This is a genomic window from Ruegeria sp. HKCCD7251 (genome assembly GCF_013031165.1).
GTDB lineage: Bacteria > Pseudomonadota > Alphaproteobacteria > Rhodobacterales > Rhodobacteraceae > Ruegeria.
In genome coordinates this window covers 1-114,251 of record NZ_WPZC01000005.1, presented here as the reverse complement: position 1 = coordinate 114,251, position 114,251 = coordinate 1, and the positions used below count along the sequence as shown (strand labels likewise).

109 protein-coding genes and 1 tRNA gene (1 of these 110 running past the window's edge) are annotated in these 114,251 nt (G+C 57.4%); 60 read left to right on the top strand and 50 right to left on the bottom strand.

Going from position 1 to position 114,251, the window contains the following annotated elements; genetic code table 11:
- A protein-coding gene (locus GOX75_RS14055; RefSeq protein ID WP_254428807.1) for a hypothetical protein crosses the window boundary here: on the bottom strand, positions 1-373 show its beginning. Its footprint begins 413 nt before the window's first position; only the first 373 of its 786 coding nucleotides appear in the window; the start codon lies at positions 371-373; the stop codon falls past the left edge of the window.
- A 118-nt stretch (positions 374-491) separates the two neighbouring features.
- Between GOX75_RS14055 and GOX75_RS14050 the strand changes: the two genes are divergently transcribed.
- The 4 genes from GOX75_RS14050 (at position 492) to msrA (GOX75_RS14035) (ending at position 3,273) form a co-directional block, all read left to right on the top strand.
- Complete coding sequence (locus GOX75_RS14050) at positions 492-1,718, top strand: argininosuccinate synthase (protein WP_171124111.1); 1,227 nt, start codon at positions 492-494, stop codon at positions 1,716-1,718.
- Positions 1,715-2,155, top strand: a complete 441-nt coding sequence (locus GOX75_RS14045; RefSeq protein WP_171124109.1) for a DUF1810 domain-containing protein — start codon at positions 1,715-1,717, stop codon at positions 2,153-2,155. Before GOX75_RS14050 ends, GOX75_RS14045 begins: the two co-directional genes overlap by 4 nt.
- 76 nt (positions 2,156-2,231) lie before the next feature.
- Positions 2,232-2,513: an SCP2 sterol-binding domain-containing protein gene (locus GOX75_RS14040; protein ID WP_171124107.1), complete on the top strand. Its 282-nt coding sequence runs from the start codon at positions 2,232-2,234 to the stop codon at positions 2,511-2,513.
- Positions 2,514-2,601: 88 nt separating this feature from the next.
- The gene (msrA, locus tag GOX75_RS14035) at positions 2,602-3,273 is read left to right on the top strand and encodes a peptide-methionine (S)-S-oxide reductase MsrA (RefSeq protein WP_171124105.1); all 672 of its coding nucleotides are present in this window, start codon (positions 2,602-2,604) and stop codon (positions 3,271-3,273) included.
- Here msrA (GOX75_RS14035) and GOX75_RS14030 read toward each other — a convergent pair.
- Both GOX75_RS14030 and GOX75_RS14025 read right to left on the bottom strand, forming a co-directional pair.
- Positions 3,270-4,139, bottom strand: coding sequence for a ribokinase (locus GOX75_RS14030; protein ID WP_171124103.1), 870 nt, complete (start codon positions 4,137-4,139; stop codon positions 3,270-3,272). The genes msrA (GOX75_RS14035) and GOX75_RS14030 overlap by 4 nt on opposite strands.
- Before the next feature lie 3 nt (positions 4,140-4,142).
- Positions 4,143-6,398, bottom strand: a complete 2,256-nt coding sequence (locus tag GOX75_RS14025; protein ID WP_171124101.1) for an NADP-dependent malic enzyme — start codon at positions 6,396-6,398, stop codon at positions 4,143-4,145.
- Between the two features lie 161 nt (positions 6,399-6,559).
- Between GOX75_RS14025 and mutS the strand changes: the two genes are divergently transcribed.
- Positions 6,560-9,175, top strand: a complete 2,616-nt coding sequence (gene mutS / locus GOX75_RS14020; RefSeq protein ID WP_171124279.1) for a DNA mismatch repair protein MutS — start codon at positions 6,560-6,562, stop codon at positions 9,173-9,175.
- A gap of 58 nt (positions 9,176-9,233) precedes the next feature.
- Here the strand turns inward: mutS and GOX75_RS14015 are convergent, their stop codons facing one another.
- Both GOX75_RS14015 and hrcA read right to left on the bottom strand, forming a co-directional pair.
- Positions 9,234-9,797: a nucleotide exchange factor GrpE gene (locus tag GOX75_RS14015; RefSeq protein ID WP_171123804.1), complete on the bottom strand. Its 564-nt coding sequence runs from the start codon at positions 9,795-9,797 to the stop codon at positions 9,234-9,236.
- A gap of 10 nt (positions 9,798-9,807) precedes the next feature.
- Positions 9,808-10,872 (bottom strand): heat-inducible transcriptional repressor HrcA, encoded by a 1,065-nt coding sequence (gene hrcA / locus GOX75_RS14010; protein ID WP_171124099.1) that lies wholly within the window; start codon positions 10,870-10,872, stop codon positions 9,808-9,810.
- 112 nt (positions 10,873-10,984) lie between these two features.
- Here hrcA and rph point away from each other — a divergent pair, with 112 nt between their 5' ends.
- Genes rph through GOX75_RS13990 form a run of 4 tightly spaced genes read left to right on the top strand, consistent with a single transcriptional unit; the run spans position 10,985 to position 13,810 of the window.
- Positions 10,985-11,698, top strand: coding sequence for a ribonuclease PH (gene rph, locus GOX75_RS14005; protein ID WP_171124098.1), 714 nt, complete (start codon positions 10,985-10,987; stop codon positions 11,696-11,698).
- Complete coding sequence (gene rdgB / locus GOX75_RS14000) at positions 11,695-12,309, top strand: RdgB/HAM1 family non-canonical purine NTP pyrophosphatase (protein ID WP_171124096.1); 615 nt, start codon at positions 11,695-11,697, stop codon at positions 12,307-12,309. Before rph ends, rdgB begins: the two co-directional genes overlap by 4 nt.
- Positions 12,299-13,453 (top strand): radical SAM family heme chaperone HemW, encoded by a 1,155-nt coding sequence (gene hemW / locus GOX75_RS13995; RefSeq protein WP_171124094.1) that lies wholly within the window; start codon positions 12,299-12,301, stop codon positions 13,451-13,453. The genes rdgB and hemW overlap by 11 nt, the downstream gene beginning before the upstream one ends.
- Before the next feature lie 3 nt (positions 13,454-13,456).
- Positions 13,457-13,810 (top strand): YbaN family protein, encoded by a 354-nt coding sequence (locus GOX75_RS13990; RefSeq protein ID WP_171123795.1) that lies wholly within the window; start codon positions 13,457-13,459, stop codon positions 13,808-13,810.
- On the opposite strand, the gene GOX75_RS13985 is transcribed toward GOX75_RS13990, so the two are convergent.
- The 7 genes from GOX75_RS13985 to GOX75_RS13955 all read right to left on the bottom strand — a co-directional run bounded on the left by GOX75_RS13985 (position 13,800) and on the right by GOX75_RS13955 (position 21,184).
- Positions 13,800-14,693, bottom strand: a complete 894-nt coding sequence (locus GOX75_RS13985) for a ParB/RepB/Spo0J family partition protein (RefSeq protein ID WP_171124092.1) — start codon at positions 14,691-14,693, stop codon at positions 13,800-13,802. The two genes, GOX75_RS13990 and GOX75_RS13985, sit on opposite strands and share 11 nt — an antisense overlap.
- A 19-nt stretch (positions 14,694-14,712) precedes the next feature.
- Complete coding sequence (locus tag GOX75_RS13980) at positions 14,713-15,513, bottom strand: AAA family ATPase (RefSeq protein ID WP_171124090.1); 801 nt, start codon at positions 15,511-15,513, stop codon at positions 14,713-14,715.
- Entirely contained in the window at positions 15,506-16,120 is a 615-nt protein-coding gene (rsmG, locus tag GOX75_RS13975) for a 16S rRNA (guanine(527)-N(7))-methyltransferase RsmG (RefSeq protein WP_171124088.1), read from the bottom strand. The genes GOX75_RS13980 and rsmG overlap by 8 nt, the downstream gene beginning before the upstream one ends.
- Positions 16,117-17,985, bottom strand: a complete 1,869-nt coding sequence (gene mnmG / locus GOX75_RS13970; RefSeq protein WP_171124086.1) for a tRNA uridine-5-carboxymethylaminomethyl(34) synthesis enzyme MnmG — start codon at positions 17,983-17,985, stop codon at positions 16,117-16,119. Before mnmG ends, rsmG begins: the two co-directional genes overlap by 4 nt.
- 12 nt (positions 17,986-17,997) lie before the next feature.
- Entirely contained in the window at positions 17,998-19,284 is a 1,287-nt protein-coding gene (gene mnmE / locus GOX75_RS13965; protein ID WP_171124084.1) for a tRNA uridine-5-carboxymethylaminomethyl(34) synthesis GTPase MnmE, read from the bottom strand.
- A 30-nt stretch (positions 19,285-19,314) separates the two neighbouring features.
- Positions 19,315-20,586, bottom strand: coding sequence for a transcription termination factor Rho (rho, locus tag GOX75_RS13960; RefSeq protein ID WP_171123784.1), 1,272 nt, complete (start codon positions 20,584-20,586; stop codon positions 19,315-19,317).
- Positions 20,587-20,734: 148 nt separating this feature from the next.
- Positions 20,735-21,184, bottom strand: coding sequence for a CopD family protein (locus tag GOX75_RS13955; RefSeq protein ID WP_171124081.1), 450 nt, complete (start codon positions 21,182-21,184; stop codon positions 20,735-20,737).
- Between the two features lie 404 nt (positions 21,185-21,588).
- On the opposite strand from GOX75_RS13955, the gene GOX75_RS13950 reads away from it, so the two are divergent.
- Genes GOX75_RS13950 through dnaQ form a run of 4 tightly spaced genes read left to right on the top strand, consistent with a single transcriptional unit; the run spans position 21,589 to position 24,323 of the window.
- Positions 21,589-22,188 (top strand): nucleoside triphosphate pyrophosphatase, encoded by a 600-nt coding sequence (locus tag GOX75_RS13950; RefSeq protein WP_171124079.1) that lies wholly within the window; start codon positions 21,589-21,591, stop codon positions 22,186-22,188.
- Entirely contained in the window at positions 22,185-23,018 is an 834-nt protein-coding gene (locus tag GOX75_RS13945) for a shikimate dehydrogenase (RefSeq protein ID WP_171124077.1), read from the top strand. The genes GOX75_RS13950 and GOX75_RS13945 overlap by 4 nt, the downstream gene beginning before the upstream one ends.
- On the top strand, positions 23,015-23,608 hold the full coding sequence (coaE, locus tag GOX75_RS13940; RefSeq protein WP_171124075.1) for a dephospho-CoA kinase: 594 nt from the start codon (positions 23,015-23,017) through the stop codon (positions 23,606-23,608). Before GOX75_RS13945 ends, coaE begins: the two co-directional genes overlap by 4 nt.
- Positions 23,601-24,323: a DNA polymerase III subunit epsilon gene (dnaQ, locus tag GOX75_RS13935; RefSeq protein ID WP_171124073.1), complete on the top strand. Its 723-nt coding sequence runs from the start codon at positions 23,601-23,603 to the stop codon at positions 24,321-24,323. Before coaE ends, dnaQ begins: the two co-directional genes overlap by 8 nt.
- A 27-nt stretch (positions 24,324-24,350) precedes the next feature.
- On the opposite strand, the gene secB is transcribed toward dnaQ, so the two are convergent.
- Together secB and GOX75_RS13925 are read right to left on the bottom strand one after the other, a co-directional pair.
- Entirely contained in the window at positions 24,351-24,848 is a 498-nt protein-coding gene (gene secB / locus GOX75_RS13930) for a protein-export chaperone SecB (RefSeq protein ID WP_171123773.1), read from the bottom strand.
- 64 nt (positions 24,849-24,912) lie between these two features.
- Positions 24,913-25,404, bottom strand: coding sequence for an FxsA family protein (locus GOX75_RS13925; protein WP_171124070.1), 492 nt, complete (start codon positions 25,402-25,404; stop codon positions 24,913-24,915).
- A 108-nt stretch (positions 25,405-25,512) separates the two neighbouring features.
- Between GOX75_RS13925 and GOX75_RS13920 the strand changes: the two genes are divergently transcribed.
- From GOX75_RS13920 to GOX75_RS13910, 3 genes are read left to right on the top strand one after another with little or no spacing between them, the layout of a single operon-like run.
- Positions 25,513-26,175 carry a Tim44/TimA family putative adaptor protein gene (locus GOX75_RS13920; protein ID WP_171123768.1) on the top strand — a complete coding sequence of 221 codons (663 nt, stop codon included), beginning with the start codon at positions 25,513-25,515 and terminating at the stop codon, positions 26,173-26,175.
- Entirely contained in the window at positions 26,172-27,206 is a 1,035-nt protein-coding gene (locus tag GOX75_RS13915) for a murein transglycosylase A (RefSeq protein WP_171124055.1), read from the top strand. Before GOX75_RS13920 ends, GOX75_RS13915 begins: the two co-directional genes overlap by 4 nt.
- Positions 27,206-27,793 (top strand): Smr/MutS family protein, encoded by a 588-nt coding sequence (locus GOX75_RS13910; protein ID WP_171124053.1) that lies wholly within the window; start codon positions 27,206-27,208, stop codon positions 27,791-27,793. The genes GOX75_RS13915 and GOX75_RS13910 overlap by 1 nt, the downstream gene beginning before the upstream one ends.
- Here the strand turns inward: GOX75_RS13910 and GOX75_RS13905 are convergent.
- The 3 genes from GOX75_RS13905 to hslU form a co-directional block, all read right to left on the bottom strand.
- Positions 27,790-29,010 carry an MFS transporter gene (locus GOX75_RS13905; RefSeq protein WP_371808179.1) on the bottom strand — a complete coding sequence of 407 codons (1,221 nt, stop codon included), beginning with the start codon at positions 29,008-29,010 and terminating at the stop codon, positions 27,790-27,792. The genes GOX75_RS13910 and GOX75_RS13905 overlap by 4 nt on opposite strands.
- Positions 29,007-30,104, bottom strand: a complete 1,098-nt coding sequence (locus GOX75_RS13900) for an alpha/beta hydrolase (RefSeq protein ID WP_171124051.1) — start codon at positions 30,102-30,104, stop codon at positions 29,007-29,009. Before GOX75_RS13900 ends, GOX75_RS13905 begins: the two co-directional genes overlap by 4 nt.
- Positions 30,105-30,203: 99 nt before the next feature.
- On the bottom strand, positions 30,204-31,511 hold the full coding sequence (hslU, locus tag GOX75_RS13895; protein ID WP_171124049.1) for an ATP-dependent protease ATPase subunit HslU: 1,308 nt from the start codon (positions 31,509-31,511) through the stop codon (positions 30,204-30,206).
- 179 nt (positions 31,512-31,690) lie between these two features.
- Here hslU and GOX75_RS13890 point away from each other — a divergent pair, with 179 nt between their 5' ends.
- Complete coding sequence (locus GOX75_RS13890) at positions 31,691-32,932, top strand: MFS transporter (RefSeq protein WP_171124048.1); 1,242 nt, start codon at positions 31,691-31,693, stop codon at positions 32,930-32,932.
- Here the strand turns inward: GOX75_RS13890 and hslV are convergent.
- A complete protein-coding gene (hslV, locus tag GOX75_RS13885) occupies positions 32,921-33,481 on the bottom strand; it encodes an ATP-dependent protease subunit HslV (RefSeq protein WP_170771306.1) in 561 nt (186 codons plus the stop codon). The two genes, GOX75_RS13890 and hslV, sit on opposite strands and share 12 nt — an antisense overlap.
- Before the next feature lie 197 nt (positions 33,482-33,678).
- Here hslV and GOX75_RS13880 point away from each other — a divergent pair, with 197 nt between their 5' ends.
- A complete protein-coding gene (locus GOX75_RS13880) occupies positions 33,679-33,873 on the top strand; it encodes a DUF1127 domain-containing protein (RefSeq protein WP_171123756.1) in 195 nt (64 codons plus the stop codon).
- A gap of 58 nt (positions 33,874-33,931) precedes the next feature.
- Here GOX75_RS13880 and GOX75_RS13875 read toward each other — a convergent pair whose 3' ends face one another.
- The 10 genes from GOX75_RS13875 to regB form a co-directional block, all read right to left on the bottom strand.
- The gene (locus GOX75_RS13875) at positions 33,932-34,291 is read right to left on the bottom strand and encodes a Lin0512 family protein (RefSeq protein ID WP_171124046.1); all 360 of its coding nucleotides are present in this window, start codon (positions 34,289-34,291) and stop codon (positions 33,932-33,934) included.
- Positions 34,288-34,638 carry a Lin0512 family protein gene (locus GOX75_RS13870; protein ID WP_171124044.1) on the bottom strand — a complete coding sequence of 117 codons (351 nt, stop codon included), beginning with the start codon at positions 34,636-34,638 and terminating at the stop codon, positions 34,288-34,290. The genes GOX75_RS13875 and GOX75_RS13870 overlap by 4 nt, the downstream gene beginning before the upstream one ends.
- Positions 34,639-34,705: 67 nt before the next feature.
- Positions 34,706-35,026: a thioredoxin gene (trxA, locus tag GOX75_RS13865; protein WP_039542610.1), complete on the bottom strand. Its 321-nt coding sequence runs from the start codon at positions 35,024-35,026 to the stop codon at positions 34,706-34,708.
- Between the two features lie 60 nt (positions 35,027-35,086).
- Positions 35,087-38,446 carry a double-strand break repair helicase AddA gene (gene addA, locus GOX75_RS13860; RefSeq protein WP_171124042.1) on the bottom strand — a complete coding sequence of 1,120 codons (3,360 nt, stop codon included), beginning with the start codon at positions 38,444-38,446 and terminating at the stop codon, positions 35,087-35,089.
- Complete coding sequence (gene addB, locus GOX75_RS13855) at positions 38,443-41,370, bottom strand: double-strand break repair protein AddB (RefSeq protein ID WP_171124040.1); 2,928 nt, start codon at positions 41,368-41,370, stop codon at positions 38,443-38,445. The genes addA and addB overlap by 4 nt, the downstream gene beginning before the upstream one ends.
- On the bottom strand, positions 41,363-42,049 hold the full coding sequence (locus tag GOX75_RS13850) for a nucleotidyltransferase family protein (RefSeq protein ID WP_171124038.1): 687 nt from the start codon (positions 42,047-42,049) through the stop codon (positions 41,363-41,365). Before GOX75_RS13850 ends, addB begins: the two co-directional genes overlap by 8 nt.
- Positions 42,046-43,050, bottom strand: a complete 1,005-nt coding sequence (locus GOX75_RS13845; protein WP_171124036.1) for an aminoglycoside phosphotransferase family protein — start codon at positions 43,048-43,050, stop codon at positions 42,046-42,048. The genes GOX75_RS13850 and GOX75_RS13845 overlap by 4 nt, the downstream gene beginning before the upstream one ends.
- On the bottom strand, positions 43,047-43,520 hold the full coding sequence (gene tsaE / locus GOX75_RS13840) for a tRNA (adenosine(37)-N6)-threonylcarbamoyltransferase complex ATPase subunit type 1 TsaE (RefSeq protein WP_171124034.1): 474 nt from the start codon (positions 43,518-43,520) through the stop codon (positions 43,047-43,049). Before tsaE ends, GOX75_RS13845 begins: the two co-directional genes overlap by 4 nt.
- 41 nt (positions 43,521-43,561) lie before the next feature.
- Positions 43,562-45,070, bottom strand: coding sequence for a PAS-domain containing protein (locus GOX75_RS13835; protein WP_171124033.1), 1,509 nt, complete (start codon positions 45,068-45,070; stop codon positions 43,562-43,564).
- A 64-nt stretch (positions 45,071-45,134) separates the two neighbouring features.
- Complete coding sequence (gene regB, locus GOX75_RS13830; RefSeq protein WP_171123740.1) at positions 45,135-46,532, bottom strand: sensor histidine kinase RegB; 1,398 nt, start codon at positions 46,530-46,532, stop codon at positions 45,135-45,137.
- Between the two features lie 93 nt (positions 46,533-46,625).
- Between regB and GOX75_RS13825 the strand changes: the two genes are divergently transcribed.
- The 9 genes from GOX75_RS13825 (at position 46,626) to GOX75_RS13785 (ending at position 54,167) form a co-directional block, all read left to right on the top strand.
- Positions 46,626-47,246: an SCO family protein gene (locus GOX75_RS13825; RefSeq protein ID WP_171124030.1), complete on the top strand. Its 621-nt coding sequence runs from the start codon at positions 46,626-46,628 to the stop codon at positions 47,244-47,246.
- Positions 47,247-47,422: 176 nt separating this feature from the next.
- Complete coding sequence (locus GOX75_RS13820; RefSeq protein ID WP_171124028.1) at positions 47,423-48,391, top strand: Hint domain-containing protein; 969 nt, start codon at positions 47,423-47,425, stop codon at positions 48,389-48,391.
- On the top strand, positions 48,388-48,900 hold the full coding sequence (locus tag GOX75_RS13815) for a toxin-activating lysine-acyltransferase (RefSeq protein WP_171123725.1): 513 nt from the start codon (positions 48,388-48,390) through the stop codon (positions 48,898-48,900). The genes GOX75_RS13820 and GOX75_RS13815 overlap by 4 nt, the downstream gene beginning before the upstream one ends.
- A 95-nt stretch (positions 48,901-48,995) precedes the next feature.
- Positions 48,996-49,367 carry a cupin domain-containing protein gene (locus tag GOX75_RS13810; RefSeq protein WP_171124026.1) on the top strand — a complete coding sequence of 124 codons (372 nt, stop codon included), beginning with the start codon at positions 48,996-48,998 and terminating at the stop codon, positions 49,365-49,367.
- Positions 49,368-49,774: 407 nt separating this feature from the next.
- A complete protein-coding gene (locus GOX75_RS13805) occupies positions 49,775-51,436 on the top strand; it encodes a TadE/TadG family type IV pilus assembly protein (protein ID WP_171124024.1) in 1,662 nt (553 codons plus the stop codon).
- 21 nt (positions 51,437-51,457) lie between these two features.
- Positions 51,458-52,084 carry a TadE/TadG family type IV pilus assembly protein gene (locus GOX75_RS13800; protein WP_171124022.1) on the top strand — a complete coding sequence of 209 codons (627 nt, stop codon included), beginning with the start codon at positions 51,458-51,460 and terminating at the stop codon, positions 52,082-52,084.
- 1 nt (position 52,085) lies between these two features.
- The gene (locus GOX75_RS13795; protein WP_171124020.1) at positions 52,086-52,724 is read left to right on the top strand and encodes a TadE/TadG family type IV pilus assembly protein; all 639 of its coding nucleotides are present in this window, start codon (positions 52,086-52,088) and stop codon (positions 52,722-52,724) included.
- A 429-nt stretch (positions 52,725-53,153) separates the two neighbouring features.
- On the top strand, positions 53,154-53,708 hold the full coding sequence (locus GOX75_RS13790; RefSeq protein ID WP_171123714.1) for an ActR/PrrA/RegA family redox response regulator transcription factor: 555 nt from the start codon (positions 53,154-53,156) through the stop codon (positions 53,706-53,708).
- Between the two features lie 87 nt (positions 53,709-53,795).
- On the top strand, positions 53,796-54,167 hold the full coding sequence (locus GOX75_RS13785) for a VOC family protein (RefSeq protein ID WP_171124018.1): 372 nt from the start codon (positions 53,796-53,798) through the stop codon (positions 54,165-54,167).
- Here GOX75_RS13785 and GOX75_RS13780 read toward each other — a convergent pair.
- Positions 54,164-54,757, bottom strand: a complete 594-nt coding sequence (locus tag GOX75_RS13780; protein ID WP_171124015.1) for an HD domain-containing protein — start codon at positions 54,755-54,757, stop codon at positions 54,164-54,166. The two genes, GOX75_RS13785 and GOX75_RS13780, sit on opposite strands and share 4 nt — an antisense overlap.
- 205 nt (positions 54,758-54,962) lie before the next feature.
- On the opposite strand from GOX75_RS13780, the gene GOX75_RS13775 reads away from it, so the two are divergent.
- Entirely contained in the window at positions 54,963-55,283 is a 321-nt protein-coding gene (locus GOX75_RS13775; RefSeq protein ID WP_171123708.1) for a hypothetical protein, read from the top strand.
- Positions 55,284-55,384: 101 nt separating this feature from the next.
- Positions 55,385-56,773 carry an adenosylhomocysteinase gene (gene ahcY / locus GOX75_RS13770; RefSeq protein WP_171124275.1) on the top strand — a complete coding sequence of 463 codons (1,389 nt, stop codon included), beginning with the start codon at positions 55,385-55,387 and terminating at the stop codon, positions 56,771-56,773.
- A gap of 63 nt (positions 56,774-56,836) precedes the next feature.
- Here the strand turns inward: ahcY and GOX75_RS13765 are convergent, their stop codons facing one another.
- On the bottom strand, positions 56,837-57,484 hold the full coding sequence (locus tag GOX75_RS13765; RefSeq protein ID WP_171124013.1) for a DUF899 family protein: 648 nt from the start codon (positions 57,482-57,484) through the stop codon (positions 56,837-56,839).
- 177 nt (positions 57,485-57,661) lie between these two features.
- On the opposite strand from GOX75_RS13765, the gene GOX75_RS13760 reads away from it, so the two are divergent.
- Positions 57,662-58,003, top strand: a complete 342-nt coding sequence (locus GOX75_RS13760; RefSeq protein ID WP_171123704.1) for a DUF2853 family protein — start codon at positions 57,662-57,664, stop codon at positions 58,001-58,003.
- A gap of 201 nt (positions 58,004-58,204) precedes the next feature.
- Here the strand turns inward: GOX75_RS13760 and GOX75_RS13755 are convergent, their stop codons facing one another.
- The 4 genes from GOX75_RS13755 to tsaD are packed head-to-tail and all read right to left on the bottom strand — an operon-like array spanning position 58,205 to position 60,954.
- Positions 58,205-58,627 carry an EVE domain-containing protein gene (locus GOX75_RS13755; protein ID WP_171123702.1) on the bottom strand — a complete coding sequence of 141 codons (423 nt, stop codon included), beginning with the start codon at positions 58,625-58,627 and terminating at the stop codon, positions 58,205-58,207.
- On the bottom strand, positions 58,627-58,896 hold the full coding sequence (locus tag GOX75_RS13750; RefSeq protein WP_170386865.1) for a YciI family protein: 270 nt from the start codon (positions 58,894-58,896) through the stop codon (positions 58,627-58,629). Before GOX75_RS13750 ends, GOX75_RS13755 begins: the two co-directional genes overlap by 1 nt.
- A gap of 1 nt (position 58,897) precedes the next feature.
- Positions 58,898-59,860 carry an NAD(P)H-dependent glycerol-3-phosphate dehydrogenase gene (locus GOX75_RS13745; RefSeq protein WP_171124011.1) on the bottom strand — a complete coding sequence of 321 codons (963 nt, stop codon included), beginning with the start codon at positions 59,858-59,860 and terminating at the stop codon, positions 58,898-58,900.
- Positions 59,857-60,954, bottom strand: coding sequence for a tRNA (adenosine(37)-N6)-threonylcarbamoyltransferase complex transferase subunit TsaD (tsaD, locus tag GOX75_RS13740; RefSeq protein WP_171124009.1), 1,098 nt, complete (start codon positions 60,952-60,954; stop codon positions 59,857-59,859). Before tsaD ends, GOX75_RS13745 begins: the two co-directional genes overlap by 4 nt.
- 96 nt (positions 60,955-61,050) lie before the next feature.
- Between tsaD and GOX75_RS13735 the strand changes: the two genes are divergently transcribed.
- Genes GOX75_RS13735 through GOX75_RS13725 form a run of 3 tightly spaced genes read left to right on the top strand, consistent with a single transcriptional unit; the run spans position 61,051 to position 64,510 of the window.
- The gene (locus GOX75_RS13735) at positions 61,051-61,764 is read left to right on the top strand and encodes a uroporphyrinogen-III synthase (RefSeq protein WP_171124007.1); all 714 of its coding nucleotides are present in this window, start codon (positions 61,051-61,053) and stop codon (positions 61,762-61,764) included.
- 54 nt (positions 61,765-61,818) lie between these two features.
- Entirely contained in the window at positions 61,819-63,003 is a 1,185-nt protein-coding gene (locus GOX75_RS13730) for a COG4223 family protein (protein ID WP_171123936.1), read from the top strand.
- 10 nt (positions 63,004-63,013) lie between these two features.
- Positions 63,014-64,510, top strand: a complete 1,497-nt coding sequence (locus GOX75_RS13725; RefSeq protein WP_171124005.1) for a heme biosynthesis protein HemY — start codon at positions 63,014-63,016, stop codon at positions 64,508-64,510.
- A gap of 39 nt (positions 64,511-64,549) precedes the next feature.
- On the opposite strand, the gene GOX75_RS13720 is transcribed toward GOX75_RS13725, so the two are convergent.
- From GOX75_RS13720 to GOX75_RS13700, 5 genes are all read right to left on the bottom strand, one after another.
- The gene (locus GOX75_RS13720; protein ID WP_171124004.1) at positions 64,550-65,323 is read right to left on the bottom strand and encodes a citryl-CoA lyase; all 774 of its coding nucleotides are present in this window, start codon (positions 65,321-65,323) and stop codon (positions 64,550-64,552) included.
- A complete protein-coding gene (locus GOX75_RS13715; RefSeq protein ID WP_171124002.1) occupies positions 65,320-66,507 on the bottom strand; it encodes a CaiB/BaiF CoA-transferase family protein in 1,188 nt (395 codons plus the stop codon). Before GOX75_RS13715 ends, GOX75_RS13720 begins: the two co-directional genes overlap by 4 nt.
- Positions 66,497-68,008, bottom strand: coding sequence for a tripartite tricarboxylate transporter permease (locus GOX75_RS13710; RefSeq protein WP_171124000.1), 1,512 nt, complete (start codon positions 68,006-68,008; stop codon positions 66,497-66,499). Before GOX75_RS13710 ends, GOX75_RS13715 begins: the two co-directional genes overlap by 11 nt.
- A gap of 1 nt (position 68,009) precedes the next feature.
- Positions 68,010-68,492 carry a tripartite tricarboxylate transporter TctB family protein gene (locus tag GOX75_RS13705; protein ID WP_171123684.1) on the bottom strand — a complete coding sequence of 161 codons (483 nt, stop codon included), beginning with the start codon at positions 68,490-68,492 and terminating at the stop codon, positions 68,010-68,012.
- A 65-nt stretch (positions 68,493-68,557) separates the two neighbouring features.
- Complete coding sequence (locus tag GOX75_RS13700) at positions 68,558-69,538, bottom strand: tripartite tricarboxylate transporter substrate binding protein (RefSeq protein WP_171123998.1); 981 nt, start codon at positions 69,536-69,538, stop codon at positions 68,558-68,560.
- A 108-nt stretch (positions 69,539-69,646) separates the two neighbouring features.
- Here GOX75_RS13700 and GOX75_RS13695 point away from each other — a divergent pair, with 108 nt between their 5' ends.
- From GOX75_RS13695 to GOX75_RS13640, 12 genes are all read left to right on the top strand, one after another.
- Positions 69,647-70,315, top strand: coding sequence for a response regulator transcription factor (locus GOX75_RS13695; protein ID WP_171123996.1), 669 nt, complete (start codon positions 69,647-69,649; stop codon positions 70,313-70,315).
- On the top strand, positions 70,305-71,666 hold the full coding sequence (locus tag GOX75_RS13690; RefSeq protein WP_171123678.1) for a sensor histidine kinase: 1,362 nt from the start codon (positions 70,305-70,307) through the stop codon (positions 71,664-71,666). The genes GOX75_RS13695 and GOX75_RS13690 overlap by 11 nt, the downstream gene beginning before the upstream one ends.
- A complete protein-coding gene (locus GOX75_RS13685; RefSeq protein ID WP_171123994.1) occupies positions 71,645-72,649 on the top strand; it encodes an ABC transporter substrate-binding protein in 1,005 nt (334 codons plus the stop codon). The genes GOX75_RS13690 and GOX75_RS13685 overlap by 22 nt, the downstream gene beginning before the upstream one ends.
- 120 nt (positions 72,650-72,769) lie before the next feature.
- Positions 72,770-73,861: an MHYT domain-containing protein gene (locus GOX75_RS13680; RefSeq protein WP_171123992.1), complete on the top strand. Its 1,092-nt coding sequence runs from the start codon at positions 72,770-72,772 to the stop codon at positions 73,859-73,861.
- 140 nt (positions 73,862-74,001) lie between these two features.
- Positions 74,002-74,835 carry a xanthine dehydrogenase family protein subunit M gene (locus tag GOX75_RS13675; RefSeq protein ID WP_171123990.1) on the top strand — a complete coding sequence of 278 codons (834 nt, stop codon included), beginning with the start codon at positions 74,002-74,004 and terminating at the stop codon, positions 74,833-74,835.
- A gap of 12 nt (positions 74,836-74,847) precedes the next feature.
- Positions 74,848-75,342 carry a (2Fe-2S)-binding protein gene (locus GOX75_RS13670; RefSeq protein WP_171123988.1) on the top strand — a complete coding sequence of 165 codons (495 nt, stop codon included), beginning with the start codon at positions 74,848-74,850 and terminating at the stop codon, positions 75,340-75,342.
- Positions 75,339-77,756 carry an aerobic carbon-monoxide dehydrogenase large subunit gene (locus tag GOX75_RS13665; protein WP_171123986.1) on the top strand — a complete coding sequence of 806 codons (2,418 nt, stop codon included), beginning with the start codon at positions 75,339-75,341 and terminating at the stop codon, positions 77,754-77,756. Before GOX75_RS13670 ends, GOX75_RS13665 begins: the two co-directional genes overlap by 4 nt.
- Before the next feature lie 170 nt (positions 77,757-77,926).
- On the top strand, positions 77,927-78,727 hold the full coding sequence (locus tag GOX75_RS13660; RefSeq protein ID WP_371808183.1) for an AAA family ATPase: 801 nt from the start codon (positions 77,927-77,929) through the stop codon (positions 78,725-78,727).
- The gene (locus GOX75_RS13655; protein WP_171123983.1) at positions 78,727-79,914 is read left to right on the top strand and encodes a VWA domain-containing protein; all 1,188 of its coding nucleotides are present in this window, start codon (positions 78,727-78,729) and stop codon (positions 79,912-79,914) included. The genes GOX75_RS13660 and GOX75_RS13655 overlap by 1 nt, the downstream gene beginning before the upstream one ends.
- A 10-nt stretch (positions 79,915-79,924) precedes the next feature.
- On the top strand, positions 79,925-80,728 hold the full coding sequence (locus GOX75_RS13650; protein ID WP_171123981.1) for an XdhC family protein: 804 nt from the start codon (positions 79,925-79,927) through the stop codon (positions 80,726-80,728).
- A 106-nt stretch (positions 80,729-80,834) separates the two neighbouring features.
- Positions 80,835-81,287, top strand: coding sequence for a CoxG family protein (locus tag GOX75_RS13645; protein WP_171123979.1), 453 nt, complete (start codon positions 80,835-80,837; stop codon positions 81,285-81,287).
- Between the two features lie 118 nt (positions 81,288-81,405).
- Entirely contained in the window at positions 81,406-82,401 is a 996-nt protein-coding gene (locus GOX75_RS13640) for a hypothetical protein (protein ID WP_171123977.1), read from the top strand.
- Between the two features lie 56 nt (positions 82,402-82,457).
- On the opposite strand, the gene GOX75_RS13635 is transcribed toward GOX75_RS13640, so the two are convergent.
- Positions 82,458-82,544, bottom strand: a tRNA-Leu gene (locus tag GOX75_RS13635).
- A gap of 197 nt (positions 82,545-82,741) precedes the next feature.
- Here GOX75_RS13635 and GOX75_RS13630 point away from each other — a divergent pair.
- Positions 82,742-83,725 carry a complex I NDUFA9 subunit family protein gene (locus tag GOX75_RS13630; RefSeq protein ID WP_171123976.1) on the top strand — a complete coding sequence of 328 codons (984 nt, stop codon included), beginning with the start codon at positions 82,742-82,744 and terminating at the stop codon, positions 83,723-83,725.
- Here GOX75_RS13630 and GOX75_RS13625 read toward each other — a convergent pair whose 3' ends face one another.
- On the bottom strand, positions 83,726-84,529 hold the full coding sequence (locus tag GOX75_RS13625) for an undecaprenyl-diphosphate phosphatase (protein ID WP_171123974.1): 804 nt from the start codon (positions 84,527-84,529) through the stop codon (positions 83,726-83,728). It abuts the gene before it with no gap.
- A 230-nt stretch (positions 84,530-84,759) separates the two neighbouring features.
- Between GOX75_RS13625 and GOX75_RS13620 the strand changes: the two genes are divergently transcribed.
- The 7 genes from GOX75_RS13620 (at position 84,760) to GOX75_RS13590 (ending at position 95,936) form a co-directional block, all read left to right on the top strand.
- Positions 84,760-86,193: an FAD-dependent oxidoreductase gene (locus GOX75_RS13620; RefSeq protein ID WP_171123972.1), complete on the top strand. Its 1,434-nt coding sequence runs from the start codon at positions 84,760-84,762 to the stop codon at positions 86,191-86,193.
- A 23-nt stretch (positions 86,194-86,216) separates the two neighbouring features.
- Positions 86,217-86,651 carry a GFA family protein gene (locus GOX75_RS13615; RefSeq protein ID WP_170786066.1) on the top strand — a complete coding sequence of 145 codons (435 nt, stop codon included), beginning with the start codon at positions 86,217-86,219 and terminating at the stop codon, positions 86,649-86,651.
- A complete protein-coding gene (gene gltB, locus GOX75_RS13610; protein ID WP_171123970.1) occupies positions 86,648-91,180 on the top strand; it encodes a glutamate synthase large subunit in 4,533 nt (1,510 codons plus the stop codon). Before GOX75_RS13615 ends, gltB begins: the two co-directional genes overlap by 4 nt.
- 111 nt (positions 91,181-91,291) lie before the next feature.
- A complete protein-coding gene (mtgA, locus tag GOX75_RS13605) occupies positions 91,292-92,026 on the top strand; it encodes a monofunctional biosynthetic peptidoglycan transglycosylase (protein WP_171123967.1) in 735 nt (244 codons plus the stop codon).
- 58 nt (positions 92,027-92,084) lie between these two features.
- Positions 92,085-92,750, top strand: a complete 666-nt coding sequence (locus GOX75_RS13600; protein ID WP_171124273.1) for a glutathione S-transferase family protein — start codon at positions 92,085-92,087, stop codon at positions 92,748-92,750.
- 72 nt (positions 92,751-92,822) lie between these two features.
- Positions 92,823-93,860: a tRNA epoxyqueuosine(34) reductase QueG gene (queG, locus tag GOX75_RS13595; protein WP_171123965.1), complete on the top strand. Its 1,038-nt coding sequence runs from the start codon at positions 92,823-92,825 to the stop codon at positions 93,858-93,860.
- Positions 93,861-93,932: 72 nt separating this feature from the next.
- Complete coding sequence (locus GOX75_RS13590) at positions 93,933-95,936, top strand: hydantoinase/oxoprolinase family protein (protein ID WP_171123963.1); 2,004 nt, start codon at positions 93,933-93,935, stop codon at positions 95,934-95,936.
- A gap of 21 nt (positions 95,937-95,957) precedes the next feature.
- On the opposite strand, the gene msrA (GOX75_RS13585) is transcribed toward GOX75_RS13590, so the two are convergent.
- From msrA (GOX75_RS13585) to GOX75_RS13555, 7 genes are all read right to left on the bottom strand, one after another.
- The gene (msrA, locus tag GOX75_RS13585) at positions 95,958-96,467 is read right to left on the bottom strand and encodes a peptide-methionine (S)-S-oxide reductase MsrA (RefSeq protein WP_171123961.1); all 510 of its coding nucleotides are present in this window, start codon (positions 96,465-96,467) and stop codon (positions 95,958-95,960) included.
- On the bottom strand, positions 96,464-96,913 hold the full coding sequence (gene msrB / locus GOX75_RS13580; protein WP_171123959.1) for a peptide-methionine (R)-S-oxide reductase MsrB: 450 nt from the start codon (positions 96,911-96,913) through the stop codon (positions 96,464-96,466). The genes msrA (GOX75_RS13585) and msrB overlap by 4 nt, the downstream gene beginning before the upstream one ends.
- Positions 96,914-97,012: 99 nt before the next feature.
- Positions 97,013-97,891: an EamA family transporter gene (locus GOX75_RS13575; RefSeq protein ID WP_171123957.1), complete on the bottom strand. Its 879-nt coding sequence runs from the start codon at positions 97,889-97,891 to the stop codon at positions 97,013-97,015.
- 490 nt (positions 97,892-98,381) lie between these two features.
- Positions 98,382-98,669, bottom strand: a complete 288-nt coding sequence (locus tag GOX75_RS13570; RefSeq protein WP_068341148.1) for an HU family DNA-binding protein — start codon at positions 98,667-98,669, stop codon at positions 98,382-98,384.
- Between the two features lie 130 nt (positions 98,670-98,799).
- Entirely contained in the window at positions 98,800-100,263 is a 1,464-nt protein-coding gene (locus tag GOX75_RS13565) for an AMP nucleosidase (RefSeq protein WP_171123954.1), read from the bottom strand.
- Positions 100,260-102,062, bottom strand: a complete 1,803-nt coding sequence (ade, locus tag GOX75_RS13560; protein ID WP_171123952.1) for an adenine deaminase — start codon at positions 102,060-102,062, stop codon at positions 100,260-100,262. The genes GOX75_RS13565 and ade overlap by 4 nt, the downstream gene beginning before the upstream one ends.
- A 142-nt stretch (positions 102,063-102,204) precedes the next feature.
- The gene (locus GOX75_RS13555; protein WP_171123951.1) at positions 102,205-103,080 is read right to left on the bottom strand and encodes a LysR substrate-binding domain-containing protein; all 876 of its coding nucleotides are present in this window, start codon (positions 103,078-103,080) and stop codon (positions 102,205-102,207) included.
- A 116-nt stretch (positions 103,081-103,196) separates the two neighbouring features.
- Here GOX75_RS13555 and GOX75_RS13550 point away from each other — a divergent pair, with 116 nt between their 5' ends.
- Positions 103,197-103,952, top strand: a complete 756-nt coding sequence (locus tag GOX75_RS13550) for a class II aldolase and adducin N-terminal domain-containing protein (protein WP_171123629.1) — start codon at positions 103,197-103,199, stop codon at positions 103,950-103,952.
- A 13-nt stretch (positions 103,953-103,965) separates the two neighbouring features.
- Entirely contained in the window at positions 103,966-104,955 is a 990-nt protein-coding gene (locus tag GOX75_RS13545; protein WP_171123949.1) for a sterol desaturase family protein, read from the top strand.
- Here the strand turns inward: GOX75_RS13545 and GOX75_RS13540 are convergent.
- Positions 104,952-105,893 (bottom strand): GlxA family transcriptional regulator, encoded by a 942-nt coding sequence (locus GOX75_RS13540; RefSeq protein ID WP_171123947.1) that lies wholly within the window; start codon positions 105,891-105,893, stop codon positions 104,952-104,954. The genes GOX75_RS13545 and GOX75_RS13540 overlap by 4 nt on opposite strands.
- 77 nt (positions 105,894-105,970) lie before the next feature.
- Here GOX75_RS13540 and GOX75_RS13535 point away from each other — a divergent pair, with 77 nt between their 5' ends.
- From GOX75_RS13535 to GOX75_RS13525, 3 genes are read left to right on the top strand one after another with little or no spacing between them, the layout of a single operon-like run.
- Complete coding sequence (locus GOX75_RS13535; RefSeq protein WP_171123623.1) at positions 105,971-107,131, top strand: acyl-CoA dehydrogenase family protein; 1,161 nt, start codon at positions 105,971-105,973, stop codon at positions 107,129-107,131.
- Entirely contained in the window at positions 107,128-109,146 is a 2,019-nt protein-coding gene (locus tag GOX75_RS13530) for an acetate--CoA ligase family protein (RefSeq protein WP_171123944.1), read from the top strand. Before GOX75_RS13535 ends, GOX75_RS13530 begins: the two co-directional genes overlap by 4 nt.
- The gene (locus tag GOX75_RS13525) at positions 109,143-109,922 is read left to right on the top strand and encodes a carnitinyl-CoA dehydratase (RefSeq protein ID WP_171123942.1); all 780 of its coding nucleotides are present in this window, start codon (positions 109,143-109,145) and stop codon (positions 109,920-109,922) included. The genes GOX75_RS13530 and GOX75_RS13525 overlap by 4 nt, the downstream gene beginning before the upstream one ends.
- Here the strand turns inward: GOX75_RS13525 and GOX75_RS13520 are convergent.
- Complete coding sequence (locus GOX75_RS13520) at positions 109,919-110,551, bottom strand: class I SAM-dependent methyltransferase (protein WP_171123617.1); 633 nt, start codon at positions 110,549-110,551, stop codon at positions 109,919-109,921. The two genes, GOX75_RS13525 and GOX75_RS13520, sit on opposite strands and share 4 nt — an antisense overlap.
- Positions 110,552-110,641: 90 nt before the next feature.
- On the opposite strand from GOX75_RS13520, the gene GOX75_RS13515 reads away from it, so the two are divergent.
- Both GOX75_RS13515 and katG read left to right on the top strand, forming a co-directional pair.
- The gene (locus GOX75_RS13515) at positions 110,642-111,487 is read left to right on the top strand and encodes an SDR family oxidoreductase (RefSeq protein WP_171123940.1); all 846 of its coding nucleotides are present in this window, start codon (positions 110,642-110,644) and stop codon (positions 111,485-111,487) included.
- A 232-nt stretch (positions 111,488-111,719) separates the two neighbouring features.
- Positions 111,720-113,921: a catalase/peroxidase HPI gene (katG, locus tag GOX75_RS13510; RefSeq protein WP_171123938.1), complete on the top strand. Its 2,202-nt coding sequence runs from the start codon at positions 111,720-111,722 to the stop codon at positions 113,919-113,921.
- Positions 113,922-114,251: the final 330 nt, after the last annotated feature.

Here is a 114,251-nt window from a genome sequence, read left to right as displayed (position 1 = left end):
CGCGCCCAAAATACGCGAGAATCCTGTCAAACCGGAAAGTCGGGAAAATACCGTGGGGGTATTCTTCCAGCAGGATAAAACGATGCCAGGACACGGCGATCCAGAACATCGTGATTATTCCCACGATGGCCACGCTTGCGACGAAGAACACCAGCGATCCGTATGACGTTCCCGGTGGCAAGGTACCGCTTTCCGGATCAAGCTGATCCCAGGGTATATCCAGAACCATAAACAGCGCGACGATGGCGGCGGTTGCCGCAAGTGCCGGCCCAAAGGTAATTTGCAGAACCTGCTTAATATTTCCAAAAACCATTCGCACGGAATGCACAAAAATCTGCCAGCCCAACATCGTAAAAACTGCCCTTTCAACCAATCCTTGTTCTCTATCCGTCCGTTTCACCTGAAATCGCTGCCTGCGTCAACGCAGATAACTTGCCCCCGCTTTCAAAACCCGTTAGGGGCCAATCGTTCTACGCATAAAGGGAAGTCAGATGTCCGCGCCCAAGAAAGTTGTTCTGGCCTATTCCGGTGGCCTTGATACCTCGATCATTCTGAAATGGTTGCAGACCGAGTATGGCTGCGAGGTCGTCACCTTCACCGCCGATCTGGGTCAGGGTGAGGAACTGGAGCCTGCCCGCCAGAAGGCCGAACTGCTGGGGATCAAGCCCGAGAACATCTATATCGAAGATATCCGCGAGGAATTCGTCCGCGATTTCGTCTTCCCCATGTTCCGCGCCAATGCGCAGTACGAAGGTCTGTACCTGCTGGGTACGTCCATTGCGCGCCCGCTGATCTCGAAACGTCTGGTTGAGATCGCGGCTGAAACCGGTGCCGATGCCGTGGCCCACGGCGCAACCGGCAAGGGCAACGACCAGGTTCGTTTCGAATTGGCAGCCTATGCTCTGAACCCTGACATCAAGGTCATCGCGCCGTGGCGGGAATGGGATTTGACCAGCCGCACCAAGCTGTTGGAATTCGCCGAACAGAACCAGATTCCGATTGCTAAGGACAAGCGCGGTGAGGCTCCGTTCTCGGTCGATGCGAACCTGCTGCATACCTCGTCCGAGGGTAAGGTTCTGGAAGACCCCGCCGATATGGCGCCGGATTACGTCTATCAGCGCACCGTCCACCCCGAAGATGCGCCGAACGAACCCGAATTCATCGAAATCGGCTTTGAAAAAGGCGACGCAGTCAGCATCAATGGCGAAGCGATGAGCCCGGCCACCATCCTGTCCAAACTGAACGAATATGGCGGTAAGCACGGCATTGGCCGTCTGGACCTGGTCGAAGGCCGTTTTGTTGGCATGAAGTCGCGCGGTATCTACGAAACGCCCGGCGGCACCATCCTGCTGGAAGCGCACCGTGGCATTGAATCCATCACCATGGACCGCGGCGCGATGCACCTGAAAGACCAGTTGATGCCGCAATATGCTGAGTTGATCTATAACGGCTTCTGGTACTCGCCCGAACGCGAAATGCTGCAAGCGGCCATCGACAAGAGCCAGGAACACGTAACCGGCGCCGTGCGGGTGAAACTGTACAAAGGTCTGGCCTCGACCGTGGGCCGCTGGTCGGATCACTCGCTCTACTCCGAGGCGCACGTCACCTTCGAGGAAGACGCGGGTGCGTATGACCAGACAGATGCGGCGGGCTTTATCCAGTTGAACGCCCTGCGTCTTAAACTGCTGGCAGCCCGCGACAAGCGTTTGTCCAAGTGACCGAAGACGACGGCATCGGTGATGAGCTTGATCTGTTCATCGAAGCGCAGGACACGGTTTGGTCCGACGTCCTGCGCGAGTTGAAGCAGGGGCAGAAAACCAGCCACTGGATGTGGTTCGTCTTTCCGCAACTGGCCGCGCTTGGCCGGTCCGACATGGCGCAGCTATATGGAATTGAAGATCTGGAAGAGGCGACCGCCTATCTGGATCACCCAGAACTGCGCAAACGCCTGACGGAGACAGCGCAGTTGATGCTGATGCACAAAGGGCGCGACGCCACAGAGATTCTGGGCGGGATAGATGCCAAGAAACTGCGATCGAGCATGACGCTGTTCTCATCCGTACCCGACGCCCCGCCGGAATTTCTGGCTGTTCTGAACGCATTCTATGTCGGTCAGCGGTGCGAACGCACTGTCCAGCTTTTGCAGGAGTCGTAAGCAATGGTTCTCGTGGGGTCATCCTTTCTTGGCTAAGCAGTTTAGCTTACGCACAGGTCAACCGAGGAGAGATACCATGTTGCAATCAATTGCGGACGACATTCAGAAAAACCTGGTTGGCAAAAGCTTCGAAGGCTCGTTGAAGTTCGATTGCGGCGATGACGGTGTGATCGTCCTGTCTGACAATCAGGCCACCACACAGGATCGGGAAACCGACTGCACCATCCGTATTTCGCAAAAGAACCTGACCAAACTGCTGACCGGCAAGCTGAACCCGATGACAGGAGTGGCTTTGGGCAAGCTCAAGATTTCGGGAAATATGGGCGTTGCGATGAAAATAGGGCAGTTGCTCGGATAAACTCCTCTCACCAGCGCGTGACAAACGATGTCAGGTGATTGCGTCGGGCAAAAAGACAAGGCAGCTTAATCTCAGAAGGAGACCTGCCATGACCCGCATCGCTTATCTCGACTACGTCAAACCGACGCTTCTTTTTACTCTGATCGCAATTGCCGCTCTGTTGCGAGCGACCCCGGCACCCGCCGCGGGAACCGAAACCCTGACGGTAGCCGGCGGGTGTTTCTGGTGTGTCGAATCCGACTTTGAATCCGTGAAAGGTGTGACAGGGGCAGTTTCCGGATTTACCGGCGGCAAAACCGCAAGCCCTACGTATGATCAGGTCTCCAAAGGGGGCACCGGTCATTACGAAGCCGTCCAGATCACCTTTGACCCATCGGTCGTTTCCCGTGAAACGCTGTTGAACCTCTTTTTCCGGTCCGTAGACCCTACCGATGCCGGAGGGCAGTTCTGTGATCGGGGGGATAGCTATAGAACCGCCATTTTTGTCTCTAATGCAGGCGAAAAAGCTTCTGCTGAACAGGCCAAGGCAGATGCACAACGCGCGCTGGGGCAGACCGTGGTTACCCCGATCCTGCAGGCTGGCACGTTCTATCCTGCCGACGCATATCATCAGGATTACTACAAAGGGTCCAAGCTGGTTCTCACGCGGTTTGGCCCCAAACGCCAACACAGCGCATACAAGGCTTATCGCAAAGCCTGCGGCCGGGACGCCCGTGTCAAACAACTTTGGGGCGGCGACGCGCCATTTGCCGGATCCTAATCGAGCTTCGCGTCCCGGACCTCTTTCAAATCCGGGATGACATCTGCTGTACCGTGCCGCGTGACCATCAGGGCCGCGGCACGGTTTGCTTGGGAAATCGCCTGCGGGATCGGCATCCCGCGATCCATCCCGGCCAGAACATAGCCGGTAAAGGTATCCCCCGCGCCGGTCGTATCCACAGGCTGCACTTTATAGGCCGGGAAATCCGACGCCGCGGCGCGGTGATGGTACCGCGCGCCTTTTGATCCCAAGGTGACAATTACATGCTCGACCTTCAAATCCGAGACCGATTGACCGGTGGCTTGACGCAGTTGATCGGCCTCAACTTCGTTCAATATCAGGAAATCAAGATAGGGCAGCACGGCCTGCACCGCATCGGCCTGAAACGGGGCTGCGGCATAGCAGACAGTCAAACCCATCTCACGACCCATCTTCGCGGCCTCAACCTGAAGATTGGTTTCGTTCTGCATCACCAGCAAATCACCGCGCGAAGCTGAAGACAGCGCCTGCCCCAACTGATCCTGCGAGATTGCGTGGTTCGCCCCCTGAAACAGGATGATGTTATTCTCACCTTCGGCATCCACGGCAATGATGGCGTGACCTGTCGGCACGTCGACCTGGGCGATATGGCGTGTGTCCACGCCATATTCCGTCAAACGATCCAACGCCCAGCGCCCATCCGACCCCACGGCCCCAACATGCGCCACCTGCGCCCCGGCCCGGGCCGCAGCCACGGACATGTTCGCGCCTTTGCCGCCCAGAAAACGATCCAAACGGTTGGCCGAGAGCGTCTCCCCCGGCCCGGGAAGGTGCGGTACGTCGTAAATCATGTCCGCGTTGATCGAGCCGAGGTTCCAGATCGTCATCGCTTATCCAATGTCACAAGACGCCAGGATAGCCATGTTCAAGATGTCATTCGCCGTCGAAACGGTCGAGCAGATCTGAATCGGCTTGTCGACACCTGACAGGATCGGACCGATGACCGTAGCACCGCCCATTTCCTGCATCAGCTTGGTCGAGATCGACGCCGAATGGCGCGCGGGAACGATCAGGATATTTGCCGGGCCTGTCAGACGCTGGAATGGATAGCTGGCCTGTTGATCCACATTCAGGGCTACGTCGACGGTCATCTCGCCCTCATATTCGAAATCAACGCCACGCTGGTCCAGAACCGCAGGCGCACGGTGCATTTTTTCAGCCCGCTCCGACATCGGATAGCCGAATGTCGAAAAGCTGACGAAGGCCACGCGCGGCTCGAGCCCCATGTGGCGCGCAACGGCGGCCGAGCGCTCAGCGATATTGGCCAGATCATTCTCGTCAGGCCATTCATGAACCAGTGTATCGCCGATCAACACGATCCGCCCCTTGTGCAATAACGCCGTTACACCAGCCGCGCCATGCGCCGCGTCCGCGTCGAACACGTGATTGATCCGGTCCAGAACATGCGCCGATTTGCGCGTGGCCCCGGTCACAAGACCATCGCCATGCCCATGCGCAAGCATCAGCGAGGAAAACACGTGACGGTCCCGCGCGGCAAGGCGGTGAATGTCCTTGCGGTCGAAACCCTTACGCTGAAGCCGATCGTACAGGAAGTTCGAGTAGGTCTCGAGATGCGCGGTATTGGCAGCGTTTACCACCTCAAGCTCACGCACGGCATCGCCCAGACCGGCCTCTTCCAGCTTGGCCTTTACGTCATCGGCGCGCCCCACAACCAGCGCCTTGCCAAAGCCCGAACGCTGATAGGTGACAGCCGCGCGCAGCACGCGGGGATCGTCGCCCTCGGCAAAGATCATCCGGCTTTGCGCCTGACGCGCCCGCGCATTAAGGCCCCGCAGAATGCTGGCGGTCGGGTCCATGCGGGACTTGAGGCTCAGCTCATAGGCATCCATGTCGATGATCGGACGCCGCGCGGCCCCGGTATCCATACCGGCCTTAGCGACGGCAGGTGGAATACGGTGGATCAGGCGCGGGTCAAACGGCGTAGGGATGATATAGTCGCGCCCAAAGGTCAGCGATTTGCCATAGGCCATCGCAACCTCATCCGGCACATCCTCGCGCGCCAGGTTGGCAAGCGCGTGGGCACAGGCGATCTTCATCTCATCATTGATGGCGCGGGCATGGATATCCAGCGCGCCGCGGAACAGATAGGGAAAGCCCAGAACATTGTTCACCTGGTTCGGATAGTCGCTGCGCCCGGTGGCAACAATGGCATCAACACGAACTTCGTGCGCCTCTTCCGGGGTGATCTCGGGGTCGGGGTTGGCCATGGCGAAAATCACCGGGTTATCGGCCATCGACGCAACCATATCCTGCGTCACGGCCCCTTTGACCGACACGCCCAGAAACACATCCGCGCCCTTCATGGCTTCTTCCAGCGTGCGCAGTTCGGTCGTGATCGCATGAGCCGATTTCCACTGGTTCATACCTTCGGTCCGACCCTGATAGATCACGCCCTTGGTGTCACACACGATGCAGTTCTCGTGCCGCGCGCCCATTGACTTAAGCAGTTCGATACAGGCGATCCCCGCCGCACCCGCACCGTTCAGAACAATCTTCACATCTTCGATCTTCTTGCCCGAAATATGCAGCGCATTCAGCAAGCCCGCCGCACAGATCACCGCTGTACCATGCTGATCGTCGTGGAAGACGGGGATATCCATCTCTTCCTTGAGGCGCTGTTCAATGATGAAGCACTCGGGCGCTTTGATGTCTTCAAGGTTGATGCCGCCAAATGTTGGCCCCATCAGGCGGACCGCGCGACAGAACTCATCCGGATCTTCAGTGTCCAGTTCGATGTCGATCGAGTTCACGTCGGCAAAACGCTTAAACAGAACGGCCTTGCCCTCCATCACCGGCTTGCCGCCCAGCGCGCCCAGATTGCCGAGACCCAGCACAGCCGTCCCGTTCGAGATCACGGCGACCAGATTGCCCTTGTTGGTATAGTCATAGGCAGTCTCGGGTGCTTCGGCGATAGCTTCACAGGGAACGGCCACGCCAGGGCTATAGGCCAATGACAGATCGCGCTGCGTGGTCATGGGAACGGTGGCCTGCACCTCCCACTTGCCGGGGGTGGGGTCCAGGTGAAAGGCCAGCGCCTCTTCTTTGGTGATCTTCGCTTTGGGCATCTTATCGGTCGTTTCCATGAATTCGGGGCTGTTGCGTCATAGCGCAGGCGAGGCTGCGCCTCAACGACAATACGTTTTCACCTTTCGTCGCGGTTGGGGGATTTGTAAGGTCGCCACCGGAAGACGCCAAAAGGGGGCCGCTTTTGTCCACAGTCACGCCAATGATGGCGCAATATCTTGAGATCAAAGAGGCCCATTCAGACGCCCTGCTGTTCTACCGCATGGGTGATTTCTACGAGATGTTTTTCCAGGACGCGGTGAATGCCGCCGAGGCGCTGGACATCGCCCTGACCAAACGCGGCAAGCACAATGGCGAGGATATCCCCATGTGCGGCGTTCCCGTTCATGCGGCCGAGGGCTATCTGCTGACGCTGATCCGCAAAGGCTTTCGCGTGGCTGTGTGCGAGCAGATGGAAAGCCCGGCCGAAGCCAAGAAAAGAGGCTCTAAATCAGTGGTTCGGCGGGATGTTGTGCGTCTGGTGACGCCCGGCACACTGACCGAGGACGCCCTGCTAGAGGCCCGTTGCCACAATTTTCTGGCCGCCTACGCCGAGGTTCGTGATGAAGCCGCGCTGGCCTGGGCCGATATTTCGACCGGAGCGTTCCACGTGATGCCTTTGACCTCGGTCAGGCTTAGCCCCGAACTGGCGCGGCTTGCTCCGTCCGAGCTGATCGTGGGCGACGGGATGGAGCAGGCGTTAAATGAAACCGTCCGCGATCTGGGCATTTCGCTGACCCCGATCGGACGCGCCAGTTTCGACAGCACTGCGGCGGAAAAACGCATCTGCGGGTTGTTTCACGTGGGCGCTTTGGATGCGTTCGGGTCATTTGGGCGCGCCGAAGTATCGGCCATGGGCGCGCTGGTCGACTATCTTGAGATCACGCAAAAGGGCAAACTGCCCCTGCTGCAAACGCCGCTCAAGGAATCCGAGGACCGCGTGGTGCAGATCGACGCCGCCACGCGCCGGAATCTGGAGCTGACCCGGTCGCTCTCCGGTGGGCGCGCCGGATCACTGCTGTCAGTGGTTGACCGTACCGTAACCCCGGGTGGTGCCCGGCTGCTGGAACAGCGTCTGTCCAGCCCGTCCCGCAATCTGGACGTGATCCACGCCCGGTTGGACGCGGTAAGTTTTGCCGCCGAAGACAGCCTGACCACCTCGGACTTGCGCGAGATCCTGCGCAAAACCCCTGATTTGGACCGTGCCCTGTCGCGCCTGTCGTTGGAGCGCGGAGGCCCCCGCGATCTGGCTGCCATTCGCAATGGGCTGACACAGGCGTCGGCAATCGCTGATTTGTGCGAAGGTCAGGATCTTCCGGTCCCGCTGGCGACCGCAGTACAAAACCTTGTCGGCTTTGATGATCTACTGAACCTGCTGGACGAGGCGCTTGTTGCTGAACCACCCTTGCTTGCGCGCGATGGTGGCTTCATCGCCCCCGGTTTCGACGCCGAACTGGATGAAGCGCGCACACTGCGCGACGAGGGCCGATCCGTCATCGCGGGTTTTCAGCAGAAATATACGGAACACACCGGAATTACGTCGCTGAAGATCAAGCACAACAACGTGCTGGGCTACTTCATCGAAACCACGGCCACTCATGCCGAAAAAATGCTGAACCTACCGTTCAGTGAAACCTACATCCATCGTCAGACGACTGCGAACCAAGTCCGGTTCACCACGGTAGAACTGTCCGAAATCGAAACCCGCATCCTGAACGCCGGAAATCTGGCTTTGGAAATCGAAAAGCGGCTCTATCAAAGGCTTTCTAGCGAAATTCTGGCCCTCGCGGCCCGCCTCAACCAAGCGGCCCGAGGGTTGGCCGAACTGGATCTGACTACTGCTCTCGCTGATCTGGCGCGCGCAGAAAACTGGTGCCGTCCGCAGGTCGACAATTCGCGTGCATTCGGCATAAAAGGGGGTCGCCACCCGGTTGTAGAACGCGCGCTCCGCCAGCAATCAGGCGATGCCTTCATAGCCAACGACTGCGACCTGAGCGCCGATCAGGGTTCAGCGATCTGGCTGCTGACTGGTCCCAACATGGCCGGTAAATCAACCTTCCTGCGCCAAAATGCCCTGATCGCCCTGCTGGCCCAAATGGGCAGTTACGTTCCCGCCGAACGGGCCCATGTCGGCTTAGTTAGCCAACTTTTCAGCCGAGTAGGAGCGTCAGACGATCTGGCGCGGGGGCGTTCGACTTTCATGGTCGAAATGGTGGAAACCGCCGCAATCCTCAATCAGGCCGACGACCGCGCGCTGGTGATCCTCGACGAAATCGGGCGCGGCACCGCCACCTATGACGGCCTCTCCATCGCTTGGGCCACACTGGAACATCTGCACGCCGCCAACCAATGCCGCGCGCTGTTTGCCACCCACTACCACGAACTCACCGCCTTGGCCGGAAAACTCGAAGGCGTCGACAACGCCACTGTCGCTGTCAAAGAATGGGAAGGCGAAGTCATCTTGCTGCACGAGGTTCACAAAGGCGCCGCCGACCGATCTTATGGCGTGCAGGTCGCGCAATTGGCCGGGCTTCCCGCATCCGTGGTCGACCGCGCCCGCGTCGTGCTGGACCAATTGGAAAAAACTGAACGTGAAGGCGGAAAGCAAAAGGCATTGATCGACGATCTCCCCCTATTCTCAGCCGCATCACCCCCGCCGCCGCCCGCGCCAAAAACCTCACCAGTCACGAATATGCTGGACGACATCCTGCCCGATGAACTGACACCCCGCGAAGCGCTCGACCTGATCTACAAACTGAAAGAGGCGGCCAAATCCTGACCACCCCTTCTTCTGTTCAAAAATACTTCCGCCGGAGGCTTGGCCTCGCAGAGGTCAATCAGCTTGCAGGTGTTGAAGAAACGCCCACCTGCGCCGGACGCAGCAAACGGTCGTGCAGCATGAACCCCTCAGCCGAGACCTGAATGATATCGCCAGCCTTGGTGCCCGGAACAGGGGCCTCGAACATGGCTTCGTGAAGATTGGGATCAAACCGGTCGCCGACTTCGGGTGTGATCACCTCGATCCCGTGTTTCTGGAACACGTTCGTCAGTGCGCGCATGGTCAGCTCGACACCTTCGATCAAACCGGCAGCAACCTCTTTCTGCTCGTCGGTTGCGGCCTCAAGCGCACGTTTCATGTTGTCATATACCGGCAGCATATCGCGCGCCAGCTTGGACCCGCCATACTGCTCTGCATCCCGACGCGCTTTGTCGCCCCGTTTGCGCGCGTTTTCTGCATCAGCCAGTGCGCGCATGAACTTGTCCTTGAAATCATCACGCTCAGCGCGCAGGGCATCAATTTCCAGCGCCTCTTCACTGATTTCAGCAAACTCCTCGGCCAACTCTTCTGCCTCGGCTGTTGCGATATCGTCCAGAAAATCTTCGTTTTTGGGTTCCGCCATCTCTTACCCTCTAGCTCCGGTCGGAAATAAGCTTGCCGACCAGTTGCGCCGTATAATCCACGATCGGCACGATCCGTCCATAGTTGAGTCGTGTGGGTCCAATAACCCCGACCGCACCGATTATCTTTCGATCAGCGTTCATATATGGAGACACCACCAAAGAGGAACCCGAAAGTGAGAAAAGTTTGTTCTCAGAGCCGATAAAAATGCGCACACCCTCGCCTTCCTCGGTCAATTCAAGGAATTCGGCAATATCGCGCTTACGTTCCAGGTCATCAAACAAGGTGCGGATTCGATTCAGCTCTTCCGTTTGACCGGGTTCATTCAGCAGATTCGCGCGTCCACGCACAATCAATCGCGCTGAATCGCCTCCGTCTCCGTCCCAGGCGGCCATGCCGCTCTCGATCATCTCGCGCGCCAGTACGTCGATTTCCTGCTTACGGGCGTCAATCTGCGTCTGCATCTGCCGGCGGACTTCGCTTAGCGTTCGCCCCTCGATCAGCGCGTTCAGAAAATTCGCGGCCTCTCGCATCGAACTGGGTGTCTGTCCCGGCGGAGGAGTAAACAGCCGGTTTTCGACAGTTCCATCAGCAAAGACCAGCACGACAAGGGCGCGGTCATGAGCCAGAGAAACAAACTCGATATGCTTGATCTCGGATTCCTGTTTGGGCGTCAAAACCAATGAGGCACCATGGGTGACATGTGACAAAGCCGATCCCACACGATCCAGCATACCGCCCACATCGCCTTCGTTAGAGCCTAAAGTCTCATCCAATTTCTGCCGATCATCTGCCCCCAGATCGCCGACCTCAAGCAGCCCGTCGACAAACATCCGCAGTCCTTGCTGCGTAGGAATCCGCCCCGCGCTGACATGGGGGCTGTCCAACAGGCCCAGAAATTCCAGATCCTGCATCACATTGCGCACGGTCGCGGCGCTGACTTTTTCCGACAAGGTGCGGGTTAGGGTGCGGCTGCCCACCGGTTCTCCGCTATCCAAATAGCTTTCGACGATCAGCCGGAAAACCTCACGCGACCGGTCGTTCATCTCGTTCAGAATTTTGCTCGCTTCGCTCATCGGCGGTCCCCTGCTGGATCATCATTAAATCGCAGGCAAATGAAAGGTCAATCGGGGTTGCATCGTAACGCCACGGGGCGGTATCCCCAACCCAGCAAACAAAGGATTTTCCATGCGACCCTCAGGACGTAATCTAGACGAAATGCGCGCTGTTTCCATCGAGACAGGTTTCACCAAACATGCCGAAGGTTCCTGCCTGATTAAAATGGGCGATACCCATGTGCTGTGTACCGCCACGATCGAGGACCGCGTGCCGCCCTTCATCAAAGGCTCGGGCCTGGGTTGGGTGACAGCGGAATACGGGATGCTGCCCCGCGCAACCAACACACGGATGCGGCGTGAGGCGGCAAGCGGCAAACAAGGTGGCCGCACCGTGGAAATCCAGCGCCTGATCGGCCGGGCGCTACGCGCTGGTGTCGACCGGGTTGCTTTGGGCGAACGTCAGATCACCGTCGATTGTGACGTGATCCAGGCCGATGGCGGCACGCGCTGCGCTTCGATCACCGGGGGCTGGGTCGCGCTGCGTCTGGCTGTGAACAAGCTGATGAAAGCGGGTGATGTAATTTCTGATCCGCTGGTCGATCCCGTCGCTGCTGTGTCCTGCGGCATCTACGCAGGTCAGCCGGTTCTAGATCTGGACTACCCCGAAGACAGCGAAGCAGGCGTTGATGGCAACTTCATCATGACCGGCTCGGGCAAGCTGATCGAAGTGCAGATGAGCGCTGAAGGTTCCGTCTTTAGCCGCGCGCAGATGGACCAGCTGATGGATCTGGCCGAAAAAGGCGTCGGTGAACTGGCCGCCACGCAAAAGGCCGCCACCGCATGACCCGCAAGTTCGACGGTGGCAGGCTGCTGGTCGCCACGCATAATAAAGGCAAGCTTGAGGAGATGGCGCATCTGCTTGAGCCCTTTGGCGTTACCGTGGTCGGAGCGGCAGAGATGAACCTGCCCGAACCGGACGAGACCGAGGATACATTCGTCGGCAATGCACGCATCAAGGCGCATGCCGCCGCCAAGGCCACCGGCCTGCCTGCCCTGTCGGACGATTCAGGGATTACCATTGATGCGTTGGACGGCGCGCCTGGTGTTTACACCGCCGATTGGGCTGAAACCGGTAATGGCCGCGATTTCCTGATGGCAATGACCCGCGCGCATGATGAGCTGGAAGCAAAAGACGCCCCGCACCCCCGCGCCGCTCAATTCCGATGCACTCTGGTACTGGCCTGGCCCGACGGTCACGACGAAGTGTTCGAGGGTATAGCCCCGGGCCATCTTGTCTGGCCGATCCGGGGTAAAGACGGGTTCGGTTATGACCCGATGTTTGTCCCTGACGGCCACGATATTACGTTTGCCGAAATGGATCGCTGGGAAAAGAACAAGATCAGCCATCGCGGCCGCGCGGTTGAGATGTTCGTGAAGGGCTGTTTTGGCGGATGATTGGCGCAACGGGGGCTTTGGCCTGTATGTGCATTGGCCCTTTTGCGAGGCCAAATGCCCCTATTGCGACTTCAACAGCCATGTTTCCAGAAATATTGATCAAAAACAATGGCTTAATAGTTACTTAAGCGAATTGAGACGCTCCGCCCTGGAAACGCCAGATCGGGTGCTGAATACGATCTTTTTTGGCGGTGGTACGCCGTCCTTAATGCATCCAGACTCCGTAGCCGCCATTATTGATGAGGCCCGCAGCCTGTGGCGACCTGCCAATGACATGGAAATCACGCTTGAGGCCAATCCCGGTTCGGTTGAGGCCGGGCGGTTTGCTGCCTATCGCGACGCTGGGGTCAACCGGATCTCGATGGGTGTACAGGCGCTGAATGACGATGACCTACGCAGATTAGGTCGAATCCACACGGTCGCTGAAGCACAGGCAGCGTTTGATATCGCCAGAACTTGCTTTGACAGAGTCAGCTTTGACTTGATCTACGCCCGCCAGCACCAATCCTTGGCCGCTTGGCGTGCTGAACTGACCCAAGCTTTGTCCATGGCCGTCGACCACCTGTCCTTGTATCAACTGACCATCGAAGACGGCACCGCTTTCGGCAACAGATATGCCGTTGGGAAATTGCGCGGCCTGCCCGAGGATGACAGCGCAGCCGACATGTATCTTGCAACACAAGAAATTTGCGAAGCCCACGGCCTGCCTGCTTATGAGGTTTCTAATCACGCCCGACCGGGGGCAGAAGCCCGGCACAATCTGATTTATTGGCGCTATGGCGATTACGTTGGCATCGGTCCCGGTGCCCATGGCCGAATAACGCTTGGCGATAGAAAACTGGCGACTGAAACCCACCTGATGCCGAACACTTGGCTGGACGCTGTGCATAACGGCAGTGGAGAGCGGGAAAGAACCGAGCTTTCAAATCAGGATCAAGCAGTTGAATACCTTATGATGTGCCTAAGGCTAAAGGAAGGTCTATATATAGATCGTTATGAAACCTTATCTGGTTCTTCATTGCCGCAAGCAAAATTGGACGATCTGAGTGCCATCGGTATGATCGAACAGGTAAACGGACGGGTCATCGCCACCAAAGACGGGCGTGCAGTATTGAACTCCATAATTCGCGAATTGTTGGGATAAGACATGCAATACGTCTGGGCGGCATTGGGATTGTTGAGCGTTGCACTTGCCGTCGTCGGCATCGCCCTTCCATTGCTACCGACCGTTCCGTTCCTGCTGTTGGCCGCTTTTTTCTTTGCACGCTCGTCTTCCCGGCTTCACAACTGGCTGATCACGCACCGGGTCTTTGGCCCGATGATCCTGGATTGGCAGAGTTCCGGTGCCATCCGTCCCGCAGCAAAAAAGGCGGCAACTCTCTCGATTGCCGCCGTTTTTGGAATTTCGATTATTCTCTCAGTCCCGAATTACGTGTTGGCAATTCAGGCGATTGTCTTGGGGGGCGTTCTAACCTTTATCTGGACCCGGCCTAGCGGCTGAGCTTTGCACAAAGATCGTCAAGCTGGTCCAGATTTTCATATGTCAGAACGACCTGCCCGGTTTCTGTCCCAGACTTGTGGTTGATGGCCACTTTCATCGCCAAGATAGCAGAGAGGTCTTTTTCAAGCGCCCGCGTATCGGCGTCTTTACCTGCATCCAGATTTCTGGATTTCTGCGTAGCTTTAACCGGGTCGGCCTGCTCTTTTTTAACAAGCGCTTCGGTCGCACGAACCGACAATCCGTCGCGTACCACGATCTTCGCCAATTCAGAGGGGTTGCTTGACGTAATCAACGCCCTTGCATGCCCTGCAGAAAGCTTACCTTCGACCACCAATTGCTGAACATCCATCGGCAACGACAGCAAACGAAGAAGATTCGCAATGTGACTGCGGCTTTTGCCAAGGGCCTCGGCCAGCTTTTCCTGCGTGTGCCCGAAACGATCCATAAGCTGCTTGTATCCGGCCGCTTCTTCGACAGCATTCAAGTCAGCTCTTTGAATATTCTCAATAATCGCAACTTCCAACACTTCGGTATCGTCGAAATCACGAACAATGACAGGAATATCATGCAGTTGCGCCATTTGCGCAGCACGCCAGCGGCGCTCACCCGCGACGATCTCATAGTCGCCTTCCGCAATCTCGCGGACGATCAGCGGCTGAATAATACCCTTTTCCTTAACCGAAGCAGCAAGTTCATCCAGTTGTTCACGCGAAAAGGTACGGCGCGGCTGATTTGGGTTTGCATGAAGTTTTTCGATCGGAACCTTCATGTCCGCACGCCGCGGTTCAGATGGGCGCAACCCTTCTGTTTCCTGCGTTACGTCGGCCATCAAAGCCGATAGACCGCGGCCCAATCCCCTAGGTTTTGTTTTCTTAGCTGCCACTGGACCCTCCTACTGCCACTTATGCGGCTTTCTTGTTCTTGTGCATGACTTCGCGCGCCAAATGCCGATATGCCATCGCCCCCAGAGATCCGGAATCATATTGAAGTACAGGCAATGCGTAAGACGGCGCCTCACTGACCCGCACATTTCTGGGTATTTTGGTTTTAAATACCATCTCGCCCAGATTGTCACGCGCGTCTTTTTCGACCTGACGGGACAAGTTGTTGCGGTTGTCATACATCGTCAACACAACACCTTCGATCCGCAGGTCCGGATTGGCAGTTTGGCGGACCTCGCGAATGGTCAGCATCAACTGGGACAAACCTTCCAACGCGAAGAACTCACTCTGCAATGGAACAAGCACAGAATGCGCCGCGACCATCGCATTGACGGTCAACAAATTAAGGGACGGTGGACAATCTATCAGGACATAGTCCAACTTGAACTGGTCAACTGACGTTTGCCGCAGCGCGTCGTGCAGCAGATAGCTTCGCTTTTCGTTGGAAATAAGCTCAATATCGGCTGAACTCAGGTCGACTGTGGCAGGAACCACGTATAAGCCGCCAATTTCAGTCTCCTGAATGACGGCTTCCAACGGGGCGTCGTCCAATATCAGGTCGAAGGTTGTCCAATCCCTGTCTTCAACGCCCAGACCTGTTGACGCGTTGCCCTGAGGATCCAAATCAACCACAAGAACGCGGCATCCGGCTTCGGCCAATCCCGCTGCAAGATTTATCGCAGTCGTCGTCTTCCCAACCCCACCCTTCTGATTGGCTACCGCAATAATCCGGGGCCCTGAGGGACGAGACAGATCAACCACGTGATACTCCTTTGATTTTAAGGATAACGGCCTGAGGTTCAGTTAAACTTGTAATCGGCTCGGCTTGGAAATTCCATTCCTTGCGCGCGTCTTCCAGTTCTTTTTTCCACGTTGCGCCTTTCGGCAACAGAGCCGTTCCAGAACTGCCTAAATGCCTGTCACAAAAGGACAATAAGACCGTCAGATCTGCCAAAGCACGGGCAGATAAGACATCCGCATCCAAGGGATTCACGATTTCGATTCGTTTGGAAACAACGGAACACTTTGCACCACATTCCCTTGCCACTGTTCGCAGAAAGGCGGATTTCCTTTGATCGCTTTCTACTAGGGTAAACTGCGCATTCGGATTCTCTTGTATTGCCATAATCGCGCAAACCATTCCGGGGAACCCTCCCCCGCTTCCTAAGTCTGCCCAATTCCGAAAGGATTCAGCGCAACGATACACCTGGACAGAATCCATTATGTGCCGCGTCCAAATTTCGGCCAGACTGTTTCGGGAAACCAGGTTAATTTTCGGATTCCATCGCTTTACCAGCTCGACATATTTGGCCAGACGCTCAAATGTTTCACGTGAAACATCCAAATCGCCAAATTGCACGTCACTCATGCCTTGCGGACCTTTTGTTCACGACGCAGTTTCGCTAGAACAAGCGTCAAAGCGGCCGGAGTAACTCCTTCAACGCGACTAGCTTGCGCTATATTCTCTGGTCGCGCATTCGACAACTTTTGCTTCATCTCTGAAGACAAGCCATCCAGAGCGAAATAGTCGAAATCCCTTGGAATTTCATGAGATTCGTCGCGCTTCATAGCTTCGACGTCCCTTTTCTGGCGCGCAATGTAGTTTGCGTACAGGGCATCCCTTTCAACCTGCTTCTGGATTTCAGGATCTGTATCCCCCAAGCTTGGAACCAGTGGTATAAGATCCCCAAACGAAACATCCGGGAATGCGAGAATAGCCATCCCATTTCGCCTATTTCCGTCCTGATTGACGCTGATACCAACTGATCGCATGTCTTTTGGGGTATAGGTCCTGTCCATCAGAATGGATTTTACCGCCGTCAATTTTTCCATCTTGTCGGAAAAGTGGCGCTCTCTAACGTCCCCTACGCAACCGATTTTCAAGCCAATCGGTGTTAACCTTTGATCTGCATTATCTGCGCGTAACGACAGTCTGAATTCCGCACGGGACGTAAACATGCGGTAAGGTTCTGCTACTCCGCGCGTCGTCAAATCGTCTATCATTACACCGATATAGCTATCTGCACGCGTGAAATGAACCGGATCCCGATCAAATGAAAACAAGGCGGCATTCAAACCGGCGACCAAACCCTGTGCCGCGGCTTCCTCGTATCCAGTGGTACCGTTAATCTGCCCCGCAAGATATAGGCCCGAGATTTCCGGAACGGACAGGGATGAAGTTAAAACGCGCGGATCTACATAATCATATTCAATCGCGTAACCCGGTTGCAGTATTTCTGTATTCTCTAGCCCCTTAATGGACCGGACATATTGAAGTTGAACATCCTGGGGAAGCGATGTCGAAATCCCATTCGGGTAGATCGTATGATCATTAACACCTTCAGGCTCAAGGAATATCTGATGAGAGTCCTTATCGGAAAACCTGACTATTTTATCCTCAATTGAAGGGCAATACCTTGGGCCAACCCCATCAATATGCCCCCCGTACATTGCTGAACGGCTTAGGTTTTTCTCAATAATTTCATGCGTTCGCGCATTTGTATGCGTTATACCGCAAGAAATTTGGGGGGCCACAACAGACTTAGACAGAAATGAAAATAATGTAGGTTCATCATCTCCATCCTGGCGCTCCAGATCGGACCAGTCGATCGTGCGGCTATCAAGTCGGGGCGGAGTACCTGTTTTCAATCTTCCCAACGGAAGCTGAAAACTGTCTAAGCGTTGCGCTAATTTAACTGACGGATTGTCCCCCATTCTTCCGCCAGGGCGGGAAACGTCTCCAATATGTATCACACCCCGAAGGAACGTACCGGAAGTAAGTATGACTGCCTTGGCTCGAATCTCGGAACCATCTGCCAATCTGACTCCGCGCACGCTCTGCCCTTCCATCAGAAAATCGACAACTTCGCCTACCACAATCGAAAGACGTGGCTGGGCGTCGGTCTCTTTCTGCATCGCTGCGCGATACAACGCGCGGTCCGCCTGTGTCCTCGGCCCTTGAACTGCGGGTCCTTTGCGCCGATTCAACAGACGGAATTGAATTCCGGCTTTATCCGCTACACGGCCCATAACTCCGTCCAGGGCATCAATCTCTCTCACTAGGTGACCTTTTCCAAGGCCTCCAATCGCTGGATTGCAAGACATCACCCCGATGTCAGAAGCAGACAAGGTGACAAGCGCCGTTTCCGCCCCCATGCGGGCAGATGCATGTGCAGCCTCGGTTCCGGCATGACCCGCGCCGATAACAACAACATCAAAGTCTGAATGTTTCACGTGAAACACTCCCTATTTTCCCAGACAGAAGCTTGCGAAGATTTCATCCAAAAGATCTTCCACGCCTATTCTACCGACCAATGCCTCTAGCGCACGAATGGCTGTGCGCAATTCTTCGGCAGCGATATCATACAAGTCCGGGCCTGATTCCAGAACAGACATTGCTGCACCCAACGCCTCCTGAGCATTATTGAGCGAAATACGGTGCCTTTCGCGGGTTGCAATACCATAACTTGTGGCACGGCCACCCAATATACGCGATATATCGGAGATCAACTGATCCAAACCCTTACCAGTTTTACCTGATATCCCACCTTCTATATCATCCCTGAGGTCAGCCTTCGGCAAAACCTGAATATCACCGTCGCGCACTGAAACACCCAAAGACATCGGGTCCTCGGTCAGGAATACCCGTAAATCCGCGGCCTCTGCACGTTTAATCGCCAATTCGATTCCAAGGCTTTCAACATGATCTTCGGTTTCGCGAAGCCCGGCTGTGTCCAAAAGCGTGACTGGCAACCCCTCAAGATCCATTCGGACCTCGATCACATCGCGGGTCGTTCCGGCATATTCCGACGTTATCGCCGCATCTCGCCCGGCAAGTGCATTCAGTAAGGTGGACTTCCCTGCATTAGGAAGGCCGACAATTGCGACTTCGAACCCTGAGCGAATACGCTCCGCAATCCGAACTCCGTCGGCTTCGCGTTGCACATCAGCCATGACACCAGTGACCAAAGAACGGACTTCGGGCGTAACATCCGTCGGAACCTCTTCGTCAGCGAAATCAATGACAGCTTCCAAAAGGGATGCGGCGCGGATCAGATCACGACGCCAGCGTTCTGCAAGGGAACCCAGTTCGCCGGCTAATATTGTCTGTGCCTGTTTGCGCTGCGCTTCGGTTTCGGCATCAATCAAGTCGGCCAAGCCTTCGACCTGCGTCAAATCCATCTTGCCGTTTTCAAGCGCGCGACGCGTGAATTCCCCCGGCTCTGCAAGCCGCAAACCTTCAGTATCGCCAAGACAGCGCATCACCGCATTCACAGATGCCATACTTCCGTGAACCTGCAACTCTGCCACATCTTCACCGGTAAAGCTCGCAGGGGCCTGGAATGTTAGTACCAGACCCTCATCCAGAATTGAGCCGTCAGTTGCAAACAAGGCGCGCACACGCATGCCGCGGGCTGGCAGAGTATCCCTGGTTAATGCAGCCGCTGCGGAATGCGCCAAAGGACCAGAGAGGCGGATGACCGCCACCCCGGCTTTGCCCTGCGCGCTGGCCAAGGCGAATATCGTATCCATTCGAAGGCCTCGCGTCAGTTAAGACCTGTGTCAGGTGTTCATTGAATCGAAGAACTCGCCATTCGTCTTCGTCTGCTTCAGCTTGGATAGCAGGAACTCGATCGCGTCGGTCGTACCCATCGGGTTGAGGATACGGCGCAGAACGAAAGTTTTGGCTAAATCGCCCTTGTCGACCAGCAAGTCCTCTTTCCGGGTACCGGATTTAAGAATGTCGATGGCCGGGAACACGCGCTTGTCGGCAATTTTGCGATCCAGCACGATTTCCGAGTTACCGGTGCCTTTGAATTCTTCAAAGATCACCTCATCCATCCGGCTGCCGGTGTCGATCAGCGCGGTGGCGATAATGGTCAGCGAACCGCCCTCTTCGATATTCCGCGCGGCACCAAAGAACCGCTTGGGCCGTTGAAGGGCGTTCGCATCAACACCACCTGTCAGAACCTTGCCCGATGATGGTACCACTGTGTTAAACGCCCTACCAAGTCTTGTGATCGAATCGAGAAGAATAACAACATCTCGTTTGTGCTCGACCAGACGCTTGGCTTTTTCGATCACCATTTCCGACACGGCCACGTGGCGCGTTGCGGGTTCATCAAAGGTCGAGGATACAACCTCACCCTTTACCGAACGCTGCATGTCGGTCACCTCTTCCGGGCGTTCGTCGATCAGCAAGACGATCAGATAACATTCGGGGTGGTTCTGCTCGATCGAGTGCGCGATGTTCTGCAAGATCACTGTCTTACCCGTCCGCGGGGGCGCCACGATCAACGACCGCTGGCCCTTACCAATCGGTGCCACAAGGTCGATGACACGAGCAGATTTATCCTTGATGGTAGGATCCTCGATCTCCATCTTCAGACGCTCTTCTGGATACAAGGGCGTCAGGTTGTCGAACAGGATCTTGTGCTTGGCCTTCTCGGGCTCTTCAAAATTGATCTTAGTAACCTTGATCAGCGCAAAATAGCGTTCGTTGTCATCAGGTGCCTTGATCTCACCTTCAACCGTGTCGCCGGTACGAAGCGAATGCTGGCGGATCATGTCGGGTGAGACATAGATGTCGTCTGGACCCGGCAGATAGTTCGCCTCGGGCGAGCGCAGGAAGCCGAACCCGTCCTGCAAAACTTCCAGAACGCCGTCACCACCGACAGTCCAACCCTCATCCGCGCGTTCGCGCAGAATCTGGAACATCATCTCGCCTTTACGCATGGTCGAGGCGTTCTCGATCTCCAGCTCTTCGGCCATTGCCAGAAGGTCTTTGGGGCTTTTGGCTTTTAGGTCGGCCAGATTCAGAGTTTCATTGGACATGATACAAACCTTCACCGCTGTCAGCGCGGCACGAAGTGGAATTTCAGTACGGAAGAGACGCCGCCCGGACGGGCGTGTTGACCCCTACATAAGCGTGGCTTCAGGTGGAGTCAAACCACCTGTCTGACCCTTATACGCAAAAAAGCCCTCAGAACTTCAGAATGACCGCCAGAACGATGATCACCATCAAAACGGTCGGAACCTCGTTCATCATGCGATACTGCCGCCCAGTGAGCTTATTTTGCCCCTCAAGGAAGTCTTTGCGCCGAGCCATCAGCCAATGATGAAACCAGGTCATACCAATCACGGATAAGCCTTTGACCCAAGGCCATGCAAAATCCCAACCGACGATACCCGGTGTAAACACCATGATCAGGCCACAGACCCAAACCACAATCATTGCGGGACGCATGATCACACGCAGCAGCTTTTCTTCCATTTCAAAGAAGATTGCCTCAGCCCCTTCGACAGTCTGTGCTTTTTCGACGTGATAAACGAATAGTCTGGGCAAATAGAACAGGCCCGCCATCCACGAGATCACTGCCATGATGTGAAGAGACTTCACCCATGGGTAAATCGTGAAAAGAAAATCCGTCATCCTGGCTCCGAAGATTACTCGGAACCCTCCCTAATAAAAAAATAAGAAAAGAAAAAGGAAGATGGTTTTGTAGGGTGAACAAAATCAGTGGATTACTTTTTTACACATCTGTTTTCCCCAGGTGGATAGAATCCGGTTTAGATGCAGTGATTCTGTTGAGGGAATAAATTTCACAACAATTACAGTAGGTTATATATTAACCGAGTATGAATTGCTGGGGATAAGTCTTTGGGTAACCTTGGAAAACCGGGTTATTCCTGTTCTTGGACTTATCCTTGTCCCTGCTGGATACCATTCGGGCGAATCCGGGAAGTTTGGCGTGGAAATCCCGGGCTTGCGTGTCAACTGGAAAACCATACAAACCATCCCGGAACAGTTAACGGTTTACTCAAGGGGTTTTCCACATGTCTGTCCCCATCATTCTGGCCTCTGGGTCGTCGATACGAGCGCAGCTTCTCAGGAACGCGGGCGTGCCTTTCACCGTGCAAACCGCGCGTGTGGATGAAGAGACAGCCAAACGGGCATTGCTGGCCGAGGATGCAAGCCCGCGCGACATTGCGGATATGCTGGCCGAAATGAAAGCACGCAAAGTCAGTGACAAATTTCCGGGTGCAATGGTGCTGGGCTGCGATCAGGTGCTGGATTTCGACGGTCGGTTGCTGTCCAAACCCGAAACGCCAACGGATGCACTGTCGCAACTCAGGGCGATGCGTGGCAAGCGACATATGCTGCTGTCTGCCGCTGTGATTTATCAGGACGGGGAACCCATCTGGCGACATGTGGGTCAGGTTCGATTGCGGATGCGGATGAGCTCGGACGCATATCTGCGAGATTATCTTGATCGCAACTGGGACAGTATCCGGCACGCGGTCGGGGCATATAAATTGGAGGAAGAAGGCGTGCGTCTGTTCGCAACCATTGACGGAGACTATTTTAACGTCTTGGGTATGCCCCTATTAGAGCTGTTGAATTTTCTGGCGGTCAAAGGGGTGATTGATCAATGAGTGAAGGCCGTATTCCTCTGGCAGGTGTGATTGGACACCCGGTTGCGCATTCAAAATCCCCGACCCTTCATGGACATTGGTTAAAATCCTATGGTCTGGCTGGGCACTATATTCCAATGGATGTTGCCCCGGATGATCTTGAAGTTGTCCTGCGCAGCTTACCTAAGGCTGGGTTTGTAGGGGCAAATGTAACGGCACCCCATAAAGAAGCGGCCTTGCGATTGGCGGATAACGTATCGGATCGGGCGCAGAAAATCGGTGCTGCGAACACGCTGGTCTTTCGTGAAGATGGCGCGATCCATGCCGACAATACCGATGGCTACGGATTCATGGAAAACCTGCGCAGCGGGGCACCGGATTGGACGCCGGGCGATGGTCCGGCCGTGGTGTTTGGCGCTGGCGGAGCTGCGCGCGCCGTTTTGCAAGCATTGGTCGAGGCCGGAGTGCCTAAGATCATGCTGACCAACCGAACACGGACCCGGGCGGATAAGCTGAAGGACGAATTCGGCCAAACCATCACCGTTGTCGATTGGGTGCAGGCCGGAAATGTGGTCGAAGATGCCGAGCTGGTGGTCAATACGACGTCACTTGGGATGCAAGGGCAGCTTGAGCTGCGGGTCCCTTTGGATGGGTTGCAGCCGGGTGCTGTTGTCACTGATCTGGTCTATGCGCCGCTGAAAACCCATCTTTTGCAAACGGCCGAAGAAGCCGGATGCACGGTCGTGGATGGGTTGGGTATGCTGCTGCATCAGGCCGTTCCTGGATTTGAAAGCTGGTTCGGGGTGCGGCCCGAGGTGAATCTGGATTTACGCGCGGCTGTTTTGTCATGAGTTTCGCGCTGGGTCTGACCGGCTCGATCGGGATGGGGAAAAGCACGACGGCCCAGATGTTCGTCGATGAAGGCTGTGCGCTATGGGATGCGGATGCCGCGGTACATAGACTCTATTCAAGGGGTGGAGCGGCTGTTGAACCGATGCAGACGGCTTTTCCAGACGCAATTGTTGATGGGGCTGTCAGTCGTGATGCGCTGAAACGGATCATTGCGCGGGACGTATCCGCCTTAAAACAGATCGAGGAGATTGTTCACCCGCTGGTGGCGGCGGATCGGGCTGCGTTTCGGCAAAACGCGACCGCGGATATACTGGTTTTTGACATCCCTTTGTTGTTTGAAACCGGGGGTCATGTAGCGATGGACGCCGTGGCCTGTGTTTCGGTACCTGCCGATGAACAAAAACGCCGGGTGATGGATCGCGGCACGATGTCCGATGCGCAGTTTGAACAAATCCGCGCCAAGCAGATGCCGAACGAAGAAAAATGCGCCCGGTCAGATTTTGTGATCGTGACAGACAGTCTGGACCATGCCCGCGCACAGGTGCAGGATGTGGTCAAACAGATACGAGCGGGGCTGGCAGATGCGTGAGATTGTACTCGACACCGAAACCACGGGGTTCGATCCAGAAAGCGGTGACCGGATCGTGGAAATCGGTGCGGTTGAACTGTGGAACCACGTCGCCACAGGCGAAACCTATCACGTCTATATTAACCCCGAGCGCTCTATGCCTGAAGAAGCCTTTGGTGTGCATGGCATTGGCCCGGATCTGCTAGATAACCCGCGCCCGCCGGAAAAGGGTGAGGTGACGCTGAAGGACAAGCCGGTTTTCGCCAAGGTCGGTCAGGGATTTCGCGATTTCATCAAGGATTCGAAACTGGTCATTCACAACGCCTCGTTCGATATGAAATTCCTGAACGCCGAGCTGAAATGGATGGGTCTGCCCCCGATCCCGATGGATCAGGCGCTGGATACGCTGGCGATTGCGCGCAAACGCTTTCCCGGCTCACCTGCTTCTTTGGATGCGTTGTGCCGCCGGTTCAATATCGACAACTCGAATCGAGCGCTGCACGGGGCGCTGCTCGACTCCGAAATTCTGGCCGAGGTTTATCTGGAACTGATCGGGGGGCGACAGCCGGATTTCGGATTGTCGACTGCGGCATCCTCATCTGTGGGCGGCGGCGATGAATGGCGCCCAACAGCGCGCCCAAATGCGCTGGCGTCCCGTATTACCGAAGACGAACGCGCCGCGCATGATGCTTTCGTGGAAAAACTGGGCGAAAACGCATTGTGGACCCGCGCCTGAGAAACATCCCGGCGCGGGTCCGGAGCTTTAGGCTTCGGTTTTCTGGGCTTCGGCTTGGCGACGCATCAGTTCGTTGCGGTACAGGCTGACAAAGTCGATGTTGTCCAGATTTACCGGCGGGTAACCACCGTCGCGGGTCACATCGCTGACGATACGGCGCAGGAACGGGAACAGCATCCGGGGGCATTCGATCATAAGGAACGGATGCAGCTGATCTTCGGCAACACCTTCCACGTGGAACAGGCCGCAATAGTCCAGCTCACACAGGAACAGGATGTCTTCCAGACCCTTGGCCTTGGACTTGAGGTTCAGCTTGATCGACACTTCGTACTGATGGTCTGCCGGTCGCTTTTTCGCATCCAGATTGACCTGTACGGAAATCTCGGGCTGAACGTCGCCCGATACGCCCTTTTGGGCCATCACGTTTTCAAAAGACAGGTCACGGATGAATTGTCCCAGAACGCGCATCTGGATTTGCGGGGCGGCCTGGGCCGCGGTGTTTTCTTTGGCGTCTTCTTCGGCCATGGATCTACTCCGAAAATAAAATTCGTCACTGCTTAACAAGTTGGGGCAGACACCTCAATGCAGGTCACGGCCCTTCGACCCATTTCGAAGGCTTTGATGGGTCCTGACGCGGGCGAACTTCGGTAAATTCGCCGTCAATCACGTCGTCTTGTTGAAACGGATCAGGCCCGGAGCGAAATTGCGTGCCGGTTCCCATCTGAAACTGCGTGATGGTGGCTTTGGATTTAAGGTACCGGAATACAGCAACCCGGACGCCGGGAATTAGCAAAGCAAAACCAACGGCATCGGTGAAAAACCCCGGCGTCAGTAGCAAAACGCCCGACAGCAGGATCATTGCGCCATGGGCCAGCGGCTCGGTCGGGTCGTCCAGTTCAGCAAAGGAACGTTGCAGGTTTTCCAGCGCCATGCGACCTTGTGTCCGTACCAAAACAGTGCCCAAAACGGCTGTCAGGACTACAATGGCAAGCGTTGGCCACAGGCCGATCAAGCCGCCAACCTGAATGAACAGAGCGATCTCGATGATCGGGACCAATAAAAAAGCCAAGAACAGATACATTTGCGCTATCCTTTACAGCAGGGCGGACTGTGGACTTGCCGCCTTGTGTCACCTACATAGTGGCTTGAGGCCGCGTACACAAAGTCCCGGCACTAAAAAGAGAATGAAATGAGCGACAACCCAATGATCCAGTTGCTGGTCCTGGCCGGAATTGCCGTTTTCCTGATCCTTCGCTTGAAAAGCGTTCTGGGCACGCGTGAGGGGTTTGAAAAACCCCCGGTTCAGCAGCAACCAGAGGCGCACAAGTCGCGCCGCGACTTCGAGGTGATCGAAGGCGGCCCGGATCACGACATCACCGACCACGTCGCCGAAGACAGCGAACAGGCGCAAACCCTGACTGCGATGAAACGGGTCGAGCCTAGCTTTTCTGTCAGTGAGTTCGTTCAGGGTGCGCGTGGCGCTTATGAGATGATCGTCATGGGGTTTGAAAAGGGCAATCTGGATGAAATACAGCCCTTCCTGTCCGAAGAGGTGTTCGACACGTTCGTATCCGTAGTCGCTGCCCGCGAAGATCAAGGTCTTACGATCGAGGCTGAATTTATTGGCGTGCGCGAGACATCCTTGGCAGATGTGAAGTTCGACAAGGATACCAACCAGGCCGAGATCACCATGAAGTTTGTTGGTGAGCTGACCTCGGTCGTGCGTGATCGCGGCGGGGACATCATCGAAGGCAACCCCAACACCGTCAAACGCCAGAAGGACAGCTGGACCTTTGCCCGCGTCATGGGCGCGGACGATCCGAACTGGCTGCTTGTCGCCACGGACGCATGATTGCTGCGCTTCGGTCGTTTTTGCTGGGGGCTGTGATGGCAACCTCTGTCAGCGCCGAAGCGACGCGTTCCATACTGACCTTTGACGATCTTGATGGCTGGGCCGAGGATGACCACGGCGCAGCCCTTTCGGTTTTTCTGAATACATGCGGTGATCTGGACGACCCTGACTGGCGTGCGCTGTGCGCCGTTGCCCGGGCCTATGAATCTGACGCTGCCCGATTGTTCTTTGAGCTGTTTTTCCGTCCTGTTCTGGTCGAAGACGGCAAAGATGCCCTATTTACCGGCTATTTCGAGCCCGAGCTGGATGGATCTCTGACCCGATCCGAACGTTTCAGATATCCGATTTACAAGATGCCACCAGAAGCACGCGCCGAAGGTCCGTGGCTGAGCCGCCGCGAAATTCTGACCGGCGATAGCATGACCGGCCGGGGTCTGGAGATTGCCTGGGTCGATGACCCGGTGGAATTGTTCTTTTTACAGATTCAGGGCTCTGGCCGTATTCGTCTGCCGGATGGGGGCGCGGTGCGCGTCGGGTATGGCGGGGCGAACGGCCACCCCTATCGATCTATCGGGTCGGAACTGATCCGTCGCGGAGCGTTGGGTGCGCATCAGGTCAGCGCGCAGATGATCCGGGCTTGGGTGCGTAAAAACCCCGAAGCGGGTGCCGAACTGCTGTTCCACAATCCGTCATATGTGTTCTTCCGCGAAGTAAACCGCGTCGCGCCAGAATTGGGTCCCTTGGGCGCAATGAATCGGTCTGTCACCACACTGCGCAGCATTGCCGCTGATCCGGCCTATACGCCTTTGGGCGCGCCGGTTTGGGTTGAGAAAAACGGCAAAACACCGCTACGCCGATTGATGATCGCGCAGGACACAGGCGCCGCCATCAAGGGCGCCCAACGTGCAGACATCTTTTTCGGCACCGGGGATGAAGCCGGGGAAGCTGCCGGTCGATTAAAGGATTCGGGTCGAATGGTGCTTTTGCTGCCGATTCAACGCGCTTATACGCTGTTGCCGGATGAGTTCTGATGACACGCCGTAAACTGACCGCGGAAGAAATTGAGCTGTGGCGCAAGGTGACCAATCAGGCCGAACGCCTGCATCCCGAAATGCCTCAAACTGTGCATCCGACGACGTTGCCCAAACCCAAGCCAACCAAAACGCCCAAGGTGCGGATTGAGCGGTTCGAGGTCGGGCAGAACGCCTTGGGAAAACCTGCGCGCAACGCGTTGAAGCCCACGGTGACAGAAAGCCTGCGCGCGACGCCGGTCCAGATGGATACCAAGGCTTTCAGCCGCATGAAACGGGGCAAGCTGAAGCCAGAGGGCAAGCTGGACTTGCATGGAATGCACGTGGATACGGCGCATCCAACATTGATCCGGTTCATTCTGTCAGCGCAGGCATCAGGCAAACGTCTGGTTCTGGTCGTAACCGGAAAGGGCAAGGACCGTGATGAGCCCGGCCCCATTCCCACACCGCGTGGTGTTTTGCGCAATCAAGTGCCGCAATGGTTATCCCTGCCACCCTTGGCGCAGGCTGTTCTGCAAGTGACACCTGCCCATGTCAGCCATGGCGGTGACGGGGCCTTTTACGTGTATTTGCGCCGCGTTCGTTAAAGGGTTTGAACGGCTCTTGCGATGCCAAGGCGCGCAAGGACACTGACCAGTACGAAAAAGCCTCCGATCCACAGAAACTGGATGTCCAGCGGCACACCCAGATCAATCATCACGCCGGTCAACCCCGGCCCGATGGCTGATCCCAGAACCATGACCGCCGTTGCCATCGCCTTGATCGCGCCGATATGCCGGGTGCCATAGAATTCGGCCCAGAACGCGCTGGGCAGGGTGCTGTTGGCACCAACTGTCAGCGCCAGAAACATCAAGGCCAGCGTTGCGCCCCCGATCGACGATGTCATCCCCACGATCCCAAACCCAACGGCCATAGGCAGTTGATAAAACGGCATGATCCTAGCCGTGCCCCATTTATCCAGCGCCCAACCCGCCGCAAAGATCGACAACATGGAAACGCTGGTGAAAATCGGAAACAGGGCAACCAGTTCGATATGCTGCCAGCCCTTCGAGCCCGCCAGATGAACCTGATGAAAGAAAAAGGCGGTGATAAAAGCAGACGGGCCCAGCAAGGCCGGTGCCATGAACCAGAACAGCGGATGAAAGATCGCTTCTTTCCGGGTCCAGTTACGACCTTCCATTCCCGTTGCCGAATATTCGCTGGACAGGCTTTGCGGGGTTCTTTCCTGACGAAGCAGCCGTAGCAGCGCAGGGATCCCCAAAAGGGTGACACACGCGGCAATCACCCAAAGCCACCGCCAGTCCAAGAAGGCCATGGCAGCCACAAAAGTGACCGGCAGCAACGCTTCGCCCACCGAGAAACCCACCGACGCGATCGCCAGCGCCTTGCCCCGTGTGGCGGTGAACCATCTCGCCATGGCCACCAGCGCCAGATGGGTGCTCATCCCCTGCCCAAACAGACGCAACAGAAACACCACAACAGGCAGCAAGGCAAGCCAGGCATTCACCGCCATCGCCAACGCTGCCAGTGCCAGACCTGCCAGAACCGCCGGGCCCAGAACCCTTACTCGAAAGATGTCGGTCAGCCCTCCGGCCCAGATCATCACAACGGCCGATATGGTGGTTCCAAGAGAATACAAACCGCCCCACGCGCCATGACTCAGACCAAAAGCGGCGCGGATTTCCGCAGAAAAGATCGAAATGAAAAAGGTCTGCCCAAAGCTGGACATGAAGGTCAGCAAGACTCCGGCACTTAACCATGTTGCATTGTCCCGAAGATATTGCCCCAAACGGAACCGCGTCACGGAGAGCTGACCCGCGCCTGCCCCGTTTCGCTAAGAACGATTTCAGTTGCCCCCGTCGGGTTGCGAACGCTGTTGGGGGCGATCACATCAAACCCGCGACCGTCCGGGTCGAAGGTTCGGCTCACCCTTCGAGCGGAATTGATGATGGCCAAAAGCGCGGGCGACGTCGCGGCCACGAAATGCGAGGAATCCGCATCCTTGTTGAACGCCGTCGTGTCCAGAATGCTGATCTTGTAATCCGCCAATGCATCAACGGAACTGATATTGCCAAGGCGCTCACCTTGAGTGGTGCCGCGCAGCCGGGCCGAAATGTTCAACAGTTTGTCTTTCCGCGACACCATCACGATGAAAGGGTCCGGTGGCGTTTTGATCGTATCCATTTGCGACCGGAACAGATCGACATCCAGATCGGGGGCAATCAGAACGACACCTTCGATATTCTTGCTGGCCCAACCGGGTTCGCGCAATTCGGCCTGTCGCATCATCTCCATCGTCAGGGCCGTACCCATGGAATGCGCCACAAGAATAACGCGCCTTACACCCATTGCCTTAAGCTGTCGCACAGTCTGCTCCAACCCGTCGCGCGCGAACAGCATACTGTCCAGATCATAGGCATATCCCGCACCTCGGGCCTGACTGGGCCAGGAATACACCATGATCGCGCCCGGAATGTTGATGTCACGGCTTAGCTGGGCCGCGCGGAACGTGGTCTCGAACTGGGTTGTGTTATAGCCATGGATAAAGATGGACACCTCATCCTTGCCCCCCAATCGCGCCTTCATCTCACTTGGACCTTGCAACTCATCCACACCGGCCATGACGAATTGCTTCTCGGGGTTCGGATTGGCATATGAAAAATCAAGGGTCCCGGGTGTGTGATTGGGCGGGATCGAAACCGTCATTTCCAGATATTGCAACGCCTCGCCCCGCTTAAATCCATAAGAACCGTCCGGCTCCCGCGCACGCGTTGTCGTTGCAAAAACGGTTTCAGGGCTTCCGACGGACAGCGCAGTTGGCACCGTCTCGGATATCGTACGGTCGACACAGGCGGTTAGAGGCACCGCCAGCAGGAAAATGAAAAAATAGCGCAGCAAAGGATTGGTCCTCGGGACAATATGCGCCCACGCTATCTGATTTTCGCCTCAGGTCCAGCGGTGCCGTACAGAATGACCGGCGGAAACCGGCTGGACCTATTACAAGACGTAACGGCTAAGGTCTGTGGACTTGGTCAGCTCACCCAGATTGTCATCGACGAATTGCGCGTTCACCGTGATCTTGGCCCCGGCCTGATCTGGGGCGGTGAAGGACAGTTCTTCGAACACACGCTCCATCACCGTGTACAAACGCCGCGCACCGATGTTTTCGACGCTTTGGTTCACGTCCGCCGCGATTTTGGCCAAGGCCGCGATGCCATCGTCGGTGAAGCTGACCGTGACCTCTTCGGTGCCCATCAGGGCGGTGTACTGGCGGGTCAGGGCGTTGTCTGTCTCGGTCAGGATACGCACGAAATCCTCTTCGGTCAGCGCGCGCAGTTCAACCCGGATCGGCAGACGGCCCTGCAATTCCGGCAACAGGTCCGAGGGTTTGGCGATGTGGAACGCGCCCGAAGCGATAAACAGGATATGGTCGGTTTTTACCGCACCGTGCTTGGTGCTAACAGTCGTGCCCTCAATCAGGGGAAGCAGGTCGCGCTGTACCCCTTCCCGGCTGACGTCGCCGCCGCGTGCATCTGATCGCGCGCAGACCTTGTCGATCTCATCCAGAAAAACGATGCCATTCTGTTCGACCGATTCCAAAGCCACGCGGTTGACGGTTTCATCATCCAGCAGCTTGTCGGCCTCTTCCCCGATCAGCGCGTCATAGCTTTCGGCGACAGTCATCTTCTTTTTGACGGTCCGCCCACCGAACGCCTTGCCGAAGATGTCGCCCAGATTCATCATACCCATCTGGCTGCCGGGTTGACCGGGAATGTCGAACATCGGCATCGGGTTCGCGCTGTCGGACAACTCCAACTCGATCACCGTATCATCCAGCTCGCCCGCTTTCAGTTTCTTGCGGAACATCTCGCGCGTGCCTTCACGGGCATCGGTGCCGGCGATGGCTTCGATCACGCGATCTTCGGCGGCCTGATGCGCCTTGGCTTTGACGTCTTCACGCATAAATTCGCGGGTCTGGATAATCGCGGCATCTGCCAGATCACGCACGATCTGTTCCACGTCGCGCCCGACATACCCAACTTCGGTAAACTTGGTGGCTTCGACCTTGATGAATGGCGCGCGGGCGAGTTTCGCCAGTCGGCGGCTGATCTCGGTCTTGCCAACACCGGTGGGGCCGATCATCAGGATGTTTTTCGGATACACTTCATCCCGAATGTCATCGGTCAGTTGCTTGCGCCGCCAGCGGTTGCGCAGCGCGACGGCGACCGCGCGCTTGGCATCCTTCTGCCCGATAATGAAACGGTCCAGTTCCGAGACAATCTCGCGCGGGGTCAGGTCGGTCAAGGCGCAGTCCTTTCGGTCGGCATATGGAAACTTGGGCTTAGGTAATCACCGCTGGATCGAAAACAACAGCGGCAGCGTTGGTTAGCAATGCCCTATCCGGTTTGCAAATGCTTTCCTTAGGTGAAACGCACCCCCTCTGATACAGTAATTTCAAGGTGTTGAGGGTCAGGAGCGCGCGGATGACGAAAATTGCCAAGATCACCCTTCTGTTCGTGGTGTTTGTGGACCTGCTTGGGCAGGGGCTGGTTTTCCCGATCATCAACTCGCTGATCATGGAGACGAAATCCAACTTCCTGCCCGAAAGCACCGCAATGGGTATGCGACATCTGTACTATGGGCTGGTGATCGGTTGTTTCTTTCTGTCCTGGTTTCTGGGTGTTGTGTATGTCTCGAAAGTCTCAGACTCGATCGGGCGCAAGAACGCATTGCTGGTCTGTCTGGGTGGAGCGTTGGCAGGCTATGCGCTGACCATTACGGCACTGTATCTCAACAGTCTGATCCTGTTGATTATCGGCAGGTCGATTACGGGCTTTACGGCTGGGAACCAACCTATCGCACAGGCGGCAATGATTGACGGCAGCACCGACGCCGCCGACCGCGACCGCAATATGGGGTATATCATCACCGGTGTCAGCTTTGGCCTTGTTGGAGGACCGATCATCGGCGCCGTCCTGTCCGATGCCAACCTTCTGGGCAGTTATGCGACGCTGAAAACACCGTTCTACGGGGCCTTCGCTCTGGTACTGATTGCGATTTTCCTTGTGATGTTCTTTTTCAAGGACACCCGCACGGAACGCGCAGCCTTTGTTTTTCGCCCCCGCGATATCACCGACAGCCTGATCGCGGTCCGTACGCATCCGTTGGTTCTGAAAATCTTGCCGGTCTATGCCTTGTTCATGATCGCGAATGTCACCTTCTATGTCTTCGTCGACAATTTCCTGACATCAGCATGGGGCTATGGCGTGATCGGCGGAAGCATGGCGATGGTGGTCATCGGCTTTGCGCTGGCCTTCTCAAGCACTTTCCTTGTGAAACCGGCACAAGAAAAGTTCAGCAAGCATCAGATCATCTACACATCGCTGGTGGTCATGGTGATCTGCGGCTTTGGATTTGCCTTCAGTCCCAGCGGTGTGCTGAGTTACATCCCGGTATTCTTCTTCTATTTCTTCTTTGGCGTGTCCTACCCAACCTTGCTGGGCCTGTTTTCCTCCGCCGTCAGCGAAACCGATCAGGGTTGGGTGATGGGCGTGACCACGGCTGTCTTCTGTCTGGCCGGAGGGATCATGTCCCTGATCGGCGGCGGGTTGATGAGCATCGACATCCGCGTGCCCTACTACATCGTCATCCTCGCCGCGATACTGGGCCTGATCGGGATGCACCTGCGGTGGAAGGGTAAAGAGATCAAGGCGTTACTGGCCTGAGATTTCCTCAACCGTCAGGTTGCCATTGGTATAGACGCAGATATCGGCGGCAATCGCCATTGCCTCACGCGCCACCGTTTCGGCGGGCTTGTCGCTGTCCATCATCGCGCGCGCTGCGGCCAGAGCGAAATTTCCGCCGGATCCGATGGCGGCGACGTTGTGTTCCGGCTCCAGCACGTCTCCTGCCCCTGTGATCACCAGCAGATCCTTGCCATCCGTGACGATCAGCATCGCCTCAAGCTTTTGCAGGTATTTATCCGTCCGCCAGTCTTTCGCCAGTTCGACCGAGGCGCGGGCCAGTTGGCCTGGCGTGGCCTCCAATTTGGCCTCCAGCCGCTCCAGCAAAGTGAAAGCATCGGCTGTTGATCCGGCGAAACCCGCGACAACCTCGAACCCGCCTGGCGACAGGCGGCGCACTTTCCGGGCGGTGCCTTTGATCACGGTTTGACCCAGGCTGACTTGACCGTCCCCGGCAATCACCACTTGGCCGCCTTTCTTGACGCCAATAATTGTCGTGCCGTGCCATCCGGGAAAATCGCTGTCTGCCATGGAAGCCTCCGTTTTGTCTGGTCCCCTATATGGGCCGGGCGCGCGTGCAGCGCAACAGTTCACAAACCGCTTAAAAGATATGCATTAAATGCAATTCGGGGTTACCAGACTAGCAATTGTGAGTCTCAGGCAATGCTCCTACATGAGCCTTACAACCGACACGAGGTCGGCTGTTTCAGTCACAAGGAAATGCGCAAATGGCAACTACTGCAAATATCCATGCGCCGCTCGGAGCAGCTACCATCCTGCATGTAGTGGACGCGATCTACGGAACATTCGAAAAAGCGGCTTTGTGGAATGAATCCCGCAAGACACGCAAGCTTTTGTCGAACCTGAGCGACGCCCAGTTGGAAGATGTCGGTCTGACTCGCGCGGAAATCGAGACGATCTGACCCGCACGATCATTACAAGAATAGTTGAGCCGCTCAGACTTGGGCGGCTTTTTCTTTTTCAGGATAATTTGTATCGGTCGGAAAGATCCGGCAGAAACGCCTCGACCGCAGCGGTGGCCACCACATGCCGCGTCCCGTCTTTGTCGTCGATATCCAGCCCGCCCTTTACGGCACGTACCTTGGCCCGCCCGCGTGGAAGATCTGCAGCGACCTGATCACAATCCACAGCTTCGGGATCTTGAACACCGATTGTCACCTGAACGCGCATCTCGTGGTGATCCACGCCCAGCTTGGAAAACAGCGTGATCGACGAGTGATGCAAGGCGTCTTGCACGGCCCGTCGTGCGGCCTTGGTGTAATCCTGTCCATACAGATCGTTGCCAGTACCCATTTCCAGAATGATACGTTTTTCGCTCATGTCGCAGGCTCCATGTCGAACGAGACTATAATGGCCGCGTTTGCGATGACGGTGCGCCCCTCGGCGTGGGGTTTGTCGATATTCAGTCCGCCTTCAGTGACAGTCACATTCGGCTGACCATAAGGAAATACGGCTTTCAGTGCCTCCTGGTCCACCTGATCGGGCTTCTGCACCCCGATTTCAGCATCAATGATCATTGCCTCTTTCGGGAAATCGAACAGTTCTGCCATGTTGACAGAGTTGTGCCAAAGCGCATCCTTGATCGCACGCAGAGCGGCCTCGGTATAATCCTCGCGGCGCAGCGAGGTTCCCATTCCAAATTCAACAAGAACCCGAGTTTTCGTCATGTGCCCTCCCGGCAGAAAGAAAGGCGCCCCGGTTGGGACGCCTTTGAAAACAGTCTGTCCAATCAGATCAGATGGACTCGTCAATCCAGCTTTGCAGCGCGGCTTTGGGCGCGGCACCTGCGCGGTTCGAAACAACCTGACCGTCTTTGAAGATGAACAGTGCCGGAATACCGCGCACGCCCATGGCGGCGGCTGCGTTCGGGTTGCTGTCCACGTCTACCTTGGCAATCTTGACCTTGCCCCCATACTCAGTGGCCAGCTCTTCCAGAGCGGGGCCGATCTGTTTACAGGGGCCACACCATTCGGCCCAGAAATCGACAACAACGGGGATGTCGGAATTCTTGACTTCGGCGTCAAAGGTATCATCGGTTACGGCTACGGTCGACATATTCTGTCTCCTGAATGGGGAATGCTTGGTCACTGAACCTAGGTGCGGGGTTTTCCAAGGTCAAGGCATCGGCGCACGGGCCAGTGCATCCGTCACAAGATCGTGTGGCAACCACATCAGCCCGGCGGTTCTGGTCCAGAGGATTGCAGTTCGGATATCCCGGTCCGGATAGATCCGCGACAGGGCTTGTGCATAAGCGCCCATCTGACGCAACAGCCCCTCAGGGCAGGCGTTCGCATCCTCGGGGATTGTGGCATTGGATTTGAAATCAATGGCTTGCACAGTATCGGCCGTGACGATCAACCGATCTATGACCCCGTGCATCCGGTGGCCGTTCAGGTCGGCGGTAATCGGAACCTCGGCCAGTGCGTCCGGACCAAATATGTCCTGCAGATGTTCTGCAGTCAGGACTGTATGGGCTTCGTCAAACAGCTCTTTTCGGTCCATTTCCTGCATATCGGGAAGAACGCGGGCGCAGAGCTGCGGCCAGTTGTCCCGTGGCACCGACGGCAAATGCTCAAGCAGCAGGTGCAGGCGCGTGCCGCGAAGTTTGGCTGCGTCTTCGTCCTGACCGCTGTCACCCGGCAACGCCTTAGCGCCACCCAGATCCGATGGGCTGATCGTTTGTTGCGCCGGGGACGGGGTTGCAGCCGCAGTTAGAAACACGGCAGGCAAATCGGCGTCTTCAACAGGTGCCTCTGCATGAGAGACAAGCGGCAAGCTGGTCCAGTCTCCATGTGACAGCCTTAATGTATCAGACCCCGGCTCTTGAGTAGCCCCTGCCCGGCCCATCGCGGCCTCAACCATCTGATACCAAATGGTTCCGTCCTTTCCGACATCCCCAGCGGCCCCAACGATCAGCCATTTCTCTGCCCGTGTCAGCGCAACGTAAAGCAGCCGGAGGCGTTCATTTTCCTCCCGCGTTCGCGCCTCGGTCCGGGCCTGCGCGATCAGGCTGGGGGACGCATCTGAGGGAACCTTCCACAGTGGCGTGTCATCGGCCACCATGATTTCGGCATCGCGCGGGGCTTGCCGCTTGCCGGTATCCGGCAGGATGACAATCGGTGCCTCAAGACCCTTGGACCCATGTACGGTCATCACGCGGATCATGTTGCCCACGCCGCTCATCTGCCGCTTGATTTCCAGATCATCTGTCTGCATCCAGACCAGAAAACCCGTCAGGCTGGGTATATCCGTCCGCTCATAGGCAAGCGCCTGAGAAAGCAAGGCGTTGATGCCATCCTCAGCCTCGGCCCCCAACCGGCCCAGCAGGTTTCGCCGCCCGTGATGGCGGGTCAAGATGCGTTCGATCAAGTCATATGGGCGAAGAAAGTCGATCTGGCTGCGTAGGTCATTCAGCACGGCCAGCGTTTCGGGAAACTCTTCGGCGCGGTTGCGCAGCGCTGCCCACAGGAATTGTTCCTGCCGTCGATGCGCCAGATCGAAAATCTGCTGCTCGGTCCACCCAAATAGAGGAGATTTCAGCACAGTGGCCAGCGACAGGCTGTCTTCGGGCGTGGCCAGAAAACTCAGCAACGCAGCAAGGTCCTTCACGGCCAACTCCGCGCCGACCTTCAACCGGTCGGCCCCAGCGATTGGCAGGCGCAATGCTTTGCAGGCTCGGATGATCTCGGCAAACAGATCCGAGCGGCGCTGCACAAGGATCAGAAAGTCCCCGGGCTGCACCTTGCGGCGAACGAAAGTACCGGGGGTTTCACCGTCCTCGGGGATCGTTTCGCCAGTGTCGATCATCGACTTGATCGAATGGGCTATCTTTTCCGCAAGAATGACAGTGTGATGCCGCGCACCGGGGCGGTCTACCGGATCGGTCCAGTCGGCTTCGTCATCGTCGGTCACCTTTTCGATCGCAGGCCAAAGGTCTACGCGACCCGGCAGGCTGGACTTGAACGCGCGGTGCAGGGCTTTGTCCTGAAACCCCGCCTCGGCGTGGCCTTCAAACAGGATATTCACCAAAGACAAGATCGCACTGGACGAGCGGAAGGAGTATTCCAGCTCTAAACTCTCCAATTTAGAGCCTGAATTGATCAGTCGCCGCCCAAATTCCTGCTGCATCCGGTCAAAGGCTGCGGGATCGGCCCCCTGAAAGGAATAGATCGACTGTTTCTTATCCCCGACCACAAAGATCGTGCGTTCGACCCCGGATCGGGCCCCCTCCCCGCTGGTAAATTCCTGCGCCAGCTTTTCAACCACGTCCCATTGATCTGGGCTGGTATCTTGCGCTTCGTCCACAAGAATATGGTCGATGCCGCCATCCAGCCGATACAGCACCCATTCTGCGACCGCCGGGTCGTTCAGCACCCGCCGTGCGCGCAGGATCAGGTCGTCGAAATCCAGCCACCCACGCAACTGTTTACGACGTTCATATTCGGGCAGGAAAGCGGCGGCAAAGCGATGCAGTACATGGGTCTTACGTGCGGCAACCAAGGCCAAACGCAGCTCACGCGCGGCCTCGATACGTAACATCAGCGCCTCAAGCTGGGGCATTCGATCAGCCAACGCGCCTTCGCGCAGCGCCTTGGTCGAGAAGCTGTTAACCTTGGCCGAGAACGGCTCTTTGGCCCCTTTACCGGTCAGAAAGACGTTTTCCAACATAGGCAGACTGGTCAGCCGGGACTCGGTGAATGCCGCCAGTTTCGCCGCAGTTTTAGCGTTGGTTTTTCCGCCTTCGGAAAGCGCAGGCAGGATTGACTGAATTAATTCAACTTCTCCACCTAAAAATACTCGCTCCAGCAGCGCGTCTTCGTCAAACCCTTCGGGCAGATCAAATCGCCTTTGAATTTCCGCCCAGTCTAGCGCCTGCGCAAACAAGTTGCGTTTTTGGGTGATCGCGGCCGTCAGATTGTCGAACCCGGTATCTGTTACAAACCGGGCCACGTCTTCGATCAAAGCGGCTTGCGGTCCTTCTGCAAAATCTTCAACGATTTCCTCGCGCAACAGGGCGGCGGCACGGTCTTCCATTTCCGCGAATTGCGGGCTGACCCCGGCTTCAAGCGGAAATCGACGCAGCAATGAGGCGCAGAAAGAGTGGATCGTCTGAATCTTCAGCCCGCCCGGTGTTTCAATCGCGCGCGCAAACAATGTTCGCGCCTGCGCCAGGCGACCGGAATTAATTGCGCCGGGCACACCCAGTTCCGTCAATTGCGCGCGCAAGGCGTCATCGCCCAGCATGGCCCATTCACCCAGCCGTTTGAACAGACGGTTCTGCATCTCGCTGGCGGCGGCCTTGGTGTAGGTCAAGCACAGGATATGCTGCGGCTGCACACCATCCAGCAGCAGGCGCGCAACCCGGTCCGTCAACACCCGCGTTTTGCCGGAACCCGCGTTCGCCGCAAGCCAGGTCGATGCATCGGGCCGTGCGGCTTGCACCTGCCGTTCGGTCGCGTCGTTGCGGTGGCTCATGTCAGAACCTCCGGCGCAGAGTCGCTGGTCCGATCCCATTCGCCGAAGCGGGCAAGATGATCATAGTCGCCGACATCCGTATCTTTGTGCAGCATCCTCCGCGCCGTGAAGCCCTGATCAGGCTCTAAATATGCGGAAATCAGTTCTCTTAGCTCTGCAATGACCTTATCTGGCGGTTCTTTTGCCAAGGGCGCAAGGACCTCTTTATACGTTCCGCCCATCCCCACAAACACGGCCTCGGCCACGGGCAGCGGATTCAGCCCCTCGATCCCGCCTTGTTCGGCGATGGCTGCCTCGATCAGCAATTGTTTTTCAAACTTCGCCTGCTGGCTTTCGCTCGGAGGTGCGCCGGTCTTGTAATCTATCAGACGCACCGCACCCCTGCTGTTCAGGTCGACCCGGTCGGCGCGGCCCACGATGGCGAAATCCAAAGGAGCAAGAACAAGGTTCATCTTGGCCTCAAACGAAACCGGCCCCCCATCCCCGTGCCGAGCAGTTTCTGCGCTGAGAAAGTCATCCGCGATCCGGTCTAGCCGCGCTAGCCACAGTTTGCGCGCTGTCGGCCACGCGACGTGTTGCGCAACCAGGTTTTCGGCGCGTTTCAGGAAATTCTCGCGTGTCAGCAGGGCTGTATCCAGAACACTGTCCTTGACGAAATGCTCCAGAATTTCATGAATCACGATCCCCCGTAGCAAGGCATCGGGGGCCTGAACCAACGGATCAAGGGGCCTCAGGCGCAGCACGTGCTTAGCGTAGATTGCGTATGGATCACGGATCAGCCGTTTGATTTCCGTAACGCTCAGGCGGCGCGGTCGCGCAGCGACCGGCGGACGCGGAGAGGGACGCGGCGCGGGTTCAATCCGAGGTGCAGCTTCAAGCTGTTCCGACCAGCGCAGCCATTTCCTGCCGCGGGCGCGCATCTGGGACAGCGCCTCGCGGCCTCCCTGATCCGGTAACCCCTGCAGCAAGTTCGTCAAACGGTTCAACCAGCGGGACGGTACGGTTTCGGCATCATCAGACCGGGTTGCGCGCGTCAGCCACACTTCGGGCGCGCCGATCGCCTGTTGGAAATCATGCGCCGACAGTCCAATCCTACGTTCCGGAAGCAATAGGCCGACCTTGTCGCGCATCTGCCGGTTCAGCCACGGGTCAGGCGCTGCGGCTTCGGGCCAACTGCCTTCATTCAGTCCGCCCAAAATCAGCAGATCGGCCCCCTGTACACGCGCCTCAAGCGTGCCCCAGATCATGATATGCGGATGTGGTGCGTCCCTGTCGCGGACCTCTTCTCCCGCCAGCAAAGCGCCAAGTAGATCCGCAAAATCACGCGCATTCATTGACCCGCCATGATGCGCTTCTGCCTCCAGCGCGCTTAGAACGGACTGTGCCTTTTGCCCGGCGTTCTTGTCCCACAGCGTACCCGCGTCCCCTGCACTTCCAGCGGAAATGCTTTCGGCCAGATCGCGCAGCCGCGCCGCCCAATCTGGCAGTGCAAGCTCCCCACCGATCTGTTGATCGCAGAAATGGCGTACAAGCCACTGCATCCATGCGTTTAGCGCTTCTTTTCGGATAGCAAAATCGGTCAGGCTGCGCCCGTCCGGAAACGGCGGGCCATTGCGACGAAGATCCAGTTCAAGATCCCGCGTATGCAGCAGATGCGCCCCCCGATCGCCACCGTCATGGCACAGGGGGTGTTTCAAAAGGGTTAGCAGAGCTTCGCCGTCCAACCGCCGTGCAAACAGGTTCGCAACGTGCCGCAGGAATCGGCCGGGCGGCGATAACTGCAACGGAAGGCCTGCGCTGTCATCGGGCAGGATGTCCCAGCGGTCCAGCGCTGCGCTGACCTGACGCGTCAACATCCGGTCCGGGGTTATCAGGGCAGCGGTTTGGCCCGATTCCGCAGCCTCGCGCAGGCGCAGGGCAATCGCTAAAGCCTCGGCGCGCGGAGATTGGGCCTCGACCAGAGTCAGGTCTGCAGCCGCGCTGTCCAGATCAGTAAGTTGCGGGCCTTCGGACATCCACGCATCCGTGATCGGCGCAGGACGCAACGCCAATGAAACCAGCCGGTTACGGGCAGGGGAAGGCGGGGTATCCTGTGTCCATGGCCTGATCTGATCGGGTTTTAACCCAAGTTGCGCCATCAGTTTGCGGAACCGGTATTGTGGGTGATCTTCTGATGTCAACGCATCATCCAGATCTGTCCAGACATCGGCGGGCTGATCGAAGTCGAACCCGGGCAGGATCAGCGCGCCCTGCGGCAACCGCGCGACAGCCTCCATCAGCATCAGAGTCGTCCCCCTTGATCCCGTGGACCCGGCAAGAACAACCGGATGTTGCGGCGGTTCCGCCGTCCAGCGGTCGATCAGGTTCAGGACGACGCGCCGTTGTCGGGCCTGCATGTCCAGCGCATCCGCCCCGGTGTCGACGAAACTATCCGCGATCCCGATAAACGCCTGTGCCCGCGCCCAGTGTCCGGACAGATCGCTGATGTCCAGATTCCGGATCGCGTCAGGTGACACACCTTCGCCCTGCATCTCATCAATCAAAGCGGCCAAGCTGTCGGACAGGTCAAACACGGATGACCGCGCCGCCAAGTCCGGCTGCTGGTCCAGCAGCTTGGAAACCAGTTGCGTCAGTTCCAGACGCCGCCGCAGGGGCGGGATTGCGGGCGGAACCTGCGCCAGATCAACACTTTCACCCAGATCGGTGATCAGCGACAGACGTGGCAAAAGGCAGGGTGGGCCTTGATCAAACAACTCTCGTACACGCCGGGCCATCCTTCGTGTGTTGACCACCAGTTGCACGCGGGCGAGGGCCTCGGGCGTGGTACCTTCGTGGCGGGCCTGCAGCCCCCGAACCAGCGCCTTGGGAAAGTCCGTACCGGGTGGAACCGCAAAAACGCGGGGTAGGGCGCTAGGCTCAAACACTTGCCAAAAGCTCCTCGGCGAGGGCGATCCCTTCGGGCCTTCCGACATCGCACCATCGGCCTGGATAAGACAGGGCAAACAGGCGGTTCTGACTGTGCATCTGGTCCCATAACAGGTTTAAAGAAAAAGACTTTTGCTGAAAATTCATCAATCCATCTGTCTTGGTGATTTGGATTCCGCCATAGATCAACCCCGGCCCACGCGTAATCCGGCCTGACGCGTCGGCGGTGAAATCTCCTGTCCCCATATATCCAATGGTCCGAGTGACGGGCACACACATCAACAGGGCGTCCATTCTGTCCGGGTCCCATGCGTCGCGCAGCAGCGCAAGTGGGTTCGGCCCGGCCCAGATCGCATCCGAGTTTGCCGTATATACGGGTTCTGTGCCCAACATCGGCAGGGCCGCGCGCAATCCGCCACCGGTTTCCAGAATCTCGGCGTCTTCGCGGGACAGTAATACACCCTTGGGGGCCAGATGCGCCTCAAGCTGATCGGGCAGGTAATGAAGGTTTGCGACAATCCTTTTGGGGTGAACGTCGTTGATCAGGTCCAGCGCATAATCAATCAAGGGCCGACCCGCGACTTCAATCAGCGGTTTGGGCGTCGTGCTGGTCAACTCGCCCATTCGGGTACCAAACCCGGCTGCGAACAGCATGACGGCTTCGGGAGTTCGGGTCATGCCTGTCTGAGCCTTTCCAAAGCCTCGGGTGTTGGGGCGGGTAGGGAGCGTCGCAGCAGATCGGCGACTGAAACCAGCGCCGGGTGTTCCAGATCGCGCATCAGGTGGGCCCAAGTTGCCGGGATCAGGTCAATATACTGGGGCTTGCCGTATTCTGTTGCCAGCCGTGCAAACACCCCCAGAATTCGCAGGTTTCGCTGGGCGCCCAAAACGGCATAGGCCGTGCGGAAATCGTGGTCGTTGACACCCGTTTCTGTGATGTATCGTGTGATCATCCGCATCTCGGTGCCGGGTGCCACGTCGCGACGAACGTCCTGTAGCAGGGACACCAGATCATACGCCGGATGACCCAGCATAGCTGTTTGAAAGTCCAGAAGGCCGACGCGCTGAACCCCTGTGCGATCCGGCAGCCAGATCAGGTTTTCGGCATGATAATCGCGCTGGATGACTACCTTCTGGCCAGACGTTTCGGTGTGCAGGATATCGGCGAACCGATTCTCAAAACGGGCCCGCATATCTTCGTCATAAGCCCCCTGCACGGCTTGCGCGTATTTTGTGAAGGACAGCGCGGCCAGCTCGGTCATCAGGGATGGGCCGTAAGACTGCAAAGACAAGGTCGGCGCGTCGTGCAATGTGATTAGAACATCCGTGGCGGCCTCGTAGAGTTCACGCTCTTGCTGCGGATGGTGTTCGAGAACGCGCGCAAACAGATCGTCGCCCAGATCCTCCAGCAATAAGAACCCGAACTCTGTGTCTTCTGCATAGATCTTGGGTGCGCTCAAGCCAACTGACCGCAGGTATTCGGCCATGCGCACAAAAGCCTCCACCGGTTCAGCCCGACCTGGGGGGGAATCCATCAAAACAGCCGTATTTCCGGAATCAGGGTCCGTCAGGCGTTCGTACCTGCGGTTTGACGCATCGCCAGCCAAAGGCGCGCGCCGGGCATTTGCCCATGGCGTTTGGGCAATCAGGGCTTCGGCCAGAACCGCCCGGTTCGTCATGAGCAGGACTCCAACTTTTCTGACCATCTCGGGTCTGACCACGTCAGGGTCAGCATTCGTTTTTCCATCATATTAGGGTCTGTTTCGAACGTTAGTGTGAGGGCATTTTCAGGCCGAAGCGGACCCAGCTTGTCGGGCCATTCGATCAGGCAGATCGACGTGTCGAAGGCTTCAGTCAGGCCGAGTTCTTCAACCTCTTCTACCGCGGATAGGCGATAGAGATCGCAGTGCCAGATTTCGGCGGCAGCTGTGTCGTACACCTGTACCAACGTAAATGTTGGTGAGGGCACATCTTCCGGAATTGTCATCAATGACTGGATGAGGCTGCGCGCAAAATGCGTTTTACCGCTGCCAATCTCGCCCTCAAGCAGCACAATGTCACCGGGCAACAGTTTTGAGCCCAATCGAGCAGCAAACCCGGCTGTTTCTTCTGGGGAATTCAGGTCAATCGTCAGCGGCGCAGTCGTCATGGCGCCACAATGACCCTGTGTCCGGTTGGCTGCAACCCGGTTCAGGCGCTGATCTGTTGTATCTCGGCCGGACGGATAACCTGGGCGTCCGTGGAAAAGCGTATGATTGTGGCCCCGTTGTGCAAAGGACTGACAGTGCAGGTCAATGAAGTGCCGTCACGCATCCTCAAATCACCGCTCCATTCGGCGCGGTTGTCGCGCATTTCGACGAAATCGCGAATTTCGCCCAGGATGGGTGTTGCGGCGCATTGTGTCTGCCACCCGCGCGTCACCTCCAACACAGAATCCGAGTCAAACCCGGTATCCGAACTTTCCCCCCAAAGCTTTTGGTAAGCATAGTTTGTAAAGGCCAATGTTCCGTCATCGCCAAACACGGCGATCGCGTCGGCCAGTTTGTCCAGAATGGATTGCATCAGGTCCATTTCCGAACGGAAGCGGCGGGTCAACGTGATCTCGGCCGTGATATCCTCGAACAAAAAGGCCACAGCACCATCCGGGTGCGGGCGTCCGCTGACCGAGTAGACAGAGCCTGACGGCAAAGACCATGTCTCTTGGTAATTTCCGTCTTCGGCTGCCTCAAGAAGATCGTTCATCTGACTGCGCCATGTCCGGTAGTTCTTGGGCTCAGGCATCATGTGCTGGTCGCGCAACCTGTCAAAAAAGCTGGACAGGCTCGGGCGGCAACTCAGGAAATCGGGGGGCAGGGTGGTCAGGTCGATCAGGGCCGGATTGAACAGCGCCAATTGACGATTGCGATCAAATATCGCCAGCCCGATTGAAAGCTGGGCAAATGTTTTGGTCATGGTTTGTACGAATTTGCGTTGGGCTGTCTCAGCATCAACAATTGCGTTGATGTCCACCGCATAGCACAGATGCCCCTCGGGATGGTCTACAAGGGTCAGGTCAAACCACAGCTTGTTTTCACTTTCCTCGGGTGAGATTGAAACCCGTGTCTTCGTGCCTAGACGCGTGTCTTCGTCTGATCCGGGAAACAGCGACGCCGTGAGATCGGTATCAGGGCCGCGCACCTTGCGCACCAATGAGATATAGGCCGCATTGCACCACCGTACATTGTCCTGATGATCCAACAGCCAGACCGGGTAGGGCGCCCGATCCATTGCTTGACGAATGGGATCGCTTGCATCCCGGTGAATGGTTTCCGGGCGTTCGGCGTCGTCGCGCAACTGAACCCTGACGATACCGTCGATCCATTCACACAGAACATCACGATTAACGGTGCAATCAATTGCCGGGACAACCAGATTTCCTTCCTTTTGAATTGGGTCCGGGGTTTCCGGAAAGGTTGGAAAGTCCCGTTTCAAAGGGCGGCGCAGGTCGGGCCAGTGCCGGACCTCTTCAAATCCGTCCAGCGCAATATCGGAATGGCTGATCAGGCGGTCCCCGTCGAACAGAAAGACTGTGTCAAATAAGGAGGATGGTGACGAAAGACCAAAGTTGTCGCCGCTGTGTCTGCGGCGGGGCAACAACCAATGGCCGGCGGCACTGGCAGAAACCAGGCTGATAATGGCCAGAATGATCCAGTCGACCATGGATGCTCCGCAACAGAAATGATCGTTTCAGATTATGGTTACCATTGGTTAACGGGGTCTTAATTCAGATCTGAAAGCGCTGGTTTGCACCGGACGGGACGGGCGTGTCACCGATCTGGGCGTCCACCAGTTTGCGGGGCCATGCGACTTTGACGATCGCGCCCCGGTGTTCGGGATTGTCGGACAGGTTCTGATAGGGATCCGAGCCGTTGGCGAATTCCAGTTCAGCGCCGCTTCGCTCCAGCAGGGTTTTGGCGATGAACAGACCGAGGCCCATGCCTTCGTATTCTGGCCGTGCGCGCTGTTCGGTCTCGGCGCGGCGACGGCGCATGAAAGGGTCCCCGATCCGGCCGATCATGTGTGAAGGATAGCCGCGCCCATCATCCATGATACCGATCGAGATCTGATCGGGTGTCCATTCGGCTTCGACCCAGACATTTGCCCGAGAAAAATCCACGGCATTCTGGATCAGGTTTCTCAGCCCGTGGACGATCTCGGGTTTTCGCAGGATTGATGGCTGCTGCACGTCGCCTTCGCCTGCGGGGCCTTCAGTGAAATGAACGATCTTGCCGCGGTTGATATGGGGTTCGGCCGCTTCGTGAATGACGGTGGACAAAGGTGCCTGCCGAAGATGCAGGTCGTCTTTGCCCGCACGCCCCATGTCCCGCAGGATGTCCCTGCAGCGATTGGCCTGCTCACGGATCAGGGCGGCGTCGTCCTTCAGATCGGGGCGGTCATCCAGTTCCTCGATCAGTTCCGAACTGGTCAGCTTGATCGTGGCCAGAGGTGTACCCAACTCGTGCGCGGCTGCGGCGACAACACCGCCCAGATCGGTCAGCTTCTGTTCTCGTGCCAGTGCCATATGGGTGGCGGCCAGCGCCTCGGACATGGATTGCACCTCTGAACTGACGCGGTGGGAATAGGCACCAATAAAGACAATGGCGATCACAACCGCAGCCCAATTGCCGAATAGCAGCATGTCGGGGATTTCAAGCACCTGCCCAGTTTCGGTGCGCAGCGGCAGGTGGAACTCGACAAGCAGCGAGGTCAGCGTAATGGCCACCGCTCCCACGATCAGGGTCGAGCGGGTGCTCATTACGTTGGCCGAGATCGTCACCGGGCCCAACAGCAGCAATGCGAAGGGGTTGTTCAGGCCGCCGGTCAGATATAGCAGGATCGCCAACTGCATCAGGTCGAACAGCACCATCAGGAAGTTCTCGAACTCGGTCAGACGCTTGTTTTGCGGAAACAGCAGAATCGCAGTCATGTTGCCCAGAACCGACACGCCAATGGCGAGATAGCACAGCGTCAGCTCAAGCTGCAGGTCGAAATACTGCTGCGCCACAGTGATGGCGGTGAACTGGCCGATAATGGCAACCCATCGCAACAGAATAAGGGTACGTAGGCGAATCCAACTGCTTCGTTCCTGACCGCGCCATAATGTGATGTTGGAATTTGCCATTGGTCGATTATGTCCTGTTGCATAGGCTGCTCATCTTGATAGGTGTCCGGGCGGAAACGATCAACAACCCCTTTTTCTTTCAGGAAGCCCGCCATGATCCGTCTGTATGCCATTCTTGCAACCGTGGTTCTGGCCATAGGCGTTGGTACCATGTGGCTGCTGACAAGAGGTGGTGGATCAGATGACAAGTTTGCACAATGCCGCTCCAGCCAAATTGCCGGCGGGTCGGCGGCAATCGGCGGGCCGTTCGAGTTGATCAACGGTGCGGGTGAAACGGTTACCGACGTGGACGTGATCACCGAGCCCACGTTGGTTTATTTCGGCTACACTTTCTGCCCGGATGTCTGTCCTTTTGACATGTCACGCAATGCCGAAGCTGTCGACATTCTGGCCGAACGCGGCCAGTCGGTGACGCCATTGTTCATTTCAATTGACCCGGATCGCGACACGCCCGAAGTGATGAGCGACTATGCGTTCAATCTTGGCGGAAAAACCATCGCCCTGACCGGATCGCCCGAGCAGGTCAAGGCGGCCAGCCAAGCTTACAAGACCTATTACAAGGCGCATGACAAAAGCGATGAGTTCTATTTGGTCGACCACTCGACCTTTACCTATCTGGTGACGCCGGAAGACGGATTTATCGAGTTTTTCAACCGCAACGATACGGCTGACCAAATGGCGGATAAGGTTGGCTGCTTTCTGGACCAGCTATAGCCGACGACTCTGCGCCGCCGGAACTATTTTTCTCTACATGCACATATTCACATAAAAAACACGCATGGTTGCTTGCTTGATTGACAGTCGCCCTACTGTGCGACGAAATAGTATTATGTCTAAGAACGAGTGACTTGCCGAACCGAACGTGACGGCCGATCGGGAAATGTAGTGATATGGGTTTTATATTTTATAATATCAGCGAGGTGACGGGGTTCACCGGTAGCGGCACTGCTAATCTGGATATCTGGACAACCTCAGCGGACTTAAGCGACCCTTCTGTAACAACGGTCACTGGCGACTTTGATCTGGACAACAATTTGGATGGGGTTGGCGGGAGTGAAGCGCAAGACGGTTATGTCTTCAATTTACCTGTAACCCCCTACGGTACATTTGTTACGAATTCCACAACCGGTGAATTCACCTTCATAATCGACCGGGCTGCAGTAATTGCATCCGGGTCTGATCAGGTTGTCAGCTTCACGGTTACAGGCAGTGATGCTTCTGGAGCCAGCGATACAGACACCGTTGTCATCAACCTGCTCATCTGCGTGTCCCGAGGCACGCTGATTGCGACTCCGGCTGGCGAGCGCCCGGTTGAGGATTTGCTGATCGGGGACGACGTTCTGACGGCGGATGGCCGGACGGAACAAGTTCGTTGGATCGGCAGTCGCTGCATTGATGCGGCAGAGTTGGATCGAAACGATAGCCTGTTTCCAGTAAGGATAAGGGGCAACGCCTTTGGCCACGATGCGCCTAATGGCGATCTTTTGGTTTCTCCCCAGCACCGAATTCAGGTTCAGGACCCCTTGGCAGAGATGCTGTTCGGCCATCCGGCAGTTCTGGCCCCCGCTAAAGGCTTGCTGAACGATTCAACGATAACTGTCGATCGTTCGGTTGCTGAGGTCGAATACTTCCATTTGGCGTTCGATCAACACGAAGTCATCGTAACCAACGGGCTTGCAACCGAAAGCTTCCACCCCGGCCCGACCAGCTTGGACGGAATTGATCGGGATGCCGCCAATGAGCTGTACGAGATTTTTCCCGGCCTTAAGTCCAACGCCAATGAATTTGGCCCCTCAGCGTTGCCCGGCCTCAAGCCGTGGGAAGCGGCCTTGCTCAGTAAATCTTCGAAAGTGGCATGAAACAGATCCTCGATGCCTCTGGCAAACCTCTTCCGCGTGAAGAAGCACCCGACCCAAAACTTTTGCGCGCTTATGGCGACGCAATGTTTCTGGCCTTTCGCAGCAGCTATCACAATCGGATGACTGTTGCGAACCTGCGACTGGCGTTTGAACCGCCGCTTGTACTGGGCCAGTACAGGATATTCCGGTTCGATGAGGTTCCCCGCGCGATCTTCACCTGGGCCTTTCTGTCGGAAGACGCGGAAAAGAAACACATTCGGGGCGAACCGCTGATGCCGGAGGATTGGAAAGCCGAAGGCGGGCGGATGTGGGTGATTGATCTGATTGCCCCATATCGCAAACTTATGCCAAGCATATGGAACTGGGCCATGATTCCGGGAAATGTCAGCGATGAAGGGTTTCGTTTCTGTCGACATCAGACCGAAGACAGGAACCGCAAGATTGTGGACATCGACTTTGGCCGTCGGGGTCGCAAGCAGCGTATTCTGACGGAAAAGGACTTCGTCTGACTTTGCGGAATGGGAATGGTTAACAACGCCGAACCTAAACAAATAACGAAGGCCCCTGTCGCCAGGAAAGACACACTCTGAAACCGGAAATCAGTATGATTGAATACAAACCAGATGAAGATGTGGGGTCGCTTGAGCACTGGCCTTTCGACAACCCCGAAAGCGACTATGTCATCAAGTCGGGATCACCCACTGTTTTCGGGCGGATGGATGCCGGTGGGTCAGGCCATACGATGCGGGCCGGTATTTGGCGCTGTACGCCCGGCGTGTTTGAGTGCACCGAACAAGGTGATGAATTGATGACCATTTTGTCGGGCAAATGCCAGTTGACGGACAAGACCACAGGTGAGGTCAGCACCCTGTGCACAGGAGATAGCCTTTTCATCCGCGATGGCAGTCGCGTGGAATGGAACGTCACCGAAGAGGTCACCAAAGTTTTCTTCGGACAAAAGCGGGACGGCTATTAACAATTCAGGCATCTGCCAAGAGGCCGAATCCGGCAACAGTAAGGTGATATCGGGCCTATCGGATTGAGTTTGAACGCTAATAAAGCTGTCTGATTCCGGACTGAACTCCTTTCGGCCCAATCAGGATCTAAATGGGCTTTCTAGTTTGCGCTTTCGCAGTTTTCACATTTTAACAATCTGAAAAATATAGAACTTTTTCAGGACCGAGAATGCGCAATCCATTTGGGTGGACCTTCTCACCCTGTGCAGAATTTTGACTTAATGGCAAAATTGTGTTCATAATCTGTCTTGCTCCGTTCATTTTTGGTTCATTTTCGGTTAACTTTGCAGTAACGAATCGAAAGATTTTTCAGTGTTCTGGCCTCACCAAATCGTGTGAATGCGCCCAGAGTTTGTGAGTGTTGAAAATGGTTAAGACGTGTATTCAGCTTCCCGAGGACTCAATTTCCGAGTCAAAATCAAAAGAAAACTATCTGGACAAAAACAGCGTCCGCGATCTGTTTTCGCGGTTTCGCCAAGAGTCTGAAGGCGCGGTTCTTATCCTGCTGGCGATTTTCCTTGTCCCCATGATGGTGTTCATCGGGCTTGCCATGGAGCTTGCGCTGACGGAAGACATTAGGGTCAAGCTTCAGAACACATCGGATTCAGCCAGTCTTGCGTCGGCGGACCTTGAACAGGTTCTGGAACCTGAAGATGTGGTAAACGACTTTTTTGCGAAAGCGGGACTAGGCGATAATCTTCGGAACGTCACTGTTGTAAACACCGCCACCGAAAGAACGGTGGCGGTTGAATCGGATGCCTTTGTTCCAGCTTTGCTGACAAGGTTGGCTGGGCGCAACGGTTGGGATGTACCGGTTGTTGGCGCCGCGACCGAGTCCCGCCGTGATCTAGAAATCGCAGTTGCACTGGACAATTCGGGTTCGATGTCCTGGGCACCTGGATCGACCAGCGGACCTGCCGCCAACCCGTCGCGCATGGACCTGCTTATTCCTGCAGCCGAAGCTTTCGTCGATGCGGTGCAACCGAAACCTGGGCAGCCGGGCACGACGACGATTTCACTTGTCCCTTTTGCCACACAAGTCTCTGTGGGTGAGGATTTGCTGAACAACTTCACGGTGTCGGCTGAACATTCGACATCGCATTGCGTGACGTTCAACTCCACCGCAGACTATACCACCACGGCCGTTCCGACGAATACGTTGCTGAATCGAACGGCGCATCACGATCCCTCCAGCACGGGATGGAACCTGAGTACATACAACACGGTTTGCCCAACGGATTCAGCACGACGCGACATCGTTGCGTGGTCGGAAGATCCGGATGTTCTGAAAACCCGTATCCGGGCGATGCAGCCTTATGGCTACACATCCATCGAGATGGCAGCGAAGTGGGGCGCTGCAATGCTGGACCCAACCATGCGTCCGGTCTTGTCGTCCTTGTCGGGAATGACAGGCTATGAACACCTGTCTGGCCCTGCAGGGCGCGGGATGCCTTATGATTTCGATAATCCCGACGCTATTAAGTACCTGATCGTGATGTCTGATGGTGCAAACACTCTTAACTTCGATATCAGACCGCCCTATCGCGAGGGTAACTCGCCGCTGTTCCGTTTGCCGGGCACGAACAACTATAGCTATTACCGGAACCGCCCCGGAACAGGTCGGGATTTCTATCGGGTTTCGGGCGATTTTTGGAGCTTCACACCCGGTAGCGGCGCGGTACAGATGACTTGGCCTGAGGTTTGGGCCGATATGCCGGTGGACAGGTTCGTGGACAGCATCCTGTCCGAGGCAGACACCAGCCGAAGCGCGAATGGTCACTATAATCGGATCGTGCGGACCCGGACGGGTACGTGGAAAAACAACCGTACCTCTGCCATCTGCCAAGCCGCCAAGGACAATGACGTGATCGTCTTTACGATCGGAATGGATACCTATGGTCAGGGCGATGCAACTTTGGCTGACTGCGCGTCCTCGCCCTCGCATTTTTACGATGTCGACGGGTTGGACATTGATGATGCCTTTGCGTCCATTGCGCGTCAGATCAACAAACTGCGGCTTACGCAGTAATTCGGCAGGGGGATTGATCTGATGACGCGATACCAGACGATAGCCTATGCAACCAAAACGCCCGATGGGACATCGGCACAGCGCGACGGAGCCTTTTCCGGTATCGCCCGGCGATCGCGACGCTGGTGGCGGGACGAAGACGGTACGACACTGGTTGAATTCTCTGTTTGTCTGCCGCTGCTTCTGCTGTTTCTGTTCATAACGCTCGAATTCAGTTACTTGATCGTGCGCCAAGTTGCATTGGATCGCTCGACGGACGAAACCTTCCGCGAGCTGCGGCTGGGGCTGATCTCTGATCCGACGCACGAAAAGGTAAAGACCGCCATTTGCGCCAAATCTCTGGCGCAAGTGTCCTTGTGGGATTGCGACGAAAATCTGCTGCTGGAGGTGCGTCAGGTCGAGAAGTCGGATTGGGAATTCAACCTTAATGGCCGCGCGAATTGCCTGAATACATCGCCCCCGGAAGGATATGAGCCGCCGATCGACTTCACAGAAGGGACCGAAAATCAGTTGATGATCGCCCGCGCGTGCCTTGTCCAAAGGTCACTTTTCCCACCTATGCCGATGCTGGCATCGCTTCGGCGCTACGATGACTTGGGCAATTTCGCTCTTATCTCACGGTCAGCCTTTGTGAACGAGCCTTTTTGATATGTTTGTTTTGTATAACGAGTTTAAGTTCAGGTTGCGGCGCGCAATAGGCCGTTTTGTACGCGACACAAGCGGTGCGGCCCTTGTCGAAATGGGGTTTGCCTTGCCCATTCTGATCCTGCTGACGACGGGTGCGTTGGTGGTGCAGGATGCGGTTCGCATGTCCTATTTGCGGTCTAAGGCGACCTATACAGTATCGGACATGATCAGCCGCGAAGATACCTTTATCGACGCGGATTACTTTAATGGTCTGAACAGCGTTTTCCGATATATCGTAGGGCCTCAGCATCCCAGCGAGCTGCGGATTTCTACGATTGAATGCACAGCGGATTGCCAAGATGAGGCCCAGCGCGTGCTAGAGTTCTGTTGGTCGCATCCTTCTTCGGGATTGTCAGCGCTGACCAATGATCAGATCGCGAGTTACGAGGCGCGAACACCACTCTTTTCCGAAGGTGACACGCTACTTATGACCGAAGCGTTTTTGGATTATACGCCCTTGTTCGGCGACTTCATTATGTCGCCCCAAACCTACCAGACCGTCGCGTTTACCCGTCCACGGATTGCCGGACAGATCAAGTTTGATACCGGCGCTGTGGATACAGATGGTAACACAATCGTCAGAGACTGCTTTAACAATTAAAGTGCAACATAAGATAAACTGTGCACGACTTTGCAGGCGGGATTGCCGCAATGTGCCGGGATATTTTGGCGCTGGTTAAGCGACTGGCTTACGGGTCAGATACTCTGCTGTTAAACTCGAAGACATGTGTGAAACAGTAGAACGCTCCCGCTGGCGTCATGGTCAAAAAACTAGAAAATACGGTTGTTTATTCGCCTTGTGGTTCACGGCGTGGGAGGTATTGGCCTTGCCTTCCAAGTGTCTGCGAAAATACTTGACCATGCGAGTGGGCCGGGGCGCAACCGGCCTGTGATCAGGGGCGGATGACTTTCCGAGTTGTTCGTCGAAGACCCGCGAGACTCTACTACTCAGGGCCTGTTTGACCTTTCTCATGGCGCTGCTATTACTCATAAACTAGCCAAAGGCGTGAAATAGCGGAAAGAACGGAATATGGCGGACAGCTCTAACCTGGATATCGGCCCGGATAAATCCCTGCTTCTGGTGGATGATGACGAGCCATTTCTGAGACGTCTCGCCAAGGCGATGGAAAAGCGCGGTTTCGAGGTTGAGACCGCAGGCTCGGTCGCGGCAGGCCGCGCAATTTCTACCGCCCGTCCACCGGCCTATGCGGTTGTGGATTTGCGGCTTGAGGATGGCAATGGGCTGGACGTGGTCGAAGTGCTGCGTGAGAAGCGCCCCGACAGCCGCGTTGTGGTTCTGACCGGTTACGGCGCCATCGCCACGGCTGTTGCTGCCGTCAAAATTGGCGCGACCGACTACCTGTCGAAACCCGCCGACGCCACTGACATCACCAACGCTCTGCTGACAAAAGACGACGAACTGCCTCCGCCCCCCGAAAACCCCATGAGTGCGGATCGCGTGCGGTGGGAGCATATTCAGCGGGTTTATGAGCTGTGTGACCGCAATGTCAGCGAAACTGCCCGTCGCCTCAACATGCACCGCCGGACGTTGCAGCGGATTCTGGCAAAACGCAGCCCGCGGTAGTGGTCACAGTTTCTTGACTTGTTATCTTTCGTCCCTTTGGCAAAGTTTTCGCTTTGGGACATCAGTTGCTAGACAGGGACCTTACAAATGATCGGTTACGTGACCATCGGCGTGTCGGATATGGAGCGCGCAAAGAAATTCTATACCGACCTTTTCTCGGATCGTGACGCGAAGGTGATTATCGACGCGGGACGCATCGCCTTTATCGGCAGCAAGCCCGGTGAACCTATGCTGGCTGTTTGCGAGCCCTATGACGGGGGCGAGTGTTCGGTTGGTAACGGCAGCATGGTCGCTTTTGCCGCTCAGTCCAAAGAGGAAAGCAAGGCGTTGTATGACAAGGCTATCAGCCTTGGTGCAACCGACGAAGGCGAGCCCGGTCAGCGTGTGCCTGACCGTTTCTACGGGTCGTATGTCCGTGACCCGGATGGCAACAAGCTGTGCTTCTTCGTTTTCGGCTAAAGCTGACGTAACAGGGCTGCGTGCCGTTCCGTGTACGCCTGTCGCACCTCTACCGGCGGGCGTAAGACGATCTCCAGCCCCTCCATTACAGTCTTATCTGGGCGGCCAAAGAACTTGGTCGCCTCTGCCTCAGAAAACCCGGCGATCTGCGTGGCCTCCATCCAGGCGCTGATCTTGTCGGCCTTTTTGATCTGTCGCTTGATCGTTTTGGGCACAGCGGCGGGCAGTCCGAACCGGATGTGGATCGCCGCCGCCAGCCTGTCATCCAGCGCGCCGTAATCCGGGCCGACTGCGGATTTGACCGGTGAAATCATGTCCCCAATCACATATTCAGGCGCATCATGTAACAAAGCGGCAAGCTGCCATTTAATGGGTGCTTTGGGGGCGATCCGGCGAAAAAGCGCCTCGACCAGTAGGGAATGCTCGGCAACCGAATAGGCAAAATCCCCTGCGGTTTGACCATTCCAGCGCGCCACAAACGCCAGACCGTGCGCTATATCTTCGATTTCAATGTCAACTGGCGTCGGATCCAGCAGGTCCAGCCTGCGACCGGATAACATTCTCTGCCACGCTCTGGGTTGTGTTGCCATTATACCATGCCCGATTTCAACAGCGGCGATTGCGCAGCAGTTTTGTGGTATGGTTTACCTGTCAAGATCACCAGCTGCCAACTTTTTCTTGAGCGATCGTGCTTTGAACAAGTGCGCGGTGATACCGACATCTAGTACCGAGGGGGGCGCATGCTCCTCCCGGTGTGCCCCTCTCGATCGTAACACGTATCGAAAGGAGCTTGCTATGTTCAAGCGTTTGTTTGGAATTGCACTGGCCTTTGGAATGGCCGCCACCGCCCCTCCGGCTTTTGCCCAGAAAAGTACGTGCGCACAGCGTGAACACGTGATCGCCAAGCTTCAGGACAGCTACTCGGAACAGCTGGCCTTTGGCGGATTGCAGAAATCGCGCGGCTCGCAATCGGTGATGGAGGTCTGGACCTCCGAGGAAACGGGAAGCTTTACCGTTCTGGTGACGCATGCAAATGGCATCAGTTGCATCGTCTCTGTTGGCACCGACTTTTTCGAAGCCATTCCCAAGATCAAGGTAGACGGCACGCCAAGCTGATTTAGGCGTTAACAATCCCGTTTCCGGCCATCTGCGTTGCCACGTCCCCAAAGGGATGTTAGGGGCAACCCGGACCAAGATTTACCGGAATGGAGTACCTGATGGCCGGGGACTATATCGTCAAAGACATTTCATTGGCCGGGTTCGGCCGCAAAGAGCTGGATATTGCCGAAACCGAGATGCCGGGTCTGATGGCCCTGCGCGCGGAATACGGTGACAGCAAACCTCTGTCCGGTGCGCGTATCGTTGGCTCGCTGCACATGACCATCCAAACCGCTGTTCTGATTGAAACACTGGTGGCGCTGGGCGCAGATGTACGCTGGGCGTCGTGCAACATCTTTTCAACCCAGGACCACGCCGCTGCCGCGATTGCCGAGGCGGGTATCCCCGTTTTCGCCATCAAGGGTCAGACGCTGGAGGAGCATTGGGATTATCTGGACAAGTCCTTCTTGTTCGACCAAGGCCCCAACATGATCCTTGACGATGGCGGCGACGCAACGCTGTACATCCTGTTGGGCGCACGCGCTGAGGCCGGCGAAGACATCATCCCTGTTCCGGGTTCGGAAGAGGAAGAGGTGATCAAGAAACAGATCGCCAAGCGTATGGCCGCCAGCCCCGGTTGGTTCGCCAAAATGCGCGATCAGATTCAAGGCGTGTCCGAGGAAACCACCACCGGCGTGAACCGTCTGTATCAACTGGTCAAAGATGGCCACCTGCCGTTCCCGGCGATCAACGTGAACGACAGCGTTACCAAGTCGAAGTTTGACAACAAATATGGCTGTAAGGAATCGCTGGTCGACGGTATCCGCCGCGCCACCGACACGATGATGGCCGGTAAGGTTGCCGTGGTCTGCGGTTACGGCGACGTGGGCAAAGGCTCGGCCGCTTCGCTGCGTGGTGCGGGTGCTCGTGTGAAAGTCACTGAAGTTGACCCGATCTGCGCACTGCAGGCTGCGATGGACGGCTTTGAAGTCACCCTGCTGGAAGACGAAGTTGCTTCGGCTGACATCTTCATCACCACAACCGGCAACAAGGATGTGATCCGCATCGAGCATATGCGCGAGATGAAGGACATGGCCATCGTCGGCAACATTGGTCACTTCGACAACGAAATCCAGGTGGCCAACCTGAAGAACCACAAATGGACCAACATCAAGGAACAGGTGGACATGATCGAGATGCCCTCGGGCAACCGTCTGATCCTGCTGTCCGAAGGCCGTCTGCTGAACCTCGGCAACGCCACCGGTCACCCTTCGTTCGTGATGTCGGCATCCTTCACCAATCAGGTGCTGGCCCAGATCGAGCTGTTCACCAAGGGTGATGAGTACGAGAATAAAGTCTATATCCTGCCCAAGCATCTGGACGAAAAAGTCGCCCGCCTGCATCTGGACCGTATCGGCGTGAAGCTGACCCAGATGGACAGCGAGCAAGCCGCCTATATCGGTGTAAAACCAGAAGGCCCGTACAAGCCGGAACATTATCGCTATTGATTTCGGCGATAACGGAATTGAAACGGCGGCCTGTCAGGTCGCCGTTTTTTTTGTGCCTGATATTCAGCGCAAGGACGGAAAGAAATCGCCGCGACCTTCGGGCGTCAGGTCCAGTATATTCCAAAGCGGCCACGCGGTATCAATGTGCCGTGGGTGCCAGTCGCTGGGCTGGAAGAAAAGCTCAGAACTCCAGAAATGGCAGATTCCGTCCTGTGTACGTCGAAAGACGTTCAGGATTGGCAATTGGCTTCCGTCTTCGGCTTCGGCCAGATAGTCGCGCTGGTACTCGGTGCCCAGCGCGGACAATAGCGGCAGTTCATGCCAACCGATCTTTGCTTGTAGGGCTGTTAGCTTTTCCGGTGTATTCTGGGCAACCACGGCAAAACTGATCTTCTTTGAAAGGTGCGCAATCTGCCCGTTCAGCCCGTCCAGAAAGGCCGAGCACATCGGGCAGGGTAACTCTGCATTTGGGCCGTACATCAACGAATAAATCGCAAGCGTATCATGTGAACCAAAGAGCGAGGACAAAGGCGCATCATCGCCCTGAAGGTTTCGGAACGCGTAATCCTGCGGAATCTGGCCACCCGATGGAAGTTTGCGGCGCAGATTGGCGACATCTTCTATCTTGGCGCGCAATTCTACTTCGGCGGCCAGCAGGCGGTTTCGCGCCTCGCGATACGCGGGGCTTTCGTTGGGCAAGGAAACGGTCATGGCACCCTCCTGATTCAATAATTTAACCTATATGTTAAATAATGGATGATTTGAAATCAAGGTCGGGTTTTCTTTGCGGGGAAAGCCGGTGATTTTTCCCTTTGTTCAATTCCGTCTGCCCATTACCGTGATTGGGGTGATGGGGAATTTGAAATCTACCCAAATCAGGAGATGACTATGGGAAAGCGCGATGAGCTGATTACCAAGTATGCAGAGGACCTGAAATCCAAATGCGGCATGGACGCGGATATGGATTTGCTGACCAAAGTCACCATCGGTTGTGGACCGGCGATCTATGACGCTGATGCGTCAACGGTTGCGGCCACTCAGGAAGGTGAGCTTGAAACGGTCAAGAACAACTTTTTGATCAAGAAACTGGGTTTGTCCGATGGTCCGGAACTGATGGACGCGATCAACAAGGCCCTGGACACCTATGGCCAGTCCGAGCGCAATAAATATCGCGCAGTCGTCTATTACATGCTGACCAAGCATTTCGGGAAAGAGTCGGTTTACGGGTAAGCGTCCGCGCCACGGTCGCGCCCGCCGTACTAAAAGGGCGACTTAAATTTTAGATACTTGAGGTTTGAACTGCGCCCAAACCTTCGGCTAATGTCAGGGTGTGACCAGGACGGTCAGAACCAGACATTTCCATACGCGTGTGGTGAGTAGGGAGCACGCGGGGTAGGGAAGGTTCTGCATCCGTCAGAGCCTTCCCTTTAATTATTCCGCTTGCGTCTGACCCAGATCGCAGATCACTTGCCATTCCGCCTCGGTGACCGGTTGAACGGACAGTCGCGAGTTCTTGACCAAAACCATATCGCCCAGACGCTCATCCGCTTTGATGTCGTCCAAGGTCACCTGCGCCGTGAATGGACGTACCGCCTTGATGTCCACACATTCCCAGCGGTCATCATCCGTGGTGCTGTCGGGATGGGCCTCGGCGCAGACTTCGACGATGCCAACGATCGCCTTGTCTTTTTGCGAGTGGTAGAAGAACCCCCTGTCGCCAACCACCATCTGGCGCATGAAGTTTCGCGCCTGATAGTTGCGCACGCCGTCCCATTCTTCACCTGCGCCCCCTTTGGCGACCTGCTGGTCCCAACTCCAGGTCGAGGGTTCGGATTTGAACAGCCAATACGCCATCAGCCCACAACCTTTTTCCACGCGATCAGGTCAACCGACTGGAACAGACCGGCCTTGGCATATGGGTCATTGTCTGCCCAGGCTTGGGCGGCAGCCATGTCCTCGACCTCGAGAATGATCAATGAACCGATCATCGCGTCACCGTCCAGCAAGGGCCCAGCCTGTGCGACAACGCCGGTTTCCTCGATATAGCCGAGATGCGCGGCGCGGTTGTCCAAACGGGTTTGTAGGGCGCCGTCCTTGTCGCGGGCGATAAGGGCAATGAGCATATTATTCCTCCTTCAGGGGTCGGTTTAGCAGGGATTGAATGGCCTCGGGCACACTGTAGGCGCCACGGCTCAAGTCTGCCACTGTTGCGCTTATGGGCATATCCAGCCCTTCTTGTGTCGCGATGTCGGACATCGCACGCGCTGTAGCGACGCCTTCGACTGTGGTCGCAGTGTCGAAAGGCAGATTTCGACCCAAAGATAGGCCAAAACGGTAATTTCTGGACAACTCGGACGAGCAGGTCAGGACCAGATCGCCCAGACCAGACAACCCCATCAGCGTGTCGACCTGCGCGCCTCGCATAAGCGCAAATCGCTGCATTTCAGCAAAGCCCCGCGTCAAAAGGGCGGCACGGGCGCTGTCACCCAGTCCCGCACCGATGGTGGCCCCGCATCCGATGGCTATCACATTTTTTAACGCTCCGCCCAGTTCGGCTCCGGTGACGTCGGTTGTGCGATACAGGCGCAGGTTGGGCGTTGTCAGGGCGTGCTGCAATTGTTGGCTCAGATTTTGATCGGCACAGGCCAGCGTCAGGGCGGTCGGCAGCCCGCGCGCGATGTCGTCGGCGAAACTCGGGCCGGTCAGCAAGGCCGGACGCGCATCTGGAACAACCTGTTGAATGACCGAGATCGGCCCAAGCCCAGTTGATAATTCAATGCCTTTACAACAGGCCACCAAAGTCTTGCCCACAAAAGAAGAGGCGTGATCCAACAGGGCCCCGCGTAGTTTCTGCATGGGCACGGAAACCAGCAGAATCTCGTTCGTTGCTGCCTCTGCGATGTCAGAGGTAACGGTGATCGCGCTGGGCAAGGACACGTTGGGCAACCGCGCCGTGTTTTCGCGGTCTCTTTGCATCGAACGCGCTTGATCCACGTCGCGTGCCCAAAGTGTGATTGGCCCATTCCCGGCTAACGAAATCGCCAACGCTGTCCCAAAGGCACCGGAACCCAGAACGGAGATACTCATGCCTTGGCACCTTTCTTACCGCTGCCCAGCATGGCAGGGCTGGTTTGGTCCAGAGGCCAGCGCGGACGTGCGGCCAGGTCCAGTCCGTCGCGGGCACCGGTGCGAAACCGCTCGATCCCGGCGTAGGCGATCATTGCGGCATTGTCGGTACAAAAACGCAGCGGAGGTGCGGTAAAGCGGGCCCCGTTTTCGGCCGCAACAGTCTCTAACGCGGATCGAATGGCAGAATTGGCCGCGACCCCGCCCGCAACGGCGATGACGGGATCAGGCGGGCTTTGTTGCAGATAAAGGTCGATAGCCCTGCGGGTCTTCTCAGCCAGCGTGTCCACGACCGCTTGTTGAAACCCGGCACACAGGTCTGCCCGATCCTGACGGGTGAGCCCACCTTTCTCCGCGGCGATCTGGTCGCGCATTCGCATAAGGGCCGTCTTCAATCCAGAGAAAGACAGGTCGCAGTCGGGCCGATCCAGCAAGGGCCGGGGAAAACGGAACCGTTTCGGGTCACCTTTGCGCGCTTCGGCTTCGACCGAAGGGCCGCCGGGCTGCGGCAGACCCAAAAGCCGCGCGGTTTTGTCGAACGCTTCGCCGGGTGCATCGTCAATCGTACCGCCCAGCCGCGTGAACTTTTCCGGTCCATGGGCGATCAGATACTGACAATGCCCACCCGACACGAGCAGCATCAAGTACGGAAACGCGATCCCGTCTGTCATCCGAGGGGTCAGCGCGTGACCGGCCAGATGGTTCACTCCGATCAGGGGCAGGCCGGTTGCAGCGCTGATGCCCTTGGCGCACATGACACCGGACATGACCCCGCCGATCAGACCCGGACCTGCGGTAACGGCAACGGCGTCGACGTCATCCAGGGTCATCCCAGCGGATTCGAGCGCCTGCAACACGCAGGTATCCAGTTTTTCGGCATGGGCGCGGGCGGCGATCTCGGGGACGACGCCGCCAAAGGCGCTGTGCAGATCCGCCTGGCCAAAAACAACCGATGACAGCACCTCGGCCCCGGCGCCATCACGTTGGCGCACGACTGCGGCGGCTGTGTCGTCACAACTGCTTTCCAGCCCGAGGACAGTAAGTGTTTGCACCATTGGCCTGATCCGTTACACCTTGATTGCAAAGCGGGGTATCACCCTGCGCGGATGCAAACAATCCCAAGGCCAGGGGCACCGCCGTTGTATTTGTTGATGACCCGCCCTCGCGCCGCCTCGGAAAGGTTCGTTGCGCAATTGCCAACCCGGGTCAGGTCACGGGTTCAGGTCATCTATTCCCCGATCCTCGAAATCAAGCCCTTGCCGGTTCAGGTAAACGACACGGATGTGCGCGGTCTGATATTTACGTCGGCCAATGCGGTTAATGCCGCGGCGTCTATGGGCGTGGATCGCGCTCTGCCTGCTTATTGTGTTGGCCCTGCAACCACTGGAACGGCCAAAGGTGCAGGATGGCAGGCGCAGATGGTGGGCCAGACTGCCGAAGAACTGGTTGCCGCCCTGCTGCAAGCCAGACCCGACAGCCCGCTTCTGCATCTGCGCGGAGAACACACGCGTGGAAGTGTCGCTGAACGGCTGACCGAATCCGGCCTGACTGTGCGCGAACTGCCCGTGTATCAGCAGCGATTGTTACCGCTGACATCCGAAGCCGAGGCCGCCACGTTCGAAAAAGAGCCCGTAATTGCCCCTATTTTTTCACCCCGAACAGCGCGACATTTTGCCGACATCTGGCATGGAACGGCACCCTTGATGCTGGCTGCAATCAGCGCTGCCACAGCCGAACCCCTTTATTCCTTGGGCTCTGAACGCCTGAAGATTGCCAAGGAACCGACTCCGAAGAAAATGCGGAAAGCCATTAAAAAGCTTGTGAAACATGCGTTGCGGGTTGAGGGCGACGAGGCCACAGATTAACTTAGTTGGGTCTGTAGTTCAGGTCATTTCGGATTCGATAAAGGGAATATTGCGTTGGCTGGTAGTAAGAAAACCGATCAAAAGCCGGTGGATGACCCCAAGGTCGACGACGTAGCCGATGCTGCTGCGACGGCCGAGGAAACACCGGTTGACGAGGTTAAGCTCGTAGAAGAACCGGTTTCCGAAGCCGAAGCCGAAGCCGAAGCCGAAGCCGAAGCCGAAGCCGAAGCCGAAGCCAAGCTTGAACGGTTCAAGGAAAAAATTGCTGAGCGCAACACCAAGAAGCGTGGTGGGTTTTTGCCCGCGTTGCTGGGCGGCGTATTGGCCGCAGCCATCGGGTTTACAGTTGGTGACAGCAACATGTTCTCATCCGACGGGTCAGATCAGATCGCGGCGTTGGAGGCCAAGCTAGCCGAACAGGCCAGCCAGATTGAATCCCTGACCAAGTCGGTTTCCGGTGGCTCGGAACTTGCCTCAAAAGTCGATGCGTTAACTGGGCAACTGGCCCCTATCACCGCTGATCTGGATACCGTTAAGTCCAGTCTGGCGGGATTGGCCGAGAAGATTGAGCCGCTGACCGCCCGGTTGGGTGAGATTGAAAGCGGGGCCTTGACGCAGGGCGCGTCACCCGAAGCAACGGCTGCGTTTGAAGCAGAGTTGAAGAAATTACAGGATTCTCTGGCCGCCCAACGTGCAGAAGTTGAAAAGATGGTGGCAGACGCGCAGGCGCTTAAGGCGAAAGCCTCGGCCGAGGCGATGGCCGCAACAAATGCCGCGATTTTGTCCAAGCTGCGGGGTGAGCTGGACTCGGGCCAGCCTTACCCGGAATTGATTGCCGAACTCTCGGCCGGTGGTGTTGACGTGCCCGAGGCTTTGAGCGCCGCGGCGGATAAGGGTGTCGCAACTCTTGCGGAGCTGCGCGAGTCGTTTGAACCGTCTGCGCGCGCGGCGCTTGCTGACGCACGAGAGGCTGACAAAGGCGTCGGACTGGTTGCCTTCCTGCAGCGCCAGACGGGCGCGCGTTCTGTCACGCCTCAGGATGGGGATGGCCCGGATGCAGTACTGTCCCGTGCGCAGGCCGCGTTGTCAGACGGTGACGTGTCCGGCGCGTTGAATGAACTCAAGTCCCTGCCAGAGGCGGCAAAAGCTGCGATGGCCGATTGGGAACAGGCGGCACAAACGCGGGTTGCCGCGGTCGACGCCGCAGATGCGCTATCCTCTGGCGCGAACTCGAACTGAAGGACCTGCCATGCTGTGGTCACTTTTTAAGATTCTTGTTTTTGTAGCGATTGTCGGCTTGCTGGCTGTGGGCGCGGGCTTCCTGATGGAAACCAGTGGTGGCGTTCAGATCACCGCAGGTGGAATGGAATATACGCTGGGTCCGTTACAATCGGTTATTGCGCTGGGCGTGATGGTCTTCGCGATCTGGCTGTTCTTCAAATTGCTGACCCTGCTGATTGCCACGCTGAAATTTCTCAACGGTGATGAAACCGCGTTATCGCGGTATTTCGACCGCAGCCGGGAACAGCGTGGGTATCAGGCATTGGCTGACGGGTTGATGGCGTTGGCCTCGGGTGAAGGCCGCGTTGCCATGAACAAGGCGAACAAGGCTGAAAAACTGCTGAACAAACCTGAACTGACGAACTTGCTGGTGGCGCAGGCCGCCGAGATGAACGGCGACACCAAGAAAGCGTCCGAGACCTATCGCAAGCTGGTCACAAATAACGCCACGCGCTTTGTGGGTGTGCGCGGTATCCTGAAACAGAAGCTGGCCGAAGGCGATGATGACACCGCCCGCAAGCTTGCGGAAAAGGCACTGGCGATCAAGCCGCGGCATCAGGAAACACAGGATATTCTACTGGGTCTTCAGACCAAGTCGCAGGATTGGGCCGGGGCCCGGTCTACCCTGACCGCCAAGCTGAAGGCCGGTCATTTGCCGCGCGACGTGTACAAGCGTCGCGATGCGGTGCTGGCACTGTCCGAAGCCAAAGGGATTCTGGACGAATCCGCAACGGTTGAACAACGCGAACACGCGATTGAAGCCAACCGTTTGTCCCCTGATCTGGTACCAGCGGCAGCAATGGCCGCGCGCGCGTATATCGAAAAGGGCAAACCACGTTCGGCAACCAAGATCCTGAAAAAAGCGTGGGAGGTTCAGCCCCATCCCGATCTGGCCCATGCCTTTGCTGAGATCGTTCCGGATGAAACCTCAGACGAGCGCATCAAGCGCTTTACCGCGCTGACCCGTGTGCACCCCGAAGATATTGAAACTCGCCTGATCCTGGCTGAATTGAACATCGTGGCCGAGGATTTTCCCGAAGCCCGGCGTGCGCTGGGTGATGTGGTCGAAAAGCAGGGGGATGCGCGGGCCTATACTCTGATGGCCGCAATTGAACGCGGCGAGGGCGCATCGGACGCGGTTGTGCAGGGGTGGCTGGCCAAAGCCCTGAATGCGCCGCGCGGACCGCAATGGGTCTGTGACAACTGCCATGACATTCAGCCCGAGTGGGCCCCTGTCTGTCAGAACTGCCACAGCTTTGACACGCTCAGTTGGCAAACACCGCAAACGCCCGAGATCGCCTCGGCCACCGGGGTTCACATGTTGCCGCTGATCGTGGGTGCGCTTGAGGACAAACCCGAGCCAGTGGTTGACGAACCGGAAGCAGAGGCTGAGTCCGAGGTGATTGAAATGGAGGCTGAACCCGTGCGCCCAGATATCGAGCCTGCAATCGAAGAAAAGGTCTGAGAGCGCGGTTCAAAAGACCCTTTAGAACCCTGTTACCCTTCAAGTGTCGTTGGGCCGATACGTCCAGCGGTACTTTGGCGGGGTCGGACCCTTGTTTCGGCCACCCTGCTGAGTTTGCTCCCAAGCGTGTGCCAGAATGCCGACAGATCGGGACAGGCAAAAAAGGCCGCGCGCCAGCGGTGCGTCAAAACCAAGCTCGGCATAGATCACCGCTGTGGCACCGTCGATATTCATCGGAACGGGCTTGCCTTTGCGCCGGGCCAGGTCCTCTTCGATGTCATGCGCTACGGACTTGTAGCGCCCGTCACAGGCACCTGCCTCAATCGCTTCGTCCACAAGATGCATTAAACGCGGGGCGCGCGGATCGGTTGGGGTGTGAAAACGGTGGCCAAACCCGGGCAGAATTTTCCCCTGCGCGGCGATCCAGTCATCCAGTGCCGGGCCAACGGCGGATGAGTGCGCGTTGACGAACTGATACAGGTTCACCGCTTGCTCACCAGCACCGCCGTGAACGTCACCCAGCATATTCACCGCGCTTGCCATGGCGTTGTTGAGCGGCAGACCGCACGTCACCGCCATACGCGCCGTAGCAATCGAAGGGGCTTGCGGCCCGTGATCCACGGCTGCAACCAGCGCGGTCTCGAACAATTTCAACTGTGCGGGGGATGGTCTGTCGCCGCGCACCATGAACCAGATTATTTCCGCAAAACCAAGGGTGCCGATAAGGTCCTGAATGGGTGTGCCCCGCAGGTCTATTCGTCCGGGTTCCATGTCGATGATGGATGTTGTCCACCAGTCGGCGACATCGCTCATATGACCCCCTCCTTCACCAATGCGTTGATTTCGTCACGAGTCAGGCCAAGCTCTGACCAGATCGCGACATTATCCGCCCCTAATTCCGGTGGCGAGGTCCGGGGCATTCTGCGTTGACCGTCCCTTACGACAGGGCTGCCGGTCAGTTTCAGTTTTTCGTTCTGAACTGGCAGAGTGCCAATCAATCCGCGGCCTGCAAGCTGTTCGTCGTCCAGCGCCTCGGGCACGGTCATTACCTGCCCGGTCGGGACGCCTAAGGCGTTCAGCTCACCAACCCATTCCCGGGCGGGTCGGGTGCGCAGAGTGGCTTCCAGATCGTCCTTTAGGGCGTGGCGGTTCCTCTTGCGATCTTCGCGCGTGGCATAGTCAGGGTTGTCCAGCAAATCGTCCCGCCCAAGGTGCCGGGCGAGCGCCTGCCATTGTTCGTCGCGGTTGGCCGCGATGTTGATCGGGTTATCCGCTGTGGCAAAAGTTCCTGACGGGGCAGACGTGGTGTTTTCGTTTCCATGCGCCCCCGGCGTGACGCCCCCGATCAGGTAGTTCGATACCACCCAACCCATAGTGGAGACCACGGCCTCGGACATTGCGATATCCAAAAACGCGCCGCGCGGCCTCGCGTTCAGGGCGGCACTGATTGCAAAGGCAGCCGTTAACCCTCCGACGGTATCGGCCAGCGGGTAACCGACGCGATAGGGCGCTGTATCGGCTGCTCCGGTGATCGACATGACACCGCTGATACCCTGCACGATCTGGTCGTAGGCCGGGTCTTTTTTGCGAGGACCGTCCTGCCCAAAACCGCTGATTGCGCAATAGATCAGGTTGGCATTTTCAGCGCGCAGCACGTCATAGCCAAGGCCAAGCCGGTCCATGACACCGGGCCGGAAGTTTTCGACCAGCACGTCGGCGGTTTGCACCAGCTTCTTCAGCAAGGCTTTGCCTTTGGCGGATTTCATATCCAGTGTGACGGATTTCTTATCCGCGTTTTGTGCAAGAAAACTGATGCCCATCCCGGCCGTGTTGCGGTCTGGGTCAGCGCCCAACACCCGAGCAAGGTCGCCGCCCTGGGGACGTTCGACCTTGATCACTTCGGCGCCCATCAGGGCAAGCTGATAGCAGCAATACGGGCCTGCCAGAACATTCGTCAGGTCAAGAACCCGTATCGCTGCCAGCGGCTCAGTCGCCATCGGCGATACCGGCAGCCCGCGCCCGCGCGCGGCGCGCGCGATAGCTGGGCAGCAGCACCAGCAGCGCGGCGATGACCAGCAGGCCCAGCGTCATGGGACGTTCCCAGATAAACGCGATTCCGTCATAGAGCTGCATGGACCTTGCAAAGTTGTCCTCCATCATTCCACCGAGGATGAACCCAATCAGAAGCGGGGCCAGCGGATAGTCGGCAAACTTCAAAGCTGTGGCGCAGACGCCGAAGCCAACAAGGATCAACAGCTCGGTCGCATTGTTCTGCCCGATATAGGCCCCCATCAGGGTAAAGAACAAAATGAACGGGATCAGGTAGTTGCGGGGAACCGACAGCACCTTGGCGATGTAGGGGATCAGCGGCAGGTTCAGGATCAGCAGGACAAGGTTACCGATGAACATCGACATAATCACCGCCCAGAAGATCTGCGGTTCGTCCAGCATCAAGCGTGGGCCGGGTGTCACGTTCAAGGCAATCAGCGCGCCCAGCAGGATCGCAGTTGTGCCGGAACCGGGAATGCCCAGCGTCAGCAGCGGAACGAATGATCCGGTACAGGCGGCGTTGTTTGCTGTTTCCGGGGCTGCCAGACCCTTGATCGAGCCTTTGCCGAATTCTTCCTGTTCCTCTTTCGGGGCAATGTTGCGCTCAACAGCGTAGCCAAGGAAGCTGGCGATTGTCGCGCCCGCGCCCGGCAGAACGCCGATAAAGAAGCCTTGGACGGATTGGCGACCCACGACAGGTGCGATAGCCTTGGCTTCTGCCTTGGTAATGCGCAGGTCTTTGATCTCGCCTTCATCACCTTTCAGATCTTTTGGCTTCAGGACCAGAAACAGCGCCTCGGGCAGGGCGAACATGGCCATGGCCAGCGTGATGAACCCAAAACCGGATTGCAGGTCCATAATCCCCATGGTGAAACGGGGTAGGTTGAACAATGCGCCTTCGCCTACGGTTGCCATGATCAGCCCAAGAACGGTCATGATGACGGCCTTGGCGACTTGCCCGCTTCCAGCAAAGGCAGCGATGGCCGACAGACCGACAACCATCAGCGCGAAATACTCGGCTGAATGGAACAAAAGCGCCACTGATGAAAGGGCAGGGGCAAACACCATCAACAGCACGGCACCCAGCGTGCCGCCTGCGAAACTGGCGATCGCGGCGATTGTCAGCGCCTTGCCTGCTTTGCCTTGTCGCGCCATCGGGTAACCATCGAAACTTGAGGCCACCGTCCCCGCGACCCCCGGCGCGTTCAGCAGGATCGAGGATGTCGAGCCGCCAAAGATCGCGCCATAGTAAACCCCGGCCAACAGGATCAGCGCGGCGGACGGGTCGCCCATCGAGATCGCAACCGGGATCATGATAGCGATGATCGACATGGGTCCAAGACCGGGCAACATCCCGATGAATGTGCCGATCAGACATCCCGCGATGACCATCAGAAGGTTTTGGATTGAGAATGCCGTTTGCAGGCCGATCAGAAGTCCTTCAAGCATGTCAGCCTCCGAAAAAGCCCGGCAAGGGGCGCATGTAGATGCCAAGAACTTCCTGAACCAGATACCAAACAGCGCCCGTCGCAATGAAGGCAACAGGCAGCATGATGTGCCACTTGCGCTCGCCCAGAATGAATGAGCCAAGGATCAGGAATGCCGACGTCGAAATCAGGAAACCGACAGGACGCAGGCACAGGGCATAGATCACCATCAAAGCCAGCAGCATCAGCGCCTGATCCAGGTGGTATTCGCCCAGACGCCGATAGTCGATATCGGCCTCTTTCACCTCGGACTTTTCAAAGCCCAGCAGGATGATCGTTGTGGTGATGATCCCCAGAATGGACAGCACTTTGGGAAAGGTGCTTGGCCAGATGGGATTTCGTTGCATGAAAGGGGGAAGGCTACTGTCCATCGTGAACCAGGCGGCGTAGCCATATGTTAAACAAACACCCAGCAGAACGAGCGCAATCCAGCGATCCAACGCCATGATGCCCCCTCCTATTTTGTTGTCTTTGGGGAGGCAGAGCGGCGGTCCGCTCTGCCAGTTTTCAGTTAGAGGAAGCCCAGCTTCTTCATCAGATCACCGATCTGCTGTTCCTGCTGCTCAAGGAACGTCTGGAAGTCAGCGCCCGAGTTGTGGATGTTCACCCATCCGTTGCGCGCCCGAACCTCTTCCCATTCAGGAGTGTCGTACATCTTGGCGATTGCGTCTTGATATGCCGCCAGCTTGTCTTCCGGCAGGCCGGGTGCTGCGAAGAAACCGCGCCAGTTGACGAAGGTGGTATCAATACCCTGTTCCATCATGGTCATCGCATCAGGAGCGGCGTCAACGCGTTCTTCCGCGGTTACGCCGATGATCTTGACCTCACCTGCATTTGCCAGATCGACGGCTTCCGAGAAACCGGTCGACAGCGCCGCAATCTCACCGGACAGCAGGGCTGCCATGGCTTTGCCACCTGCGTCATAGGGGATGTATTTCACGGCCAGAGCGTCTTTGCCTGCCGCTTCCATCACCATAGCCGCCACCAGATGGTCCATACCACCCGGAACCGAGCCACCGCCGATTGCCGTCCCTGCGGGGTCAGCGTCAAAGGCAGCCAGCAGATCGTCCATCGAGTTGATGGGGCTGTCCTTGCCCACAACAATCGCCGCATAGTCGCCGATTGTGCCCGAAACCAGAGTCAGGTCGCGGAAGTTATGTGGGAACACGCCGGTCAGCGAACGGATCACGATGGGGGTCGAGTTGACCATCAGCGTGCCGTGATTGCTGTCGGCGTTTTCGATTAGAAAGCCGATGGCCTTGCCGCCGCCGCCACCTGACATGTTTTCGTAGGATGCGGTTCCGACCAGACCTGCGTTCGTCAGCGCTTCGCCCGTGCCACGGGCCGTGCCATCCCAGCCGCCGCCAGCGCCACCGGGAATCAGAAAGTGGATACTGTCTACGACCTGATCTTCGGCCAGCGCCGGACCGATCAGGCCGATAGCGGCCACAGCTGAGATTAGGGCGCGACGGCCCAGTTTGAATGTCGTCATGGTTTCCTCCCGTTTGACAACCGGCCGCATGGCGGCTCAGATTGGACGGAACAAAAACACACCAACCTGACATCAACCTGTCACGCGGCAAAATACTGTTTGGGCCCGATGAAATTTCTGCTTGTCGAAGACAATCTGGATCTCGCGAATGCGGTCAGTTCGCGCATGCGGCTGGACGGCCATGTCATTGACCATGCAGCGAATTTGGAAGACGCTACCGCCTTTGTCGAAACCGAAGAATACGACCTGATTCTGTTGGACATCATGCTGCCGGATGGGGATGGCCGGGACTTTCTGAAACGGCACCGGGCCAGCCGTCTGGACACGCCGGTGATCGTTTTGACTGCGCGCAGTCAGGTTTCGGATCGAATCGGTTCACTTGATCTGGGGGCGGATGACTACGTGACCAAGCCGTTTGATCATGCCGAGCTTGAGGCCCGCTGCCGCGCCGTCCTGCGCCGGAAATCCGGCAGCGCCAAATCCACGATCGAGATCGGCGGTGTCGTGTTTGATCCTGTGGCCGGTCATTTAACCGTGGCCGGGGAAACCCTTTCGCTGCGCAATCGGGAACTGCGCATGATGGAGCTGTTCATCAACGCGCCCGGCCACGTGTTTTCGAAACAGAAACTCGCTGACAGGCTGTTTTCTTATGATGACAGCGTGACGGATAACGCGATTGAGGTTTATGTCGGTCGCCTGCGCAAACATCTTGAGCCTTCGGACTTGAAGATAACCACGCTGCGTGGTCTGGGTTACAGGTTGGACCATGACCACTAATCCCAACGTTTCAGGGTCGCTCAGAAACAGGCTTGTTCTGACCCTGATCGGCGGTGCAGCGGTTCTGGCCGTGTTGTTGTTCTTTGCGGTTCGCAACTATGCCGCACAGGTGGCCCAACAAGGTCAGGACAACATCCTCGAGGCGTCCGTGACGTCCATTCTTGATGCCGCCGCGCTGCGGGATGGGGTGCTGGAGGTGGATATTCCCTATGCCGCGTTCTCGATGCTGACTACCCCAACCGATGATAGGGTGTTTTATGCCATTTATCAGGACGGTGTGTTTCTGTCCGGCTACGAAGATTTACGGCTGGCAGCGGCCCCAGCCCAAAGCGATTGGTCCTTTACATCCGGTGAACTGCGCGGCGAACGCATTCGACAGGTCAGCGCAAGCCGAACGCTTGTGGGGCTGGGCCGGCAGACTGAAATCGAAGTTGTACTTGGTCAGACGCAGGACGCACTTTCACGGACCCTCGACCAGATCTCGCGCAATGCCGCATTTCTGGGGCTGGGGTTCTTTCTTTTGACGGCGGCGCTGTCTTTCTGGATCACGTCGACCACGATCGGACAGCTTAACAAACTGACGACATCCGTCACGCGGCGGGGTCCTCAGGACCTGAGCCCTTTCAAAAAGCCGGTGCCACGGGAAATGGCACCTTTGGTCATGTCTCTGAACTCTCTGATGGGGCGCTTGGATCAATCGCTCAGCCAGTCCGAGGATTTCATCGCTGAGGCCGCACATCGTGTCCGCACCCCTTTGGCAACCGTGCGGTCTTATGCCGAAGCGACGCTGCACCGTGTTGAGCGCAAGGAAAACCGCGAGGCGCTGCGGGCGATGGTGCGGGCAATCGACGAAAGCTCGCGCGCGGCGGGGCAGCTTTTGGATCATGCCATGATTACATTCCGCACGGACCACCTTGTGCGTGAGGATGTGGATTTGGTCGAATTGATCCGTGACCTTGTTCAAAGACTGACACCAATCGCGGAAATGAAGGAGCTGTCTTTGTCCATGACAGGTGATCCTACGGTCCCCTATTCCGGCGATCCGATTCTGATCCAGAACGCGGTGCGAAACATGATCGACAACGCGTTGAAATACGCTCCGTTGGACAGCACGGTCGAGATTGAGATTACCGGAAAGCCCGAAATCAAGGTGAGCGATTCCGGCCCCGGTTTTCTTCCTGAAGAGATTGAGACACTGACCCGCAGGTTCGAACGCGGCAAAAACGCGGCCGGAACAATCGGCTCGGGTCTGGGGCTGACGATCGCTCAGGACGTGGCGATTGCACATGGCGGCACGCTTGTTCTGACAAATCAGCCATCGGGGGGCGCATGCGTTATCTTATCGCTTTAGTTCTGCTTGTCCTGCCTGGACTCGGATGGGCCGACGATTGGGAAGATCAACTGATCTTCAACGAAGGTGCAGACGGTCCGCGCCTGCGCGTCATTTCCAGCACGGACACGGTATTGTTCGCCCCTTTGATTGATGGATTTGTCGCACAGAACCCCAATATCAGTGTCGAATATCTTGTATCGGGAACTGCGGATATCAATCAGCGCGTCCGCGCCACGCCGGATGCCTTTGATATTGTCGTTTCAAGCGCGATGGACCTGCAGTTAAAGTTGGCAAATGACGGGTTTGCCCTGCCACTAAAGGATATCGAGACACCATCGTGGGCCCAATGGCACCAAAGCCTGTTTGCCTTTACGACCGAACCCGCGGCCATCGTGATCAACCGCGCAGCGTTCGAGGGTCAGGACATTCCGCAGACGCGTCAGGGCCTGATCGAGGCGCTGCGCAAACGGCCCGAAGAGTTTCGGGGCAGGATCGGAACCTATGATGTGCGCGACTCGGGTCTTGGCTACCTTTTTGCTACTCAGGACGCACGTGCGTCCGAGACATTTTGGCGCTTGATGGAGGTCATGGGTGGCCTTGATGTGCGCCTGTATTGCTGTTCCGGCGAGATGATCAACGATCTTGCCGATGGTACAATTCTGGTGGCCTACAATGTCCTTGGCAGCTATGCCGCCGTTCGCGCCGAGCGCAAGGATGCCCTTGAGGTGATTTTTCCGACCGATTTCCAAACGATCATGATGCGCACCGCGCTAGTGTCCAGGGCGACTCAGCAACCGGACGCGGCCGAGGCTTTTATCCAGTACCTTGTCGAAGAAAAGCCAGTGGCGCAGGGCAGCCAGTTATCTCTTCCTCCGCTCATGTCTCAGGGTGAGTCAACGGATCATGAGACAATCGGGTTGAATCCGGCCTTGCTGACATTTCTGGATGATTTGAAACGAAAAAAGTTTCTGTCTGCGTGGGAAAATGCGGTCATCCAGTAGGCGCGCCGTTGTAACCATGACGTGCGCATGAATGGTTTGTTTTCCACCTTTCAGCCAATTGTCCCAATCAAATCCGTTTGCTAACGTCGCCCTCGCGTCGAGGAGGGCGCGTAAACCGAAATGCTGGACTATTCGCATAACGCCTGGCTTGTGGCTGCGTCGTTGGCCGTGGCGCTGATGGCGGGCTTCACTGGCCTATACCTTACGCATGGCGCGTCCAAGTTGGATGATCAGAGGCGCAAGATTGTTGTCGCTCTGGCTGCGGTGGTTCTGGGTGGCGGGATTTGGTCGATGCATTTCGTGGCCATGCTGGGCCTGCAACTGCCTATCCTATTCTATTATGATGCGCTGATCACACTGATCTCGGCTTTGGTGGCGATCCTTATGGTCGGTCTGGCGCTGTTGCTGCTGCATTTCAGGCCACGCTCGGAGCAAACGATTGTTGGCGCGGGCGTCATCGTCGGCCTTGGCATCGTGGTGATGCACTATATTGGCATGGCTGGGATGGAGCTGTGCCGCCCGGTCTATAACGCCTGGGATGTTGCGATCTCGACCTTGGCCTCGGTGGGGCTGTCGGTGGTGGCAATCTGGGTAGCTTATGACAACCGCACCCAGCGCAATATCCTGCTTGGTACGGCTTGTTTTGGGCTGGCCGTGTTTTCAATGCATTTCGTAGCCACCGGCCTCACGGATTTTGTTGCCAGTGACAGCGCCGGCGGTGCAGGTCCCGCGCTGAACAATCAGGTTCTGGCGATGGGCGTGACCGTAGCCGTGTTCCTGATCTGCGGTGCCTTCCTGCTGACCGGCGTCAGTTTCCTTGAGCCGGCTGTGGCGGAGCCTGCGCCTGCCCCAACCCCGGAACCCGAGCCTGCGGTGCTTCGGGCGGGGGTTCCGTTTGAACGGGAAGGCCAGACCTTTTTCGCCGAACCCGCCCGTATCGCCGCCATCCGTGCCGAAGGGCATTACACCGTCTTGTACATGGGTGCGGAAAAGCTGTTCTGCCCGTGGTCGATCACCGAAGCAGAATCCCGACTTGCGCCCGACGGCTTTCTGCGCGCCCACCGCAGTTATCTGGTGAACCCCAAACATGTCTCAAGTTTCGAGCGGCACAAGGACAACGGCACCTGTTACTTTGACGATGTTGATGCTTTGACCAAGGTCCCTGTCAGCCGATCGCGACTTTCTGATATTCGCGACGCGCTGGGCCTTTGATCGCAACTCGTGCAGCCCATTCGCATTTCGTGAAACAACCTGCGCGCCCCGTTCCCCTTAACTGGAACGGCTGATGTGACCGTTCTTTCCTTACCCTAGGTCCCCCAAGGCATATCGCTTCGGACCCAGGGAGGAAAAATATGATACCAGCCGGTTTTGAGTATCACCGGCCAGGCGACATCGCCTCGGCCATCGGCATTCTGCAGGAACACGGAGACGAGGCGCGCGTGATCGCGGGCGGACACAGCCTGATCCCGATGATGAAGCTGCGTATGGCAGAGATGGGCCACTTGGTCGACCTTCAGGCCATTGATGAGCTGAAGGGCATCCAGATCGGGTCCGACACCGTCACGTTGGGCGCGATGGTCACGCAGCATGAGCTGATCACCCATGACGATCTTGCCGCCGCTATTCCGCTGATCCGCGAGGCGGCGTTGCAGATCGCCGATCCGCAGGTGCGGTATATGGGCACCGTCGGTGGCAACGTGGCCAATGGCGATCCAGGCAATGACATGCCGGGGTTGATGCAGTGTCTGAACGCGACGTTTGAACTGTCCGGTCCCGATGGCAACCGCAGCGTGGCCGCGCGCGAATTCTATGAGGCCGCGTATTTCACCGCGCGCGAGGATGAGGAAATCCTGACACGTATCTCGATCCCGGTTCCGGGCGCTGGCGTCGGTCAGGCATATGAAAAGCAAAAGCGCAAGATCGGGGATTATGCGACGGCTGCGGCTGCGGTGATGGTGGGCAACGGAACGGCGTCGGTCGCGATGACCAACCTGGCTGACACGCCGATCTGGTCCGAAAGCGCAAGCGCCGCGTTGGCGGACGGTGATGTAAACGGGTGCGTCGCGGCGATGCTGGATGCGATTGAACCTGTGGCTGACAACCGCGGCCCCGTCGAATTCAAGAAACATGTGGCCGCTGTGATGCTGCGCCGCGCCATCGACCGCGCGCAAAACCGCGCGGGTTGAGGAGGGGATAACATGTCAAAAATGCACGTCAAACTCACCGTGAACGGGCGCGAGGTCGAAGGTCTGGCCGAGCCGCGCACGTTGCTGATCCATTTCCTGCGGGAAGATCTGAAAATCACCGGCCCCCATATCGGTTGCGAGACCAGCCATTGCGGCGCTTGCACCGTTGATATCGATGGCAAGTCCGTCAAGTCCTGCACTACCTTTGTGGCGCAGGTGAACGGGTCCGGTATCACTACCGTCGAAGGGCTCACTAACGACGATGGCAGCCTTGGTGTCTTGCAGGAAATGTTCCGCGAACATCATGGTCTGCAATGCGGCTTCTGCACGCCGGGCATGATCACCCGCGCGCATCGCCTGCTTCAGGAAAACCCCAACCCAACCGAAGAAGAAATTCGTTTCGGGATGGCAGGGAACCTGTGCCGCTGCACCGGGTATCAGAACATCGTCAAGGCAATCTCGGCCTCGGCTGACATGCTGAACGCTCAGAAGGAGGCCGCGGAATGAACGACCAAACAATGACCCCCGAAGAACGCGCCGCCAACCTCAAGGGCATGGGCAGCTCGCGCAAACGCGTCGAGGATGTGCGCTTTACCCAAGGCAAGGGCAATTATGTCGATGACATCAAGCTGGATGGAATGCTGTTCGGCGACTTTGTGCGCTCCCCCTACGCACATGCCCGCGTTGTCAGCGTGAACAAAGAGGCCGCCTTGGCTCTGCCCGGTGTGATCGCTGTTCTGACGGCCGAAGATCTGGCCCCGCTGGGCCTGCATTGGATGCCAACGCTGGCCGGTGACAAACAAATGGTTCTGGCCGACGGAAAGGTGCTGTTCCAAGGACAGGAAGTAGTCTTTGTCGTGGCCGAGGATCGCTATATCGCGGCGGATGCTGCGGAACTGGTTGAGGTCGAATACGAAGAACTGCCCGTTCTGACCGACCCATTCGAGGCGCTGAAGTCCGATGTGGTCCTGCGCGAAGACCTTGAGGGTCAGACCGAAGGTGCGCACGGGCCGCGCAAGCACCACAATCATATCTTCACCTGGGAGCAGGGCGACAAAGAGGCGACCGAGGCCATTCTGGCCGAGGCCGACGTAGTCGCTGAAGAGATGGTCTATTACCACCGCACCCATCCTTGCCCGCTGGAGACCTGCGGGTCGGTCGCGAGCATGGACAAGGTAACCGGCAAGCTGACGCTCTACGGTACGTTTCAGGCCCCGCACGCGATCCGGACGGTTGTGTCGCTGATCTCGGGCATTGCCGAGCATAATATCCGCGTCATCAGCCCAGATATTGGCGGTGGCTTTGGTAACAAGGTTGGGGCTTATGCTGGCTATGTCTGCTCGGTCGTGGCCTCAATTGTCACTGGCAAGCCGGTGAAATGGGTCGAGGACCGGATGGAAAACCTGATGTCCACCGCCTTTGCCCGCGACTACTGGATGCAGGGCAAGATCGCCGCCACCAAGGACGGCAAGATCACCGGTCTGTGGTGCCATACGACGGCGGATCACGGTGGCTTTGACGCTTGTGCTGACCCGACTAAATTCCCGGCGGGGTTCATGAACATCTGCACCGGGTCTTATGACATCCCCACCGCGTATCTAGCCGTGGATGGGGTCTATACCAACAAGGCTCCGGGCGGGGTGGCTTACCGCTGTTCCTTCCGTGTGACCGAGGCGGCCTATTTCATCGAACGCATGATTGAGGTTCTGGCGATTAAGCTGAACATGGACGCGGCTGAACTGCGCCGGATCAACTTCATCAAGGCCGATCAGTTCCCATATCAGTCGGCGCTGGGCTGGGAATATGACTCGGGCGATTATCACACCGCTTGGGATAAGGCGCTGAAGGCCGTGGACTATGAAGGTTTGCGTGCGGAACAGGCGCAGCGGGTTGAGGACTTCAAGGCAGGTAAAACCCGCAAGCTGATCGGTATTGGACTGACGCATTTCACCGAGATCGTAGGCGCTGGTCCGGTGAAGAACTGTGATATCCTTGGGCTTGGCATGTTCGACTCGTGCGAAATCCGCATCCACCCGACGGGTTCGGCCATCGCGCGGCTGGGGACGATCTCTCAGGGTCAGGGCCACGCCACGACCTTTGCGCAGATCATTGCCAGTGAGATTGGCCTGCCTGCGGATGACATCACTTTGGAAGAAGGCGACACCGACACCGCACCCTATGGTCTGGGGACTTACGGGTCCCGGTCTACGCCTGTGGCGGGGGCGGCGACCGCCATGGCTGCGCGCAAAATCCGCGCCAAGGCGCAGATGATCGCGGCTTATTTGCTTGAGGTCCATGACGACGACGTTGAGTGGGATGTGGATCGGTTCTCGGTCAAGGGCGCGCCCGAGCGGTTCAAGACGATGAAAGAAATCGCCTTCGCCGCCTATAATCAGGCGATCCCAGGGCTGGAGCCGGGTCTGGAGGCCGTCAGCTACTATGACCCGCCGAACATGACTTACCCGTTCGGGGCCTATATCTGCGTCATGGAGATCGACGTGGACACCGGCGAATGGGACGTTCGGAAGTTCTATGCGCTGGACGATTGCGGCACCCGGATCAACCCGATGATCATCGACGGGCAGGTTCATGGCGGCGTAACCGAGGCGTTGGCTATCGCGATGGGGCAAGAGATTGCCTATGACGAGATGGGTAACGTTAAGACTGGCACGCTGATGGATTTCTTCCTGCCGACCGCGTGGGAGACGCCGAACTATATCACCGACTATACGGTGACGCCGTCTCCGCACCATCCAATCGGTGCAAAAGGCGTCGGAGAAAGTCCGAATGTTGGGGGCGTGCCTTGTTTCTCGAACGCGGTGCATGATGCGTTCCGGCCCTTTGGGTTGGTGCAGAGCCATATGCCGCATGACCATTGGCGGATCTGGAAGATTGCCAATGGGTTAGGGATGCATGGGTGATTGGGTTCGGACCGGCCTGGGCCGGTCCGACCGGACGGAGGGGGCCAGCCCCCTCCGAACCTCCCCCGGGATATTTTTAGCCAGATGAAGAATGGATCCTGGTTTTGACTTTGAGTGATGTGCAGAACGGATTGGCCGCGCAGGGCTATGTTGCTGATGATCGGTTGGCAATGGCGCTGCACTTGGCGCAGGCGTTGGGGCGACCATTATTGCTGGAAGGGCCAGCAGGGGTTGGCAAGACCGAGGTCGCCAAGGCTATGGCCGCATGGCGCGACACGCGTCTTATTCGGTTGCAGTGTTACGAAGGGTTGGACGCCAGTCATGCCATCTATGAATGGAACTATCAGCGTCAGTTATTGGCCATTCGCGCGAGTGAAGCGCAGGGCGGAGCCAGCGAAGCACAATTATTTTCGGACGAGTATCTGCTGAAAAGACCTTTGTTAGAGGCTATTGGGGAAGAAAAACCACCGGTTTTGCTGATTGACGAAATTGACCGGGCGGATGAGGAATTTGAAGCTTATCTTTTGGAAATCCTATCTGATTTTCAGATCACGATTCCGGAATTGGGGACGATTAAGGCGCGGGTTCGGCCAATCGTAATCCTGACGGCAAACGGCACGCGAGACTTGTCGGACGCGTTGCGTCGGAGGTGCCTATACAGCTTCCTGGACTATCCGTCACGCGAGACGGAACTGGCGATTTTGCGGGCCCGGATGCCTGAGATCGAGGGCGCTTTGGCGCGGCAGATCATTGGTGTGGTGCAGGCGCTTCGGAAAGAAGACCTTGAGAAGACGCCTGGCATTGCTGAAATGCTGGATTGGTCTGCGGCTTTGGCCGGATTGGGCGTGAATGATCTGGCCCAGGCGCGTGATGAGGTTCAGGCAACGCTTGTCTGCCTGCTGAAAACTGCCGCTGACTATGATGCGGCCCCGCCCGAGGTGATGGATCGCTTGATTGGAAAGGTTGCGTAATGCAGGTCACGCGGTTTCCTTCCCGTGCTTCTGGATTTGCGGATCGCATGTCCGGCTTTGTGGCGCATCTGAGGATGAATGGGATGCGGGTAGGGCCAAAGGAAACAGCGGGCGCTTTGAACGCGTTGTCTTTGATTGACGCGACGGATGCGGGTCAGGCCCGGCGTGCTTTGTGCGCCGTGCTTGCAGGAGATGCCGAAGATTGGCGTCGGTTTGATGACTTGTTTGACTCGTATTGGTTCAACGCCGGGAAGCAACGGGAAGGGTCGGCCAAGTCTGCTCATGTTCGCGTCCAGTCGGCCAAACCGATGATCTGGCAGCAACAGGACAAGGCGCAGGACGCTGCGCAATCCGGAACAGATCAACCCACCACGCCGGATCCGGATGAGGGAGAGGCAGAGGGTATGGACGGCAGGCTGATCGCGACCCGAACGGCGAATCTGTCGCGTCGGGACTTGCGAGAGTTGATGGATGATGAGGCTCTGAATAAGGCCGAAAGGACCGCAACGTCGCTTGCCCGTGCTATCCGTGACCGCCGGTCGCGCAGGCGCAAGCAGGCGTCGAAGGGGCCGGCGCTGGACCTGAGGCGGATACAGCGCGCCAGTCTTGCACGGGGCGGAGAGCCGATTGACCTGTACCGTCGCACCCGCCCACCGCGTCCGATGCGCATTGTTGTGTTATGCGATGTCAGCGGGTCCATGACTGTCTATTCCCGCGTATTCTTGGCATTTTTAAAGGGATTGATCGGCAGCGGCACGGAGGCGGACGCCTATTTGTTTCACACGCGTCTGATGCGCGTCACCGATGCTCTGCGCGATCGCGATAGCCTGCGTGCGGCGGGGCGGCTTTCGCTGATGGCAGAGGGGTTCGGGGGCGGTACCGATATCTCGGGCAGCTTGGAGCGGTTCGTGTCAGGCTATGGTGCACGCGCGCTGAACGGTCGAACGATCGTGTTGATCCTGTCTGACGGGTATTGCAGTTCGGACCCGCAGGCGCTGGGCGCGGCTCTGGCGCGCATCCGGCGAAAGGCGCGGCGGATCGTCTGGTTGAACCCGTTGAAAGGGTGGGAAAACTACCAACCCATCGCGGCTGCAATGCAGGCGGCCGAGCCCTATCTGGACGCCCACCTCCCAGCCAATACGCTTGAAGCGCTTGCAGCGCTTGAAGCGCAATTCCGGAAATTGTGAAAGGAGCCCCATGGCAAATTTCGACATATTCGACACGATAGAAGAGCTTCGCCGGACAGGCGACGCGTTTTGCGTGGCAACGGTTTTACGAACGGCGGATGCGACCTCGGCCAAGGCGGGCGGCAAGGCGGCGATCACACGGGATGGGCAGATACTGGGCCATTTGGGTGGCGCGTGCGTTCAGCGGGCCGTCAGGACATCGGCGCAGGATGCATTGTCCAGCGGTGCGCCGCAGATGATCCGTATCAAACCTTCGGACAAGGTGGTGAGCATGACGGACCCGGATGGTGTGCAGACATTCAAAAGCGGCTGCCCCTCGGGTGGAACGGTTGATCTGTTGGTGGAGCCTTATCAACATGCGCCACGTTTGGTGATTTTCGGAGGGTCGCCAATTGCGTCCGCTCTTGCCGATCACGCGGCGCTGGCCGGGTTTCGGGTTTGCGTTACGGAAACGGGCGGGGCACATGCACAGTTCGAACCGGATTCTGTCGGCGATCTTGGATTGGAGGCGCGGGATTTTGTTGTTGTGGCGTCTCAGGGGCGCGGTGATGCTGTGGCGCTTGAGGCCGCACTGAACACACCGGCGCGGCGCGTTTCCATGGTGGCCAGCCGTCGCAAAGCGGACACGCTGATCGACAAGCTGGTGGCAAATGGGCTGGATCCGGCGCGTGCAGGTCAACTGAAGTCCCCGGCTGGTTTGGATATTCACGCTATTGATCCGCATGAGATCGCCCTGTCGATCCTGGCCGAAGTTGTGATGTGGCGGAACACGGACAAGACAAGAGAGGTGTCTGAGGATGAAAAGCTTGCTTAAACGCGTGCGGTCCCTGTGGCCGGCACGCGTCGAACAAACCCCCAAACAAGCCACGGAAACCGCACTTTTGGTTTTCCCGAGATGTTGTTGAACAAAGGAAGTATAAATGGAACTGTCTGACGAAATCCGCATCGCGGCCCCACGGGATGTTGTATACAAGGCGTTGAACACGCCCGAGATTCTGCAGGAATGTATTCCCGGTTGCGAAGAACTGATCCAGCATTCCCCCGAGGAGCTTGAGGCCAAAGTTGTCCTGAAAATCGGACCGGTCAAAGCGCGCTTTGCCGGGCAGGTCACGTTGGATAACTCGAATGCGCCAGGTGGATTTTCTTTGACCGGTGAAGGCAAAGGGGGCGCCGCTGGCTTTGCAAAGGGCGGGGCCGAAGTGACATTGACCGAAGACGGGGCCGAAACTGTGCTGGCATATACCGCCAAGGTCGATGTTGGTGGCAAGATCGCCCAGCTTGGCAGCCGGCTGATTGCTGGCACGGCCAAAAAGCTATCAGGCAAGTTCTTCACCAAGTTTGGTGAGGTCGTATCGGAACAGGCCGTTTCCTGACGGAATTGGGTTGGTCGGGTCAATTGCCCGGCCAATTCGGACGCAATTCAGTTGACCGTAGGCGCATTCGGCGCAATCACCGTAGTCATGGGCGTGATGCCTGTGGCAGGAGGCTTTGGTGAAAAACAGCGCGGTGCTGGAACAATTGGAAAACTGGATTGCAGTCCGCCCGAATGACTTGCAGGCGATCCGCCGTCTGGTCACACTTTTGGACATGTCAAATAGCGCGCAGGGTGTTTCCGGTGCATTTGGACGGGCCCAATCCAAGCTTGCATCTACACTGCCCAAAGACTGGCAACAGGCGTTTTTGGATCCGTCGGAATGTGCTCTGGCGTACAAAGGATGGCTAAATGTCCTGAAATCCGTAGGCATCAAACACGCGGTGCCGGTCGCTCAGGTATTTTCAGGTCAGGTCCTGAAGGTTCAGGGCAAAGTTCCTTATTGCGACGCGCGTTTGAAGTTCTTTGCAGAAACCAAGGTAATCCCGGCGTTGTGCCACGGTTGTTACAAGGTGCAGATTTTACCCGAATCGCTGGAAAAGATGATCCAGGCGTATCTGGTGCTGCTGAACCTCGACCTTCCCGGTGACAACACCAGAAAGTGCATGATCGAACTTCGCGACGGGATCAAATACCCGTACAAAGGCTACATCTATTGCAACAGCGCGGATGAGGCCAAAGCCTGTCTTGCCGCATTTGAGGTCAAGTTGGCGGAGTTCGGTGTGTCTGGCCTTCATCAGAAGATCTCTCACGGCTGTTCGGAATACGGGCTTGAGTATCCGGCGTTCAAGTATTCGGAAGACGCAGAGCAGACCGAATTTGAAGCGCCGAAGGATTGGGCCGCAATCGAAGAACAGTACTTAAAGGGCACGAAGTTACCCAAGCCGCAAATCAAAGCCTACACAAAGCCATTTATCAGTTTGCGTGACGTGTTCGTCTTTCGAACCTGGGCAAAATATGCCCAGTTGATCGGGGATGAAACGGTAACCCCCTACATCGCGCAGGGCGGTCCTGATTTACCAGCTCAGTTCGTGAAACGGGTCAAGGCGCAATCGGCGACACGAAACGCCGAACTGACAGAGCTTGCCGCGATGTCTCAAGGGGCGGCAGGCTGATCCAGAAAGGCAATACGGCCGTCTGATATAGTGGGGTTTTCAAATTTCGGGGGATTTGGTGCCCAGGAGAGGACTCGAACCTCCACGTCCATACGGACACTAGCACCTGAAGCTAGCGCGTCTACCAATTCCGCCACCTGGGCAGGTGTCGTGGAGGGGCGTTTAAGCCTACTGGCGGTGGGCGTCAACCAGATTCGGGAAGTTTTTTGAAAGTTTTTTGACGGACGCCCAAGGTCTGTGGAACAGGGCGCGGATATCCTGAATGCGCGGCGTTATTGCGCCTTGTTTGCTTGGGATTTGAGGGGTAGATCGTGTATGACCCATCAGCAGGAGCCCTCGCATGTCCAAACTGGTCACGATTTTTGGCGGATCCGGATTTGTTGGCCGATACGTCGCCCGGCGTATGGCAGGTGAAGGGTGGCGCGTCCGCGTGGCCGTGCGGCGCCCGAACGAGGCCATGTTCGTCAAAACTTATGGTGTTGTGGGGCAAGTCGAGCCCATATTGTGTAATATCCGCGACGACGCCTCGGTTGCGCTGGCGATGCAAGGCGCTGATGCCGTGGTCAACTGCGTGGGTGTGCTGAATGAGCTGGGCAAGAATGAGTTTGACGCAGTGCAGGCCGAAGGCGCCGAGCGCATTGCGCGGCTGGCAGCGCAGCAGGGGATAGCGCAGTTGGTGCATATCTCTGCGATCGGCGCGGATGCGGTATCAGACAGCCAGTATTCGCGGACCAAGGCGCAGGGTGAAGCTGGGGTTCTGGAGCATATGCCGGGCGCGGTCATCCTGCGCCCTTCGGTCATATTCGGGACCGAAGATCAGTTCTTCAACCGCTTTGCCGGTATGACCCGGATAAATCCGTTCCTGCCTTTGGTGGGTGCTGAGACTAAATTCCAACCCGTTTTCGTGGACGACGTGGCCCAAGCCGCCGTGAAAGGTGTTCTGGGACGGGCTCCGGCTGGCGTGTACGAATTGGGTGGACCAGAGGTAAAGACGTTTCGTGCGTTGATGCAGCAGATGCTGGACGTGATTCACCGGCGCCGGGTCATAATTGGAATGCCGTTCTGGGTGGCGCGGATCATGGCCGGAGTGCTGGACATCGTGAAATTCGTGAGCTTCCAGCTTTTCCCCAACAATATCTTGACCCGTGATCAGCTTAAGAACCTGCGGCGCGACAATGTTGTGTCAGAAGGTGCGATGGGATTTGCCGATCTGGCGATTGAGCCATCGACTTTGGAATCGGTGTTGCCCGAATACCTGTGGAAGTTCCGCCCCTCGGGTCAGTATGACGACATTCAAAACTCGGCGAAGAACCTGAAGATCTGATCAGCTATAGGCGATGATCAGCAATGCCGCGCCCAGAATGACCCGGTAGATTACGTAGGGTGTGAAGCTGACGCTTCGCAACAGGCGCATCATCAGGGTCAAGGCCAGCAGCGCCGCAATGAAGGAAAAGAGGGCGGCGATAGCCCCGTCAATGGCCAGTTGCGCATCTGCCTCGCGGATTACGTCGACCGACAGCAAGATCCCCGAGGCCAGAATTGTCGGGATCGACATCAGCATGGCGATCCGGGCACCGTCCTCTCTGGCATAGCCCAGATGCCGCGCGCCCGTGATGGTGATCCCTGACCGCGACGTGCCGGGTATAAGCGCCAATGCTTGCCAAAGGCCCATAATGGCCGCATCCCTGATGCCCCAGTCGCCGGCCTTTTTCGTCTGCGGTCCCTTCTGATCCATCCAGAAAAGTAACAGACCAAATCCCAGCATCGTCCACCCGATTACCGTCATTGAGCGCAGCGATTGGCTGAGGCCCGTCTTGAACAGGATCGCACCGACGATGATTGTGGGAATCGTCGCGATGATAAGGCCCATAGCCAGACGCGCTTCGGCAGAATCGATACGCCCCGTCAGGGCGCGCGGCAGGCCGGAGACCGCCTTCTTGACCTCGGACCAAAAATACAAAACCACAGCACCCAAGGTGCCGACATGGACAGCGACGTCTATGGCGAGACCCTGATCATCTAAACCCGTCAGGCTGGGCAAAAGGATCAGATGACCAGAAGATGAGATCGGCAGGAATTCAGTGATACCCTGAATTATTGCCGTGAGAATCAATTGAAAAAGGCTCATCGAATTGCCCGTGCCACCGTCACGTTTTTATTGTGCTCACTGGGTATAAGTGTGATGCGGAAAAGAAAAGAACACAATTAGGTCCGAATCGGAACTAAAAAGGTGAAGTTTTTTCACTCGGATGACTCCCAGCGGCAAAAATTTTGAAAATAGGTCAGTACAATTGACTTTTCATCCGATCATGTATCTCTTAAAGAAGGTCGACCAAGCCAATTCATGGAGTCTGACCCGTGGCCAAGCAACCGATGCTGAAATTTGTGCAAGTCGATCGCGCCATGCCCGAAAAGCGTGCCGCGGACACGCGCAAGGAAGACTTTGACGAAATCTATGCCGAGTTTGCCTCAGCCAAGGCCGAAGAACAGGCCAGTCGCTGCAGCCAGTGCGGTGTGCCCTATTGCCAGTCGCATTGCCCACTGCACAACAACATCCCTGATTGGCTGCGCCTGACCGCGACGGGCCGTTTGGAAGAGGCGTATCAGACCAGTCAGGCAACCAACACCTTCCCCGAGATCTGTGGCCGGATCTGCCCGCAAGACCGTTTGTGCGAAGGCAATTGCGTGATCGAACAGTCGGGCCACGGTACCGTGACCATTGGCACGATCGAGAAATACATCACCGACACAGCGTGGGACAAAGGCTGGGTCAAGCCTGTTGTACCGGGTGCGGAGCGTAGCGAAAGCGTGGGTATCATCGGCGCGGGTCCGGGCGGACTGGCGGCGGCGGATATGCTGCGGCGTGCAGGTATTCAGGTGACGGTTTATGACCGTTACGACCGTGCAGGTGGCCTGCTGATGTACGGCATTCCCGGCTTTAAGCTGGAAAAAGACATCGTACAGCGCCGCAACAATTTGCTGGCCGACGGTGGCGTAACGTTTGAGCTGAATTGCGACGTCGATGCCGCAAAGTTCGAAGAAATCCGTGGTCAGCACGACGCGGTGATAATCGCAACCGGCGTTTACAAATCGCGCGACCTGTCCATGCCGGGCAGCGGTCTGGGTGGCATCGAAAAAGCCATCGACTTCCTGACTGCCTCAAACCGCAAGAGCTTTGGTGACGATGTCGAAGATTTCGACAATGGCCGCCTGAACGCCGCTGGCAAAAAGGTTGTCGTGATCGGCGGCGGGGATACCGCGATGGATTGCGTTCGCACCTCGATCCGTCAGGGTGCGACCTCGGTCAAATGTCTGTATCGCCGCGACCGCGCTAATATGCCCGGTTCGCAGCGTGAAACCCAAAATGCCGAGGAAGAAGGCGTGGTCTTTGAGTGGCTCAGCGCGCCCAAGGGCTTTGCCGGCGACGACGAAGTCACAGGCGTGATGGTGCAGAAGATGCGCTTGGGCCAGCCCGACGCAACCGGCCGTCAGGCCCCCGAGGTGATCGAAGGCGCGGACTATGTCGAAGACGCCGATTTGGTGATCAAGGCGCTTGGCTTTGAGCCCGAAGACCTGCCCAGCCTGTTCGGCCAGCCCGACCTGCCGGTGACACGCTGGGGTACCGTCAAGGCCGCCTTCCAGACCGGCGAGACCGAAATGGACGGCGTCTATGCCATCGGTGACATCGTGCGCGGGGCCTCTTTGGTCGTGTGGGCGATCCGCGACGGGCGCGATTGTGCCGATGCGATCATCGACCGGTTCAACGCCAAGGCTGCAGTCGCAGCCGAATAGACCCAGCGATCAGGAGCCTCGAAATGCCCGAGTTGCAAGGCCAATGCATGTGTGGCGCGGTCACGGTGACCGCTACGCCCGCGCGCGATGCGCTGGGCGCGTGCCATTGCGACCAATGCCGACGCTGGACAAGTTCGATGCTGGTTACTTTTCAGGCCGAAGAAGGCTACGCCGCGCTTGGGCCGGTCAAGACCTTCACCTCGTCCGATTGGGCCGAGCGCGCCTTCTGCGCCGACTGCGGCTCGGCACTGTGGTACCGGATCACGCTTCCCGGTGAGATGCACGGACACACGCAAATCGCCGCAGGCCTGTTCCCAGATACCGGCCACACGCTGAAACTGGAACTTTATTTCGACAAAAAGCCCGAAGGGTACGCGTTCGCAGGTGAACGCCAGCAAATGACCAAAGCCGAGGTCGAGGCCATGTACGCCCCCTCGGAAGAAGGAGACAGCCAATGACCAAATACGATGCCGATTGGGTGCGCGCCGAAGAAGCCAAACGTCAGTGGATGGCCGAAAACGGTCTCTATTCCGAGGAGGAAGAACATTCATCCTGCGGCGTAGGCCTTGTCGTGTCTGTCGACGGTAAGCCGTCGCGTAAGGTTGTTGATGCAGGTATTGATGCGCTCAAGGCGATCTGGCACCGCGGCGCGGTGGACGCGGATGGCAAGACAGGCGACGGCGCGGGTATACATGTGCAGATACCCGTTCCGTTCTTCTATGACCAAATCCGCCGCACCGGGCACGAACCCAATCTGGATGAGCTGATCGCCGTGGGTCAGGTCTTCCTGCCCCGCACCGATTTTGGCGCGCAGGAAAGCTGTCGGACCATCGTGGAAACCGAAGTGCTGCGCATGGGCTATTACATCTATGGCTGGCGCCACGTGCCGGTTGATGTGACCTGTCTGGGAGAAAAAGCAAACGCGACCCGGCCCGAGATCGAGCAAATTCTGATCTCGAACTCCAAAGGCGTGGATGAAGAGACTTTTGAGCGTGAGCTGTACGTAATCCGCCGCCGGATCGAAAAGGCCGCCGCAGCTTCGGGCATCTCTGACCTTTACTTGGCGTCGCTTAGCTGTCGTTCGATCATCTACAAGGGCATGATGCTGGCCGAGCAGGTTGCGGTCTTCTACCCCGACCTGATGGACGAACGGTTTGAATCGGCTTTTGCGATATATCACCAGCGTTATTCGACCAACACCTTCCCGCAATGGTGGCTGGCCCAACCCTTCCGTATGTTGGCCCATAATGGCGAGATCAACACGCTGAAGGGCAACGTCAACTGGATGAAAAGCCACGAGATCCGCATGGCCTCGGGCACCTTTGGTGACTATGCCGAGGATATCAAACCGATCATCGCTGGTGGGTCGTCGGATTCGGCTGCATTAGACTCGGTTTTCGAGGTTCTGGTGCGCGCGGGCCGCTCGGCCCCGATGGCGAAAACCATGTTGGTGCCGGAAAGCTGGTCCAAGCAAGCGGTCGAGCTGCCTCAGGCCTGGCGCGACATGTATTCCTACTGCAACTCGGTGATGGAACCGTGGGACGGCCCCGCCGCGCTGGCGATGACCGACGGCCGCTGGGTCTGTGCCGGTCTGGACCGGAACGGGTTGCGCCCGATGCGTTATGTGGTGACCGGTGACGGTCTGGTGATCGCAGGGTCCGAGGCCGGAATGGTGCCGATTGATGAGGCCAGCGTTACCGAAAAAGGCGCGCTGGGTCCGGGGCAAATGCTGGCCGTGGATATGAAAAAGGGCAAGCTGTTCCGCGACACTCAAATCAAGGACAAGCTGGCCCGTGCGCTGCCATTTGGCGAGTGGGTCGGCAAAATCAACGATCTGGATGAAACGCTGTCGGACGTGACCGAAAGCGCGAAGTTCAGCGGCGAAGAACTGCGCATGCGCCAAATTGCTGCCGGTTATTCGGTTGAAGAACTGGAACAAATCCTTGCGCCCATGGCCGAGGATGGCAAGGAATCCATCGCCTCGATGGGCGACGACACTCCGTCTGCGGTTCTGTCCAAGCAATATCGCCCACTCAGCCATTTCTTCCGTCAGAACTTTAGCCAGGTGACGAACCCACCCATCGACAGCTTGCGCGAATACCGGGTGATGTCGCTGAAAACTCGGTTCGGAAACCTGAAAAACGTGCTGGACGAAGACAGCAGCCAAACCGAGATCATCACTCTGGGCAGCCCCTTTGTGGGCAACGCCCAGTGGGACAAGCTGGCAGAAAGCTTTGGTTCGCCGCTGGCCGAGATCGACTGTAGCTTTGAACCAGGTCGGGGCGCACTGAATGCCGCTTTGGCCCGCATCAGAGCCGAAGCAGAAGAGGCCGTGCGCTCAGGCGCGGGGCATCTGGTGTTGTCCGACATGAACTCGGGCGAGGGTCGCGTGGCGATGCCGATGATCCTGGCGACAAGTGCCGTGCATTCGCATCTGACCCGTCAGGGGCTGCGGACCTTCTGTTCGTTGAACGTGCGCTCGGCCGAATGTGTCGATCCGCATTACTTTGCCGTACTGATCGGTTGCGGCGCGACCGTTGTGAACGCTTATCTGGCTGAAGATTCACTGGCCGACCGCATTGATCGCGGCCTGCTGGACGGCACGCTGACTGAAAACGTTGCGCGCTATCGCGAGGCGATTGATCAGGGTCTGCTGAAGATCATGGCCAAGATGGGGATTTCGGTGATTTCGTCCTATCGCGGCGGCCTGAACTTTGAGGCCGTGGGCCTGAGTCGTGCCATGGTGGCCGAGTATTTCCCGGGCATGACCAGCCGGATTTCCGGCATCGGTGTCACGGGCATTCAGGCCAAGGCCGAGGAAATCCACGCCAAAGGCTGGGACAGCGGACTGGACGTTCTGCCCATCGGTGGTTTCTACAAATCACGCAAATCGGGAGAAACCCACGCGTGGGAAGCGACCTCGATGCATATGATGCAGATGGCGTGTAACCGGGCATCCTATGAGCTGTGGAAGCAGTATTCCGCCAAGATGCAATCGAACCCTCCGATCCACCTACGCGATCTGATGGACTTCAAGCCGCTGGGCAAGCCGGTGCCGATTGAAGAGGTCGAATCGATCACGTCGATCCGCAAGCGTTTTGTCACGCCGGGCATGTCGCTGGGCGCGCTGTCGCCAGAGGCGCACAAGACGCTGAACGTGGCGATGAACCGGATCGGTGCGAAATCTGACTCGGGTGAAGGCGGCGAAGATCCGGCACATTTCGTGCCAGAGCCGAATGGCGACAACCCGTCGGCCAAGATCAAACAGGTGGCTTCGGGCCGCTTTGGCGTGACCGCCGAATACCTGAACCAGTGTGAAGAGCTTGAGATCAAGGTCGCCCAGGGTGCGAAACCGGGTGAAGGTGGTCAGTTGCCGGGTATGAAAGTGACCGACCTGATCGCGCGTCTGCGTCACTCGACCAAGGGCGTGACCCTAATCTCGCCGCCGCCGCACCACGACATCTACTCGATCGAGGATCTGGCGCAGCTGATCTATGACCTGAAACAGATCAACCCGCGCTGTAAGGTGACGGTGAAACTGGTGGCGTCCTCGGGCGTGGGCACGATTGCCGCCGGTGTGGCCAAGGCCAAAGCGGATATTATCCTTATTTCGGGTCACAACGGCGGCACGGGCGCCTCGCCCGCGACCAGCATCAAATATGCCGGTCTGCCGTGGGAAATGGGCCTGACCGAGGCGCATCAGGTTCTGGCAATGAACAACCTGCGCGACCGCGTGACCCTGCGGACCGACGGTGGTTTGCGCACCGGGCGCGATATTGTGATGGCCGCGATGATGGGGGCCGAGGAATACGGCATCGGCACCGCTGCCCTGATCGCGATGGGCTGTATTATGGTGCGCCAGTGCCAGTCGAACACCTGCCCGGTTGGTGTGTGTACGCAGGACGAATCCCTGCGTGCCAAGTTCACCGGCAACGCGGACAAAGTTGTCAATCTGATCACCTTCTATGCGCAAGAAGTACGCGAGCTGCTGGCCAGTCTTGGCGCGCGCTCGATTGATGAGATCATCGGTCGCGCCGATCTGCTGGCGCAGGTCAGCCGGGGTTCGGCGCATCTGGACGATCTGGACCTGAATCCGCTGCTGATCACCGTCGATGGCGCGCAGGACATCGTCTATAACCGTGGTAAGGATCGCAACGCAGTGCCCGATACGCTGGACGCTGAAATCGTGCGCGATGCGGCGCGGTTCCTGAAAGACGGTGAGAAGATGCAGCTGTCTTACGCGGTGCAGAACACGCACCGCACAGTGGGCACACGGGTTTCCAGCCATATCGTTCAGAATTTCGGGATGCGAAACACATTCCAGGACGACCACCTGCATGTGAAACTGCAGGGGTCTGCCGGTCAGTCGCTGGGGGCCTTTGCTGCTCCGGGGCTTAAGTTGGAAGTGTCGGGTGACGCCAACGACTATGTGGGTAAGGGTCTGTCGGGCGGCATGATCGTTGTGCGTCCGCCGCAGGTCAGCCCGCTGAAGGCAGATGACAACACCATTATCGGCAACACGGTTCTGTACGGCGCCACCGACGGACACCTGTTTGCAGCAGGCCGCGCAGGCGAGCGTTTCGCGGTCCGCAACTCGGGTGCCAAAGTGGTGATCGAAGGCTGTGGCTCGAACGGATGTGAATACATGACCGGCGGAGTGGCGGTGATTCTGGGCAGCATCGGTGCTAACTTTGGTGCGGGCATGACCGGTGGCATGGCCTATCTGTACGACCCCGACGGTAAGGCGCAGGCGCTGATGAACATGGAAACGCTGGTGACATGCCCGGTCACGGTGGATCATTGGGAAGACCAGCTCAAAACGCTGATCGAAACCCATCAGGCAGAAACCTTCAGCCGCAAGGCCGCCGATATTCTGCAGCATTGGGATGTGGAAAAGGCCAACTTCCTGCAGGTCTGCCCCAAAGAGATGCTGAACAACCTCAGCTATCCTCTGACCCACGAGGCGGAAGCGGTTCCGGCGGAATAATTCGCAAGCATAGACAAACGAAGCCCGCGCGCCCTGTCGGCGTGCGGGTTTTCTTATGCTGGTGACGCCCCAGCCGTTTCAAACCGCGATCACTCGTCGTATAGCTGGGATATGGCAAAGAAAGCAGTCCGCAAGAAAAGCGGTAAGAAAAAGAAGGCGTCCAAGGCTAAAACGCCGATACTGATGCAGATTCGCCGCTGGGTTTTACGCGGCGCTTCGGGCTGTGTGGTGTTTTTGGTTGCGCTGGTCGCGCTGTATTCGGTGGTGAACCCGCCCGTGACTCATACGATTTGGTCGGAATGGCGCAGGTTGGGCAAGGTTGAACGCGATTGGGTGCCGATCGAAGAGATCTCGCCCATTATGGCACGGTCGGTCGTGGCGGCCGAAGATGCGAATTTCTGCCTGCATTGGGGCTTTGACGTCGAAGCGATCCGCGACGCGCTGGAGGATGGCGGATCACGCGGGGCCTCGACCCTGTCACAGCAGGTGGTCAAGAACGTGTTCCTGTGGCAGGGGCGTAGCTGGGTGCGCAAGGCGTTAGAGACTTCGATTACGCCGGTGGTCGAAATATTCTGGAGCAAACAGCGTATCCTTGAGGTTTACCTGAACGTGGCCGAGACCGGGAATGGAGTTTTTGGGGTCGAAGCAGCAGCCCAGCGCAATTTCAACATTCCAGCGTCAAAACTGTCCTCGGTGCAGGCCGCGCGGATTGCGGCGATCCTGCCGTCGCCGCGCAATCGGTCGGTGACCGATCCCTCGGTGCGTACACGCAGGCGGGCGGCCTCGATCCTAGATGGAGCGGCCACCATCCGCGCAGATGGTCGCGCGGATTGTTTCGAGGATTGAAAAACAAACCCTCTCGGCGCTAAAGCTGGAGGGTATTCACTGGTTCGATTGGAAGATCATGGCGCGTCTGTTTCACGTTCCCCTGTCCCCGTATTGCCGCAAGGTCCGGTTGTCGCTGGCAGAAAAGAAGATTGAGGTTGAACTGGTGGAAGAGAGATACTGGGAACAAGACCCGGATTTCCTGCGCCGTAACCCTGCGGGAAAAGTCCCGGTTCTTCGGCTGGATGGAAAGACCTTATCCGAGAGCACAGCCATCTGCGAGTATATCGAAGAGACCCGCCCAGAACCCGCGCTTTTACCGAAAACACCGGAAGACAGGTACGAGGTTCGGCGTCTGGTGGCGTGGTTTGATGACAAGTTTCATCAAGAGGTCACCTCGAAGCTATTGTATGAACGGGTGAACAAGAAAATCACTGGCGAGGGCTATCCGGACAGTAAGAACGTCAAGGAAGGTGCCAAGGCAATCAAGTACCATTTGGATTACATGGCCTGGCTGCTGGATCATCGTCGTTGGTTGGCCGGGGATCAGATGACGCTGGCGGATTTTGCAGCGGCTGCGCACCTTTCGGCGTTGGATTATATCTCGGACGTGGATTGGAATCGATCGGCGGCGGTGAAGGATTGGTATGCCAAGATCAAGTCGCGCCCTGCGTTCCGGTCGATACTGGCGGATCAGGTGCCGGGGTTTCGGCCTCCGCCTCATTACGCTGATCTGGATTTCTGATAGGGTAGCAGGGGGGCTGTCTGCCCACCATCGCGCCGGGGCGCGATTCCCCCCGAGGATATTTTTAGCCAGATGAAGAGCGGATCGGGTTTGAAGGACAGGTTGGTGGCGCAGGCCCTGAACGAGGGGTTTGTGTCCTGCCGTGTGTGCCGTCCGTGGGACGTGCCAGCGGTGCCCGCGCGGCTGGAGGCGTTCTTGCAGGCCGGGTACCACGGACAGATGGGCTGGATGGCCGAGCGAACCCATTGGCGTGGTGATCCGGCGGCTTTGTGGCCCGACGCGCGATCGGTGATCATGCTGGCTGAGAGTTACACGCCGGACCATGATTCGACCGAGGTTTTACGGCACGCGGAACGCGGGGCGATCTCTGTTTATGCCCAGAACAAGGACTACCATGATTTGGTAAAAAAACGCCTCAAACGGTTAGCACGGTGGCTGATCGCCGAAGCCGGAGGAGAGGTGAAGGTGTTCGTCGATACCGCACCTGTGCCGGAAAAGGCGTTGGGCCATGCGGCCGGGTTGGGGTGGCAGGGGAAGCATACCAATCTGGTTAGCCGGGACTGGGGGAATTGGGCTTTTATAGGGTCTGTTTTTACTACTTTGGATCTTCCATCAGATATGTCGGAGGTTGATCATTGCGGATCATGTCGGGCTTGTCTGGACGTGTGCCCGACCGATGCCTTTCCGAGGCCTTACCAGTTGGATGCCCGGCGATGCATTTCTTATCTGACCATTGAACACAAGGGTCCGGTAGATGAAGAACTGCGAGGGAAAATGGGGAACCGGATTTACGGCTGCGACGATTGTCTGGCCGCGTGCCCCTGGAACAAGTTTGCCGTCGCTGCAAGTGATCTGAGATATGCGTCGCGTCCCGAGTTGAAGTCTCCGCCCCTGGCGGAACTGGCCGGTTTGGATGACGCGGCATTTCGCGAAAAGTTTTCGGGGTCGCCCATCAAGCGGATCGGGCGGGATCGCTTTGTGCGAAATGTTCTTTATGCGATCGGGAATTCCGGGCTGCCGGAACTGAGGCCGATTGCGGCGCGACTGGTCGACGATCCTGATCCGGCTGTGGCCGATGCCGCGCGCTGGGCGGTGAAACAACTGGATTGAGTGCCGCAAACGGGGTGGACGTGTCGCTGCGAACCGCTACACCGATCTTCAGCGAACAGTGAGGAGGTCCCGATGGCGTTGGCTTTGGGGGTAGATACAGGCGGAACTTATACGGATGCAGTCCTTGTTCGGGATGAAAAGGACGTAATAGCATCGGCCAAGTCCCTGACCACACGGGCGGATTTGGCGATTGGTGTGGGCAAAGCTATTTCCACGGTGTTGCAGCGGGCGCAGGTATCGCCCGATCAGATCTCGATGGCGTCGCTGTCGACGACGTTGGCCACAAATGCGCTGGTCGAAGGGCAGGGTGGGCGTGTCGCACTGGTGTATATCGGGTTCAAACAGGCGGATCTGGACAGGCACGGGCTGAAGGATGCCTTGAAGGGTGATCCGGCCGTTGTGTTAAGCGGGGGACACACGCATGCAGGCGCTGAGGCGGCCCCGCTGGATATTGAGGCGCTTTTATCCTTTTTAGACTCACATTCGGGCGTGTCAGGGTTTGCAGTGGCGGCGCAGTTTGCGACGCGCAACCCGGCTCACGAACTGGAAGCTGCCCGGATCATCGCAGAAAAGACAGGCGCGCCGGTTACGTGTTCGCATCATTTGTCTGCCAAGTTGAATGGCCCAAAACGCGCCGTGACCGCCGTGTTGAATGCTCGGCTGATTGGAATGATCGACCGGTTGATCGGGCGTGCGCAGGATCAACTGCTCGACCTTGGTATTTCGGCGCCGATGATGGTTGTGCGCGGTGATGGCGCCTTGATGAGCGCAGAGCAGGCCCGGGATCGGCCGATCGAAACCATTCTGAGCGGGCCTGCCGCATCGATTGTAGGGGCAAGTTGGCTAACCGGGGCTGAAAACGCGTTGGTTTCGGACATCGGGGGGACGACCACGGACATAGCGTTGATCCGGGACGGAAAGCCGGCGATTGACCCGGCTGGCGCGCAGGTGGGCGGGTTTCGCACGATGGTCGAGGCCGTGGCCATGCGAACGCATGGGCTGGGCGGTGACAGTCAGGTGCACGTAAAGACTGAAGGCCTGGCAGGCGGTGTATTCCTTGGGCCGCGGCGGGTTTTGCCTGTCTCTCTGATAGCGGCAGAGCATCCCGAAATTGTTCATCCGGTACTTGACGCGCAACTCCGTGCGACAACGGTGGGAGAGCATGATACGCGCTTCGCGCGTCGCGTGCCTGGCCTTCCTGCCGAAGGACTGGGGCCGCGGGAGGATGCGTTGTTGGACAGGCTCGGGGATCGGGTTGTGCCACTGTCCGAGTTGCTGAAAACCCGGATGGAGAGCGGTGCGCTGACGCGGCTGGTGGATCGCGGGATCGTTCAGGTCAGTGGCGTCACCCCGTCTGATGCGTCCCATGTGCTTGGGCGACTGACTTCGTGGGACAGTGAAGCGGCGCGTAAAGCGCTGGAGCTGGTGGCGCGCAAGCGTGTTGGTACCGGGGATGTCTTGGCCTCAACACCTGAAAAATTGGCCGAGATGATCGTGAGCCAGTTGACCGAGCAAACCGCACTGACTTTGTTAGAGACTGCTTTTGCGGAAGAAATTGAGGATTTTGGGCTGTCTGCCACAGATCTGGCCCACCATGTTCTGACGCAAAAAGGGCTGGATCGGCACCGCGGTTTGCTGGCACTGGATGCAGCCCTGAATGTGGATGTGATCGGCCTTGGGGCGTCGGCACCCAGCTACTACCCAGCGGTGGGCGAGCGGCTGCATTGCAATATGGTCCTGCCCGAACATACCGATGTAGCCAATGCGCTTGGGGCTGTTGTGGGCCGCCTGACCTTGCGCCGGTCGGGGACTGTAACGTCACCGTCAGAGGGGCGCTATAGGGTACATCTTGAGAGCGGGCCACAGGACTTTACCGAACCTGAAGAGGCATTGGAGCTTTTACAGACAGCCCTGAAAGATGAGGCCGAAGGCGAAGTCCGTCAGGCGGGTGCCGAAGACATCCGGGTGATTGTCAGCCGCGATATTAGGACCGCACGAATTGAGGCGCAGGATGTTTTTGTCGAAGCGACCGTAACGGTCGAGGCCAGCGGTCGCCCGAGGGTGGCGTCAGGTTAGCCCCAGGCTTGGGGCTATCCATTATTCGGCAGCATCGCGTTTGGGCAGAACCCAGTCAGGGCGCGGGAAATGGCAGGTATAGCCGTTGGGGATACGCTCAAGATAGTCCTGATGTTCCGGCTCGGCGTCCCAGAAATCGCCAACGGGTTCGACTTCGGTAACGACCTTGCCGGGCCAGATGCCACTGGCATTCACGTCGGCAATCGTATCCAGAGCGATCTGATTCTGGGAATCATCCACATAATAGATGGCGGACCGGTAACTCATGCCAACGTCGTTGCCCTGCCGGTTGACGGTGGTCGGGTCGTGGATCTGGAAAAAGAACTCCAGCAGATCGCGATAGGTGATCTGCGTAGGGTCAAAGAAGATCTCAATCCCTTCGGCATGGGTTCCATGATTGCGATAGGTGGCGTTTGGTACGTCACCGCCCGTGTATCCGACGCGGGTGAGCGATACGCCGGGCAATTTGCGGATCAGGTCCTGCATGCCCCAAAAGCAGCCACCGGCAAGAACGGCGCGTTGTTCGGTCATTGGATATCCTCCAAATGGATCAGGTATTCTGCATAGCCTTCATCCTCCATGTCATCGCGATGGATAAACCGCAAGGAGGCCGAGTTGATGCAATAACGCAGCCCGCCATGTTCGCGCGGGCCGTCGGGAAACACGTGCCCCAAGTGGCTGTCCCCGTGTTTCGAGCGGACCTCGGTCCGGATCATGCCCAGCGTGCGGTCGGTGAACTCTTCCACATGTTCGTGCACGATGGGCTTGGTAAAGCTGGGCCAGCCGCAACCGGATTCATATTTATGGGTCGAGGCAAACAGCGGCTCGCCCGAAACAATGTCGACATAAATCCCCGGTTCCTTGTTGTTCAGAAGCTTGCCAGTGCCCGGGCGTTCCGTCCCGCTGTTTTGCGTGACGTGGTATTCCTCGGGTGACAGGGCAGCAATCGCCTCGGGGTTTTTGGTGTATCGGGTCATTGGTCCTCGGGACGTGTGGAAACTGGTTTGACCTAATAAATGGGGTTTGAGCGGCGAAAGCAAAGGGGGTTTTGCCTTCCTCGCGCAGATGTGCGGGTATCAGCCGGGTTTCGGCGCGGGCTGTCGGGAAAGCTGAACGGCCAGAATTCCCAATGTGGTCACACCAACGCCGACCGCATCCAGTGGTCCAAGTTTCTCACCAAGTAAGATTGCGGCGATTGTGACGCCGAAGACCGGGTTGAGGAAATGAAACGTGGCAGCCCGTGTTGCTCCGATCCTGTCCAGCAACAGGAACCATATGAAGGTCGCCAGCAGGCCGGGGAAAAGGGTTGTATAGGTAAAGGCCAGCGCCAGTGGGACCGTCGGGTGGATATAGATGGTTTCAAACAGCGGTGCGGCGGCAAACAGAACTGTGGATCCCACCAGCATTTGCAGGCCAACAATCATCATGAAATTCCCGCCCGAGGTTGCCCCGCGTACTGCCAGCGTCGCAAAGGCCAGTGCCAGCGCCCCAATGCCACAAAGCATCACGCCGAACATGTCGACCCCAGCGCTGATGCGGCTGCTCATGATCAACGCGACGCCGGCGAACCCTGCAAACAGACCAGCCACCCCCATTGGACGTAACCTGTCGCCCAGAAACAGCCAACTGGCCAGCGCCACCAGAAGGGGCATGGTCGAAGCGATGATCGCTGCAACCGAGGCTTCGACAGTCTGCATGGCATAGAAATTCAGACCCAAATACAGGGCATTTTGGCAAATACCGAACAGGATGGTTGCGTACCACTGTGATCGGGTCAGCCGCCAGCTTTGGCCCATGGCCCATGCAATCGCGACCCCAATCAGACCAGAGATCAGAAACCGAAGGGCCAAAGAAAACAAAGGTGAGGCATCCGCCACGATAATGCGTGCCGAGGTAAAGGCCGACGACCAGATAAACGCAAATGTCAGCCCCATGGCCATGGCACGCAGATCCACCGCCACTCTCCTTCGTTGATTTCGGGCACTGTTCCTTAAATCGGTAAGGGTCGCAAGATGTTGGGGCCAATCCTCGACCGCCAAGTTCGTACTAATGCGCTGTTCGGGAATTTGATTTCATAAGGATGCGCCATATTGCGAGGATAAGATTTGACTTCGAAATCGAAAATTTCCTCATATGTGATTTCTGCTTGCAAGCTGTAGGCGTTTGAACGGCTACATTCTGCAACTGCGGAAGAGGGAAGCACAGACAGCAGGCAAAACGACAGCGTGGCGCAGGAAAAAGCTCGGAATAGCATTTGTTGATTTCGTGGGTTCGGTTGTTGAAACTTAACCAAGTATAAGTCCGTACTTTGACAGCCTTTTGGCGCGACGAAATTAGAAAACACCTGTTGAAGCTGATACGAATTTCTTAATTGTGGAAATATGCGGGAAAAGAAAAAGGGCCCCCGAACGGCGGCCCTTGATCATTTCGCAGTGAAAGCTGGGTTCAGCCGTTCACGCTGTCCTTCAGAGCTTTCGCAATGGTCATCTTGACCACCTTGTCGGCCTCTTTCTTGAACTGCTCGCCGGTGGCGGGGTTGCGCACCATGCGCTCGGGGCGCTCGCGGCAGTAGATTTTGCCAACGCCGGGCAGGGTCACTGCACCACCGGCGGATACTTCGCGGGTAATCAGGCCGGTGATGGCCTCAAGCGCGCTGTTGGCGGCTTTCTTGTCTGTCCCCATTTCCTCAGCGAGAGCAGCAACCAGCTGAGTCTTTGTCATAGGCTTTGCCATTTCTTGGTCTCCTTAACGTGCCCGATAAATAGGGCCTCACCGCGTAACTGTAACGGGATATTGTGGCCGAACACAACGAATAGTAGCGCCGAAAACCCTAAAAATATGGGGAAAACGTTGCTTTTTTGCTTCAGAGAAAGGCTGTTTCGTCGAAAGAACGCAATTTCCGGCTGTGCAGGCGCTCTAACGGCATGCCGCGCAGATGTTCCATTGCACGTATTCCGATCGCCAAATGGCGGCTGACCTGCGTGGTATAGAACGCCGAAGCCATACCCGGCAACTTCAATTCCCCGTGCAGCGGTTTGTCTGATACGCATAGCAAGGTGCCATAAGGGACGCGAAACCGATAGCCATTCGCCGCTATGGTGGCGCTTTCCATATCCAACGCGATGGCGCGTGACTGGCTGAGGCGTTGCACGGGTCCGGACTGGTCGCGCAACTCCCAGTTGCGGTTGTCGACCGAGGCGACGGTGCCCGTGCGCATGATCCGCTTCAGCTCATACCCCTCAAGTTCCGTGACCTCGGCGACGGCCTGTTCCAAGGCCACCTGAACCTCGGCCAGCGGAGGGATCGGCACCCAGACCGGCAGGTCATCGTCCAGTACCTTGTCTTCGCGCAGATAGGCATGCGCCAGAACAAAATCGCCCAACGCCTGCGTGTTGCGCAGACCCGCACAGTGACCGACCATCAGCCAAGCATGAGGACGCAGAACCGCGATATGATCGGTGGCAGTTTTGGCATTCGACGGCCCGACCCCGATATTGACCAGCGTAATGCCCGACCCATCCGCGCGCTTCAGGTGATAGGTCGGCATCTGCGGCAGCTTCAACGGTTGTTCCAGAGTTCCATCCGCCGTGGTGATCTGCACATTTCCGGTCGATACGAAGCTGATGTAGCCGCTATCCGGATCGGCCAGTTGTTCGCGCGCGTAGTTTTCGAACTCGGACACATAGAACTGGTAGTTGGTGAACAGCACGTGGTTCTGAAAATGGCTGGGATCGGTTGCCGTATAATGGGCCAGACGCGCCAGTGAATAATCGACTCGTTGGGCGGTAAACAAGGCCAGTGGACCATCTTCGTCTTCGTGATCGTGAACGCCATTTACAATGTCGTCATTCGTGGTGGTCAGGTCAGGAACATCAAAGACATCACGCAGCGTGAAACCGGCCGCACCCTGATGGGGAACAACCAGATCCGGATTGTTCGCCACCGCGAAATGAACCGGGATCGGCGTATCTGAGGCTCCGATCGTCACCGGTTGATCGTGGTTCTTGATCAGCAGCGCGATTTGCTGGGTCAGGTAGGACCGGAACAGATCAGGCCGCGTGACGGTGGTTGCGTGCATTCCGGGCTCGGAAACATGGCCAAAGCTCAGACGGCTGTCGACCTGCGCATAAGACGAGGTCTTGATCCGAATCTCCGGGTAAAAGGCCCTGTATCGTTCGGTCGGGGTGCCTTGTTCCATCGCCTGGGCAAAGCTGTCGCATAGAAAGCGCGTTGCTTGTTCGTACAGTTGTTCCAGCCGTTCAACGGCAGCAGCCGGATCGGTAAATTTCTCGGCGCTGGGCACGTCGGGTGTTTTTATTATTGTCATGCAAGTGGTTCCAGAAGGTCAATTTTTTCAAATGTACGCACGTCGATCAGGCCGAGGTCGGAAATCCGTAACTCGGGGATCACGACAAGGGCCAAAAGCGAGTGCTGCATATACGCATTGTTAAGGTCACAGCCGCAGGCCTGCATCGCCTCGACCATGCGTTCGGCCTTGGCTGCCACGTCAGATGCAGGACTGTCGGACATCAGTCCAGCAATGGGCAACTCGATCAAGGCCAGTTCCGCGCCGTCCCGGAAAATGGTGATCCCGCCCCCGACCTCGGCCAGTCGATTTGCGGCCAGGGCCATCTGCTCGCGGTCGGTTCCCACAACGATCATGTGGTGGCTGTCATGCGCCACGGTGGACGCCATGGCCATCTTACCCTGATAGCCGAACCCCGAGACAAAGGCGTTCGTGACCCCTCCAGTCGCGCGGTGGCGTTCGACAAGCGCGATCTGGCAAACCTCACCTTCGCCTTCCACCAACCCTTCGATGATCGGCAATTCGGCCTTGAGCGCCTTGGTCGGCGCCTGATTTTCAACCACTCCAATCACGTTGGCCTGTACGCGATTGGCTCCGGCGGGCGCTGTGATCTCAAAATCAGCAGCGGCGAGCGTATGCCCCAGATGGACGGTGTTCCGTGCGGTCTCGGGCCAGTCAAGATGTGGGCAATTCACCGTGATTGTTCCGCCCTCGGCCACAACCTGACCGCGGGCGATGACCGTTTCAATCGGCAGTTCGGTCAGGTCTGAGCTGAGAATGATATCGGCCCGCCGCCCCGGCGTGATCGAGCCGATTTCTCGTTCAAGTCCGAAATGGGTCGCTGTGTTGATCGTGGCCATTTGCAATGCGATCAACGGATCGCACCCGCAGGTGATCGCATGTCGCACGACCCGGTTCATATGACCATCATTGACCAATGTCCCAGAGTGACAATCGTCCGTGCAAAGGATGAAGTTCCTTGGGTCCAGCCCTTTCTCGGTAACGGCCGTGATTTGGCTTTCCACGTCGAACCATGCCGACCCCAACCGCATCATGGATCGCATACCTTGTCGAACCCGCGCGATTGCGTCGGCTTCGCAGGTTCCTTCGTGATCGTCTGCCGGTCCGCCTGCCACGTATGCCGCAAAATCAGGCCCTAAATCAGGCGAAGCATAATGTCCGCCTACTGTTTTTCCCGCATTTTGCGTTGCTGCGATCTCGGCAAGCATCTTGGGGTCGCCATTGATCACACCCGGGAAGTTCATCATCTCGCCCAGTCCGATTATGCCGGGCCAGGACATCGCTTCGGCAACGTCCTGTGCGGTGATTTCGTATCCCGTCGTTTCAAGGCCGGGCGCAGACGGTGCGCAGGATGGCATCTGGGTGTAGATGTTCACGGGCTGCATCAACGCTTCGTCATGCATCATCCGCACGCCGTCCAGCCCCAGCACATTGGCGATTTCATGCGGGTCGGTGAACATGCTGGTGGTTCCATGTGGAATGACCGCGCGGGCGAACTCGGCCGGTGTCAGCATCCCTGATTCGATATGCATATGGGCATCGCACAAGCCGGGCAGCATGAAGCGACCGTTTGCTTCGATGATCCGGGTGTCTGGCCCGACGCAATGCGACGCATCTGGTCCCACAAAGGCAATGCGCCCGGATGCAATGGCAATATCGTGACCTGGCAGAACTTCGCGGCTGTGCACATTTACCCACGACCCGCCGCGGATAACCAGATCTGCGGCTTCGCGTCCTGCAGCGACAGCGATCAAACGGGGGGCGACTTCGGGCCAACTTGGGAAAGGTGTGTATTCCATGGCCCAACTTTCCTGAATGCTGGGAAAGGTTCAACCCCTGCTGAACAGCTATCATGAAACCGTCACGCAGCGCGTCAGCGCTGCCCGGCCCAACCAAAGAAGATGCCCCCTGTGGGCATTGCCGATGGGCGGGAGCGTTCCATCATGTTTGAAGATCGCTTTCAATCTCGCGGCGCACCCAATCGGCAAAGGCCAATGCTCCGGGTGTTTCTTCGGCCTGAGGCGACAGCAGTAGATAATAAGCTTCGGGCATTGCCGCGTGATGATCGAAAGGCGCGATGAGTTTGCCCTCGTCAATTAACCTGCGGGCGATGGTGTCATGTGTCAGGCACAGCCCACCGCCTGCCATCGCCACCGAGAGGCTGACCAGATAGGTCGTCGAGTAAGTGATGGGCGGTTTTTTCCAAATTAGACCCTGTTCTTCGACCCAGCTCTCCCAATTCGACAGCAGGTTGGAGCAATCGAACAACGGATGTTGCTGCAAAGTTTCCAGCGTAACCTGATACCCCGGCGCGCAGACTGGATAATAATGATCGGTCCTTAATAACTCGGTGCGTACCGTATCTGAGGGACGCAGAGAGTACCGGATCTCGACCGCAGCGCCTTCGGCCATTTCCCTTGGTTCCCAAAGCTCTGTGAAGATATTCAACTGAACCTCCGGGTGCTTCGCCCGAAATCTCGGAAGTCTTGGGGCAAGCCAGTTCACGGCGAAAGATATGTTGCTTTGAACCTGTACTGCGTTCTGCTGCGTGCCGGTGACGGCCTGTGTGCCCCGAACCAGAGTTCGAAACGCATCTCGCACAACCGGCAGGTAAGTAATTCCGGCTTCCGTCAGTTCCAGTGCGCGGGGCCTACGCAAGAATAAGGGCTGACCCAGATACCCCTCCAGCGATTTGATTTGCTGACTGACCGCGCTTTGCGTCATGTTCAGGTCCCGCGCGGCACCGGTGAACGAAAGATGGCGTGCCGCGGCCTCGAACGTGCGCAGCCACCCCAGAGGAGGAAGAGATTTCTGCATTGGCATAACTCAAGCATAAGTTTGACTAATGCATTACTTGCGTTTTTTTCGTTGGTCAAACATCCCCGGCGAAGGCAGGCTTTTTGTAGTTCGAATTCACCCGACAGGAGCCTGACATGAGCGTCACCAATCTGCGGCCCAATATCGACCACTGGTCCGAGCGCGTGAACCTTGCCGCGACTTTCCGGTGGACGGAACGGTTGAACATGCATGAGGGCGTGGCCAACCATTTCAGCTTGGCGGTCAATCCGGAAGGAACGCAATTCCTGATGAACGCCAACCAGATGCATTTTGCGCGGATCAAGGCGTCAAACCTGTTGCTTTTGGACGCGAATGATCCTGATGTCATGGCCCAACCCGGCGCTCCGGACCCGACAGCATGGGGTTTGCATGGGTCTATCCACCGGCGCTGCCCTCATGCGCGCTGTGTGATGCATGTACATTCCATTTTTGCGACAGTTCTCGCCTCGCTTGCTGACAGCACCCTGCCGCCGATCGACCAGAACACGGCAACCTTTTACGACCGATATGTGGTAGATGAGGAATTTGGCGGACTGGCCTTTGAAAGCGAAGGTGAGCGTTGCGCGGCCATGCTTTCAGACCCGAAAAAGAAGGTCATGATCATGGGTAATCACGGGGTGTTGGTCATCGGCAGCGACCCGGCAGATGCCTTTAATAGGCTCTATTATTTCGAGCGGGCGGCCGAAACATATATTCGCGCGCTTCAGACCGGTCAGCCCTTGCGCGTGTTATCGGACGAGGTTGCTGAAAAGACCGCGCAAGAACTGGACGACTATCCCGATCAGGCCGAAGCACATCTGCGAGAGATCAAATCTCTGCTGGATGCCGAAGGCTCAGACTACGCCACATAAGCAGGAGGCCGCGATGACCAACGCGTCTCAGGACCCCGAAGCCGCCCGGTGGCACTACCATCCTGACGGGCCGGTGGGATTGAACCCATTGTTCAGCTGGCCACCACGCCCCGCAGCCGTTTTGAAGTGGTACAGCGGCGCTTGGTTGCAGATCACGTCGCTGACGCTTTGCATGGTTCTGGCGGTGACGGCTTACGTGTTTTTCTTTCCTGCGTTGGAAACGATGCAGAGCTTCGCGCCCGGCTGGATGTTCCGCATCTGGTTGCTGAACATGGTGCCGCAGATTCTGGTCGCCGGCGGGCTTCATTGGTGGCTGTACATGCGCAAAGGGCAAGGCATGTATACGAAGTTCGATCGCCGGGACCTGACTCGCGACAACGGCAACTTCACATTCCGCAATCAGGTCTGGGATAACATCTGGTGGACGCTGGGCAGCGCGATGACGGTCGCCACCGTTTATCAATGGGTGATCTACTGGGCGATGGCGAACGGATATGTGCCGACCGTGACATGGGCCAGCGCGCCGGTCTGGTGCGTGGTGTGGATGCTGTTCATCCCGATGTGGTCAGGGCTGCATTTCTACTGGGTTCACCGGCTGGAACATCATCCGAAGCTTTATAAACACGTCCACGCGGTTCACCACCGCAACGTGAACATCGGGCCATGGTCGGGCATTTCGAACCACTGGTACGAGAACCTTTTGTACTTCACGACCTATTTCATTCACCTGATCGTGCCGTCGCACCCGCTGCACCTGCTGTTTCATACCTATTTCCAGCAGATCAGCCCGGTGCTGTCGCATTCGGGGTTCGAAAAACTCAGGGCAGGCGAGACGGATGCTGCCCGTGCCGGGGATTTCTTTCACCAACTCCACCACCGGTATTTTGAATGCAACTATGGAACGTCCGAGATCCCGTTCGATAAGTGGTTTGGCACGTATCACGATGGATCGGCTGACGCGACGACCCGAACGCGTGCCTTCAAGAAACAGATGTATACCTAACCGGCCCGCAACGTGCGTGGCGTAACGCCGAATTCGGCCCGGAATGCACGGGTCAGCGCGCTGGGATCGTCATAGCCTGACCGCAAGGCGACCTCTGCAATCGTCAGGTCGGTTTCGGTGACAAGTTTGCGCGCAAGGTTCAGGCGCAGGCGGCGGTAAACTTGCGCTGGGCCCGCGCCCAGTTCCGCGTGCATCCGAACGGACAGAGCTTTGTGTGATCGTCCAACGCGGCGGGCGATTTCGGTGATAGCCAGCGGCGTTTCCAGATTCTCCTGCATCAATGCCAGCGCCTTGTTCACGTATCCGCTGGTCGCACCCGCGCCACCGGAATGCGAGCGCGCGGAATTGCGGGTCATGAAAAGCTGCGCCACCTCCAGTGCCAGGGCTTGCCCGTGATCCTGCCCGATCAGGTGCAGGACCAGATCAAAGGCGGCCATAGCACCGGAGCAGGTGATGCGCTTGCGGTCGATGATGTAACGCTCGCGCCTTGTGTCGATGTCGGGGAACCGCTCGGTAAAGCTGTTCAGTTCTTCCCAGTGGATCGTGGCGCGGTGACCGTCCAGCAACCCCGCAAGCGCCATCAGCCAGCTTCCGGTGTCCAATCCGGCCAGTTTCGCATAGCGACCAGCAGAAGCGCGCAACCCGGCCAAGGTGCGCCATCCGCCATGCGCCCGGAACCCGTAAGAGGGCATGACGAACAGAATATCCCCGCGGGCATCTTGAAGCGTTTGGTGCGGTGCGACCTGCAAACCTGAAGAAGACGTCACGGGCGTGCAGTCCAGTGACAGAAAGTTCCAATCATACAGTTTTTGACCTGCAATCGTGTTTGCCGCACGTAGGGGCTCGACCGTGTTGGCGAGGCAGTGGTTTGAAAACCCGTCGAACAGAAGCACCCCGAATTGCTGCGGCGCAGAGGGCGATTTGGTCCATTTTTGCATGCTTCATGACTATTTCTGCATGACTGAAAGATCAACCCGCGTCAGGATATGTTCAGATTCAGACGTGGAGACTCCAAATGCAATACGGCCTGTCCGACGAACAAGAGATGATCGTATCGACCGTTCGCAGTTTCGTCGAAAATGAGATTTACCCGCATGAAGACATGGTTGAGCGCACGGGCGAGGTTCCGCAGGAGATCGCCAACGAGATCAAGCGCAAGACGATCGAGCTGGGGTTTTATGCCTGCAATTTTCCCGAAAGCGTCGGCTGCGCTGGCCTGAACCATTTGGAATTCGCACTGGTCGAGCGTGAACTGGGTCGCGGGTCGATGGCCTTGAACCATTTCTTCGGACGCCCGCAGAACATCTTGATGGCCTGCGAGGGCGATCAGATCGACCGCTATCTGATGCCCGCCGTGCGTGGTGAAAAGATGGATGCGCTGGCGATGACCGAACCGGGCGCGGGCTCGGACGTGCGGGGGATGAAGTGCGCTGCTGTGAGGGACGGTGGTGATTGGGTGGTCAATGGCACCAAACATTTCATCTCGGGCGCAGAACACGCGGATTTCATCATCGTCTTCATCGCAACCGGCGAGGATCAAACACCCAAAGGCCCCAAGAAGCGCATCACCGCCTTTTTGGTGGATCGCGGCACTCCGGGTTTCACGATTCGTGACGGATATAAGTCGGTCAGCCACCGCGGCTATAAGAACATGGTGCTGGATTTCGACGATTGCCGCCTGCCGGATGCGCAGGTTTTGGGCGAGGTCGATGGCGGGTTTGAGGTGATGAACACATGGCTCTATGCAACGCGGATCACCGTCGCCGCCATGTCGGTTGGGCGTGCGCGCCGGGCATTCGACTATGCGTTGGATTATGCTGCAACGCGTGAACAGTTCGGCCAGAAGATCGGTAAGTTTCAGGGCGTGTCTTTCCAGATCGCCGACATGATCACCGAGATTGACGCCGCCGATCTGCTGACCCTTGCTGCCGCGGATCGGTTGGATCAGGGATTGCCGGCCAACCGTGAGATCGCCTCGGCCAAGTTATACGCCTCGGAAATGCTGGCGCGGGTGACGGATGCGGCGATTCAGGTGCATGGCGGCATGGGTCTTATGGATGACTACCCGCTGGAACGGTTCTGGCGCGACGCCCGTGTTGAACGCATCTGGGACGGCACCAGCGAGATCCAACGCCACATCATCAGCCGCGATCTGCTGCGGGCGCTTGGCGCATGACCGCAGCGCTGACCCGTGCGCTAAACCCTGAATCCATTGCTGTGATCGGGGGTGGGGCGTGGTGTGCCTCGGTCATTCAGCAGGCCCGAAAGTTCGGGTTCAAGGGCGATATCTGGCCCGTTCATCCCAAGGCGGCTGAGGTTGCTGGGGAAAAGGCGTTCGGTTCACTGGAGGTGCTGCCCTCATCGCCTGATCTGGCATTCGTGGGGATCAACAGGCACGCCACAATTCAAACGGTTAAGGTTCTGTCCGCGATGGGCGCGGGGGGCGCGGTCTGTTTCGCCTCGGGCTTTACTGAGGCGCAGGCCGAAGATGACGCAGGAGCGGACCTTCAGGAGCAGTTGATCGCAGTGGCTGGGGATATGCCGATCCTTGGCCCCAACTGCTATGGGTTTGTGAACGGCTTGGATCGTGTGGCCGTATGGCCCGACCAACATGGAATGCGGCCTGTGGATCGTGGTGTTGCGATCCTGACGCAAAGTTCGAACATCGCCATCAACATGACGATGCAGCGCCGTGCCCTGCCGTTGGCTTTCATGCTGACCTGCGGAAATCAGGCCCAGACGCATCAGGCCGATATTGCCCTGGCTCTGTTGGACGATGATCGCATAACTGCCATTGGCGTGCATATCGAAGGTTTCGGTGATCTGCGCAAATGGGAGGCTTTGGCCAGAAAAGCGCGGGTTCGGGGTGTGCCGATTGTTGCGCTCAAGATGGGTCGCTCTGCCCATGCGCAGGCGGCGACGATCTCGCATACGGCGTCCTTGGCTGGTGGCGATGCCGGTGCGCAAGCTTTTTTGGACCGGTTGGGAATTGCACGGCTGGATGACATTCCGAGCTTTTTGGAGTGCCTCAAGCTGCTGCATGTGACCGGACGACTGGATAGCAACGGCTTGGGCACCATTAGCTGTTCCGGAGGAGAGGCCAGCCTAGCCGCAGATATGGCCACAAGCCGGGATGTGCATTTTCCGCCGCTGTCTTCGACGCAACGGGCCGAATTGCGGGATGCCTTGGGGCCGATGGTGGCATTGGCCAATCCGCTGGATTATCACACCTATATCTGGCGCGACGCGGCGGCCATGACGCGGGCATGGGCCGCCATGATGAGTCCAGAGCAGGGTTTGACCATGGCAATCGTCGACTATCCACACACGGACTCGACAGATTGGGATTGTGCAACGCAGGCTGCTTTGAATTGCGTGGCGCGTTCGGGTCGTCCATTTGCCGTGACAGCAACTTTGCCGGAATTGATGCCTGAGGACGTTGCCCAACGGCTGCTGGACGGAGGGGTGGTGCCGTTTGCAGGGTTGCATGAGGCACTGGCGGCCGTTGAAGCCGCCTCGCGATCATTCGACGCCCAAGCGGATTCTGTTCTGATGCCATCCTCTGCTGAAACGAACATTGTTCTGACCGAGGCAGAGGCGAAACTGGCCCTTGAGGAATACGGTGTACGAGTGCCGAAAAGCGTCGTGGCGCAGCCTGACGTGGCACGGCAGTCTGTAGAAAAACTGGTCGGTCCATTTGCGGTCAAAGGTGTGGGGCTGGCGCATAAATCCGACCAGGGAGCCGTTCGGCTGAATGTGAACCTTGAGGATGTGGACCGCGCCGCGTCCGAGATTGGAACGGCGGAAATTCTGATCGAAGAAATGGCGCCAAGCGGGGTTGCCGAACTGCTGATCGGCGTGACGCGCGATCCGGCCCATGGCTATGTACTGACGTTGGGCGCAGGTGGGGTTTTAACGGAAATTCTGAGGGACTCGGTGTCTTTGTTGATCCCGTCGTCCCGTCAGGCGGTTCACAAGGCGCTGAACCGACTGGCCTGTGCGCCCTTGCTGGCGGGCTACCGCGGCAAATCCGCAGCGGACATGCAGGCAATTCTGGATACGATAGATGCCGTGCAAGCCTATGTCATTGCTAATGCAGCCCATGTCAGCGAAGTTGAAATCAATCCGCTCATTTGCGGCCCCGATGGGGCGGTTGCGGTGGATACCCTGATCCGAAAGGCAAGCTCATGAATCCGGTCAAAACCAAGCGCGAGGGCGCGATCCTGCAGGTCACTCTGGACCGGCCAAAGGCAAATGCGATTGATCTCGCCACCAGCCGCGTGATGGGGGATGTGTTTCGCGACTTTCGCGACGACCCGGATTTGCGGGTCGCCATTATTACAGGGGGTGGAGACAAGTTCTTTTGCCCCGGTTGGGACTTGAAAGCAGCAGCGGACGGCGATGCGGTAGACGGTGATTACGGCGTCGGCGGTTTTGGCGGCCTTCAAGAGCTGCGCGATATGAACAAACCGGTCATCGCGGCCGTCAATGGCATTGCGTGTGGGGGTGGGCTGGAATTGGCCCTGAGCGCGGACATGATCATCGCCGCCGATCACGCAAGCTTCGCGCTGCCGGAAATCCGTTCGGGTACGGTGGCGGATGCCGCCAGCGTCAAGCTGCCCAAGCGCATCCCTTACCATGTCGCGATGGAACTTCTGCTGACCGGGCGCTGGTTCAACCCGGAAGAAGCAAAGAACTGGGGCCTGATCAATGAGATCGTGCCGTCCGATCAGTTGATGGATCGCGCTTGGGAGATGGCGCGCCTTTTGGCCAGCGGTCCCCCGCTTGTTTATGCGGCGATCAAAGAGATCGTGCGAGAGGCCGAGGATTCCAAGTTCCAGGATGTCATGAACCGGATTACAAGGCGGCAGTTGCCAACCGTGGATACGCTCTATGGGTCTGAGGATAATCTGGAAGGGGCGCGTGCTTTTGCTGAAAAGCGCGATCCGGTCTGGAAAGGACGTTAGACGCGCTCGAACAGGGCGATCAGGGCTGTGTCGTCCTTGTTTGGACCAACTGCCAGATCGCCATAAATGGGGACTTCGGACAGAGTCAGGTTCTGTATCTGACCCTGCGCCATCTTGTGCAAGGCTTCCGCGAAACCCAATTTCTCATAGTGCTGCGCATTGATGGACAGTGCGAACTGCGCCCCATGCCGGGCGACGCGTAGCAATGCAGGAAGAGCTTCTGGCCCAAGGTGGCCGTGGGTGAACGTGCCGGATGATACAACGCCGGAGTAGCTTTCGCGCGGCACGGGGATACCTTTGTTCAGATCAGCTTCGATCGCATCGCGGTAGATATCCTTGCGCATGGCGCGGTCCAGCATTTCGGCGCTGATATCTGTGGCGTCTATGGGACCCACGCCCAAACCGGCAAGAACGGCACCGCACAACCCGGTGCCTGCGCCGACATCCAGAACCGGACCCTGGCCTCCGGCGCTGACAAAAGCCCGAGCGGTGTGGACATGCAGTTGATAGTCCTCGCGCGCGGCGAACCCTTCGTCGTAATCGCCGGCCCATTCCGCATAGAGCCGCTTGTGATCCTCTGGAGACTCCAGCGCATAGGCGGCGTGCAGGTCGGGTGTTTTGGTACTCATGCCTAAAAGAAAGGCGCATTGAGGGATTCGAATCAAGTATCTCGGCACCCAAGCTTGCATCTGCCGAGATTGCAGATCATCAAGGGCGGCATGACAGGCACTCTTTTTTCGTTTGGTCACGGTTATTCGGCACAGGAAGTTTCCCGGCTGTTGAAGCCGAAGGGCTGGCGGGTTCTGGGCACCACGCGGGACCCTGCGCAGTCACCGGCTCTGAAGGCATCCGAGGCCGAACCTGTTGTCTGGCCTGGACAGACACCCGACCTGAACGGGGTCACGCATTTGTTGATCTCGACAGCACCAAATGCGCAGGGCGATCCTGTTCTGGCGGCCCTGCGGGATGAGATCGCAGCGTGCGCTTCGCAGTTCAAATGGGTTGGGTATCTATCCACCACAGCGGTTTATGGCGATCATCAGGGTGATTGGGTTGATGAAATGACCCCACCTGCACCAACGGCCGAACGCGGCAGGTGGAGGGTGCGGGCCGAGTCTCAATGGCAGGACATTCCGGGTCTACCGACCCATATCTTCCGTCTGGCTGGTATTTACGGACCGGGCCGCGGCCCGTTTTCCAAGCTCAAACGCGTTGGGATGCGTCGCATTATCAAACCCGGGCAAGTCTTTTCCCGTATCCACGTTGCAGATATTGCGCAGGTGCTTGTGGCTTCGATGGCGGCCCCAAATCCCGGCGCAATCTACAATGTTTGCGATGACGAACCCGTTCCGCCGCAGGATGTGATCGCCTATGCAGCCGAGCTGCAAGGCTTGCCCCTTCCCCCAGCCGTGCCGTTTGATGAGGCTGATCTGACTCCGATGGCCCGCAGCTTTTACAACGAAAACAAGCGTGTCAGAAATGACAGGATCAAGGATGAGCTTGGCGTGACCTTGCGCTATCCGAATTACCGGGTAGGGCTGAAGTCTTTGATGCAGGATGAATGAATTATGATAATTTTTAGTTATCACAATCATCCATAAACAAAACTTAAATGCATTGCTGGTCTTTGTTAGAACGGTTCTCGACAAGACCAAAGAGTCGCTCTTGCCTATCCCGCCTGCGCGAATTTTCACCGTGCGTTTAGGGTAGATAAAAACGTCATCTATATGTGTTCTTGATCGACCGAGTTTTTAACCGCGCAAGATTGCCGGAATTTAGCCAGGATTGGAGATCGACATGGACGGAAGTGATAACCCCAAGGCAGGCGGATGCCCTGTAATGCATGGCGCCGGAACCCGCTCGAACCGGGATTGGTGGCCGAACCAGTTGAACCTCTCGATTCTGCACCAGAACGCGCCAGCCTCGAACCCGCTGGGTGCCGATTTCGATTATGCAGAGGCGTTCAAGAAGCTGGACATGAAAGCGTTGAAGGAAGACCTCTATGCGCTGATGACGGATTCGCAGGATTGGTGGCCTGCTGACTATGGTCACTATGGCGGGTTGTTCATTCGTATGGCATGGCACAGCGCCGGGACATACCGGACCGCAGATGGCCGTGGCGGGGCGTCGACCGGGAACCAGCGGTTTGCGCCGCTGAACAGCTGGCCGGATAACGGCAACCTTGATAAAGCGCGCCGCCTGCTGTGGCCGATCAAACAGAAATACGGCAACCAGATTTCCTGGGCCGACCTGATGATCCTGGCGGGCAATTGCGCCATCGAATCCATGGGCGGCAAGACCTTTGGCTTTGCCGGCGGCCGCGAAGATATCTGGGCCCCCGAGGAAGATATCTATTGGGGGACCGAGACTGAATGGCTGGCCCCCACCGACAACCCGCACAGCCGCTATTCAGGCGAACGTGATCTGGAAAACCCGCTGGCCGCCGTGCAGATGGGCTTGATCTATGTAAACCCCGAAGGCCCGGATGGAGAGCCGAATGTCTTGGCCTCGGGCCGCGACATCCGCGAGACATTTGGCCGGATGGCGATGAATGATGAAGAAACTGTTGCCTTGGTCGCCGGTGGTCATACCTTTGGCAAGGCGCATGGCGCGGGCGATCCTGATCTGGTGGGACCCGAACCCGAAGCCGCCCCGATCGAGGAAATGGGCTTTGGCTGGATCAACAAATTCGGTTCGGGAAAGGGTGACGACACCACTACCTCGGGCATCGAAGGCGCGTGGACCGCGAACCCGATCAAATGGGACAATGGATATTTCGACCTGCTGTTCGGCTATGACTGGAACCTGACCAAAAGCCCCTCGGGTGCATATATCTGGGAGCCGGTGAACGTCAAAGAAGAAGACATGGCCCCGGCTGCTCACGACCCGTCCAAGAAGGTCAAGACCATGATGACCACCGCTGATATGGCGATGCGCATGGATCCGATCTATGGCCCGATCTCGAAACGCTTCCACGAAAGCCCGGACGAGTTCGCTGATGCCTTCGCCCGTGCCTGGTTCAAGCTGACCCACCGCGATATGGGCCCGCGTTCGAACTATATCGGCGAAGAAGCCCCCACTGAGGAGCTGATCTGGCAGGATAACGTGCCTGCGGTCGATCACGATCTGGTGGATGATGCGGATGTGGCCGACCTGAAAGCCAAGATTGCTGCGACTGGGCTGTCGGTGTCCGAGCTGGTCTCGACCGCGTGGGCCTCGGCCTCGACCTTCCGTGGGTCGGACAAGCGTGGCGGCGCCAATGGTGCGCGTATCCGTCTTGCGCCGCAGAAAGACTGGGACGTCAACGAGCCCATGAAGCTGTCCAATACATTGGCCACGCTTGAGGGCGTTCAGGCCGCGTACAACGATGCACAGTCGGGCAGCAAGAAGGTCTCGCTGGCGGATGTGATCGTTCTGGCCGGTGCCGTGGGCATCGAACAGGCGGCCAAAGCTGGTGGTCAGGATGTTGAGGTTCCGTTTACTCCGGGTCGTACTGACGCGTCGCAGGACCAGACGGATGTCGACAGCTTTGCCGTGATGGAGCCCGCAGCGGATGGGTTCCGCAACTACCAAAAAACCGACTATACTGTTTCACCCGAGGAACTGTTGGTTGACCGAGCGCAACTGCTGAACCTGTCTGCGCCCGAGATGACCGCGCTTGTCGGTGGTCTGCGTGTGATGGGTGCCAATTTCGGTGACAGCAAGCACGGTGTGTTCACGGATCGGGTTGGTACGCTCAGCACCGACTTCTTCACCAACCTGCTGGACATGGGCATCGAATGGAAGCCCGCAGGCAAGGGTGTCTATGAGGGTCGCGATCGCAGTAGCGGTGAGGTCAAGTGGACCGGTACCCGTGTCGATCTGGTTTTTGGCTCGAACTCGCAACTGCGAGCGCTGGCCGAAGTCTATGGTCAGGCAGATGCAGGCGGGAAATTTGTCTGCGACTTTGTCTCGGCCTGGAACAAGGTGATGAACGCAGACCGCTTCGATCTGAAATAATCCTGTAGCCTTTGAAGTGTCATGCGCCGTCCGAGTCTCTTCGGGCGGCGTTTTCATTGGTCCGACTCCCTGCGGCATACCAAGCTTTGGGTACGATTCCGTTGAGGTGCAATTCAAACCCTCTTAATCAATGCGCAATAAATGGGGTTTGCGGGGATAAGTTTGAAGGTAACCTGTTGTTTTTATTAAGATGAGCAGGTTTCCGCAGAGAAATATGAAGTTTTTTCAAAATGGGGGTTGCAGGTCCCAGACCTAATCCGTAAATACCCCTTCATCGGCGCTGCTGAGGCGGTGCTGACGGATCGGAGAGACGGTCGGACGGGCTGGAGA

Excerpts from the sequence above, each read along its gene's own strand:
- rho (WP_171123784.1), bottom strand. The coding sequence starts at position 20,586 with ATGTCCAATGAAACTCTGAATCTGGCCGACCTAAAAGCCAAAAGCCCC.
- GOX75_RS13955 (WP_171124081.1), bottom strand. The coding sequence starts at position 21,184 with ATGACGGATTTTCTTTTCACGATTTACCCATGGGTGAAGTCTCTTCAC.
- GOX75_RS13550 (WP_171123629.1), top strand. The coding sequence starts at position 103,197 with ATGAGCGTCACCAATCTGCGGCCCAATATCGACCACTGGTCCGAGCGC.
- GOX75_RS13755 (WP_171123702.1), bottom strand. The coding sequence starts at position 58,627 with ATGGCGTATTGGCTGTTCAAATCCGAACCCTCGACCTGGAGTTGGGAC.
- mnmE (WP_171124084.1), bottom strand. The coding sequence starts at position 19,284 with ATGGATACGATATTCGCCTTGGCCAGCGCGCAGGGCAAAGCCGGGGTG.
- GOX75_RS13515 (WP_171123940.1), top strand. The coding sequence starts at position 110,642 with ATGACAGGCACTCTTTTTTCGTTTGGTCACGGTTATTCGGCACAGGAA.
- GOX75_RS13650 (WP_171123981.1), top strand. The coding sequence starts at position 79,925 with ATGGCAAATTTCGACATATTCGACACGATAGAAGAGCTTCGCCGGACA.
- GOX75_RS13675 (WP_171123990.1), top strand. The coding sequence starts at position 74,002 with ATGATACCAGCCGGTTTTGAGTATCACCGGCCAGGCGACATCGCCTCG.
- GOX75_RS13705 (WP_171123684.1), bottom strand. The coding sequence starts at position 68,492 with ATGGCGTTGGATCGCTGGATTGCGCTCGTTCTGCTGGGTGTTTGTTTA.
- GOX75_RS13520 (WP_171123617.1), bottom strand. The coding sequence starts at position 110,551 with ATGAGTACCAAAACACCCGACCTGCACGCCGCCTATGCGCTGGAGTCT.
- mutS (WP_171124279.1), top strand. The coding sequence starts at position 6,560 with ATGATGGCGCAATATCTTGAGATCAAAGAGGCCCATTCAGACGCCCTG.
- GOX75_RS13700 (WP_171123998.1), bottom strand. The coding sequence starts at position 69,538 with ATGACGACATTCAAACTGGGCCGTCGCGCCCTAATCTCAGCTGTGGCC.
- GOX75_RS14015 (WP_171123804.1), bottom strand. The coding sequence starts at position 9,797 with ATGGCGGAACCCAAAAACGAAGATTTTCTGGACGATATCGCAACAGCC.
- GOX75_RS13735 (WP_171124007.1), top strand. The coding sequence starts at position 61,051 with ATGACCCGCCCTCGCGCCGCCTCGGAAAGGTTCGTTGCGCAATTGCCA.
- msrA (WP_171123961.1), bottom strand. The coding sequence starts at position 96,467 with ATGACCGAACAACGCGCCGTTCTTGCCGGTGGCTGCTTTTGGGGCATG.
- GOX75_RS13725 (WP_171124005.1), top strand. The coding sequence starts at position 63,014 with ATGCTGTGGTCACTTTTTAAGATTCTTGTTTTTGTAGCGATTGTCGGC.
- GOX75_RS13670 (WP_171123988.1), top strand. The coding sequence starts at position 74,848 with ATGTCAAAAATGCACGTCAAACTCACCGTGAACGGGCGCGAGGTCGAA.
- GOX75_RS13525 (WP_171123942.1), top strand. The coding sequence starts at position 109,143 with ATGAATCCGGTCAAAACCAAGCGCGAGGGCGCGATCCTGCAGGTCACT.
- GOX75_RS13555 (WP_171123951.1), bottom strand. The coding sequence starts at position 103,080 with ATGCAGAAATCTCTTCCTCCTCTGGGGTGGCTGCGCACGTTCGAGGCC.
- ade (WP_171123952.1), bottom strand. The coding sequence starts at position 102,062 with ATGGAATACACACCTTTCCCAAGTTGGCCCGAAGTCGCCCCCCGTTTG.
- trxA (WP_039542610.1), bottom strand. The coding sequence starts at position 35,026 with ATGTCGACCGTAGCCGTAACCGATGATACCTTTGACGCCGAAGTCAAG.
- msrA (WP_171124105.1), top strand. The coding sequence starts at position 2,602 with ATGACCCGCATCGCTTATCTCGACTACGTCAAACCGACGCTTCTTTTT.
- addA (WP_171124042.1), bottom strand. The coding sequence starts at position 38,446 with ATGAGCCACCGCAACGACGCGACCGAACGGCAGGTGCAAGCCGCACGG.
- GOX75_RS13875 (WP_171124046.1), bottom strand. The coding sequence starts at position 34,291 with ATGAGCGAAAAACGTATCATTCTGGAAATGGGTACTGGCAACGATCTG.
- GOX75_RS13835 (WP_171124033.1), bottom strand. The coding sequence starts at position 45,070 with ATGGTCGACTGGATCATTCTGGCCATTATCAGCCTGGTTTCTGCCAGT.
- GOX75_RS13600 (WP_171124273.1), top strand. The coding sequence starts at position 92,085 with ATGGCGCGTCTGTTTCACGTTCCCCTGTCCCCGTATTGCCGCAAGGTC.
- hslV (WP_170771306.1), bottom strand. The coding sequence starts at position 33,481 with ATGGCAGACAGCGATTTTCCCGGATGGCACGGCACGACAATTATTGGC.
- tsaE (WP_171124034.1), bottom strand. The coding sequence starts at position 43,520 with ATGACGACTGCGCCGCTGACGATTGACCTGAATTCCCCAGAAGAAACA.
- GOX75_RS13720 (WP_171124004.1), bottom strand. The coding sequence starts at position 65,323 with ATGAGCGATGTCGCCGACTGGTGGACAACATCCATCATCGACATGGAA.
- GOX75_RS13645 (WP_171123979.1), top strand. The coding sequence starts at position 80,835 with ATGGAACTGTCTGACGAAATCCGCATCGCGGCCCCACGGGATGTTGTA.
- GOX75_RS13545 (WP_171123949.1), top strand. The coding sequence starts at position 103,966 with ATGACCAACGCGTCTCAGGACCCCGAAGCCGCCCGGTGGCACTACCAT.
- GOX75_RS13665 (WP_171123986.1), top strand. The coding sequence starts at position 75,339 with ATGAACGACCAAACAATGACCCCCGAAGAACGCGCCGCCAACCTCAAG.
- GOX75_RS13565 (WP_171123954.1), bottom strand. The coding sequence starts at position 100,263 with ATGACAATAATAAAAACACCCGACGTGCCCAGCGCCGAGAAATTTACC.
- GOX75_RS13710 (WP_171124000.1), bottom strand. The coding sequence starts at position 68,008 with ATGCTTGAAGGACTTCTGATCGGCCTGCAAACGGCATTCTCAATCCAA.
- GOX75_RS13615 (WP_170786066.1), top strand. The coding sequence starts at position 86,217 with ATGCCCGAGTTGCAAGGCCAATGCATGTGTGGCGCGGTCACGGTGACC.
- GOX75_RS13715 (WP_171124002.1), bottom strand. The coding sequence starts at position 66,507 with ATGGCGACTGAGCCGCTGGCAGCGATACGGGTTCTTGACCTGACGAAT.
- GOX75_RS13785 (WP_171124018.1), top strand. The coding sequence starts at position 53,796 with ATGATCGGTTACGTGACCATCGGCGTGTCGGATATGGAGCGCGCAAAG.
- GOX75_RS13795 (WP_171124020.1), top strand. The coding sequence starts at position 52,086 with ATGTTTGTTTTGTATAACGAGTTTAAGTTCAGGTTGCGGCGCGCAATA.
- GOX75_RS13945 (WP_171124077.1), top strand. The coding sequence starts at position 22,185 with ATGAGTGAAGGCCGTATTCCTCTGGCAGGTGTGATTGGACACCCGGTT.
- GOX75_RS13775 (WP_171123708.1), top strand. The coding sequence starts at position 54,963 with ATGTTCAAGCGTTTGTTTGGAATTGCACTGGCCTTTGGAATGGCCGCC.
- dnaQ (WP_171124073.1), top strand. The coding sequence starts at position 23,601 with ATGCGTGAGATTGTACTCGACACCGAAACCACGGGGTTCGATCCAGAA.
- GOX75_RS13685 (WP_171123994.1), top strand. The coding sequence starts at position 71,645 with ATGCGTTATCTTATCGCTTTAGTTCTGCTTGTCCTGCCTGGACTCGGA.
- GOX75_RS14050 (WP_171124111.1), top strand. The coding sequence starts at position 492 with ATGTCCGCGCCCAAGAAAGTTGTTCTGGCCTATTCCGGTGGCCTTGAT.
- regB (WP_171123740.1), bottom strand. The coding sequence starts at position 46,532 with ATGGCAAATTCCAACATCACATTATGGCGCGGTCAGGAACGAAGCAGT.
- queG (WP_171123965.1), top strand. The coding sequence starts at position 92,823 with ATGAAGAGCGGATCGGGTTTGAAGGACAGGTTGGTGGCGCAGGCCCTG.
- GOX75_RS13920 (WP_171123768.1), top strand. The coding sequence starts at position 25,513 with ATGAGCGACAACCCAATGATCCAGTTGCTGGTCCTGGCCGGAATTGCC.
- mtgA (WP_171123967.1), top strand. The coding sequence starts at position 91,292 with ATGGCAAAGAAAGCAGTCCGCAAGAAAAGCGGTAAGAAAAAGAAGGCG.
- hrcA (WP_171124099.1), bottom strand. The coding sequence starts at position 10,872 with ATGAGCGAAGCGAGCAAAATTCTGAACGAGATGAACGACCGGTCGCGT.
- GOX75_RS13915 (WP_171124055.1), top strand. The coding sequence starts at position 26,172 with ATGATTGCTGCGCTTCGGTCGTTTTTGCTGGGGGCTGTGATGGCAACC.
- GOX75_RS13695 (WP_171123996.1), top strand. The coding sequence starts at position 69,647 with ATGAAATTTCTGCTTGTCGAAGACAATCTGGATCTCGCGAATGCGGTC.
- GOX75_RS13690 (WP_171123678.1), top strand. The coding sequence starts at position 70,305 with ATGACCACTAATCCCAACGTTTCAGGGTCGCTCAGAAACAGGCTTGTT.
- GOX75_RS13925 (WP_171124070.1), bottom strand. The coding sequence starts at position 25,404 with ATGTATCTGTTCTTGGCTTTTTTATTGGTCCCGATCATCGAGATCGCT.
- GOX75_RS13760 (WP_171123704.1), top strand. The coding sequence starts at position 57,662 with ATGGGAAAGCGCGATGAGCTGATTACCAAGTATGCAGAGGACCTGAAA.
- GOX75_RS13590 (WP_171123963.1), top strand. The coding sequence starts at position 93,933 with ATGGCGTTGGCTTTGGGGGTAGATACAGGCGGAACTTATACGGATGCA.
- rsmG (WP_171124088.1), bottom strand. The coding sequence starts at position 16,120 with ATGAGTGACGTGCAATTTGGCGATTTGGATGTTTCACGTGAAACATTT.
- GOX75_RS13800 (WP_171124022.1), top strand. The coding sequence starts at position 51,458 with ATGACGCGATACCAGACGATAGCCTATGCAACCAAAACGCCCGATGGG.
- GOX75_RS14030 (WP_171124103.1), bottom strand. The coding sequence starts at position 4,139 with ATGACGATCTGGAACCTCGGCTCGATCAACGCGGACATGATTTACGAC.
- GOX75_RS13820 (WP_171124028.1), top strand. The coding sequence starts at position 47,423 with ATGGGTTTTATATTTTATAATATCAGCGAGGTGACGGGGTTCACCGGT.
- rdgB (WP_171124096.1), top strand. The coding sequence starts at position 11,695 with ATGACCCGCAAGTTCGACGGTGGCAGGCTGCTGGTCGCCACGCATAAT.
- GOX75_RS13540 (WP_171123947.1), bottom strand. The coding sequence starts at position 105,893 with ATGCAAAAATGGACCAAATCGCCCTCTGCGCCGCAGCAATTCGGGGTG.
- GOX75_RS13910 (WP_171124053.1), top strand. The coding sequence starts at position 27,206 with ATGACACGCCGTAAACTGACCGCGGAAGAAATTGAGCTGTGGCGCAAG.
- coaE (WP_171124075.1), top strand. The coding sequence starts at position 23,015 with ATGAGTTTCGCGCTGGGTCTGACCGGCTCGATCGGGATGGGGAAAAGC.
- GOX75_RS13870 (WP_171124044.1), bottom strand. The coding sequence starts at position 34,638 with ATGACGAAAACTCGGGTTCTTGTTGAATTTGGAATGGGAACCTCGCTG.
- msrB (WP_171123959.1), bottom strand. The coding sequence starts at position 96,913 with ATGACCCGATACACCAAAAACCCCGAGGCGATTGCTGCCCTGTCACCC.
- GOX75_RS13655 (WP_171123983.1), top strand. The coding sequence starts at position 78,727 with ATGCAGGTCACGCGGTTTCCTTCCCGTGCTTCTGGATTTGCGGATCGC.
- GOX75_RS13625 (WP_171123974.1), bottom strand. The coding sequence starts at position 84,529 with ATGAGCCTTTTTCAATTGATTCTCACGGCAATAATTCAGGGTATCACT.
- GOX75_RS13535 (WP_171123623.1), top strand. The coding sequence starts at position 105,971 with ATGCAATACGGCCTGTCCGACGAACAAGAGATGATCGTATCGACCGTT.
- GOX75_RS13630 (WP_171123976.1), top strand. The coding sequence starts at position 82,742 with ATGTCCAAACTGGTCACGATTTTTGGCGGATCCGGATTTGTTGGCCGA.
- GOX75_RS13745 (WP_171124011.1), bottom strand. The coding sequence starts at position 59,860 with ATGAGTATCTCCGTTCTGGGTTCCGGTGCCTTTGGGACAGCGTTGGCG.
- GOX75_RS13810 (WP_171124026.1), top strand. The coding sequence starts at position 48,996 with ATGATTGAATACAAACCAGATGAAGATGTGGGGTCGCTTGAGCACTGG.
- GOX75_RS13990 (WP_171123795.1), top strand. The coding sequence starts at position 13,457 with ATGCAATACGTCTGGGCGGCATTGGGATTGTTGAGCGTTGCACTTGCC.
- katG (WP_171123938.1), top strand. The coding sequence starts at position 111,720 with ATGGACGGAAGTGATAACCCCAAGGCAGGCGGATGCCCTGTAATGCAT.
- tsaD (WP_171124009.1), bottom strand. The coding sequence starts at position 60,954 with ATGGTGCAAACACTTACTGTCCTCGGGCTGGAAAGCAGTTGTGACGAC.
- secB (WP_171123773.1), bottom strand. The coding sequence starts at position 24,848 with ATGGCCGAAGAAGACGCCAAAGAAAACACCGCGGCCCAGGCCGCCCCG.
- GOX75_RS13880 (WP_171123756.1), top strand. The coding sequence starts at position 33,679 with ATGGCAACTACTGCAAATATCCATGCGCCGCTCGGAGCAGCTACCATC.
- GOX75_RS13890 (WP_171124048.1), top strand. The coding sequence starts at position 31,691 with ATGACGAAAATTGCCAAGATCACCCTTCTGTTCGTGGTGTTTGTGGAC.
- GOX75_RS13815 (WP_171123725.1), top strand. The coding sequence starts at position 48,388 with ATGAAACAGATCCTCGATGCCTCTGGCAAACCTCTTCCGCGTGAAGAA.
- GOX75_RS13850 (WP_171124038.1), bottom strand. The coding sequence starts at position 42,049 with ATGACCCGAACTCCCGAAGCCGTCATGCTGTTCGCAGCCGGGTTTGGT.
- GOX75_RS13660 (WP_371808183.1), top strand. The coding sequence starts at position 77,927 with ATGGCGCTGCACTTGGCGCAGGCGTTGGGGCGACCATTATTGCTGGAA.
- GOX75_RS13750 (WP_170386865.1), bottom strand. The coding sequence starts at position 58,896 with ATGCTCATTGCCCTTATCGCCCGCGACAAGGACGGCGCCCTACAAACC.
- gltB (WP_171123970.1), top strand. The coding sequence starts at position 86,648 with ATGACCAAATACGATGCCGATTGGGTGCGCGCCGAAGAAGCCAAACGT.
- GOX75_RS13680 (WP_171123992.1), top strand. The coding sequence starts at position 72,770 with ATGCTGGACTATTCGCATAACGCCTGGCTTGTGGCTGCGTCGTTGGCC.
- GOX75_RS13570 (WP_068341148.1), bottom strand. The coding sequence starts at position 98,669 with ATGGCAAAGCCTATGACAAAGACTCAGCTGGTTGCTGCTCTCGCTGAG.
- GOX75_RS13780 (WP_171124015.1), bottom strand. The coding sequence starts at position 54,757 with ATGGCAACACAACCCAGAGCGTGGCAGAGAATGTTATCCGGTCGCAGG.
- GOX75_RS13790 (WP_171123714.1), top strand. The coding sequence starts at position 53,154 with ATGGCGGACAGCTCTAACCTGGATATCGGCCCGGATAAATCCCTGCTT.
- GOX75_RS13805 (WP_171124024.1), top strand. The coding sequence starts at position 49,775 with ATGGTTAAGACGTGTATTCAGCTTCCCGAGGACTCAATTTCCGAGTCA.
- GOX75_RS14025 (WP_171124101.1), bottom strand. The coding sequence starts at position 6,398 with ATGCCCAAAGCGAAGATCACCAAAGAAGAGGCGCTGGCCTTTCACCTG.
- GOX75_RS13530 (WP_171123944.1), top strand. The coding sequence starts at position 107,128 with ATGACCGCAGCGCTGACCCGTGCGCTAAACCCTGAATCCATTGCTGTG.
- GOX75_RS13765 (WP_171124013.1), bottom strand. The coding sequence starts at position 57,484 with ATGACCGTTTCCTTGCCCAACGAAAGCCCCGCGTATCGCGAGGCGCGA.
- ahcY (WP_171124275.1), top strand. The coding sequence starts at position 55,385 with ATGGCCGGGGACTATATCGTCAAAGACATTTCATTGGCCGGGTTCGGC.
- GOX75_RS14040 (WP_171124107.1), top strand. The coding sequence starts at position 2,232 with ATGTTGCAATCAATTGCGGACGACATTCAGAAAAACCTGGTTGGCAAA.
- GOX75_RS13825 (WP_171124030.1), top strand. The coding sequence starts at position 46,626 with ATGATCCGTCTGTATGCCATTCTTGCAACCGTGGTTCTGGCCATAGGC.
- GOX75_RS13845 (WP_171124036.1), bottom strand. The coding sequence starts at position 43,050 with ATGACGAACCGGGCGGTTCTGGCCGAAGCCCTGATTGCCCAAACGCCA.
- GOX75_RS13950 (WP_171124079.1), top strand. The coding sequence starts at position 21,589 with ATGTCTGTCCCCATCATTCTGGCCTCTGGGTCGTCGATACGAGCGCAG.
- rph (WP_171124098.1), top strand. The coding sequence starts at position 10,985 with ATGCGACCCTCAGGACGTAATCTAGACGAAATGCGCGCTGTTTCCATC.